The 115,343-nt window shown below is 68.2% G+C and carries 89 protein-coding genes and 1 pseudogene (1 of these 90 cut by a window edge); 38 read left to right on the forward strand and 52 right to left on the reverse strand.

Features of this window, described 5'->3' with window-relative positions; all coding sequences use genetic code 11:
* The first annotated feature begins 309 nt into the window (after positions 1–309).
* From CA982_RS05000 to CA982_RS05010, 3 genes are read left to right on the forward strand one after another with little or no spacing between them, the layout of a single operon-like run.
* A complete protein-coding gene (locus CA982_RS05000) occupies positions 310–1,761 on the forward strand; it encodes a hypothetical protein (RefSeq protein ID WP_086534243.1) in 1,452 nt (483 codons plus the stop codon).
* The gene (locus CA982_RS05005) at positions 1,758–2,756 is read left to right on the forward strand and encodes a glutamate ABC transporter substrate-binding protein (protein ID WP_086534244.1); all 999 of its coding nucleotides are present in this window, start codon (positions 1,758–1,760) and stop codon (positions 2,754–2,756) included. The genes CA982_RS05000 and CA982_RS05005 overlap by 4 nt, the downstream gene beginning before the upstream one ends.
* A 5-nt stretch (positions 2,757–2,761) precedes the next feature.
* The gene (locus tag CA982_RS05010) at positions 2,762–5,380 is read left to right on the forward strand and encodes a serine/threonine-protein kinase (protein WP_086534245.1); all 2,619 of its coding nucleotides are present in this window, start codon (positions 2,762–2,764) and stop codon (positions 5,378–5,380) included.
* On the opposite strand, the gene CA982_RS05015 is transcribed toward CA982_RS05010, so the two are convergent.
* From CA982_RS05015 to CA982_RS05045, 7 genes are all read right to left on the reverse strand, one after another.
* A complete protein-coding gene (locus CA982_RS05015) occupies positions 5,377–7,227 on the reverse strand; it encodes an HNH endonuclease signature motif containing protein (protein ID WP_167383330.1) in 1,851 nt (616 codons plus the stop codon). The genes CA982_RS05010 and CA982_RS05015 overlap by 4 nt on opposite strands.
* 273 nt (positions 7,228–7,500) lie before the next feature.
* Positions 7,501–8,703, reverse strand: a complete 1,203-nt coding sequence (locus CA982_RS05020; RefSeq protein WP_086534246.1) for an acetate kinase — start codon at positions 8,701–8,703, stop codon at positions 7,501–7,503.
* A complete protein-coding gene (gene pta, locus CA982_RS05025; RefSeq protein WP_086534247.1) occupies positions 8,700–10,898 on the reverse strand; it encodes a phosphate acetyltransferase in 2,199 nt (732 codons plus the stop codon). The genes CA982_RS05020 and pta overlap by 4 nt, the downstream gene beginning before the upstream one ends.
* Positions 10,899–10,938: 40 nt before the next feature.
* Entirely contained in the window at positions 10,939–12,585 is a 1,647-nt protein-coding gene (locus CA982_RS05030; RefSeq protein WP_086534248.1) for an FAD-binding oxidoreductase, read from the reverse strand.
* Between the two features lie 14 nt (positions 12,586–12,599).
* The gene (locus tag CA982_RS05035; RefSeq protein ID WP_086534249.1) at positions 12,600–13,202 is read right to left on the reverse strand and encodes a TetR/AcrR family transcriptional regulator; all 603 of its coding nucleotides are present in this window, start codon (positions 13,200–13,202) and stop codon (positions 12,600–12,602) included.
* Between the two features lie 17 nt (positions 13,203–13,219).
* Positions 13,220–13,834, reverse strand: a complete 615-nt coding sequence (locus tag CA982_RS05040; RefSeq protein ID WP_086534250.1) for a hypothetical protein — start codon at positions 13,832–13,834, stop codon at positions 13,220–13,222.
* Complete coding sequence (locus CA982_RS05045; protein WP_086534355.1) at positions 13,792–14,910, reverse strand: DMT family transporter; 1,119 nt, start codon at positions 14,908–14,910, stop codon at positions 13,792–13,794. The genes CA982_RS05040 and CA982_RS05045 overlap by 43 nt, the downstream gene beginning before the upstream one ends.
* Positions 14,911–15,006: 96 nt before the next feature.
* Here CA982_RS05045 and CA982_RS05050 point away from each other — a divergent pair, with 96 nt between their 5' ends.
* Complete coding sequence (locus CA982_RS05050; RefSeq protein ID WP_086534251.1) at positions 15,007–15,906, forward strand: LysR family transcriptional regulator; 900 nt, start codon at positions 15,007–15,009, stop codon at positions 15,904–15,906.
* A gap of 70 nt (positions 15,907–15,976) precedes the next feature.
* Here CA982_RS05050 and fgd read toward each other — a convergent pair whose 3' ends face one another.
* Positions 15,977–16,987 carry a glucose-6-phosphate dehydrogenase (coenzyme-F420) gene (fgd, locus tag CA982_RS05055; RefSeq protein ID WP_086534252.1) on the reverse strand — a complete coding sequence of 337 codons (1,011 nt, stop codon included), beginning with the start codon at positions 16,985–16,987 and terminating at the stop codon, positions 15,977–15,979.
* A 132-nt stretch (positions 16,988–17,119) separates the two neighbouring features.
* The gene (locus CA982_RS05060; protein WP_086534253.1) at positions 17,120–17,809 is read right to left on the reverse strand and encodes a GntR family transcriptional regulator; all 690 of its coding nucleotides are present in this window, start codon (positions 17,807–17,809) and stop codon (positions 17,120–17,122) included.
* Between the two features lie 187 nt (positions 17,810–17,996).
* Between CA982_RS05060 and CA982_RS05065 the strand changes: the two genes are divergently transcribed.
* From CA982_RS05065 to CA982_RS05075, 3 genes are all read left to right on the forward strand, one after another.
* Positions 17,997–19,349 (forward strand): cytosine permease, encoded by a 1,353-nt coding sequence (locus CA982_RS05065; RefSeq protein ID WP_086534254.1) that lies wholly within the window; start codon positions 17,997–17,999, stop codon positions 19,347–19,349.
* Between the two features lie 203 nt (positions 19,350–19,552).
* Entirely contained in the window at positions 19,553–20,284 is a 732-nt protein-coding gene (biuH, locus tag CA982_RS05070; protein WP_086534255.1) for a biuret amidohydrolase, read from the forward strand.
* A gap of 97 nt (positions 20,285–20,381) precedes the next feature.
* The gene (locus CA982_RS05075) at positions 20,382–22,298 is read left to right on the forward strand and encodes an ABC transporter ATP-binding protein (RefSeq protein WP_086534356.1); all 1,917 of its coding nucleotides are present in this window, start codon (positions 20,382–20,384) and stop codon (positions 22,296–22,298) included.
* Between the two features lie 244 nt (positions 22,299–22,542).
* Here the strand turns inward: CA982_RS05075 and CA982_RS05080 are convergent, their stop codons facing one another.
* From CA982_RS05080 to CA982_RS05090, 3 genes are all read right to left on the reverse strand, one after another.
* Positions 22,543–22,824 (reverse strand): hypothetical protein, encoded by a 282-nt coding sequence (locus tag CA982_RS05080; RefSeq protein ID WP_086534357.1) that lies wholly within the window; start codon positions 22,822–22,824, stop codon positions 22,543–22,545.
* Positions 22,825–22,897: 73 nt separating this feature from the next.
* Positions 22,898–23,290, reverse strand: coding sequence for a YidH family protein (locus CA982_RS05085; RefSeq protein ID WP_086534256.1), 393 nt, complete (start codon positions 23,288–23,290; stop codon positions 22,898–22,900).
* 4 nt (positions 23,291–23,294) lie between these two features.
* On the reverse strand, positions 23,295–24,269 hold the full coding sequence (locus CA982_RS05090) for an alpha/beta hydrolase (RefSeq protein WP_086534257.1): 975 nt from the start codon (positions 24,267–24,269) through the stop codon (positions 23,295–23,297).
* Positions 24,270–24,426: 157 nt separating this feature from the next.
* Between CA982_RS05090 and CA982_RS05095 the strand changes: the two genes are divergently transcribed.
* Entirely contained in the window at positions 24,427–28,293 is a 3,867-nt protein-coding gene (locus tag CA982_RS05095; protein ID WP_086534258.1) for a Pls/PosA family non-ribosomal peptide synthetase, read from the forward strand.
* A gap of 213 nt (positions 28,294–28,506) precedes the next feature.
* On the opposite strand, the gene CA982_RS05100 is transcribed toward CA982_RS05095, so the two are convergent.
* Positions 28,507–29,094 carry an HdeD family acid-resistance protein gene (locus tag CA982_RS05100; protein ID WP_086534259.1) on the reverse strand — a complete coding sequence of 196 codons (588 nt, stop codon included), beginning with the start codon at positions 29,092–29,094 and terminating at the stop codon, positions 28,507–28,509.
* A 107-nt stretch (positions 29,095–29,201) separates the two neighbouring features.
* Between CA982_RS05100 and CA982_RS05105 the strand changes: the two genes are divergently transcribed.
* Both CA982_RS05105 and CA982_RS05110 read left to right on the forward strand, forming a co-directional pair.
* Positions 29,202–30,080: an acyl-CoA thioesterase domain-containing protein gene (locus CA982_RS05105; RefSeq protein WP_086534260.1), complete on the forward strand. Its 879-nt coding sequence runs from the start codon at positions 29,202–29,204 to the stop codon at positions 30,078–30,080.
* Positions 30,081–30,157: 77 nt separating this feature from the next.
* A complete protein-coding gene (locus tag CA982_RS05110; protein WP_086534261.1) occupies positions 30,158–31,228 on the forward strand; it encodes a DUF4185 domain-containing protein in 1,071 nt (356 codons plus the stop codon).
* An 82-nt stretch (positions 31,229–31,310) separates the two neighbouring features.
* On the opposite strand, the gene CA982_RS05115 is transcribed toward CA982_RS05110, so the two are convergent.
* The 3 genes from CA982_RS05115 to CA982_RS05125 form a co-directional block, all read right to left on the reverse strand.
* Positions 31,311–31,976: a DUF305 domain-containing protein gene (locus CA982_RS05115; protein ID WP_086534262.1), complete on the reverse strand. Its 666-nt coding sequence runs from the start codon at positions 31,974–31,976 to the stop codon at positions 31,311–31,313.
* 103 nt (positions 31,977–32,079) lie between these two features.
* Positions 32,080–32,553: a hypothetical protein gene (locus tag CA982_RS26545; protein WP_086534263.1), complete on the reverse strand. Its 474-nt coding sequence runs from the start codon at positions 32,551–32,553 to the stop codon at positions 32,080–32,082.
* 17 nt (positions 32,554–32,570) lie between these two features.
* Complete coding sequence (locus CA982_RS05125; protein WP_244176139.1) at positions 32,571–33,749, reverse strand: phosphatase PAP2 family protein; 1,179 nt, start codon at positions 33,747–33,749, stop codon at positions 32,571–32,573.
* A gap of 336 nt (positions 33,750–34,085) precedes the next feature.
* On the opposite strand from CA982_RS05125, the gene CA982_RS05130 reads away from it, so the two are divergent.
* A complete protein-coding gene (locus CA982_RS05130) occupies positions 34,086–34,301 on the forward strand; it encodes a hypothetical protein (protein WP_086534359.1) in 216 nt (71 codons plus the stop codon).
* A 116-nt stretch (positions 34,302–34,417) separates the two neighbouring features.
* A complete protein-coding gene (locus tag CA982_RS05135; RefSeq protein WP_086534264.1) occupies positions 34,418–35,188 on the forward strand; it encodes a deoxyribonuclease IV in 771 nt (256 codons plus the stop codon).
* Between the two features lie 9 nt (positions 35,189–35,197).
* Here CA982_RS05135 and CA982_RS05140 read toward each other — a convergent pair whose 3' ends face one another.
* Positions 35,198–35,737, reverse strand: a complete 540-nt coding sequence (locus tag CA982_RS05140; protein WP_086534265.1) for an Rv2253 family sensor-like surface protein — start codon at positions 35,735–35,737, stop codon at positions 35,198–35,200.
* A gap of 247 nt (positions 35,738–35,984) precedes the next feature.
* Here CA982_RS05140 and CA982_RS05145 point away from each other — a divergent pair, with 247 nt between their 5' ends.
* Positions 35,985–37,820 (forward strand): acyl-CoA dehydrogenase, encoded by a 1,836-nt coding sequence (locus CA982_RS05145; protein WP_086534266.1) that lies wholly within the window; start codon positions 35,985–35,987, stop codon positions 37,818–37,820.
* Positions 37,821–37,895: 75 nt separating this feature from the next.
* Here the strand turns inward: CA982_RS05145 and CA982_RS05150 are convergent, their stop codons facing one another.
* From CA982_RS05150 to CA982_RS05190, 9 genes are all read right to left on the reverse strand, one after another.
* Positions 37,896–38,645: an LppU/SCO3897 family protein gene (locus CA982_RS05150; protein WP_244176133.1), complete on the reverse strand. Its 750-nt coding sequence runs from the start codon at positions 38,643–38,645 to the stop codon at positions 37,896–37,898.
* A gap of 117 nt (positions 38,646–38,762) precedes the next feature.
* A complete protein-coding gene (locus tag CA982_RS05155; RefSeq protein WP_244176134.1) occupies positions 38,763–39,356 on the reverse strand; it encodes a hypothetical protein in 594 nt (197 codons plus the stop codon).
* Positions 39,357–39,605: 249 nt separating this feature from the next.
* On the reverse strand, positions 39,606–41,690 hold the full coding sequence (locus CA982_RS05160) for a TerD family protein (protein WP_086534269.1): 2,085 nt from the start codon (positions 41,688–41,690) through the stop codon (positions 39,606–39,608).
* A 118-nt stretch (positions 41,691–41,808) separates the two neighbouring features.
* Positions 41,809–43,026 carry a glycerate kinase family protein gene (locus tag CA982_RS05165; RefSeq protein ID WP_086534270.1) on the reverse strand — a complete coding sequence of 406 codons (1,218 nt, stop codon included), beginning with the start codon at positions 43,024–43,026 and terminating at the stop codon, positions 41,809–41,811.
* A 74-nt stretch (positions 43,027–43,100) separates the two neighbouring features.
* On the reverse strand, positions 43,101–44,663 hold the full coding sequence (locus tag CA982_RS05170) for an SLC13 family permease (protein ID WP_086534271.1): 1,563 nt from the start codon (positions 44,661–44,663) through the stop codon (positions 43,101–43,103).
* 143 nt (positions 44,664–44,806) lie between these two features.
* Positions 44,807–45,244 carry a hypothetical protein gene (locus CA982_RS05175; RefSeq protein WP_086534272.1) on the reverse strand — a complete coding sequence of 146 codons (438 nt, stop codon included), beginning with the start codon at positions 45,242–45,244 and terminating at the stop codon, positions 44,807–44,809.
* 9 nt (positions 45,245–45,253) lie between these two features.
* Positions 45,254–46,033 (reverse strand): SDR family NAD(P)-dependent oxidoreductase, encoded by a 780-nt coding sequence (locus tag CA982_RS05180; protein ID WP_086534273.1) that lies wholly within the window; start codon positions 46,031–46,033, stop codon positions 45,254–45,256.
* Positions 46,034–46,096: 63 nt separating this feature from the next.
* On the reverse strand, positions 46,097–47,794 hold the full coding sequence (locus CA982_RS05185) for a VanW family protein (protein WP_244176135.1): 1,698 nt from the start codon (positions 47,792–47,794) through the stop codon (positions 46,097–46,099).
* Between the two features lie 306 nt (positions 47,795–48,100).
* Positions 48,101–49,432, reverse strand: coding sequence for an acetyl-CoA C-acetyltransferase (locus tag CA982_RS05190; RefSeq protein WP_086534275.1), 1,332 nt, complete (start codon positions 49,430–49,432; stop codon positions 48,101–48,103).
* A gap of 90 nt (positions 49,433–49,522) precedes the next feature.
* Between CA982_RS05190 and CA982_RS05195 the strand changes: the two genes are divergently transcribed.
* Together CA982_RS05195 and CA982_RS05200 are read left to right on the forward strand one after the other, a co-directional pair.
* Positions 49,523–50,887: a 3-oxoacyl-ACP reductase gene (locus tag CA982_RS05195; protein WP_086534276.1), complete on the forward strand. Its 1,365-nt coding sequence runs from the start codon at positions 49,523–49,525 to the stop codon at positions 50,885–50,887.
* A complete protein-coding gene (locus CA982_RS05200) occupies positions 50,887–51,789 on the forward strand; it encodes a MaoC/PaaZ C-terminal domain-containing protein (RefSeq protein ID WP_086534277.1) in 903 nt (300 codons plus the stop codon). Before CA982_RS05195 ends, CA982_RS05200 begins: the two co-directional genes overlap by 1 nt.
* A gap of 109 nt (positions 51,790–51,898) precedes the next feature.
* Here CA982_RS05200 and CA982_RS05205 read toward each other — a convergent pair whose 3' ends face one another.
* The 8 genes from CA982_RS05205 to CA982_RS05245 all read right to left on the reverse strand — a co-directional run bounded on the left by CA982_RS05205 (position 51,899) and on the right by CA982_RS05245 (position 66,007).
* Complete coding sequence (locus CA982_RS05205; protein ID WP_086534278.1) at positions 51,899–55,345, reverse strand: DEAD/DEAH box helicase family protein; 3,447 nt, start codon at positions 55,343–55,345, stop codon at positions 51,899–51,901.
* Between the two features lie 1,614 nt (positions 55,346–56,959).
* A complete protein-coding gene (locus tag CA982_RS05215) occupies positions 56,960–58,141 on the reverse strand; it encodes a TRAFAC clade GTPase domain-containing protein (RefSeq protein WP_086534280.1) in 1,182 nt (393 codons plus the stop codon).
* A gap of 138 nt (positions 58,142–58,279) precedes the next feature.
* Complete coding sequence (mcrC, locus tag CA982_RS05220; protein WP_086534281.1) at positions 58,280–59,386, reverse strand: 5-methylcytosine-specific restriction endonuclease system specificity protein McrC; 1,107 nt, start codon at positions 59,384–59,386, stop codon at positions 58,280–58,282.
* Positions 59,386–61,182, reverse strand: a complete 1,797-nt coding sequence (locus tag CA982_RS05225) for an AAA family ATPase (RefSeq protein WP_086534282.1) — start codon at positions 61,180–61,182, stop codon at positions 59,386–59,388. Before CA982_RS05225 ends, mcrC begins: the two co-directional genes overlap by 1 nt.
* Complete coding sequence (locus CA982_RS05230) at positions 61,179–62,357, reverse strand: restriction endonuclease subunit S (RefSeq protein ID WP_086534283.1); 1,179 nt, start codon at positions 62,355–62,357, stop codon at positions 61,179–61,181. Before CA982_RS05230 ends, CA982_RS05225 begins: the two co-directional genes overlap by 4 nt.
* Positions 62,354–63,877, reverse strand: coding sequence for a type I restriction-modification system subunit M (locus CA982_RS05235; RefSeq protein WP_086534284.1), 1,524 nt, complete (start codon positions 63,875–63,877; stop codon positions 62,354–62,356). Before CA982_RS05235 ends, CA982_RS05230 begins: the two co-directional genes overlap by 4 nt.
* A gap of 259 nt (positions 63,878–64,136) precedes the next feature.
* Entirely contained in the window at positions 64,137–64,739 is a 603-nt protein-coding gene (locus CA982_RS05240) for a TetR/AcrR family transcriptional regulator (RefSeq protein ID WP_086534360.1), read from the reverse strand.
* A 101-nt stretch (positions 64,740–64,840) separates the two neighbouring features.
* Entirely contained in the window at positions 64,841–66,007 is a 1,167-nt protein-coding gene (locus CA982_RS05245) for a glycoside hydrolase family 3 N-terminal domain-containing protein (RefSeq protein WP_086534285.1), read from the reverse strand.
* A gap of 68 nt (positions 66,008–66,075) precedes the next feature.
* Between CA982_RS05245 and CA982_RS05250 the strand changes: the two genes are divergently transcribed.
* The 5 genes from CA982_RS05250 to CA982_RS27155 all read left to right on the forward strand — a co-directional run bounded on the left by CA982_RS05250 (position 66,076) and on the right by CA982_RS27155 (position 73,240).
* Positions 66,076–66,633 carry a universal stress protein gene (locus tag CA982_RS05250; protein ID WP_086534286.1) on the forward strand — a complete coding sequence of 186 codons (558 nt, stop codon included), beginning with the start codon at positions 66,076–66,078 and terminating at the stop codon, positions 66,631–66,633.
* Between the two features lie 174 nt (positions 66,634–66,807).
* Positions 66,808–67,773 carry a GlxA family transcriptional regulator gene (locus CA982_RS05255; protein ID WP_086534287.1) on the forward strand — a complete coding sequence of 322 codons (966 nt, stop codon included), beginning with the start codon at positions 66,808–66,810 and terminating at the stop codon, positions 67,771–67,773.
* A gap of 28 nt (positions 67,774–67,801) precedes the next feature.
* On the forward strand, positions 67,802–68,524 hold the full coding sequence (locus CA982_RS05260) for a DJ-1/PfpI family protein (RefSeq protein WP_086534288.1): 723 nt from the start codon (positions 67,802–67,804) through the stop codon (positions 68,522–68,524).
* Between the two features lie 75 nt (positions 68,525–68,599).
* Complete coding sequence (locus CA982_RS05265; protein WP_004023745.1) at positions 68,600–68,800, forward strand: DUF2613 domain-containing protein; 201 nt, start codon at positions 68,600–68,602, stop codon at positions 68,798–68,800.
* A 120-nt stretch (positions 68,801–68,920) separates the two neighbouring features.
* Positions 68,921–73,240 (forward strand): alpha-(1->3)-arabinofuranosyltransferase, encoded by a 4,320-nt coding sequence (locus tag CA982_RS27155; RefSeq protein WP_425269033.1) that lies wholly within the window; start codon positions 68,921–68,923, stop codon positions 73,238–73,240.
* A 14-nt stretch (positions 73,241–73,254) separates the two neighbouring features.
* Here CA982_RS27155 and CA982_RS05275 read toward each other — a convergent pair.
* Positions 73,255–74,373, reverse strand: a pseudogene (locus CA982_RS05275) (acyltransferase family protein); the annotation flags it as partial.
* Between the two features lie 44 nt (positions 74,374–74,417).
* Between CA982_RS05275 and pgfA the strand changes: the two are divergent.
* Positions 74,418–75,647: a cell envelope lipid trafficking protein PgfA gene (gene pgfA / locus CA982_RS05280; RefSeq protein ID WP_143412528.1), complete on the forward strand. Its 1,230-nt coding sequence runs from the start codon at positions 74,418–74,420 to the stop codon at positions 75,645–75,647.
* 12 nt (positions 75,648–75,659) lie between these two features.
* Here pgfA and CA982_RS05285 read toward each other — a convergent pair whose 3' ends face one another.
* Positions 75,660–76,130, reverse strand: a complete 471-nt coding sequence (locus CA982_RS05285) for an SRPBCC family protein (RefSeq protein ID WP_058252228.1) — start codon at positions 76,128–76,130, stop codon at positions 75,660–75,662.
* 164 nt (positions 76,131–76,294) lie between these two features.
* A complete protein-coding gene (locus CA982_RS05290) occupies positions 76,295–77,479 on the reverse strand; it encodes an MATE family efflux transporter (protein ID WP_086534291.1) in 1,185 nt (394 codons plus the stop codon).
* 192 nt (positions 77,480–77,671) lie between these two features.
* Between CA982_RS05290 and CA982_RS05295 the strand changes: the two genes are divergently transcribed.
* Together CA982_RS05295 and CA982_RS05300 are read left to right on the forward strand one after the other, a co-directional pair.
* The gene (locus CA982_RS05295) at positions 77,672–78,610 is read left to right on the forward strand and encodes an HpcH/HpaI aldolase/citrate lyase family protein (protein ID WP_086534292.1); all 939 of its coding nucleotides are present in this window, start codon (positions 77,672–77,674) and stop codon (positions 78,608–78,610) included.
* A gap of 14 nt (positions 78,611–78,624) precedes the next feature.
* Entirely contained in the window at positions 78,625–80,364 is a 1,740-nt protein-coding gene (locus CA982_RS05300; protein ID WP_086534293.1) for an MmpA family trehalose lipid delivery protein, read from the forward strand.
* On the opposite strand, the gene CA982_RS05305 is transcribed toward CA982_RS05300, so the two are convergent.
* Complete coding sequence (locus CA982_RS05305; RefSeq protein ID WP_086534294.1) at positions 80,312–81,472, reverse strand: glycosyltransferase family 4 protein; 1,161 nt, start codon at positions 81,470–81,472, stop codon at positions 80,312–80,314. The two genes, CA982_RS05300 and CA982_RS05305, sit on opposite strands and share 53 nt — an antisense overlap.
* Before the next feature lie 60 nt (positions 81,473–81,532).
* On the opposite strand from CA982_RS05305, the gene CA982_RS05310 reads away from it, so the two are divergent.
* Positions 81,533–82,312 carry a class I SAM-dependent methyltransferase gene (locus CA982_RS05310; protein ID WP_086534295.1) on the forward strand — a complete coding sequence of 260 codons (780 nt, stop codon included), beginning with the start codon at positions 81,533–81,535 and terminating at the stop codon, positions 82,310–82,312.
* Positions 82,313–82,379: 67 nt separating this feature from the next.
* On the opposite strand, the gene CA982_RS05315 is transcribed toward CA982_RS05310, so the two are convergent.
* The 8 genes from CA982_RS05315 to CA982_RS05350 all read right to left on the reverse strand — a co-directional run bounded on the left by CA982_RS05315 (position 82,380) and on the right by CA982_RS05350 (position 92,648).
* Positions 82,380–83,186 (reverse strand): hypothetical protein, encoded by an 807-nt coding sequence (locus CA982_RS05315; RefSeq protein ID WP_086534296.1) that lies wholly within the window; start codon positions 83,184–83,186, stop codon positions 82,380–82,382.
* A gap of 54 nt (positions 83,187–83,240) precedes the next feature.
* Positions 83,241–85,787, reverse strand: coding sequence for an ABC transporter permease (locus CA982_RS05320; RefSeq protein ID WP_086534297.1), 2,547 nt, complete (start codon positions 85,785–85,787; stop codon positions 83,241–83,243).
* Positions 85,788–85,808: 21 nt separating this feature from the next.
* On the reverse strand, positions 85,809–86,624 hold the full coding sequence (locus tag CA982_RS05325; protein ID WP_004023757.1) for an ABC transporter ATP-binding protein: 816 nt from the start codon (positions 86,622–86,624) through the stop codon (positions 85,809–85,811).
* Positions 86,625–86,706: 82 nt separating this feature from the next.
* Positions 86,707–87,714, reverse strand: a complete 1,008-nt coding sequence (locus tag CA982_RS05330) for an esterase-like activity of phytase family protein (protein ID WP_086534298.1) — start codon at positions 87,712–87,714, stop codon at positions 86,707–86,709.
* A 74-nt stretch (positions 87,715–87,788) separates the two neighbouring features.
* Positions 87,789–89,615, reverse strand: coding sequence for a phosphoenolpyruvate carboxykinase (GTP) (locus CA982_RS05335; protein ID WP_086534299.1), 1,827 nt, complete (start codon positions 89,613–89,615; stop codon positions 87,789–87,791).
* Between the two features lie 212 nt (positions 89,616–89,827).
* A complete protein-coding gene (locus CA982_RS05340; protein WP_086534361.1) occupies positions 89,828–90,226 on the reverse strand; it encodes a DUF6802 family protein in 399 nt (132 codons plus the stop codon).
* A 5-nt stretch (positions 90,227–90,231) separates the two neighbouring features.
* Positions 90,232–91,773 carry a hypothetical protein gene (locus CA982_RS05345; protein ID WP_086534300.1) on the reverse strand — a complete coding sequence of 514 codons (1,542 nt, stop codon included), beginning with the start codon at positions 91,771–91,773 and terminating at the stop codon, positions 90,232–90,234.
* Positions 91,770–92,648 (reverse strand): hypothetical protein, encoded by an 879-nt coding sequence (locus CA982_RS05350; protein ID WP_086534301.1) that lies wholly within the window; start codon positions 92,646–92,648, stop codon positions 91,770–91,772. Before CA982_RS05350 ends, CA982_RS05345 begins: the two co-directional genes overlap by 4 nt.
* 235 nt (positions 92,649–92,883) lie before the next feature.
* Here CA982_RS05350 and trmB point away from each other — a divergent pair, with 235 nt between their 5' ends.
* From trmB to CA982_RS05370, 4 genes are all read left to right on the forward strand, one after another.
* A complete protein-coding gene (trmB, locus tag CA982_RS05355) occupies positions 92,884–93,675 on the forward strand; it encodes a tRNA (guanosine(46)-N7)-methyltransferase TrmB (RefSeq protein ID WP_086534302.1) in 792 nt (263 codons plus the stop codon).
* Positions 93,668–94,339, forward strand: a complete 672-nt coding sequence (locus CA982_RS05360; RefSeq protein WP_004023764.1) for an NYN domain-containing protein — start codon at positions 93,668–93,670, stop codon at positions 94,337–94,339. Before trmB ends, CA982_RS05360 begins: the two co-directional genes overlap by 8 nt.
* Before the next feature lie 223 nt (positions 94,340–94,562).
* Entirely contained in the window at positions 94,563–97,856 is a 3,294-nt protein-coding gene (locus CA982_RS05365; RefSeq protein WP_086534303.1) for an MMPL family transporter, read from the forward strand.
* A 160-nt stretch (positions 97,857–98,016) separates the two neighbouring features.
* Complete coding sequence (locus CA982_RS05370; RefSeq protein WP_086534304.1) at positions 98,017–99,363, forward strand: MFS transporter; 1,347 nt, start codon at positions 98,017–98,019, stop codon at positions 99,361–99,363.
* A 45-nt stretch (positions 99,364–99,408) separates the two neighbouring features.
* Here CA982_RS05370 and CA982_RS05375 read toward each other — a convergent pair whose 3' ends face one another.
* From CA982_RS05375 to CA982_RS05385, 3 genes are read right to left on the reverse strand one after another with little or no spacing between them, the layout of a single operon-like run.
* The gene (locus CA982_RS05375) at positions 99,409–100,086 is read right to left on the reverse strand and encodes a response regulator (RefSeq protein ID WP_086534305.1); all 678 of its coding nucleotides are present in this window, start codon (positions 100,084–100,086) and stop codon (positions 99,409–99,411) included.
* Positions 100,083–101,318, reverse strand: a complete 1,236-nt coding sequence (gene macS / locus CA982_RS05380; RefSeq protein ID WP_086534306.1) for a MacS family sensor histidine kinase — start codon at positions 101,316–101,318, stop codon at positions 100,083–100,085. The genes CA982_RS05375 and macS overlap by 4 nt, the downstream gene beginning before the upstream one ends.
* Positions 101,315–102,667: an AI-2E family transporter gene (locus CA982_RS05385; RefSeq protein WP_086534307.1), complete on the reverse strand. Its 1,353-nt coding sequence runs from the start codon at positions 102,665–102,667 to the stop codon at positions 101,315–101,317. The genes macS and CA982_RS05385 overlap by 4 nt, the downstream gene beginning before the upstream one ends.
* 78 nt (positions 102,668–102,745) lie before the next feature.
* Between CA982_RS05385 and CA982_RS05390 the strand changes: the two genes are divergently transcribed.
* Positions 102,746–104,014, forward strand: coding sequence for a lysylphosphatidylglycerol synthase transmembrane domain-containing protein (locus CA982_RS05390; protein ID WP_244176136.1), 1,269 nt, complete (start codon positions 102,746–102,748; stop codon positions 104,012–104,014).
* Between the two features lie 6 nt (positions 104,015–104,020).
* Positions 104,021–104,485, forward strand: a complete 465-nt coding sequence (locus CA982_RS05395; protein WP_086534308.1) for a DUF3054 domain-containing protein — start codon at positions 104,021–104,023, stop codon at positions 104,483–104,485.
* Between the two features lie 24 nt (positions 104,486–104,509).
* Here CA982_RS05395 and CA982_RS05400 read toward each other — a convergent pair whose 3' ends face one another.
* Positions 104,510–106,147, reverse strand: coding sequence for an NTF2-like N-terminal transpeptidase domain-containing protein (locus CA982_RS05400; RefSeq protein WP_086534309.1), 1,638 nt, complete (start codon positions 106,145–106,147; stop codon positions 104,510–104,512).
* Positions 106,148–106,350: 203 nt separating this feature from the next.
* Between CA982_RS05400 and CA982_RS05405 the strand changes: the two genes are divergently transcribed.
* The 7 genes from CA982_RS05405 (at position 106,351) to atzF (ending at position 113,550) form a co-directional block, all read left to right on the forward strand.
* The gene (locus CA982_RS05405) at positions 106,351–107,094 is read left to right on the forward strand and encodes a pirin family protein (protein WP_086534310.1); all 744 of its coding nucleotides are present in this window, start codon (positions 106,351–106,353) and stop codon (positions 107,092–107,094) included.
* A gap of 94 nt (positions 107,095–107,188) precedes the next feature.
* Positions 107,189–107,893 carry a GntR family transcriptional regulator gene (locus CA982_RS05410; protein WP_086534311.1) on the forward strand — a complete coding sequence of 235 codons (705 nt, stop codon included), beginning with the start codon at positions 107,189–107,191 and terminating at the stop codon, positions 107,891–107,893.
* Positions 107,894–107,980: 87 nt separating this feature from the next.
* Positions 107,981–109,333, forward strand: a complete 1,353-nt coding sequence (locus tag CA982_RS05415; protein ID WP_086534312.1) for a nucleobase:cation symporter-2 family protein — start codon at positions 107,981–107,983, stop codon at positions 109,331–109,333.
* Positions 109,330–110,403 carry a cyanuric acid amidohydrolase gene (gene atzD / locus CA982_RS05420; RefSeq protein WP_086534313.1) on the forward strand — a complete coding sequence of 358 codons (1,074 nt, stop codon included), beginning with the start codon at positions 109,330–109,332 and terminating at the stop codon, positions 110,401–110,403. Before CA982_RS05415 ends, atzD begins: the two co-directional genes overlap by 4 nt.
* Positions 110,400–111,104 carry a biuret amidohydrolase gene (gene biuH, locus CA982_RS05425; RefSeq protein WP_086534314.1) on the forward strand — a complete coding sequence of 235 codons (705 nt, stop codon included), beginning with the start codon at positions 110,400–110,402 and terminating at the stop codon, positions 111,102–111,104. The genes atzD and biuH (CA982_RS05425) overlap by 4 nt, the downstream gene beginning before the upstream one ends.
* Positions 111,101–111,772 carry a hypothetical protein gene (locus CA982_RS05430; RefSeq protein ID WP_086534315.1) on the forward strand — a complete coding sequence of 224 codons (672 nt, stop codon included), beginning with the start codon at positions 111,101–111,103 and terminating at the stop codon, positions 111,770–111,772. Before biuH (CA982_RS05425) ends, CA982_RS05430 begins: the two co-directional genes overlap by 4 nt.
* Positions 111,769–113,550 carry an allophanate hydrolase gene (gene atzF / locus CA982_RS05435; RefSeq protein ID WP_086534316.1) on the forward strand — a complete coding sequence of 594 codons (1,782 nt, stop codon included), beginning with the start codon at positions 111,769–111,771 and terminating at the stop codon, positions 113,548–113,550. Before CA982_RS05430 ends, atzF begins: the two co-directional genes overlap by 4 nt.
* A gap of 75 nt (positions 113,551–113,625) precedes the next feature.
* On the opposite strand, the gene CA982_RS05440 is transcribed toward atzF, so the two are convergent.
* Together CA982_RS05440 and CA982_RS05445 are read right to left on the reverse strand one after the other, a co-directional pair.
* Positions 113,626–114,345 carry a sterol desaturase family protein gene (locus CA982_RS05440; protein ID WP_086534317.1) on the reverse strand — a complete coding sequence of 240 codons (720 nt, stop codon included), beginning with the start codon at positions 114,343–114,345 and terminating at the stop codon, positions 113,626–113,628.
* Complete coding sequence (locus CA982_RS05445) at positions 114,345–115,088, reverse strand: FadR/GntR family transcriptional regulator (protein ID WP_086534318.1); 744 nt, start codon at positions 115,086–115,088, stop codon at positions 114,345–114,347. The genes CA982_RS05440 and CA982_RS05445 overlap by 1 nt, the downstream gene beginning before the upstream one ends.
* A gap of 97 nt (positions 115,089–115,185) precedes the next feature.
* Here CA982_RS05445 and CA982_RS05450 point away from each other — a divergent pair, with 97 nt between their 5' ends.
* Positions 115,186–115,343 carry the 5' portion of a pyridoxamine 5'-phosphate oxidase family protein gene (locus CA982_RS05450; RefSeq protein WP_086534319.1) on the forward strand. It continues 289 nt past the right edge of the window, so the window shows 158 of its 447 coding nt (coding positions 1–158); the start codon lies at positions 115,186–115,188; the stop codon falls past the right edge of the window.

Raw genomic sequence — 115,343 nt, forward strand, 5'->3', positions numbered from 1 at the left:
CCGTAAGTGAGACGCGCGCCACCTGCCAGGGAGTCCGCACAGCGCTTCCGCACGGCGGGCGACGAACCGTGCGGCGACGCGGGTTGCACGCACTGCGAGCCGAACGGTCGAGGTCGGCGACGCGGCGCCGGTCAACCCCGGAGGAACCCCGCCCGATGACATAGGGTGAAACACGCACGACCCGGTGAACGATGACCCAGATGACACAACACCTGGCGTTGATCGCCCGGTCACGCGAATCCGGAACGGGAACCGGTGACCGTACGACCGCACCGGAGACGATCCAGCGTTTGAGAAGGGATCAGGTAGGTGACCGGCGACGCGTCCTCCGTGCGGACGGCGCTGACGCGTGGCGGTCGCACGATCCGACCGGCGCAATCCTCGCCCCCGATCCGACAGGTGCTCGCCGACCGGCGCGAACTCGTCGCCACCGCCCGGGAACGCGCCCAGTCGCCCTTCCAGACCCTCCGGCACTTCGCGGTCACGACCCCCGGCAAGCTCATCATCATCTGCGGCATCCTGGCGCTCGGCTGTCTGAGCACCGGGCTGTACGCGTCGACGGTTCTCGAGGATCGCACCCAGACCCTGCAGCGCCTCATCGACCGCACCGAACCGCTTGCCGAGGCCGCACAGGTCCTCTACAGCTCGCTGTCGATCGCTGATGCCTCGGCGAACGCGGCGTTCATCTCGGGCGGGCTCGAGACGCCCGAACTGCGGCAGCGCTACTCCGACGCGCTGGCGACGGCATCGTCGTCGTTGATCCTGGCGACCGGAACCTCCAGCGAACCCGGTTCCGGCATGGCGTCGGACCGGGCGGAGCAGGCCGTCAGCGCCGATCTCGAGACCCTCTCCACGTCGATCCCGGTGTACAGCGGTCTCATCGAGACGGCGCGAACCAACAACCGGCTCGGCAATCCGGTGGGGTCGGCGTATCTCGGCCAGGCGTCGTCGATGATGCAGGATCAGATCCTCCCGGCCGCGCAGCGCCTCTACGAGCGCCGTTCGATGGCCATCGCCGACCCCCAGCACACGCTCACCCGCCCGCCCTGGACCGTCTACGCGCCACTGTTGTTCCTGCTCGCCGCACTGGTGCTGACCTCGCGTTACCTCGCGCGCCGGACCCGCAGGCGGTTCAACATCGGGATCGTGGCGGCCATCGTCGCCCTCGGCATCGGGACGCTGTGGCTGCTCGCGTCCGGCCTGATGTCGGTGGCGGCGACCAGCGACGCCCGCACCGAGGGCGCCGACCCGCTCCGCGACCTGACCGCCGCTCGCATCCTGACGCAGCAGGCGCGGTCGGCCGAGACGCTGTCGCTGATCCGCCGCGGCGACCAGGGCGGTCTCGAACGCAGCTTCTCCGCGGCGACCAGCGAGATCGGCAACATCGTCGACGACGTGCGCGGCGGAACCGAGGACGGTGACAGTGCGGTCACCGCCGAGCAGCTGGACTCGGTCACCGCGGCGCTGACCGAGTGGAAGCGCACCGACGCCGCCGTCCGCCGCTACATCCAGACCGGGAACTTCGGTCTCGCACGGCTGCACACCGTCGGCGACGGGCCGGACAGTTCCGCGCGCGCCTACACCGCGGTCGACACCGCGCTGGTCGACGCGATCACCACCGCCCGGAACTCGTTCCGCGACGACATCAACACCGCGCAGCGCGTCCTCGGGTTCACCGGCACCGGCATCCTGCTGCTCACCGTCTTCGCCGGCGTCGCGATCGTGGGCGGTCTCATCCCCCGGATCCGGGAGTACCGATGACGACCATGCCCGCACCTCGCCGCCTGCTGACCATCGCGGTCCTGCTCGCCCTCACCGGCCTCGTCGCCACGGGATGCGTGCGGTTTCCCGCACCCGAATCACCTCCGCCCACGGCCACCGCCGGACCGCCGGTTCTGCCCGGCGTCCAGGTCGACGTGCCCGTCGAGCCCCTGCCGAGTTCCGAGGCGTGCAACGCGACCCTGACCCTGCGTCCGCCCGCCCAGATGCCGCTCCCGCGTCAGATGCCGCCGAACTCGACGATGGCCGGGATCCTCGAACGCGGACGGCTCATCGTCGGCCTCGACATCGGCTCCAACCTGTTCAGCTTCCGCGACCCGATCACCGGCGACATCCAGGGTTTCGACGTCGACATCGCGCACGAGATCGCCGGCGCCATCTTCGGCGACGACCGCCGGGTGGAATTCCAGGTCCTGAGTTCCGCCCAGCGGATCGACGCCCTGCGGGACATGACGGTCGACGTGGTCATCAAGACGATGAGCATCACCTGCGACCGACTCCGCGACATCAGCTTCTCGGCTCCCTATTACGTTGCCTCGCAGCGCATCCTGTCGTTCCGGAATTCGAATGTCACCGGCCCGGCACAACTGGCGGACAAGCGCGTCTGCGCTGCACGCGGGACGACCTCGATCGGCCGCATCCAGGCCATCCAGCCGCGCGCGACCATCGTCAGCACGACGACCTGGGCCGACTGCTTGGTGCTGATGCAACAGGGGCAGATCGACGCGGCGACCACCGACGACGCCATCCTCGCGGGCCTGGCGGCGCAGGACCCGTGGTTGCGGGTCGTCGGCCCCAGCCTGGGTGAGGAGTTCTACGGCGTCGGCATCCCGAAGGGCCAGGACGACATGATCCGGTTCGTCAACGGGGTCCTCGAGCGCATCCGCGCGACCGGTCGCTGGCAGGAGATCCGCGACCGGTGGTTGTCCATCCTCGACAGCGGGTACGGCGCTCCCCAGCCGTACTACCGGGACTGATGCCCATGGACGGCACAGCCCGCAACGGTCACGACACCGACGACGTCCGCCACGATCAGGTCGACGACGATCGGGGCGACGACCTCGGTACCCAGCGCGTCTCGCTCGACGCGCTCCTCGGTGATGACGAGGCCGGGCAGGACGAGGCCGGGCAGGACGAGGCCGGGCAGGACGAGGCCGGTGACGATGCCGGCGGCGCCGACACCACGGCGAGGGTCGCCGAGGTCGGCACCCAGAAGGCCGACCTGGTGGCGCTGACCGGCGGCTCCGACGACACCACCGACCCTCGGCCCGGCCGACGCACCGACCCCGATGTCGGAACTCAGGCCGTCGCACCGGTGTTCACCGTCGGGGTCGACCCCGACGACCGGACCGACCGCGTCGTGCGGTCCCGCCCGGCCGTGCCCCATCCAGAGCCCGACTCGGGTCCGCTCGGGCGGCGACTCGTGCCGCGGCGCCGCCCTCCGGTGCACGAACGACGGCTCGGCAGCGGCCTGGTCGAGATGCCGAAGATCACCGACATCGAACCCGAGGACGCCGTCATCGACGACCCGGTGATCGCCGACAACAAGCGGTTCTGCTGGCGCTGCGGCAAACCGGTCGGCCGTCTCGAGGGTGAGGGCGCCGGCCCGCCGACCGGCGATTGCGGCAACTGCGGCGCCCGATACTCGTTCGTTCCGGGACTCGCACCCGGCACGCTGGTCGCCGATCAGTACGAGATCGCGGGCGCGATCGCCCACGGCGGCCTGGGCTGGATCTACCTGGCCATCGACCGCAATGTGAGTGATCGTCCCGTCGTCCTCAAAGGCCTGCTGAACTCCTCGGATTCGGAGGCGCAGCGCGTCGCGGTCGCGGAGCGGCAGTTCCTGGCCTCGGTGAACCATCCCGGCATCGTCAAGATCTACAACTTCGTCGAGCACGTCGACGACGACGACCGCTTCGGGTACATCGTGATGGAGTACATCGGCGGCCAGACGCTCAAGCAGATCACCGCGGGCGACCCGGACAACTCGCTGCTGTCGGTGGAGCAGGGCCTGGCCTACATCCTGGAAGTCCTTCTCGCCGTGGGTTATCTACATTCGGTCGGCCTCGTCTACAACGATGTCAAGCCGGAGAACATCATGGTCGGCAGCGACGAGGTGAAGCTGATCGATCTCGGTGCCGTCTCCCCGATCAACGGTTATGGCCACCTGTACGGCACGCCCGGGTTCCAGGCACCGGAGATCGTCAAGACCGGACCGCAGATCGCGACCGACATCTACAGCATCGGCCGCACCCTCGCGGTCCTCACCGTGCCGATGGAGATGCGGCACGGCCGCTATGTCGACGGCCTGCCCGCCGCGTCGAAAACGCCGGTGTTCCGGAACAATCCGTCCTACTACCGCCTCCTGCAGCGGGCCACCGCACCCGATCCGGCCGATCGCTTCGTCTCCGCGGAGGAGATGAGCACGCAGGTGCTGAACGTGTTGCGCGAGACGGTCGCCGTCCACACCGGCGTTCCGCGCCCCGCGCTGTCCACGGTGTTCACCCCGCAGCGCTCGACCTTCGGCACCGACCTCATGCTCGCGCCCGTCGACGGCTTCTTCGACCCCGATCAGGCGGCGTTCTACGACCCGGTGGACATCGCCAACGCCCTGCCCGTCCCATTGGTCAACCCGCTCGACCCGGCGGCGAGCCTGCTCACGTCGGCGGCGCTGTCGGATCCGCGCCAGACCCTCGACTCCATCAACACCGCTCGCGCAGAGGGTTTCGCGTCGCTCTTCGGCGGCCGACCGGTCAAGAACGCCCACCCGTCCCGAGAGATCGACCTCGCCGAGGCCCGCGCGCACCTCCAACTCGATGATGTCGACACCGCCCTCGCCCTTCTGCAGGAAGTCCGTGCCCACCACGGTGATTCGTGGCGGATCGAGTGGTACATGGGCATCTGCGCGCTGATGAACGACGAGCCCGAACTGGCCTATGAGCGCTTCGACGAGGTGCTCGGCGCGATGCCCGGCGAGGTCGCACCCAAGCTCGCCGTCGCCGGCACGGCCGAACTCATCGGCCGTTGGCTCGCCGACGAGAAGGGCCCCGCGAAGTCCGGCGAGAAGATCGCCAAGCTGTATGACGTTGCGCAGCACCATTATCACGATCTGTGGCTCACGGACCACAGCATCGTGACCGCCGCCTTCGGGCTGGCCCGGCTCGCCGTGGCCGCCGGTGACATCGACGCCGCCATCCAGCCACTCGACGAGGTGCCGGCCACCAGTCGCCACTTCAACACCGCACGCGCGACGGCGATCATCGCGTTGGTCCATGGTCGGCCCACCACGCAGGTGACCCGTGAGCAGATCGTCGAGGCGGCCCGACGTCTCGAGCAGATCCCGGACACCGAACCGCGCAAGGCCCGGATGCTGTTGATCGTGCTGGGCACGGCGCTGGGCTGGATCCACGACAACCCCGAGGATGCCGCCCAGGACAAGGAACCGTCGACCCTGCTCGGATTCCCGTTCACCGAGTACGGGATCCGCACCGGCACGGAGCGCTCGCTACGCCAGCTGGCCCGCCTGACCCGCACCAACCGTGCTCACCGGTTCATGCTCGTCGATCTCGCCAACTACGTCCGGCCGAACACCCTGTTCTAGGACGACCTGAACGGTTCGATCGCGTTGCGCATCAGCGGGTCTCGGCCGAGAAGATCCTCCAGATGCGCCTCGACCAGCGACGGACGGGTGCGACGCACGCGCCGTGGTGGTCGGACGTCGATGACGTGGCTGGTTCTCAACCATGAGCGGCGTGCTTGATCGCCGGGCCCCCTGCTCCCTGAGGAGCGCCCGGAGCTTGCGGAGGGCGCGTCGAACCCGCTGCTCCCTGAGGAGCGCCCGGAGCTTGCGGAGGGCGCGTCGAACCCCCTGCTCCCTGAGGAGCGCCCGGAGCTTGCGGAGGGCGCGTCGAACCCGCTGCTCCCTGAGGAGCGCCCGGAGCCTGCGGAGGGCGCGTCACGAAGGGTCCGGCGACCGAGCCTGCGAAACTCTCGCGTTGGTGGCCCGTGGATCTCGTCGCGCACGGTGTTCAGGTGTTGTGCGAACCGCCGAGGTATGTCGGGTCGGCGGTTGAGGTGTTCGGGGTTGGGCGGCGCGCCCGGTTCGGCGTTCAGTCGCCACACGCAGCGGCCTTCATCGGGTCCGGACCGAGCGATCCGGGTGGTGTACTGCCCAGGTGCGTCGCCGACCATCCGATTGTGACGCGGGCAGGCCGGCGCGAGGTCGTCGATGTCGGTGAGACCGCCCTTGGCCCAATCCTTGTGGGCGTGATGGAGTTCGACGTGGGCGGCGGGCTGGTCACAGCCAGGTGCCGAACACACCTCACCGTCGGGGCGCGCGAAGGAGACGAGACGCTGTTCGCGAGTGGCCAGACGTTTGCCGCGCCCGAAGTACAGCGGAACGGCGGTGTGATCTTTGAAGATCGCCAACCACGGCTGGACCTCACCGGCCATGGCGATCAGGTCGGGGATGGGCAGCAGGGTGCCGGTGGCGGTCGTGGCGAGTCCGGCTTCACGGATCAGGTCACCCAGGTCGGCTTTGATGATCAACTGCACGGGCAGGCCCCGGTGGGACTTGCCGAGCAACCCGTCGTCGAGGACGGCTTTCAGTAAAGCATTGAGTGCGTCGTGGTTGATCTGGGCGGGGGTGCGATCGTCACGTTCGGCTGCGGCGGCGAAAGCTTCCGGGTCGGCATCTTCGAAAGATCCTGTGGGCGAGTAAGGATCATTGGGGTTGTTCATGCCGGGTTTCGCCCAGACCGCCAGCAGCATCGTGACGCGGGCGGCCAGCTCGGGCGTCAGGTTGGCCGTCATCTTCGCGGTGCCGTCGGCGCGTTGCCGGTTGACCCAGAGGTTGCGGCGTCGTGTGCGTTCCGAGTCGTCGGCCAGAGCGCCGTCCGGATCGAGGTGGGCGAGGAGCCGCGCACCGAGTTGGGTGATGTCGGCAGGGGTGTGGGCTTCGGCGATCTCAGCCATCTGACGTTCGGCAGCGACCTTCACGTCATGGTCGGTTCCATGAGGGATGTGGTCGAGGACATCAAGGGCAGCCTGGACGTGAGCGGTTCCGGCAGACCCTACGGCGAATGCTTCGGCCAGGGTGGGGTGTTCGGGTTCGAGGCGGTCGCCGTTGAGGCAGGTGAGTGTGGCGGTGGCGTTGAGGTGTTTGCGTCGTCGCACCGGGTTGGTGATGCGGAGGCGGTGGTTCATGAACTGGGTGAGGGTGCGGTACCCGGTCTTACGAGGCAGGTCGCGAGCCTCAGCTTCGGCGACTTGCCGGTCGCCGGCGTAGGTGGTTCGAGCGATGGCGCGTTCGGTCGCAGATGCAACCTCGATCAAGTCTTCGTCCGAACACGGAGACAGGTCCACGGTCTGCAACTCGTCGAGGATCGCATGCAGCTCGGCCACCAGCTCGACGGCACGCGTTCGCGGCGTTGCGGATTCGTCGGACATGGTCACCCCCCGGAGACGATTGCGCGAATACATGCTCGAGTGTAGCGGCTATAGTGCTGGTGTGCAACGGTTTTCGCTGGACAGTTACAGAGCGTATGTTGTCGGTGGTGCGTGATAGGGGGTGGCCGATGGTCGAATCATGCTGCGGCTTGGCCTCTTACCCGACCGCCTTCCGAACGCAACCGCCCTGGAACATCAGCGGCGCCGGGCTCCCCTCAGGACCGGTATGTCGACCTTCGAGAACGCGGTCCGGACGATGCCGATCACCGGGAATCAGCCCCCGACGACCGCCGCCGACTGCCGCGCGATCGCCAGCTCTTCATTCGTCGGCACGACGAGTACCTCAACCGCACTGCCATCCGCCGAGATCCGCCGAGCAGCCTTGCTGCGCACAGCATTCCGCTCCTCGTCGACCACGATCCCGAACCCTTCCAACCCCGCCAGCGCACAGCATCGGACGACTGCCGAGTTCTCCCCGACCCCAGCCGTGAAGGTGATGGCATCGACGCGGCCGAGAGCGAAGGCGTAAGCACCGAGATAGCGACGCAGGCGGTGGATGTAGACGTCGAAGGCGCGTCGGGCGGCGTCGTCACCGGATTCCATCAGCTCGGTGATGGCGCGGAAGTCGTTCTCGCCGCACAGGCCTCGAAGTCCCGACCGCTTGTTGAGCAGCGTGTCGATCTCGCCGACGGACAGGTTCGCCACCCGGTTCAGATGCAGCACCAGCCCGGGGTCGATGTCACCGCTGCGGGTTCCCATCACCAGACCCTCCAGCGGCGTCATACCCATGGAGGTGTCGATGGGCTGCCCGCCCGCGATGGCCGACGCCGACGCACCGTTGCCGAGATGCAGCACGATCTGGTTGAGCGACGCCGGGTCGCGATCCAGGAACTCGGCCACCCGGCCGGACACATACTCGTGGCTGGTGCCGTGGAACCCGTAGCGGCGGATCGCATGCTCGTCGGCGACCGCACGGTCGATCGCATACGTCGCCGACGCATCGGGGAGGCCGTGGAAGAAGGCGGTGTCGAAGATCGCGACCGACGGGACATCGGGCAGCAACTCCTGGGCGGCCAGGATTCCGACCAGGTTGGCCGGATTGTGCAGCGGCGCCAGCGGAGAGATCCGTTCGATCTCCGAGATCACCTCAGGAGTCACCACAGTCGGCTCGTAGAACGACCTACCACCGTGGACCACCCGATGCCCGACCGCGCTCAGTCCCGCGTCCGCCAGATCGGTTCCGTTGTCGGCGAAGAACCGCTCCGCACGCCGGACTGCGGCGAGATGGTCGTCGAGTTGCAGCGTCTCGGTGACCGTCTCCCCGTTCTGTTCATGCGTCATCGACGAGCCGGTGTCACCGATCCGCTCCGCGATGCCCTCGGCGAGCACGGTGCCGTCGGCCGGTTGCACCAGTTGATATTTCAGCGACGACGAGCCGGCATTGAACACCAGCACCGCACCGGACGTCGGGCTCATCGACGGTCCTCGCCGTCGGCGGCACCGGCGTTCTCGGTGATCGGGTCCACGCCCTCCTGCTGGGCCTGGATGGCGGTGATGGCCACGGTGTTCACGATGTCGGAGACGAGGGCTCCGCGACTCAGATCGTTGATCGGTTTGTTCAGGCCCTGCAGTACCGGTCCGATGGCGATGGCTCCGGCGCTGCGCTGGACCGCCTTGTACGTGTTGTTGCCGGTGTTCAGGTCGGGGAAGATCAGCACGGTCGCGCGGCCGGCGACCGGCGAATCGGGCATCTTGGTCTTCGCCACCGAGGGTTCCACCGCGGCGTCGTATTGGATCGGCCCCTCGACCAGCAGCTCGGGCTCGCGCTCACGCACGAGTTCGGTTGCGGTCTTGACCTTCTCGACGTCGGCGCCCGAGCCGGACGTCCCCGTCGAGTAGGACAGCATCGCGACCCGGGGATCGATACCGAAGGCCGCCGAGGTCTGCGCGGACGAGATGGCGATGTCGGCGAGCTGCTCATCGGACGGATCGGGGACGATGGCGCAGTCCCCGTACGCGAGGACCTTGTCGGCCAGACACATGAAGAACACACTCGAGACGGTCGACACCCCGGGTCTGGTCTTGATGATCTCGAAGGCCGGCCGGATGGTGTGTGCCGTGGTGTGCGACGCCCCCGACACCATCCCGTCCGCCCGGCCGGTGTGCACCATCATCGTGCCGAAGTAGGACACGTCCCGCATCTTCTCCTGCGCCCGCTCGAAATCCATGCCCTTGTGCTTGCGCAGATCGGTGTAGATCCGGGCGAACTCGTCGAGATACTCCGACTCGGCCGGGTCGATGACCGTCACGTCGGCCAGGTCGAGACCCAGCTCGGTGGAACGCTCGCGCACCGTGTCGGGGTCACCGAGCAGGGTGAGGTCGGCGACCCCGCGCCGGGCAAGCCGGTTGGCCGCGCGCAGAATCCGATCGTCATCCCCCTCCGGCAGCACGATGTGCTTCCGGTCGGCACGCGCGCGCGAGATCAAGCGGTACTCGAACATCTGCGGCGTCACCACGGTCGGCGTCGACACGTTGAGTTTGCGCATCACCTGCTCCGCGTCGACGTGGGTCTCCATCAGCGACAGCGCGGCCTCGATCTTGCGGGCCGAACCCGCACCGAACCGCCCGCGAGTGTGCGCGGCCGTCCGTGCGGTGTCGTAGGTCCCCTGCGGGCAACTGATGATCGGCAGGGTCGGTTTGAGACCACTGACGAGGGCCTCGATCATGGGGTGCGGCTTGAGCCCACCGTTGAGAATGATCCCGGCCAGGCGCGGGAACCCCTGCGCGGTATTGGCGTTCACCAGGGCGAGAAGAACATCCGAGCGGTCCGCGGGTGTGATGACGACCGTACCGTCGGTGAGCCGTTCCAGAATATGCTCCACGGTCATACCGCCGACCATCACCCGCAGCGCCTCGTTGTCGAGCAGTTCCTCGTCGCCGCTGTACATCGTGGCACCCAGCGCGTCCTTCAGCTCACTCATGGTCGGCGCGAACAGCACCGGTTCCTCCGGCAGGCACAGCGTCGGGACACCGGTTCTCAGCAGTTGCTCACGGATCTCGACGAGACGTTCGGGATCACATCGGTTGGCGACGAGCGCGATCGGTGTGGCATGCGAGGCCTTCACCTCGGCGATCAACCCCTCCGCCAGACCGTGCAACTCCTCCGGCGACCGGTCGATCGCCTTGATCGCCAACACCATCGGCGCCGAGAGGTTCGCCGCGATCCGGGCGTTGTAGCTGAGCTCCGAGGGGGTTCCGACGTCGGTGTAGTCCGAACCCACGATGACGACGCGATCGCACCGGGCCTGGACGGCGTGGAAGCGGGCGACTATCTCCGCGACCGCACCCTCGGGATCATCGTGGACCTGCTCGTAGGTGACGCCGAGACAGTCCTCATACGGAATGTCGGCGGAGTCGTAGTCCAGGAGAAGGTCGAGGATCGGATCACGATCATCGGTGGACGACCGCGAGATCGGCCGGAACACGCCGACCCGACCGCCGGTGGCCGAGAACATGGCCAGCAACCCCAGCGCGACTATCGACTTGCCGGTCTCCCCCTCGGCCGAGGCGATGTAGATACTCGTCGTGGTGTCGGCGACGACCTGGTCCGCACTCGCGGGTCCGTCGGCGTTCGCGGTCTGGACTGCATCCGTGGCCATGCGCCCCAGCATAGTGGCGGCCGCGCCGGGCACCGGGCCGCCGGACGGAACGTCAGATCAGAATTCCGGGATTGCACACCCCGGCCGGGTCGAGCGACGCCTTCACCGCCCGCAATGCGTCGAGGGCCAGCGGTCCGATCTCGTCGTGGTAGGCGTCTCGGTGGTCCCGCCCGACCGCGTGATGGTGGGTGATACTCGCACCGGACGCCCGGATCGCGGTATTGGCCGCGGTTTTCGCCGCCGCCCATTGCTCCAGCGGGTCATCGCCGAACGGCGCGACGACCGTGAAGTACAGCGACGCTCCCGACTCGTAGACATGGCTGATGTGGCACATCACCAGTGGGGGCGTGCCCGACGCCGTGAGCGAGTCCGTGAGGGCGGCCGTCACCGCGGTGCGCACCTCGTGCAGCCGAGACCAGAAGGCGACGGTCTCGAGCGTCTCGACGAGCACCCCCGCGTCGAGTAACGGATCACGCAGATACGGTCCCGCGAAACGGCCTGTACGCCAGGCCTCCCCAGGGCCGTCGCCCAGCGCGCTGCCCCCGACATCGGTCAGGAGCGCCGACGCCGCGTCGCGCCGACGCGCCACCTCGTCGGCGCCACCCTCGTACCCGGCGACGACCAGACACCCCGCAGAACCACCGTCGCCCGCCTCGCCCTCGCCCCCGGCGCCGGTGTCACTCGGCCCGCTCGCTTCGCTCCCGGCGCCGGCTGGATCGGCGAGATTCAACGCCGTCTCGACCTCGTCGGACAGTCGGAGCACTGTCGGTAGCGGACCGTCCTGGGCGAGCCGACGGAGGGCGGTCGCGCCGTCGGCGAACGACGCGAATCGCCAGGCGTCGAAGACGCGGGTCGTCGGGACCGGCCGGATGCGCAGTTGGACGCTGGTGATGACACCGAACACGCCCTCCGAGCCGAGGACCAGCTGACGGAGATCGGGTCCGGCCGCCGAGCGGGGCGCGGTGCCGAGTTCGATCGTGCCGCGCGGCGTCGCGAGCACCAGGCCCTCGACCATCTCGTCGAACCGCCCGTAGCCCGCCGACGACTGTCCGGCCGACCGGGTGGCCGCGTACCCACCGATCCCGGCGCCCTCATAGGACTGCGGGAAATGGCCTATGGTCCAGCCCTTCTCGCGGAGGAGCGCTTCGGCCGCCGGCCCCCGCAGGCCTGCCTCCAGGGTGGCCATCCGGGAGATCTCGTCGATCTCGACCACGCGGTCGAGACGTCGCAGGTCGAGGCTGATCACACCGGCGACCCCAGCGCGGTCCGGCGTCAGACCGCCCACCACCGACGTCCCGCCGGTGAACGGCACCACCGCGATCCGCCGCTCCGAACACAGCCGCAGGATCGCGACCACCTCATCGTGGTCACCCGGGTAGACCACCAGATCGGGCGCGTCATCGGCGTCGCCCGCACGCAACCGCAGGATGTCCGGGGTGGAGTAACCCCGCGTGTGCTGAACCCGGACGACATCCGCATCGGATACGTTGTCCGGACCGACCAACTCCGAGATCTGCTCTCGGACATCGACATCGACGGCCGGTCGGGCAAGCGTGATCGTCGCCGGGTCGACGCCGGCATCGGCCTGGCGGTCGCCGGCGAGAGCAGCCGCCGCACCGGGCAGTTCGGCGGTACGCGCCGGATCGCCCCATCGCGGTCGGCGCATCTGGACGACGGGGATCGCGGTCTCGTCGGACATCCGCTCACCACCGCTCATCGTGCCGAGCCCGGTCCGGTACCGCCGGCCGGTTCCGCGCCCCCGGCGTCGTCTCGCACGACCGCACGGACGACCAGTTCGGCGATCTGCTCGTCGCTCAGGAAGCTGTCGGGGATGAGCATGAGGGAGTATATGGTCCGCACGAGGAATTCCGCGGCCCCTCGCGGGTTCGGGAACAGCTGGTCCCCGATCTCGGGTTCGAGGTCGGGCAGGGTCTCCGACACGATCTGATGGATGAGGGTGGGTCCGGCCGGATCGCTGGTGGCGACCAGCGCGCGGACGACCTCCTCGGGCTCCTTGCGCAGCACGTACTGCAGCGCGTCGTGGTTCCTGATGTACGGCAGGACGTTCACCACCTGCGCGTGGATCTTGCCCGCCGCGTCGGGCGCACTCGCCGACCACTCGACCAGCTTCACCCGCAGCAGCGAGACCTCTCGCTCGACGATCGCCGTGACCAGCGCTTCGCGCCCGCCGAACATCCGGTAGGCGGTGGCGCGCGCGACTCCGGCGTGCCGTGCCACCGACGTCAGACTCAGCGTCTTGGCCCCGAACCGGGAGACGAGCCCGACTCCGACATCCACCATGCGGTCACGATCCATGCGAAAACCGTAGCGAATCAGGATGAGGCGGGAACCGTCGTGGTGGTCGTCGTGACGGTCGGCGCCGTGGTCGTGGTCTCATCCGGCGCGACATCTCGGGTGCTCGTCTGCGATGCCGGGTCGTCGGCGGGCCGATCGGACTCCCGTGACTCCGACGGCGCGGACGGGGCCGGCTGAGGTGAGGATCGACGGACCGGCGGCGTCGTCCGCTCGGTCACCGGCGCCTCGGCTCGCGCGCTGATCGTTGTCTGACGCTCCACACGGTCGGCGCCCGCACCGCCGCCGCGGCACTCGACGACGAAGGTCCTCGACACATTCGGGAACACGGCCGCTCCCAGAGAACCACGCGAACCGGGCCCCATCGCCGTCGAGTCGGTGGGCCGCAGCGCACCGCTCGGCGTCAGCGTGCACACCACTGCCGGGTCACGCGTCGCGTTGTTGTACAGATCGATCCGCAGTCGGGCCCCGTCGACGCGCACCGCGCACCCGGGGACAGGCCCCGACCCGGCGAACGGCGGACAGCTCACATTCGGTGGCGCCGCAGGCGATTCCGAGTCGACGGTCAGAAGCGTCACCGCCGTGCCGAGGGTCAGCGATCCACCGATCGCGAGACCGGCGACGAGCTTGCGCATGACGGTGTCCCCTCGGTTGCGGTCGGGCCGGGAACCCGTTGCGGGTCTGGCGGCGTCGTCGCCGGCGACGATGCGTCCAGGCTACGCGTAGGGCGGACCACGCGTAGCCTTCTCGGCAGCAATCGGCGCGCGATGGCGACCCCGGCGAGGCAGAGCAGTCCACCGACGATGCCGACGCCGGTGGGCAACTCGTCGAGCAGCGCCCACGACAGGACGATGACGATCGCGGGGACCACGAGCGTCGTGGCCGCCATCGCGCTCGCATCGGTGCGCGCCAGCGCATACGCCCACGTGGAGAAGGCGATCGCGGTCGGCCCCACACCGAGGTAGATGACCGCCCAGATCGCCCCCGACTGGGCGTCGGACAACTCGCCGACGGCGACCGGGGCGAACGGCGCGGTGGCCACAAGACCCGCGACCGCACCCAGCCAGGTCGCGGTCAGCGCGTCGACGGTGCGCAGCGCGGACTTCTGGATCAGTACGCCGGTCGCATACAGGACCGCCGCGGCGACCCCGAGGACGATGCCCAGCCAGTCTGCGTGCGCGTCCGCGGTCGCGGATCCGCCGAGCGCTATCAGCACGACGCCGGCGAAGGCGATCGTCATACCGATCACGAGATGGCGCGGGAATCCCTCTCCCAGAAACAGTCCCGCGGCGACGGCCACGAGGATCGGCGCCAGGTTCACCAGCAGCGCCGCGGTGCCGGCGTCGAGGTGACGCTCCGCCCAGTTCAGCAGGATGGTGTAACCCGCGAACCAGGCGACACCGTAGGCGATCACCATGGCGAGTGCACGACCCCGCGGGAACAGTGGGCGTGCCTGCGCTCCGGTTCTTCGCGCACGCAGACGCACCACCGCCAGGAGGATCGTCAGCGGGACGACGGCGGCGAGCAGGCGCAAGAAGGCCATGGCACCCGGAGAGAACGTGTCGCCCAGCGCGCGGATGCCGACGAACGCCGATGCCCACAGTACGACGGTGACGAGCGCGGCGAGTGCGGGCAGCGATGCGGAGGCGGACACGGCGGAGGCAGACACAGCGGAGGCAGACACAAGGGGTGCCGGCGGGCGCGAGGACATGACGTCCAGAGTCACCCATTCGGGACTTCAGGACAAGTGGATATTCGGATGCGTCAATTCAGTGACACTGAAGTGTTGTCGCTGTACTGTCATCGCATGGTCGACATCCACCGTCTCCGGGTCCTGCGTTCGGTCATCGGCGAGCAGTCGATCGGCGGGGCCGCGACGGCACTCGGGTACACACCGTCGGCGGTCAGTCAGCACATCGCCACGCTCCAACGCGAGACCGGGCTGTCGCTGGTGGAGCGAGACGGGCGCGGCATCGTGCCGACCGAGGCAGGCACCATCCTGGCGCGCGAGTCCGACACCGTCTTCGAACAGATCGCCCGCGTCGACGGTCTGATCTCGGAGCTGCGCGACGGGCGCCTCGGCCAGTTGCGCATCAACTACTTCGCCTCCGCCGGCACCACCTGGATCCCACCGATCGTCGCGGCGATCTCTCGCGAATTCCCCGGACTGCGACTCGATCTGCGCCTCATCGAACTGATGGGACCCTCGTCGACGTCTCCCGACATCGAGATCTACGTGGCGGACAATCAACACCCCTCTCCCGAGGTCGCCGGCTTCGTCGGTCGCCGACTGACCACAGACCCGTATCACGCAGTCGTGCCGGAGGATTCACCGTGGGCGGCGCTCGACTCGGTCACCCTGCGCGAACTGTCCCAGGTTCCCTGGGTCGACAACGACGTGGCACGCGGACCCTGCCGGCAGGCCCTGCTGGACGCGTGCACGTCGGTGGGCTTCGTACCCGACTTCAGCGTGGAGACACAGGATTACCCGACCGCGATCCGATTCGTCGCGGCCGGGGTCGGACTCACCGTCGTCCCCCGGCTCGCACTCATCGACCTGCCGCCCGGAGTCGCGTCGATCCCGATCGTCGATCCCACACCCGCACGCGAGGTGCGGGTCCGGGTACGCCAGGCCGGACTCGACCTACCGCCGGTCCGACGCGTGCTCGACATGCTCGACGCCGCTGTCGCCCAACCTGTCTCATAGGCTTCGACAGGCTCAGCCGGCGGGAAACAGGCCCAGCCGGCGGGAGCAGGCACAACCCCGGGCGAACGGGTCAGGCGAGCTTGCGCAGGCGTGGGGCGAGGTCGCGTTCGAAGTTCTCCAGGAACCGCTGCTGGTCGTGTCCGGGGGCGTGGAAGACCAGGTGGTTGAGTCCGGCGTCGGTGTAGAACTTGACCTTCTCGACGGCCTCGTCGGGATCGGAGGACACGATCCACCGTTTGGCGACCTGCTCGATCGGCAGTTCGTCGGCCAGACGTTCCATCTCGGTGGAGCTGTTGACGCTGTGCTTCTGTTCCGGGGTCAGCGACAGCGGGGCCCAGAACCGGGTGTTCTCCAGCGCCAGTTCGGGATCGGGATCGTAGGAGATCTTGATCTCGATCATCTTGTCGATGGTGTCGACATCGCGCTCGGCCTTTGCCGCGCCTTCGGCGACGGCGGGCAGCAGCTTCTCGGTGTAGAGCTCAGGACCCTTACCGGAGGTACAGATGAATCCGTCACCGGCACGCCCGGCGTAGCGGGCGACGACCGGGCCGCCGGCGGCGACGTAGACCGGGATCGGTTGCTCGGGAATGTCATACATGTACGCGCCCTGCGTGTGGTAGTACTCGCCGTCGAAGTTGATCTCCTCGCCGGTCCACAACTCACGCATGAGCGTGATCGACTCACGCAGGCGTGCGAAGCGTTCCTTGAACTCCGGCCACTCGCCCTGGAATCCGGTCGCGTACTCGTTGAGCGCTTCGCCGGTCCCGACGCCGAGCATGATGCGCCCGGGGTACAGGCAGCCCATCGTGGCGAAGGCCTGCGCGATGACCGCGGGGTTGTAGCGGAAGGTCGGGGTCATCACCGAGGTGCCGATCTGGACCCGCTTGGTGCGCTCACCGACCGCGGCCATCCAGGCCAGCGAGAACGGGGCGTGTCCGCCGTTGTGCCGCCAGGGCTGGAAGTGATCGCTGACCGCAACCGAATCCATGCCGTGCTCCTCGGCCGCGACCGCGATCTCCACCAGCTCGCGCGGATCGAACTGCTCCGCCGATGCCTTGAAACCGAGCTTGAGTTCTGCCATGTCCGTCGCTCCTTTGCCACCGGCCCGCACCGCCGGCCCGGGCCGGTCTGTCAGTCGCCGAATCGTGTTGTGACCTCGCATACCAACGTAGAGCATGCCCGGAAACAGCGGCGTCGCCAGCCTGTCACCGCGTCAGCCGGCGTGCCTGCCGGCCGCAGCCGCCTCATCGAGCTCACCGACGGTCAACGTCCGGGACGCTCCGGCCCTCGTGTCGGCGATGTGCCGCTCCAGCAGGTCGGCCGCACGCTCGGAGTCGCGGTCGCGCACGGCGTCGAGGATCGCGCGATGCTCGGCCACCGACACGTCGTGCCGCCGGCCCGCGGTCGGCAGGTAGTAGAAACGAACCCGCTTGTTCACGTCGGCGACCATCGACTCGAGAACGCGGTTGTGCGCACACCCGGCGAGCCCGACATGGAAGTCGCAATTGATGGCGGACAGCACCGCGTCATCGGTGGTCGCATCCTGACGCTCGACGATGCGCACGAGGCCGTCGAGTTGCGCGGCCGTGCGTCGTTGCGCCGCAAGCCACGCCGCCTTCCGCTCGACGATGAGCCGCGCCTCGAACAGGTCCGACAGTTCGGCGGCGTCCCGCTCCATGACGTAGGTCCCGCGGTTGTGACGACGGACGACCCACCCCTCGGCTTCCAGGGACCGGAGAGCCTCCCGCACGGGGATGTGGCTGACCCCGGACTCCCGGGCGAGCTCGTCGGCATTGATCCTCGTGCCGGGCGCGAGCCGCCCGGAGAGGATGGCCTCCTCCACGTCGACGCGGATGCGGTCGGCGGGGGCGGGGGTCGCGCCCACGGCGCCGCGCTCGATCATGGCGAGATCCTATATGAACCAGCCCTTTCCGTGCATGGGCGACGCCTGCGTGCGGTCGTCGGCGCGAACGGTGCTTCGCATGGACCTTGGCCCGGCCGTGGTTAATCCGCTGTTAACGACGGCGCAACCGGGGCGCGACGATATCCGCGTTTCCTATAGGAACTTGCATCGAGGTTCGGGAGGAACCATGAGCTCTACCGCAGACATACCGGTCGCCGGCGCCGCCGCGTCGACGTTCGACGAGTACGAGGACCGACCGGTCCCGGCATCGGCGCGCAAGTCGCTCTTCGCGGTGTCGTCGGTGTGGCTGGGGTTCCCGATGATCCTCACCTGCGCCGTCTTCGGCGGCATGATCGTCTACTCGCTCGGATTCTGGCCGGGCATGGCCGCGATCGCGGTCGGCAACCTGATCCTGATGGCCTACGTCGGCCTGCTCAGCTACCAGGCGGGACGCACCGGCGAGAACTTCGCGCTGATGGCGGCCCGGACCTTCGGTGCGAAGGGCTACCGCATCCCGGCGGCCTTCCTCACCACCGTGGTGATCGGCTGGTTCGCCTTCCAGACCGGCCTCACCGGTTCGACACTCGAGGCGAGCATGGGGTGGAACGCCACGGTGATCGCGCTGCTCGCCGGCGTCGGGTACGTGGCGGCGACCCTGCTCGGTATCCGGGCGCTGACCGTGATCGGCATCGTCGCGGCGCCGCTCTACCTCGTCCTCGGCGTCCTCGCCATCGTCGACGCCTCGTCCGCGCCGGGCGCGGCGGAGTTCACCTCCTACGCCGGTGGCGCCGGCGCCACCGCGCTCACCTTCGGTGCCGCGGTCACCCTCGTGGTCGCCCTGTTCGCCGACTCCGGAACCATGACAGCGGATTTCACCCGCTGGTCAGTCAACGGCAAGCAGGCCTTCCTCGCCGCCTTCAGCGCCTTCCCCGTCGGCAACACCATCGCGCTGACCATCGGCGGCGTCATCGTCGCAATGGGAGCAGGCGACGATCCGGCCACCAACGGCGGTGGGTTCCTCGGCATCCTCATCGACAACGGCGGCGTACTGGTCCCGATCGCGATCGCCTTCGTGTTCATCAACCTCGGATCGGTGTGCACGCACTGCCTCTACAACGGCGCCGTCGGCTGGAGCGAGCTCACCGGCATCCGGATGCGCATCCTGACCGTCGCACTCGGGGCCGTCGGCGTGGCGCTCGCGGTCGCCGGCATCTGGCAGCACTTCGAGGACTGGCTCAACCTGCTCGGCGTCGTCGTCCCGCCGCTCGGCGCGGTCCTGATCGTCGACCAGGTGCTGCCACGGACGAGGCGGACCGCATCGGCCGACTCCCCGGCCGCCTGGCGCGCACCATCGTTCGTCGCGTGGGCCGGCGGCGCGATCGCAGCACTCGTCACCCACTATGTCGCCCCGGTTCTGTGCGTCGTCGCGGTGGGGATACTCGTGTCCGGTGTCCTCGCCGCGCTCCTGAGCCGGCGACCATCCGCTCCGTCGACCACGGCACCGGCCACTGCCGAGGACACCGCCTCGGCTCCGGTCTGACGCCCTTCGAGGCTCGTCGCTATCGCTCCTCGCACCTCAGGGAGCAGAACGAGATCTCGTCGCTATCGCTCCTCGCACCTCAGGGAGCAGAACGAGACCCCGTCGCTATCGCTCCTCGCACCTCAGGTAGCAGAACGAGATCCCGTCGCCATCGCTCCTCGCACCTCAGGCATCGGCAGTTCCCCGACAATCAGGAATCGACCATGACATCTGCTGCACCACAAAAGTTTTCGACGATAGGCGCCGCCCGGCCGTATGCGTGGCCCTACGACGGCGGTTTCGACCCCGCCGCCACCGCACTCCTCTGCATCGACTGGCAGACCGACTTCTGCGGACCCGGCGGGTACGTCGATTCGATGGGCTACGACCTGTCGTTGACCCGGGCGCCGCTCGAACCCACCGCCCGGGTCCTGGCCGCGGCGCGCGACGCCGGCCTCACGATCATCCACACCCGAGAGGGACACCGCGCCGACCTGTCCGACCTCCCGGCCAACAAACGCTGGCGGTCGGGACGGATCGGAGCCGAGATCGGCTCCACCGGGCCCTGCGGCCGAATCCTGATCCGCGACGAGCCGGGATGGCAGATCGTCCCGGAGGTCGCTCCCCTCGACGGCGAGATCATCATCGACAAACCGGGCAAAGGCGCCTTCTACGCGACCGACCTCGACCTCGTGCTGCGCACCAACGAGATCACGCACATCATCCTCACCGGCATCACGACCGACGTCTGCGTGCACACCACGATGCGCGAGGCCAACGACCGCGGCTACGAGTGCCTCATCCTCTCGGACTGCACGGGCGCGACCGACCCCGCCAATCACGAGGCTGCCCTGAACATGGTCACGATGCAGGGCGGCGTCTTCGGTGCCGTGGCCGCGTCGTCGGACCTGCTCGACGTGCTGGGCGCCGCGGTGTCCGTCGAGGTCGCGGTCTAGTCCCGATCGGCCGACAACCAGGCGTTCGCTCCCGGCGATTCCTCCGGCAGCGAACAGACTGGACTTGAAGCTCGGTTGAAGTTCTACCGTGGACATCATGAGCATGCAGTCCGTGGCCTGGGACATGATGTACAAGTCCGCCACCCAGCCCAGCAGCAAGCGGTTGCGGGGCGACCGCCGGGTGACACTCCGCCGCATCGGCGAGTTCGCCCGTCCCCACCGGCGTCGTATCGCCTTGTTCCTCGTCCTGTCGGTCTTCACCGCAGTCCTCACGGTGGTGACCCCGCTGCTGGCCGGGCGGGTCGTCAACCTCATCACCGAGAGCGGCTCGGAGACGATGATCGTCGGACTCGCGGTCGCCATCGCGCTGATCGCCGTCGCCGAGGCCGCCGCGGGAATCGGGGTCCGGTGGCTGTCGGCGAACATCGGCGAGGGCCTCATCCTCGATCTGCGTCGAGCCGTCTTCGACCACGTGCAGCAGATGCCGGTCGCGTTCTTCACCCGTACCCGCACCGGCGCTCTGGTGAGCCGGCTCAACAACGACGTCATCGGCGCCCAACGCGCATTCAGCGACACCCTGTCCGGCGTCGTGTCCAACATCGTCACGCTCACCCTGACCCTCGCGGTGATGATCGCGATCAGCTGGCAGATCACGCTGCTCGCGCTGATCCTGCTGCCGGTCTTCGTCGTACCGGCGCGGCGGATGGGCCGGCGCATGGCCGCGCTGTCCCGCGAGGCCGCCGAGCACAACGCCCGGATGTCGACGCAGATGACCGAGAGGTTCTCCGCCCCCGGTGCCACGCTGGTGAAACTCTTCGGACGCCCCGACCTCGAGTCGCGCGAGTTCGCCGAACGCGCCGACCGCGTCCGCGACATCGGCGTGCGCCGGTCGATGCTGCAGGCGTACTTCATGACGACGCTGATGCTGGTCTCCGCGCTCGCCCTCGCCCTGGTCTACGGACTCGGCGGATGGCTTGCGGTGCAGGATCATCTGTCCGCGGGCGCGGTCGTGTCATTGGCCCTGCTGCTGACCCGGATGTATGCGCCACTGACCGCCCTGGCGAATGCACGTGTCGAGATCATGAGTGCGCTGGTCAGTTTCGAGCGCGTCTTCGAGGTGCTCGATCTGCGGCCACTCATCACCGACGCCCCGGACGCGATCCCGGTTCCCGGCACCGAGAGTGGGCGGCCCGTGCCGGTGTCCGTCCGGTTCGAGGACGTCACGTTCGCCTATCCGGCGGCCGACAAGGTGTCCCTGGCCTCGCTGGAAGAGGTTGCCCAGCTGGACAATCGAGCCGGGACGACGGTGCTGCACAACGTCGACCTCGACGTCCCGGCCGGAAGCATGGTGGCCCTCGTGGGCAGTTCAGGTGCCGGGAAGTCGACGATCGCGAGTCTCGCGACCCGCCTCTACGACGTCGACGAGGGCTCGATCCAGCTCGCCGGAGTGGACATCCGCCGGTTGCAGACCGCGTCAGTGCACCGGACGGTCGGCCTCGTCACCCAGGACGGCCACCTCTTCCACGACACCATCCGCGCCAACCTCGTTCTCGCGCAGCCCGACACCTCCGACGACGAGATCTGGGACGCGCTCCGGCGCGCTCGGCTCGACGGCCTCGTCGGCTCGCTGCCCGATGGACTGGACACGGTTGTCGGCGAACGCGGCTACCGACTGTCCGGCGGTGAGCGGCAACGGATGACGATCGCCCGTCTGCTCCTCGCCCAGCCGTCGGTCGTCATCCTCGACGAGGCGACCGCACATCTCGACTCGACGTCGGAGGCGGCGGTTCAGGAGGCGCTCGGCGAGGCGCTCGAGGGGCGGACCTCGATCGTCATCGCCCACCGGCTCTCGACGATCCGGGCCGCCGACGAGATCGTCGTACTCGAAGGTGGGCGCGTCGTCGAGCGCGGTGATCACCCGACGCTCCTCGCCCGCAACGGACGCTACGCCGAGCTCTACCGCACGCAGTTCGCCGAGGACGACCCCGAGGACTCGGATTCGCTGACCGCGTGACCCTTCGTGACGCGGCCTCCGCAAACTCCGACCGCTCCTCAGGCAGCAGGAGCAGACACCGACCCCGCAAACTCCGACCGCTCCTCAGGCAGCAGGGGCAGACACCGACCCCGCAAACTCCGACCGCTCCTCAGGGAGCAGGGGCAGACGCCGGCCCCGTGCGTCCAGAGAGGGTCCGATTTCCTGCTCCCTGAGGTGCGAGCGAAGCGAGCCACGAAGGGTCTCGTCAGGGACCGTGGTGGATTCAGTCGTCGAGGTCGTCGAAGTTGTCGATCAACCCGCGGCGGCGGGGACGGTCGTCGGCGTCCTTGACCCGTTCCCCGAGGCGGCGCCGGAGCTGCATGGCGATCAGCACGATGTTGACGACCACCACGGCGATCCCGACCGCCACCCAGAACCATCGGCCCTCCTGCCACCAGCCGACGGTCAGCCAGCCGATGCAGAAGATGAGGATGGTCGCGCCGACGATGGTCAGCGTCATCGAGAACGTCTGCGCGCTCCGCGAGAAGTCGGGGCCGGTGGTCACGATGATCTCCTGCATTCGGGGATGGCTGCTGTCTCGGCCCGTCCCGCCGTGAACGATGTCGTGGTGGGGCAATTCAGGACTGGATCACCATGACAACCGCGACGAGGACGGCCACCATCACTATCGCAGCGACCACGAGCATGACCTGCCGCGGCCCCGGCATATCGCCACCGGTGACCAGCGCCCGCGACGTCCGCCGCCACCGCCAGGCGCCGAGAACCGCCAGCGAGGCACCCAGCCCGACCATCAGAACACCCAGCACGATGTCGAGCAGCGGAGTGGTCTCGTCGGGTGAGAGGTAGACGACGGCGATACCGGCGGCGATGAAACCGAGCGCGGTCCGGACCCACGCGAGCAGCGTGCGCTCGGCGGCGAGGGTGAAGCGGGCGTCCACCGCGCCGGGCGGTCTGATCTCCAGCTCGTCGGCGTACGACGGGCCCGACGGCGCGGGAGCCGGAGCGTTCACACCGTCAGCCGGCCCGCTTACCCGTTCGTTCGTCAGTGGTCTTGCCCTCTCGGATCGCTTCGGCGGCGAAGGCCGCGGTCACCTCGACCGCGTCCAGGGTCTCCGGGTGATGTGCGCTCAGCACCGGAAACGCGTGTACCTGCCAAGCGTAACTGTGCGCCACCGCGGTGACGCCCGCCTCGTCCAGCGATTCGACGAGGTCGATGACATCGGGCTCGAGCATCTCCCCCTCGGCCGCCACGAGCACGGTCGGCGGGAAGGACGTGAGGTCGGCGTCGGCGATACGCCGGACCCCGGTGAGCTCGACGGGGCCCTGGTCGAACTGCGGCGCCAGGCGCGCCATCTTGGACTTGGGCAGGTAGGCGTCAGAGCGGCTGGACCGGTCCGGATGGATGCCGAGATCCATGTCGAGCAGCGGCGAGAAACCGATCAGCGCCGCCGGCGTGGGCAGTCCCCGCGTGACGGCCGCCTCGACGACCTTCGCGGCCAGGAAGCCGCCAGCCGAGTCCCCGGCGACGATGACCCGGCGGAAGCCCCGCTCGTTGATCAGCTCGGCATAGGCGTCGACGGCGTCGACGACGGAGGTGCCGACACCCGCCTTCGGCAGCTGGCGGTACTCCAGCGAGAACACCGGCACCTCACAGGCTCGCGCCATCCGTGCGGCTATCGACCGGTGTGTACCGAGTCCGCAGACGACGAAGGCGCCGCCGTGCAGATAGAGCATGGCGGTATCGCTGTCCCGGCGGGACGGTCCGACCGGCATGATCAGCTCGGCCGGACGACCGGCCAGGACCAGTTGCTCGCGGACCACACCCCGGGGCTTGGGCCCGACCGCCATGAGCCGGTCGATGAGGAACAGTCCCGCCAGCCCCTGCTTGTTGACCGGCCACAACGCCAGTGTCGGCTTCAGGAACACGCGTGCTCCGAACCACATGGGGAACGACCGAAGGCTCGGCCGACGGTGGTGAACGATGGGCATCAGATCCTCCTGGCCCGAAGCTACACCTCACGGCCGTCCGTTTCAGTACGTTCGTCGGGGTCGCCGTTCACTGTGTCGAGGTCTGTCGGTCACCTTCGTCGGCTATATTCTCGGACTCGTGACCAGATCGCGGATGTGCCCGGCAGGTGCCGGTTAGGTGCCGATTCCACCCCAGTTCCTGCTGTCTGCGCAGGCAGACCCCCCTCGCACCCTCTGCGATGTCCTCACCGCCACCGCGCGAGCACACCCGGACGCGGCGGCCATCGACGACGGTGAGATGACCCTGACCTACGGCCAGTTGCTGGCCGTGGTCCGCCGCACCGTCGCGCGCCTCGGCGAGGTCGGCGTCGGGCGCGGCAGCCGGGTCGGCATCCGGATGCCCTCGGGCTCGCGAGACCTCTACGTGGCGATCCTGGCGACCCTCTATGCGGGTGCCGCGTACGTCCCGGTCGATGCCGACGACCCGGACGAGCGCGCCGAACTCGTCTTCGGCGAGGCCGGTGTCGACGCCATCGTCGACGCCGACGGACCCCGTTCGACGAGATCGACGCCCACTCCCGCGGAACCCCCGGCCCGCCCGACGCCCGACGACGACGCGTGGATCATCTTCACCTCCGGGTCAACCGGGAAGCCCAAGGGCGTCGCGGTCACCCACCGCAACGCCGCGGCCTTCGTCGACGCCGAGGCGGCGATGTTCCTGCCGGACGCCCCGATCGGTCCGCACGACCGGGTCCTGGCCGGATTGTCGGTCGCCTTCGATGCCTCGTGCGAGGAGATGTGGCTCGCGTGGCGCAACGGTGCGTGCCTGGTGCCCGCACCGCGCTCGCTGGTCCGCAGCGGCATGGATCTCGGGCCGTGGCTGGTAGCGCGCGACATCACCGTCGTGTCGACGGTGCCCACCCTGGCCTCGCTGTGGCCGCCGGAAGCCCTGGAAGCGGTGCGGCTGTTGATCTTCGGCGGCGAGGCCTGCCCGCCCGAACTCGCCGACCGGCTCGCCGTCCCGGGGCGCGAGGTGTGGAACACCTACGGCCCGACCGAGGCAACGGTCGTGGCCTGCGCCGCACCGTTGGGCGGCGACGGCCCGGTACGTATCGGATTGCCGTTGCGCGGCTGGGATCTCGCGGTCGTCGACGCCCAGGGACAACCGGTGGACGAAGGCGAGGTCGGCGAGCTGGTGATCGGCGGCGTCGGCCTGGCCCGATATCTCGATCCCGCGAAGGACGCGGAGAAGTACGCGCCGATGCCGACCCTCGGCTGGGAACGCGCCTATCGCAGTGGCGATCTGGTGCGCCTGGACACCGCGGGCCTGTTGTTCATGGGCCGCGCCGACGACCAGGTGAAGGTCGGCGGCCGGCGTATCGAACTCGGTGAGATCGACAACGCACTGCAGAACCTGCCCGGGGTGAGCGGGGCCGCGGCCGCGGTCCGCAAGTCCGCGGCGGGCAACAGTCTCCTCGTCGGTTACCTGGTGTCGGCCGATCCCGCCTTCGACGTCGCCGACGCGCACGCCGAGTTGCGGCGCCAACTGCCCGCCGCGATGGTTCCCACCCTGGCCGTTGTCGACGAACTGCCTACGCGCACTTCGGGAAAGGTTGATCGTGATGCGCTGCCCTGGCCCCTGCCGGGCAGCAGCAGACCAGTGGATGACGATGTAGAACTCAGTGAGACCGAGCTGTGGCTGGCGCAACTGTGGACCGATGTCCTCGGCTTGACCGTCTCCAGCCCGGACGTCGACTTCTTCGCCGAGGGCGGCGGGTCGCTGGCGGCCGCACAGCTCGTCACCGCGGTGCGCGAACGGTACCCCGACATCTCGGTGGCCGACCTCTACGACCATCCTCGCCTGGGGTCCATGGCCGAGATGCTCGACGCGCGTCGCCCGACGACGAGCGTCGACGAACGCCACATCGAACCGACCCCGCGCTCGGCCGGGCTGGCGCAGCTGGCACTCACCCTCCCGTTGACGACGCTCACCGGATTGCAGTGGGCGACGTGGCTCGGCGTGGTCAACAACCTCGCGGTGCTCGCCGCCGAGCGGATGAACCGCACGGTCGAGTGGCTGGTCGAGATCAACTGGTGGGTCCTGCTGGCAGCCTTCCTGGTCGTCATCACCCCACCCGGACGCATGTGCATCGCGGCCCTCGGCGCCCGAGTGCTCCTCGCCGGCGTCACTCCGGGCGTCTACCCGCGAGGCGGCAGCGTCCATGTGCGTCTGTGGGTGGCCGAACGGCTCCTCGATGCCAGCGGAGCCGCCAACCTGTCCGGGGCACCGTGGATGATCTATCTCGCCCGGGCTCTCGGGGCGACGATCGGTCGCGGCGTCGACCTGCACACCATCCCGCCGGTGACCGGACTGCTCACCGTCGGCGACGGCGCATCGGTCGAACCCGAGGTCGACATCTCCGGCTGGTGGATCGACGGCGACGACGTCCACATCGGCGAGATCGCCATCAAACGTGGGGCCTCGATCGGCGCACGGTCGACGCTCACCCCGGGCGCGGTCGTCGGCCGCGACGCCGTCGTCGCCCCCGGGTCGGCGGTGTTCGGCCGGGTCAAGGCCCGCCAGCACTGGGCCGGCTCGCCCGCGGTCAAGATCGGGAAGGCCGAGCACCCCTGGCCGGACCACCGACCGCCCCGGGCGACGTGGTGGGTACCGATCTACGGACTGTCGTCGCTGGGGCTGGCCGCGATACCGCTCCTCTCGCTCGCATCAGGCCTGGCCGTCATCGGGGCCTGGGCCCTGACCGCGGACCGGTTGCGCGACGCCGGGATTCGCGCGCTGATCCTGCTGCCCGCGGCCACCGTCACGAGCCTCTTCGTGTTCGCCGCGATCACCGCGGCCCTGGTCCGGCTCGCCTCGATCGGCCTGCACACCGGATACCACCCGGTCCGCTCCCGTGTCGGCTGGCAGGTCTGGATCACCGAGCGCCTTCTCGACGCCGCGCGCACCTACCTGTTCCCGCTGTACGCGAGCCTGCTGACGCCGACCTGGTTCCGCATCCTCGGTGCGAAGGTGGGTGTGGGGACCGAGATCTCCACCGCACTCGTACTCCCCCGGTTCACCACCATCGGCGACGGCGCCTTCCTCGCCGACGACACGATGGTCGCGTCGTACGAACTCGGCGGCGGCTGGCTGCACATCGACGAGGCGAAGATCGGCAAGCGATCCTTCCTCGGCAACTCCGGCATGACCGGGCCCGGACGCAAGGTCCCCAAGAACGGTCTGGTGGCGGTGTTGTCGGCGACGCCCGATCGCGCGAAGTCGGGATCGAGCTGGCTCGGCAGCCCGCCGGTGCGCCTACGGCGGACCGCCGCCGAGATCGACACCTCGCGCACGTTCGACCCGCCGGCGACGCTGAAGATCGCCCGCTCACTCATCGAGACGCTGCGTCTGGTGCCGGTGATGGTGTCGTTCGGGCTGGGCGTCGGGCTGCTGCTCGCACTGCAATACGTCGCGGTGCACGTGCACTATGGGGTCGCGGCCCTGGTGAGCGGCCTGCTCCTGCTGGTCGTCGGCGCGATCGCCTGCATCACCGCCGCCGCGGCCAAATGGCTCGTCGTCGGCCGCATCACGGTCAGCGAGCACCCGCTGTGGAGCTCGTTCGTCTGGCGGAACGAACTGTCCGACGCCTTCGTGGAGACCGTTGCGGCCCCCTGGTTCGCCAACGCCGCGACCGGCACGCCGATCCTCAATCTGTGGCTGCGGATGCTCGGCGCGAAGATCGGCCGCGGCGTCTGGTGCGAGACCTACTGGCTTCCCGAGGCCGACCTCGTCACCCTCGGCGACGGCGCGACCGTGCAACGCGGCTGCGTGGTCCAGACCCATCTGTTCCACGACCGCGTCATGGCCATCGACCGCGTCACGCTCGGGGCGGGTGCGACCCTCGGCCCGCACTGCGTCGCCCTGCCCGCATCCGGACTCGGCGACTCGGCGACCGTCGGGCCGGCGTCGCTGGTCATGCGCGGCGACGTGGTCCCGGCTCACACCCGCTGGCAGGGGAACCCCATCGCTCCCTGGCCGCGCTGATCCGAAGGGACCGCATAACCGCAGGTCACAGCCCCTGCTCCCTGAGGAGCGAGGAGCGAGGAGCGAGGAGCGAGGAGCGAAAGCGACGAGCCACGAAGGGTTGGCGACACACCTCGCCAGGACCCTTCGTGACGGCCTCCGCAAGCTCCGGCCTCCTCAGGGAGCAGTTAGAGGGCTCACTCCGGGCGCACCGGGCTCTTTCGTAGTTCCGGCTCAGACCGCCGGCTCGCCGGCGACCGGCTGCTCGACCTTCTTCGGCAGCGTGAGCAGCGTGGCGATCGACAGTGCGACGAGCATGATGCCGCCGACCCAGGCGAGTACCTCGAGCGAGAAGGCGGGCAGCACCATCATCACGATGCCCGCGATGATCGCGATGACGCCCGAGATGATCAGGAACCAGGTGGGGGCGTGACCCGATTTGGTGATCGCCGCGTACAGGTCGGCGACGCCCTGGAAGATCCAGCCGATACCGATGAACACCGCGAGTAGCCAGACCGCGTCGCCCGGGCTGAACAGCGCGATCACACCGGCCAGCAGCACGATTGCGCCGACGATGCCCAGCATCACCCGGACCCCGGTGCTCAGGAACGACGCCGCGAAGGCCTGATAGATACGGAAGATGCCGGCGATGATCAGCGAGATCGCGAACAGGATCGCGAGCACGACGATGGTCGGGCCGGGCCACAGGATCGCGATGACCCCGATCACGATGCCGACGATCGACGTGATGATGAGTGCCGTGCGCACGGCACCGACCAGTTCGTCGGGGAAGTGTTTGGTGTAGACCGTGGCGAAAGTCATGGTGGGAGGTTATCCGGCACTGGAGGATCCGGCGCGCTATTCGCGCAGGACTGGCACAAACCCGACCGTCGTCGTCGGTGCGGGTGACCAGGGGGTAACAAGTAACGATGACCAACATCGCTTTCTTCGAGCCGATCAGCGCAACCGGCCGGCCCGACGAGGGACTCCGGTACCGGCCGACCACCTTCGCTGCCAGCCTGTGGGCACCCGGGACCCTGAACGGCCCGGCGGTGTGCGGCCTCGCCGCGCGGGCCGTCGAAGCCGAGTTCGGGAACGACGAGTTCGTACCCGCCCGGTGCACCATCGACCTGTTCAAGGCGGCGCGTGACATCGTCACCTCGACGAGGGTCCGTCTCGTCCGGTCCGGCGGACGCATCCGGGTCGTCGATGTCGACGTGGTGCAGCATCCCGACGGCGCCGACGAGGTGGTCGTGGCCCGCGGCACGACGGTGTTCCTGCGCACCTCGACCAATCCGCCCGGACAGCGGTGGCAGCGGCCCGCGGACGCGGTCACCTTCCGCGCACCGGAGATCATCGCCGACGACGACCTGTCGCCCCGGTTCGCCTCCGACGCCGCGGACGACACCGTCGGCGAGTGGGAGAAGGACATGGCGAATCACCAGAACGGGCACCGCAAACGGATGTGGTCCCGCGCCGCGCCCATCGTGGCGGGTGAGAAGCTCACCCCCTTCCAGCGCGCGGTTGTCAGCGCCGAGTCCGCGAGCCTCGTGTCGAACTGGGGCAGCACCGGCATCGGCTTCATCAACTGCGATCTGACCGTTGCCCTGAGCCGGCTGCCGTCGGGCGAGCGGGTCGGCGTCGAGGCCGACGTCCACATCGAGGACGACGGCGTCTCGGTCAGCAATGCGGGCCTCTACGACGCGGAGGGGATGTTCGGGACCGCGCTCGTGACCGCGGTGAACAACGCGGCGGCGCAGATCGACTTCACCACCGTGGACACCTCGGAGCGCTATCGGGAAGCCTGAGTCCGCACGGCTTTCAGCCTCGCGAAGCACGTCGTGCACCTCACACATATCTCTCAGGTCTTGATAAGGTCACGGCCATGACACGGCGCCTCTCACGGCTCTTCCTGGGTCTTGTCGTCTCCGTACTGGCTGTTGCACTGACGACCACCCTGGCCGCCTCACCCGCTCACGCGGCCCGCTATGCCAACGGTCCGGCGACCATCGTCAACCGGCTGACCGGCCCGTTCGCGATGAACGACACCATCGGACGGTTCAACATCGTCGGCACCGATCTGGGCGTCATGTGGGACAACGGTCGCGGCGAGATCCTCACCGCGTTCGGTGACACCCAGTCGTTCAACGGTTGGTCCCTGCTCTACGGCGAGCTCTTCTACTGGCGGTCCAACGTCCTGCTCCGCAGCACGGATCCCTACCTCGCCGACGGCATGACGTTCACTTCCCATGCCGGCCGTCCCGGACACGCCAAGCGTCTGCTGAAGCCGAATGTGCGCCGCGAGGTCACCATCATCCCGACCGCGGGCGTGGCCGCCAACGGCAAGCAGTACATGACCGTGATGTCGGTGAAGCGCTGGGACTCGCCCGGCATCTGGACCACCAACTGGGCCGGTCTCGTGTCGTCCTCGGACAACGGCGAGAACTGGCGAGCGGTGAACGCCTTCCGCCCCAACGGGGGCGGCAACAAGAAGTTCCAGATGGGCGCCTTCCTCAAGGTCGGCAAGACCGTCTACTACTACGGCACCCCCGACGGACGCTGGGGCGGCGTCTATCTCGCACGCGTGGACGAGAAGGACATCGAGCATCTCGGCAAGTGGCAGTACTTCTCCTACGGCCGGTGGGTTCCGGGCAACCCCGACGCCGCCACCCCGGTGATGGGCGCGCCGACGGGTGAACTGTCGGTGCAGTGGAACGACTACCTCGGCAAGTACATCTCACTGGCCAGCCAGGACGTCGGCGTCACCCTGCGGACCGCCGACAACCCCTGGGGCCCATGGACTTCCGGCGAGATCGTCGCACCCTCGGTGGACCCGTACACGGGTTACGCGCCCTACATCCATCCGTGGTCGAAGGGCAGCACCCTGTACTTCACCTACTCGATCTCCATCGGGTACCAGGTGTACCTCATGCGGCTCCCGCTGCGCCGCGGCTGATCTCGACCACTGCCACCGACACGTCGGGGCGGCCGACGTCCGTTTCCGGATGCGACCGCCCCGACGCCGTCTCCAGTGTCGATCAGCTCTGGCCGAGCATGCCCTTCATCTGATCGATCTCCGCTTGCTGAGTCCTCTTGACCTCCTGGGCAAGAGCTTTCGTCGCCGGGTCGACGCCGTCGGCGAGTACCGCGTCAGCCATCGCGATGGCGCCCTCGTGGTGCCGGATCATGCCCTCGAGCCACAGCCGGTCGAATTCCGTACCGCGCGCGTCCCGCAGGGCGGTCATCTGGTCCGGGCTGAGCATGCCGGGCATCGCGGAGTGACCACCATGCCCCATGTTCTCGTGGCTGTCGTCGAGATCGCTGGTGTCGACGCCCCAACTCTCGAGCCGGTCCTCCATCTGGCCGATCTCGGCATCCTGCGCCTTCTCGATCCTCGACGCCAGTGCGATCAGTTCCGCATTGTCGGTCCGGCCCTCGACGAGTTCGGCCATCGCGACAGCCTGGCGGTGATGTCCGATCATCGTCGAGGTGAATTCGACGTCGGCCTCGTTGTGCGCGGCCGACGACGACGCGGACGTCGTGGCGGACTCCGCGGTCGAGGTGGCGGTCGAGGTGACCCCGGATGCGGCGTCGCTCGGCGTCTCGTCGGGCGAACAGCCGGCGATCGCGATGAGTGCCGCCGCAGTCAGTCCGATCCCGGATGCTGCGCGGATACGGCGTCGAGAGGTGTTGTGTGCGTGCATGAGTGAGTTCCTTGCTGCTGTCGTGGTACCCGGCGAGCACGACGGCCGGCCGGGTGGAGAAGAGATGAGAACACGGCGGACCGAGCGGTCCGCGGAGGTCACCTCAGCAGCGGATCACCTGTAGTTGCAGATGGGAATACACGGCCCACGGAGGCGGCCGACCCAGGACCGTCGTGCGTCGTCGTGCGGTGTCGGCGATCCGCGGCAGCACCGCGAGCGACCACACGAGGAGGACGAGAACCACGGCCGGCAGGTCGACCCCCGAAGCGCGGATGAAGACGCAGTCGTGGGAGTGTTCGCCGCAGTCGTCGGTTCCGGCCATCTCGGGGGCAGCGATCATCGTCGACGACGCGGTGAGCGCCGAATGGTCCGCGTGGTGCGACATCCCGCTGTCGTGTTCTTCCGGCCCGCTCGCTGCGCTCCCGGCGCCTGCATGACTCGGCCCGCTCGCTGCGCTCCCGGCGCCGGGGTGACCCGACACCACCGTGTGCATCAGCATCACGGCCAGTGCGAGCACCAGGACGAACCCGCGGCGCCGGACGACGGCGCCGCGACCGGTTCCACGACGGCGGCTCACGATGTCAGGTTACGAGGTCACGATGCCGGCGTCGACGCCCTGGCGTCGTCGGGGACGGCGTCGTCCGACTCGGCCGCCTGCTCGGCGGCTCGGCGTCGCTGACGTGGGATCAGTATCTTGCGGTCGACGATCTGGTACGTCGCCACCACCGCCGCGGCCAGTGCCCACCCGAGCACGATGTCGAAGATGTAGTGCTCGGCGGTGTACACCAGGGCGAACGCCATGGCGAGCGCATAACCCATGAACAGTGTTTTGCCCAACGCCTTCACCCGTGGCCACATGAAGAGCGCGAGGAGCATCGTCAGACCGGCGTGCAGCGACGGGATCGCCGCCACCAGGTTCGACTTGCCCTGACCCACCTCGACCAGGTTCGACGCCGCGTGGATGTTCAGGAAGCCCCAGCCGCGCGCGGAGATCCGCTCGACGTACGGATTCGCGTCCGGGTACTCGTTGTCGAGCGGTCCGAGCAGACCTCCCGGTTCCTTCGCCTCGGGCGAGTACATGCAGATGGGGTCGCGCGGGAAGTCCTGGACCTCGGCCGCGGTGCATCGCGCGGCGGCCCACGGCGGAGCGCCCGGGACGAGCGTGTAGCCGACGAGCGCGAGGAAGGTCGTCGCCACGAAGCACACGGCGTAGCGACGCCACGCCGCCCGATCCTTCAGCCACAACACCGCCGCGACCGCGTACGGGATGATGAAGTACGACATGTAGACGACGCTGACGATGACTTCCCACCAGGGCGGGCTCGCCTGTTTGAGGTGCTCCTGCAGCCACGCCGTGGGGTTGACACCACCGGTCAGCCAGGCGTCGAAATCGATCGCCAGATGCCAGTGGGTGGGCATGTCGACGATGCGCGCGACGTCCCGCGTCCAGTCGTACAGGATCAGGATCAGCGCGAACGGCGCCCAGTCGATGAGGATCGTGATGAACTTGCGCCGGCCGATGCAGGCGGCCGCGAGTCCGAGACACATCAGGACGATCAGGCGGGTGCGGTCGAAGGCCAGCCCGTAGAGCGCCACGTGCACCGCCATCAGCACGATCCAGGCGCCGATCGCGATGCGTCGGACCATCGTCAGATCGCGACGACTCTCCGGGTCGGCCTCCATCTCGGCAGCGGCGGCCAGATCGTCGAGGACCGGGGAGACACCGGCGGGGCCGGTGTCGTCACGGCCGGTGTCGTCACGGTCGGTGCCCATCGAGGAGTCCGATGTGGCGGTGGTCGTCTCGGCGCTCTCGCGCTCGTCGCGCTTGGCGGATCTGCCCGGCTGCGGGACGCCCACCGTCTCCTCGACACTCACCCGACACAATCCCGCCCGTCACACCCCGCAGGGCAACCACCCACTTAACCTGCCGTCAGTGTAATGGCCATCTCTCGTTGGCGAGCCACCCCGACGGCCAGGCATGTCGGATTCGGGCGGTTTCGGCGGAGTGCCGCGCACCCGACCCGCGCCGACTGCGGTTTTCGCGGACGCCTCGCCGGACGGGGTGTTGTGGATCACACTGGAGGCGTCGATCCCCTGAAGGAGGTGTCGGTGCCCAATCGCTACCTGCGCTACGGCGACCAGCGCTACATCATCAACAAGGAGGCGGAGGCCCGCCTGAATCGCACTCTCGACGCGGTCTACGCCGACGGAACCCGCGGACACGAGTGGCTGAACCTCTATCACGACAGCGCGGCGCCGTGCCGGCTCCTCATCGCCCCCGGGGTGCCGATCACCATCGAGACCGAGCCGTGCGTCGGTGAGTAGCCCGGGCCGGGGTCGAGGAGAGACCGGACGGAGGTGGGCATCCCGCCCCGGGCGTGTCCACCGATCGACGTCGACGGGGGCGTCCGCCCGTCGGTGACGGCAACTATCGTTGTCGCATGCGCATCGGAGCACATCTTCGCGAGGACGCCGACCCCCTGGCCACGGCCGCCGAGCTCGGAATCGACGTCTTCCAGATGTTCGTCACGGACCCCCAGAGCTGGAAGAAGCCACAGCCCAACCCTCGCGCGGCGGAGTTCCGCGAGTCCGACATCGACGTCGTCGTCCACTCCAGCTACCAGATCAACGTCGCGAGCCTGAACAACCGGCTGCGGATGCCGTCGCGCAAAGCCGTCGAACAGCAGGCCGCCGCTGCCGCCGAGCTGGGTGCCTTCGGCCTCGTCGTCCACGGCGGCCATCTGCGTGACGGCGAGGACAGCGCCGAGGGTTTCGCCAACTGGCGCAAGCTCTTCGACCGCCAGGTCGACAAAGGCGGCTTCGGCGTCCCGATCCTCATCGAGAACACCGCGGGCGGCGACCACGCGATGGCGCGCACGCTGGAGTCCATCGACCGCCTGTGGGAGGCCGTCGGCGACTTCGACCAGGCGGGTTTCTGCCTCGACACGTGCCACGCGTGGGCGGGCGGCGAAGATCTCGTCGGACTCGTCGAGCGGGTCCGCCAGATCACCGGCCGGATCGATCTGGTGCACCTCAACAACTCTCGTGACGAGTTCGACTCCGGTCGCGACCGGCACGCGAACCTCGCGTCGGGCCACATCGACCCCGAGGTACTCGTCGCGGTCGCCGAGGCGGCGGGTGCGCCGGTCATCCTGGAGACGCCCGGCGACGGCATCCCCGACGACCTCGCCTATCTGCGCGAGTCGCTGTAGCCCGTCACGTCACCGGACCGGGTAGGCGGCAACGTTCATGACGACCGTCCCCCGGCAGGGCCCGCCGTAGATGGTGGTCCGCCACACGCCCTTCAGGGATCCGTCGCTCTGCGGCTTGTAGGTCGCGACCGACCGCGCCGGACGCCACACCTTCGGCACGCCGACCCCTTGCCAGCAATCCCACTGCCAGCTGTACCTATGCACCCACGAACCGTTCTGCCAGGTGTACCGCGGCGGCTGCGGCAGCGTCGGATTGGCCGGCTTGGGACCCCCGACCACGGTCGCGACGCATCGGCTGCGCACACAGTCGGTGTCGAAGGTGTAGTCGTCGGAGAAATCCGGTTCGCGTTGCCGTGCCGCCAGGCTGGTCCCGGTCTTGGAGGCCGCGAACCGCTTGAGCGAGTACACGCCGTCCCAGGTCGGCCTCGGCGCCGCATCGGCGGGGGCGACGCTCGCCAGCAGTCCGGCGGCCAGGGCGAGGATGAGGGCCAGGACACTCGCGGGAACGACCCGGGCGTTTCGACGGCCGGTGGAACGGGATGCACGCATTCACTCATTGGAGCGCAGATCCGGGCGGCGCGTCGGCGTTGGACGATTCTCGTCGTCGTGACCTCGGGCGCAGATCACACATCTTCCGATTGATCCGGCGCACATATGGGGCTATTCTATGGTTACCGGCGAGTAACTTAGCTCGAGCCGAACAGCCCCCTCAACCGGCCGGTACGCGAACATCCGTGAGCGATCGGACCGGGCCGAGGACGCCAACGCAGACGGCCACACCAGACAAGGAACCACCATGGGCCATTACAAGAGCAACATGCGCGACCTGCAGTTCAACCTCTTCGAACTGTTCGAGCTCGACAAGGTACTGGAGTCCGGCGACTTCGGTGACCTCGACCGCGAGACCGCCGTCGACATGCTGCGCGAGGTCCGCGCGCTGGCCGAGGGCCCGATCGCCGAGTCCTTCGTCGACGCCGACCGCAATCCCCCGGTCTTCGATCCCGACGAGCACAGCGTCACGATCCCCGAGTCGTTCAAGAAGTCCTACAACGCCCTGATCGAGGGCGGATGGGACAAGATCGGCATCGCCGAGGAGCTCGGCGGACTGCCCGCCCCGCGGTCGCTGTACTGGGCGATCGGCGAGATGATCCTCGGCGCGAACCCGCCCGTGTTCATGTATGCCGCCGGCGCCGGCTTCGCCAACATCTTCTACAACAACGGCACCGATGAGCAGAAGAAGTGGGCCGCCATCTGTTCCGAGCGCGGTTGGGGCGCCACCATGGTGCTGACCGAGCCCGACGCCGGCTCCGATGTGGGCGCCGGACGCACCAAGGCCGTCGAGCAGGAAGACGGCTCCTGGCACATCGACGGCGTGAAGCGCTTCATCACCTCGGCCGATCAGGACATGACCGAGAACATCTTCCACCTCGTGCTCGCCCGCCCCGAGGGTGCCGGGCCGGGCACCAAGGGTCTCTCCCTGTTCTTCGTGCCCAAGTTCCATTTCGACTTCGAGACCGGCGAACTCGGCGAGCGCAACGGCGTCCACGTCACCAACGTCGAGCACAAGATGGGCATCAAGGCGTCGGCCACCTGTGAGGTCACCTTCGGTCAGCACGGCACCCCCGCCAAGGGCTGGCTCGTCGGCGACGTCCACAAGGGCATCGCGCAGATGTTCGAGGTCATCGAACACGCGCGAATGATGGTGGGCACCAAGGCCATCTCGACCCTGTCGACCGGTTACCTGAACGCGCTCGAGTACGCCAAGGAGCGTATCCAGGGTGCGGACATGACCCAGATGACCGACAAGGCCGCACCGCGCGTGTCGATCACCCATCATCCTGATGTGCGTCGCTCGCTGATGACCCAGAAGGCCTACGCCGAGGGGCTGCGCGCGATCTACCTCTACACCGCGTCGCACCAGGACACCGCCGCCGCGAAGATCGTCTCCGGCGCCGACCCCGAGATGGCCCACCGCGTCAACGATCTGCTGCTCCCGATCGTCAAGGGCGTCGGCTCCGAGCGCGCCTACGGCACCCTCGGCCACGAGTCGCTGCAGACGCTCGGCGGCTCGGGATTCCTCCAGGACTACCCGATCGAGCAGTACATCCGTGACTCGAAGATCGACTCGCTGTACGAGGGCACCACGGCCATCCAGGCCCAGGACTTCTTCTTCCGCAAGATCATCCGCGACAAGGGCCAGGCCCTCGCACACGTCGCCGGACAGATCCAGACCTTCATCGATTCCGAGGCGGGCAACGGCCGGCTGAAGACCGAGCGGGCGCTGTTGAAGACCGCTCTCGACGACGTGCAGGCGATGGCCGCCTCGCTGACCAACGATCTGATGGCGGCACAGGAGAACTCGGCCGAGCTGTACAAGGTCGGACTCGGTTCGGTCCGCTTCCTGATGGCCGTCGGCGACCTGCTCATCGGCTGGCTGCTCCTCCGCCAGTCCGAGGTCGCCCTCGCCGCCCTCGACAACGGGGCCTCCGACGCCGACAAGTCCTTCTACGAGGGCAAGGTCGCCGTGGCCAGCTTCTTCGCCAAGAACATGCTGCCGCTGCTCACCTCCGTCCGCGTCACCGTCGAGAACATCGACAACGACATCATGGAGCTCGACGAAGCGGCCTTCTGAGCTACTCGACGAACTCGACAAGAACTCCCACCGGCGAATCAGCCGGTGGGAGTTCTTTTTGCGTCGAAAAGCAGGTCACTCGATGGCGCTGAAGCAGTACCCGACCGGCCGCGGTTTCTCCGCGAAATAGCTGCCGTCCGAGCCGGGGCATTCGGGCTCACCCGACGCCTTGGTGTCGACGCGGATGTTCGTACCGCCGGAAACCGGTGCATCGCATTCGATCTCACGGATCTCGGCGAGTGCAGTCCCGCCGGTCGCCGACGGCAGGTAGTAGCAGCGCCCCTCCTGGTACACCGGCGCAAGGCACAGGGCACCATCCTGGCCCGCCACCCAGTAGCGCGAGTAGTTGGCGCCGCACAATCCCTGCGTGATGGACTTCTCCGCGACGACGTAGTGGAAGTCGGTGTCACCACACGACACTTCCTTGGCGTCGAGCGTGTCCGGCTTGGCCGTCACTACGATGCACTCGCCCGCCTCGACGTCACTGACGTCCGAGATCCCACCACCTTGTGCCGACGACACCAACACCTTTGCCACGCCACCGGCGATCACGATCAGCAACAGCACGCCCACGACGCCCAGTGCGACCCACAATCCGGTGCGCTTCTTCTTCGGCGGTGGCGGGAACGGCGGCCCGGGCGGGTACATCCCGCCCGGGCCGGGGCCACCCGGATACGGCTGTGGCGCTCCGTAGGGCACCTGATTCGGCGGCGGAGCACCGTAGGGGTGATTCGGCGGCGGGAACCCGCCCTGCGGTGGGTACTGCCCGGGCTGTGGTTGTGGCCCGTATCGCGGGTCCCCCGGCTGATATGGCGAGTTGGTCACGCCGCGAAGACTACCGGCCCCCACCGGTACGTCCAGTGCACCGGCGAACCTCGACTCGACTCATGCACTTCGATCGAAGTCCAGTAGTCGAAGTGAAGTTCTTTGGTCGGCGAGGTGTTACTCGAGGAAGGTGAGGCAGTAACCGGTGGGGGTCGGTCTTGGGATGAAGTACTCGGACTGACTTTCGGGGCAGGTCGGTTTGCCCGCCGTTTTCGAATTGACCCGAATATTGGTTGCGCCAGGTATCACAACTGGTTTCGCACAGTCGATCTCGCGAGTCTCGGCTATGGCGAGACCTTCGGTCGCGGCCGAGATGTAGTAGCAGCTGCCAGGGTGCAAGACCTCCGCGAGACACAGCGCACCGTTGGCAGACGGGTACTTGCTCGAAAACCAGAACTTCGCGTACTCGGGACCGCAGATCTCTTTGCCGACGGACACCGATGCAACGACATACCGGAACCCGCAGCCGGAGCACGAGGCTCGTTTGACGACAAGCGATGCCTGCCGTGCTTCTACCTGGACGCACTCGCCGACGGAGACGTCATCGCTGCTGACCACCACTGTGCTGGGCGGAATGGAGTCACCAAGTCGGTGGAGGCCGAGTCCCCCGACTGCGAACACGACCAATCCCACGACGGCGCCGAGCAGGAGCCATAGCCCTGTGCGCTTCTTCTTCCGCGGCGGCGGGAACGGCGGTCCTGGCGGGTACATGCCTCCGGGAATCGCAACTCCGTATGGAGGCGGAGCCCCGTACGGCTGAGTCGGCGGTTGAAAACCCGGGTGCGGAGGGTACTGCCCTGGCGGGGGTTGTGGTCCGAATCGCGGGTCCCCCGACTGATATGGCGAATTGGTCACGCCGCGAGGACTATCCCGAACCTCGCGATCGCTGACCGCCGTATCCACTGTTGGATTTGCTGGCCCGACGGGATGCCTGCGGGTCCGGTGGATCAGCTCCGCTGTTCAGACGTCCCGTCCAGACCGCACACGCTCCACCACGTCTGCATAGAAGGTCGCGGTCAGGAGAACCATGGCCGTCACGAATCCACCTTCGCTGCCAGACCGCTTAGACCCCATCGACGACTCCATGGTCACCGTGAACTCACGGATGTCGCGGCCGTCGGTGGGCATGACAGAGGTCGCGTCTGCGCGTATGTCCTTCAGCAACGCCGCGGTCGACTCGACCCGACTTCCCGCATGATGCGCCGTGATCCGCAGATCGTCGGGCGCGTCGGCAAGTTGACGAATCAGCCAATTGATCTTGGTCTGGGTTCGTCCCGTACGCGGTGCTGCGGTCTTCAACGAGCAGCCGATACGCCCGCGGCCCAGATCGGCGTGCATCGCCACCGGTCCAGCCGCGCCCGAGACCTTCAACAACGCGAACAGCTCCCCTGAGTCAGCCAGTTGCCGGGCACGACTGACCGTATCCACGCGACTCGCCGGCGACTGCGCAGTCACCCTCTGACCGGTGAGTGCGCCCAGTCGCAGCGCAACATGGCGAGCCAGACGATCAAATCGGTCGCACACGTCCGACGTCGAGTCGTCCGACGCGCCGACAGTCTTGTTCTTGACTGCTTCCCGGATCTTGACCCACTGCTTACCCATGTCGTCGAAAGTCCGCATACCGGACTGGCTGTCGGCGGCGTACCAGAGGAGTTCCTCGAGCAGACGAGCTCGCACCCTGTCGTCGACGCCGACATGCTCGTGCACGATCATTGCCTCGGCGAGGATCTCTTCCCACGAAAGATGCTTCAGGACAATATTCTTCGAGGGTTTTGCCTCGACGACGAAGGGGTGCAGGTCGGGAGACGCCATCAAGTCGCCGCTTATCGTGATAACCGCGTCCATCGACTTCGCCTTGGCCAGTTTGAGGTAGGTTCCGACCTGATCCCCGGTCAGCTCCGCCCGGCCGGTTTTCACTTCGACAAGTGCTCGCCACACCTTGCTACCGCGACTCACCCTGATCAGTCCATCCGGGCGCACCTCCTCACCCGACATCGAGAATCGAACTTCGGCGAATGCTTCGATACGTCCTCGCGGCGCTCCGGTCTGGCTGAGGACCGCGCGGCCGAACTCGGGGACCGTCTCCATTGTGGCCAGCAGAATGGACGTCGTGCGCATCTCTTGTTCGGCGGCCGACTTGATGCCCGCAGATGGGAAGAGGCGCGCCCGCTTCCACTCCGACTCAACATGTCGAGGTAGATACGCCTGAGTTCTCGACGCCCAGTCCTTCGGCAACGGCGCCGGGCGTCGTTTTCGACCGATCGTGACCTTTGTACCGGGCTCACTCTGTGGAGGTGCAGTTTCTCGCCCGGCGTCGTCAGCACTCGGCACCGCGGTGTCGGCGGCGAGAGCCGCCTCGGCCGAACTTGCGTCAGGGACCGACTCGGCAACGTTCTGTTCCGTGTCCGGTTCCTCGTCGACACCGAACGAATCCAGGCTGCCGTCGACAGACTCGGTGTCGTCGACTTCGATCCCATGGTCGGAAACCAAGGCCTCGAGTCCTCCGTCGTAGCCCTGACCGACGGCTCGGATCTTCCAGTTATCGTTGCGCCGATATATCTCGCCGAAGATCAGCGCGCGTTCCGACGACAGACCCTCCATTGCGTGCACGACGAACGGAGCATCCGGCTCGTCTGCATGGGCGACGTACATGTTGACGAGCGCGGCGTCTCCGAAGCTGGCATCCGTCCGAGGGTCCGTGCTGGCCGTGACCAATATTCGCGCGACCGAATCGGGTATGCGCGCGAGATCGACCTCCACGGCATCTTTCTGACCGAACGAACTGCCATCCGGGTCCTGCTCGTGCACCCCGTGCGAGACCAGTCGTACAGCGCCTCCCACCCCCGTGGGCTGGTTGTAGAAGATCAGGTCGTCATTGGACCGCACTTGTCCGTCGTCACCGAGAACGAGGATGCCGGCGTCGAGTCCGATCTCCTTCCCCGCGGCCGCTTCGGTCTGGATGACGACCACCAGCCGCGGTGAGTTTTCGCCGGCGACTTCGTCGACAGATACGTTTCCACCCTTGGACAGCTCGCGAAGCTCCACCTCGCCAACCTATTGGCAACACCTTGGTCGGTGTGTGGCGAATCGGACAAGTGGGTCGAATTCGAGGCTCATTCGACTGATCGGGGGATCGGTCCCCGCACCACCCCGGACGTGGCGATCAGACCGCCTTCTTGCGTTTCCGCTGTCCCGCCCGCGCGGAAACGGCGGCTCCGAGCAGGATCATCCGCATCGTGCGCTCGGCGGCGTCGGCGAGGAGTTGCTCGCCGTTGGCGACGGCCTCCGACAGCGGCATCGGCACCGCGATGATCGACGCGATCGCGCCGATCCCGACGTCGTGGACCGCCGGCGCGCCGTCACCGAGCGAACCGGCCAGAGCGACCACCGGCACACCCCGCAACTGGGCACGGCGGGCGACCTCGGCGGGTACCTTGCCGCGCGGGGTCTGGAAGTCGATCGACCCCTCGGCGGTGATCACCAGATCCGCCTTGCCGATCCGATGGTCGAGGTCGATCCCGGACAGCCCCGAGTCGAGCAGGGCGTCGAACCGCGACCGCAACTTCCCGCCCACTGCCGCCAGTCCCGCGCCGAGGCCGCCCGACGCCCCGGTACCCACCCCCTGGCGATAGTCGATGTCGGCCAACCCGTCTCGCTGGAGGATGTCGGCCCAGACGTCGAGCGCAGCCGCCAGCGAGTCGACCTGCGCAGGCGTCGCCCCCTTCTGCGGACCGAACACCCGGGCGACACCGTTCGGCCCAGTCAGGACATTGTGCGGATTGCCGGCGATCACCATCTCGACCTCGCGCAACCGCGGGTGCAGGCCGGTGAGGTCCACAGATGCGGCGCGCACGAGTTCGGCTCCACCGCGGCCGATCTCGCGCCGATCGTGATCCGAAACGCGGGCCCCGAGGGCTTGCAGCGCCCCCGCCCCGCCGTCACACGTGCCCGAATCGCCGCAGCCGACGAGGATCGCCGACACACCGGCGTCGAGCGCGGCAACGATCAACTGTCCGACACCGTAGGTGGTGGTGGCGCCCGGGTCCCGCTGTCCGGCCGGGACGAGTGCCAGTCCGGCGGCAGCGGCCATCTCGACGACGCCGATCCGGTTCCGGCCGACGCCTACTTCGGCCCAGTGCGACCGCACCGGTTCGCCGGTCGGCCCGCAGACGGTCAGTTCGTGGAGGCGCCCGTTGCCCGCCGCAGCGATGATGCGGGCCGTACCTTCGCCGCCGTCGGCTATGGGCGCGATGTCGACGCGCACCCCGGGAAGTGTGCGGCGCACCCCTGCAGCGATGGCACCGGCCACCGACACGGCGTCGAGGCTTTCCTTGAAACCGCTCGGGGCGACCAGGATTCGTTGCGGAACTCGGACTGACATCGGTACTCCTGTTGATCGATCGGACAGCGGGACGCGTGCCCGTAGGCACATTCCGGACAGTCGCGGCGCGACGGTCAGGACGAGAGGAGGGGCAGGCCCAGGCAGGGCCAGACCCAACGCGCGAAGATGATGAGCACCACCAGCGACACCGGTGCGAGCAAGGCCGACATCGTGAGCAGATGGCGCGGTTGATAACCCGGTACGTCGGCGCTCGCGGCGAACATGGCGACCGGTTTGGCCGAGCTCGTGAGGGTGATGCAGAAGCCCGCGGCCGCAGTCGACAGGAAGGCGGCTGCGGCTGGATCGACGCCGACAGCCGGGGCGGTCACCACGATGATCGGGATCAGCACTGCCGAACGGGCCGAACGGGAGTGGATCACCAGGTGCGCGAGCAGCGACACGATCGCCGACACGACGACGAACACCATCGCGGCCGCGGGACCGGTCTCGGCGATGGACCCGAAGGCCTGATCCGCCAGCCACTCCGCGGCACCACTCGAGTTGAGCGCCTTCCCCAGCGCGAGGGTGGCGGCCATGAACAGCAGGAGCGTCCACGGGATGGTCTTCAGCGCCGCGCCCAGCGTCGTCGCGCCGACCGCCGGCGCCGACACTGCCAGCGCGCCGAGCACCGCGACGATGGCCGGGTCGACACCATGCAGTGGTTCTGAACACCACAGCACCACAACGAGTCCGAGAATGACGGACACCCGTCGTTGAGTAGACGTGAGCGGTCCGGAGGTCGCCGTCCCGGTCGCCTCGAGGGCGGCCGGCGGTACCGACAGCGGACGTGCTCGTTCGGCGTGATCGGTCATCAGCCACAGCGCGGCCTCCGCCGCGAGGTGCGACCAGACGACGGCCAGCGGCACCCCCAACACCGCCCACTGCAGAAAGCCGATGCCCGTTCCGGTTACCGCCAGGACGATCTCGGCGGTGATGAGGTGCGCTCCGGCGCCCAGCAGTGATCCGACCGCCGAGAACAGGATGACGAACGGGAAGACCAGCGCGAGACAGCGCACCAGTCGCGGTCGGTCATGAAGGACGGCGGCGAGAGCCAGAAAGATCGGAAGTGCCAGAGCCGCACGGCCCGACGTCGCCGGGACTGCGAACGTGGTCAGCAGCAGCGCAGCCGTGATGAGGTGGACCAGCTGACGCGGCGTCCGGGCCCGACGGACGACCCGTGCCGACACCCGAGCCGACAATCCCGACGCCGTGACCGCGGCTGCGATCACGAAAGCACCGATCAGCAGCCAGATCACACCCGAACCCAGTGTCCCCGCGAAGGTGTCGGCGTCGATGATCCCGACGATCACCAGTGTGATTCCGCCACCCAGTGCGACATAGGTGTCGTCGAGGGGCGAGAAGATCCACGCCCATACCGCGATCAGGAACACGAGCAGCGTCACCACGGCGTCGGACGACAGCCGGCCCGACCAGCCGGCGTGACCGACGATCGCGCCGGCGACCACGACCGCCACGAGACCTGCTGCAGCCCAGGGTGTCAGCAGCCCACCGAGAACATCGCGGACGCCGCGCCGTGGCGGCGGCGACACCACCGGCCGGACCGGCGGACGTGTCGCGTACCTCGTCACCGGGCCCGTGTGAACCCGGGTTCGGTCGATCGTGTGCGGTGCGGTCATGGCGACAACTATCGGGCCCCACCGTGACATCTCCATGAGACGCGGATGAAAGTTCTTTCACAGGAACAGGTCACGTCAACGACAGACGCACCACCGGATCGGCGGTGCGTCTACTCCTCGACGGTCCTCGTCGCGAACGTCGGTCAGCTGCCCTGCAGCAAAAGGTTGTCCTTGAGGAGCATGTCGGGGTCACCCACGCAGAACGCGCGAACCAACAGGTAACTGTTGGGGTTGCTCTTGACCAGTTCCTTGCCGTGCCGGTCCGCGAACGCGGTGATCGTGGCGATCTGCTCGGAATCGGTGAGCGACAGATAGGTGCCGCAGGTCATCTCGTCCGGGTCGGTCGCCGCACCCGCCTGCGGCGGAACCCCCACCGGCGGCCGGGTGGTCCGGCTGGTCGGGGCGGGAGCAGTCGTGGTCGTCGCGGTCGAGGTCACTGCGGATTCAGTTGTCTTCTGGGCGATCGGCGAGACCTCGGGGACAGCGGTCCCCGAGGTCTCGGTGGCACACGCGGCCGTGATCAGCACGGCCGCAATCACTCCGATCAGACCCACGCCGGTGGTGCGGCGGGCGTCGATCATGGCTGTTGACTACTTCGGTGGCATCCGGATGCCACCGTCGACGCGGATGACCTCGGCGTTCATGTAGCTGTTGGTGACCAGCTCGACGACCATGGAGGCGAGCTCGTCCGGCGCGCCCAGACGGTGCGGGAACAGGACCGACTCGCCGAGCTTGGCCTTGAACGCCTCGGCCGATTCGCCCTCACCGTAGATCGGGGTGTCGATCAGACCGGGGGCGATGGTGTTGACGCGGATGCCCACCGCCGCCAGGTCGCGCGCGACCGGGAGGGTCATGCCGACCACGCCACCCTTCGACGACGAGTACGACGCCTGACCGATCTGGCCGTCGAAGGCCGCGACACTGGCCATGTTGACGATCGCACCCCGCTCGCCGTGGGCGTCGAGCGGCTCGTTACGGCTCATCGCGGTGGCGGCGAGACGGATGCAGTCGAAGGTGCCGACCAGGTTGATCGCGATGACCTTCTTGTAGGCGTCCAGGTTGTGCGCCGAGCCGAACTCGCCGTCGCGGCCGATGGTGCGCTGGGCCCAGCCGATACCGGCCGAGTTGACCAGCGCGCGCAGCGGGCCGAGTTCGGTGGCCGCGTTGACGGCGGCTTCGATCTGTTCGGTGGAGGTCACGTCGACGGCGACGAACTGACCGCCGATCTCCTTGGCGAGTTCCTCACCCTTGTCCGCGTTGAGGTCGGCGACGATGACCTTCGCACCCTTGGCCGCCAGCTGGCGAGCCGCAGCTGCGCCGATACCCGACGCGCCACCTGTGACGATTGCACTAGCTCCATTGATATCCACGACTCGGAGCCTATCGAGCGTTCTATCGCCCGGTAAAGCCCCTCCGCGAAACACCCCTCGGGGTCAGACGCACTTCACGATCGGCTCGGGTGCATAACGGACGGTACGGGTGGACCGGTCGATCTCCCGGCCGGTCCGCGCGTCCTTGATGATGCGGGTATCCGACGTCGTGAAACCCTTGCTCCCACTGCTGGGGATGCAGTCGTCGCCGCGGGGGACGCGGACCCGCTGCGGATCGGTCGTCGCGAACCGTTCCCCAGTCACCGACTCGACCTCGAATGCCTTGGTGCCCCACAACCTCACGGTCACCGACGAGGGCGACCAGCTGGTCTCGATCAGGACGCCGTGCCGCGTGTTGTTGCGGAACTTCAGGTCGATGGCTCCCTCGAAGACCGTCGCCTCCCGCGCTTCGGGGTACCGCGAGATGTAGTACGCGTGCTCGGTGTGGTCGACATCCTCGAGCCCGGCGAAGTACGCCGCGTTGTACAGGGTCGTCGCGAACTGGGAGATGCCGCCGCCGACCGCATTCGACGCCCGCCCATGGTCGATGATCGTCGACTCGACGTACCCCTGTTCCGATCCGCGCGGCCCGGTGTGTCCATTGAGCGAGAAGACCTTTCCGGGCAGGACGAGCGCCCCGTCGACCTCTGCGGCGACGAGTCGGATGTTCTCGCCGGAGGCGCTCGAGAAGCCACCCGTGGTGTATTCACTGATCAGTTCCGTGACGCCGAGCTTGCGGGCGGCGTCGGTCGTGAGCTTCGGCTCCACCTCGTCGTAGACGACGTCGACCGTGCGGTCGCCGCCGTCGGCCGCCGCGCTCGTCGCGAGGGCCGCCAGGGTCTTGGGCCAGTTGATCGATGCGCCGTCGACCCCGGGCACCACCGCCGGACGGCCGGACGCGAGGCTGAACGTCGCACTGACCGGGGCCCGTTGCGAGGGATCGAGGTCGGGGGCGAGGAGCTCGCGGGCCGCCTTCTCGTCGGCTCGCGGGGTGAGTCCGCCGCGTCCGTCGGGACCGAAGGTCAGCATCGACGCGAGGTCGCCCGCCGGTACCTCGACCGTCCGTTTCCGCCGATCGGTGAGACGTACGGGAGCCGACGTCACGCGTTCGGCCGGCCCGGCGACGGTTGCGGCCACGACCTCGGCGCTGACGGTCGGCGCGAAGGGTTCCATCGGCAGGTCGACGGGTGCGCCGTCGAGCCACCGGTCGATGAGGGTGGCGGCCGCCGCGTCCCGGGCGATGCGTTCGCCCGCTGCGGGTTGGTCCCCGACCGGCGCGGTTCCGTCGTAATGCACGCCGCCTTCGACGGCGGCCTTCTCGAGAGACGCCCGCTGCACATCGAGGGCGGCGTTCATCGCGGTTCGATCCAGGGTGACGACCGGTTCGACGTCGGCGTCGCGGCCGAACAGCGCGGCCAGGCGGACGAGCGGATTGCGCGGCTGCTCGAGCAGGCGTGCACGCGTCGCGTCGGCGTCGAAGGCGAGTCCGAGGTCAGCCGGGGCGACCTCGGCCGACCCCTCCGGCGTCCGCAGGACGACCGGCTGCGTCGACCGCGCAGTCAATTCGTCGAGAACGGGAGTGAGCTGAGCAGAGTCACGACCGCCTGCATCGATCCCGCCGACGACGGCGTTGCGAGCGGAGTCGGAGCGGGTGGCCACGAATTCGGCGGCGAGGACGAGCGTGATCACTGCGACGACGGCGAGCACTGCGCGGAGCGCGGATCGTGCTCGGCGAGAGCCTGGGGTCACAACTCCATCCATCGTGGCTGGCAGCTGGGCCGTACTGACGACTGGTCCGATCAGGGGGTGGCCGCAGAACTACGGTCGGGAAAGTAGGCGCTCCGGCCGAGCTGTCGGGTCGGGGGTCTGACAGCGCAGCCGGAGCTATAGACATATTTACGCTACTTTTCGGCCGGAGGCATCCCCGGGAGGCCGATTCTGTCGAATATGTGACGAAGTACCCCCATTCGTCCCACGAAAGTGAGACGGATCGACTGATCAGTCGCCGATCCGTCCCACTTGTCGGGATCCCGGGGCCACATCGCGTTCGATGCGGCCCCGGCCCGATCAGCCCTCGATGATCGCGGTGACGCCCTGCCCGCCGGCGGCACAGATCGAGATCAATGCGCGACCGCCACCGTTCTCCTTGATCTGCTTGGCCGCCTGCGCGACGATCCGTCCACCGGTGGCGGCGAACGGGTGGCCCGCGGCCAGCGACGAGCCGTGGACGTTGAGCTTGCTGCGATCGATCGAACCCAGCGCGGAGTCGAGGCCGAGGCGCTCCTTGCAGTACTCCTCGGACTCCCATGCCTGCAGGGTGGCGAGGACCACCGACGCGAACGCCTCGTGGATCTCGTAGAAGTCGAAGTCCTGCAGAGTGAGCCCGTTGCGGGCGAGCAGACGCGGCACGGCGTACGTCGGGGCCATCAGCAACCCGTCGGGACCGTTGACGTAATCGACCGCGGCGGTCTCACTGTCGACGAAGTAGGCGAGCACCGGCAGTCCGCGGTCGGCGGCCCACTCGTCGCTGGCGAGCAGCACGGTCGACGCGCCGTCGGTCAACGGCGTCGAGTTGCCCGCGGTCATGGTCGCGTCGCCCAGGGAGACACCGAAGACGGGCTTGAGCTTGGCGAGCTTCTCCGCGGTGGAATCGCCGCGCAGGTTCTGGTCGCGGGTCAGGCCCAGGAACGGGGTGATCAGGTCGTCGAAGAAGCCGGAGTCGTACGCGGCGGCCATGTTCTGGTGGCTGCGCGCGGCGAGCTCGTCCTGATCGGCGCGCTTGATGCCGAACTCCTTCGCCGTGACGGCGGCGTGCTCACCCATCGACATGCCGGTGCGGGGCTCGCCGTTGCGCGGGATCTCGATGCCGAGTTTGGTCAGCAACTTCGCCGCACCGAGGAGCTGGTCCTTGGTGCTGCGGGCCCGATTGACCTCGAGCAGCTGACGCCGCAGGCCCTCGCCGACCGCGATCGGAGCGTCGGAGGTGGTGTCGACGCCGCCGCCGATCGCGGCGTCGTAGCGGCCACGGGCGATGCCGTCGGCGACCGTCGTGATGGCCTGCAGCCCGGTGCCGCACGCCTGCTGGATGTCGAAGGCGGGCGTGTACGGCGACAGGGCCGAGCCCAGCACCGACTCGCGGATGAGATTGAAATCACGCGCGTGTTTGAGGACCGCGCCGCCGGCGACCATGCCGAGCTGCTCGCCCTGCAGGCTGAAGCGACTCACCAGGCCGTCGAGTGCGGCGGTGAACATCTCCTGGTTGCTGACCTTCGCGTACGCCTTGTCCTGACGTGCGAACGGGATGCGGTTGCCACCGAGGATCGCGACAGGACGGTCGGTGCGGGTACCGCGCTTGTCGTCGGCGGACTTCTTCGCTGCGGGGTTGGACTGTTCGGCCACGTCGATCTCCCAAGGGTCGGGTGCGATATCTATAGCGTATTCTTACTCATCAGTAAGTTCGTTGTCGAACGACAGTCAGAGGAGATCAACGTGGCCGCCAACGGAAACACTGGCCTGTACTCGAGCTTCGTCCATTCCGCGCCCGGCGCATTCATCGCCAAACAGGCCGGACTTCCCGTCCCGCCGCCGCTGCGGCGCTACAAGGCCTCCGAGCCGCCGCTGCCCGGTCCGGTGCTGCTCGGCGGGTCCGGCCGCCTCGTCGAACCGCTCCGCGAGATGCTCTCGACCGAGGACTACGACCTCATCCAGAACGCCACGACCGGCCGCAGCGCCGACAAGTACGGCGGCCTGGTCTTCGACGCGACCGGCATCACCTCCCCCGGTGAGCTGCGTCAGCTCTTCGAGTTCTTCCAGCCGGCGATGCGATCGACCGCGGCCTGCGCGCGGTTCCTGGTCATCGGCACGACGCCGGAGCTGGTCACCGACCCGTCCGAGCGCGTCGCGCAGCGTGCGCTCGAGGGCTTCACCCGCTCGCTCGGCAAGGAACTCCTGAAGGGGTCCACCGTCCAGCTCGTCTACGTCTCCCCCGAAGCCAAGACCGGTCTGACCGGTCTCGAGTCGACCGTGCGCTTCGTGCTGTCGGCGAAGTCGGCCTTCGTCGACGCCCAGGTCATCCGGGTCGGCGGGGCCGACGCGACCGCACCGAAGAACTGGGACCGCCCGCTCGAGGGCAAGGTCGCCGTCGTCACCGGCGCCGCACGCGGCATCGGCGCGACCATTGCCGAGGTCCTGTCCCGCGACGGCGCCCACGTGATCGCCGCCGACGTCCCGCAGGCCGGAGACGCGCTGTCGGAGACGGCCAACAAGGTCGGCGGCACCGCCTTCCCGCTCGACGTCACCGCCGCCGACGCCGGCGCCAAGCTGGCCGAGCACGCCCTCGAGCGTCACGGCGGCATCGACATCATCGTGAACAACGCCGGCATCACCCGCGACAAACTGCTCGCCAACATGGACGACTCCCGCTGGGACGCGGTCATCGCGGTCAACCTCATCGCACCGCAGACCCTCGTCGAGACCCTGCTCGAGAAGGGCGCGCTGCGCGAGGGCGGCGCCGTCGTCGATGTGTCGTCGATCGCCGGCATCGCGGGCAACCGCGGCCAGACCAACTACGGCGCCTCGAAGGCCGGTGTGATCGGTCTCGTCGACGCCTACGCGCCGATCCTGGCCGAGAAGGGCATCACCATCAACGCGGTGGCACCCGGCTTCATCGAAACCAAGATGACCGCGGCCATCCCGCTGGCCACCCGCGAGGCCGGGCGTCTGATGAGCTCGCTGCAGCAGGGCGGCCAGACCGTCGACGTCGCCGAAACCGTCGCCTACTTCGCCAACCCGGCGAGCAATGCCATCACCGGCAACGTGGTCCGCGTCTGCGGCCAGGGATTCCTGGGGGCCTGATGGCGAAGACGATCACCCTCCCCGCCGCACCCGGCACCGCCGAGCTGTACGGCAAGGCGGTCACCGCGCTGCTGCCCGGTATCGGCAAACCGCCGCGGGTTCCGGCCGACGCCACCGCACCCGAGACGCGCTACCGGCTCGACGGTGTGCGCGTGGATTCGGCTGCACTGCAGGCGTATTGTCACGCGACCGGGCAGCGCTTCGGCGACACCCTGCCGCTGACGTACCCGTTCGTGCTGCAGTTCCCGGTCGTCATGAAGCTCATGACGTCCGACGAATTCCCGTTCGGCGCCGTCGGTTCGGTGCACATGACGAACACGATCGAACGCAAGCGGCCCATCGAGGCCGGTGAGCCGCTCGACATCGTGACGCACGCGGAGAACCTCCGCGAGCACCGCAAAGGCATCCTGATCGACGTCGTCAGCGAGATCAGCGTCGGGTCGGAACTGGTCACCACCCAGACGGCGACGTTCCTCAAGCAGCAGCGCACCAGCCTGTCCGACGAACCGCGCGGTCCCGAACCGAAGTCGAAGACCCCGCCGCCGCCGGACGCGATCCTGGCCGTCGACCTCAAGCGGATACGCGAGTACGCGGCCGCCTCGGGCGACCGCAACCCGATCCACATGGGCAACCTGCCGGCCAAGGCATTCGGCTTCCCCAAGGCGATCGCCCACGGGATGTGGAGTGCCGCAGCCGCCGTCGCGAACGTCGAGGCCCAGCTGCCCGACGCGGTGACCTACGACGTCAAGTTCGGCAAGCCGATCCTGTTGCCGGCCAAGGTGAACCTCTACACCCGCCGGATCGACGGCGGCAGTGGTGAGAGCAAGGGCAGCTTCGACATCGCGATCCGCGACCGTCGCAAGGGATTCCCGCACCTCACCGCGACGACGCGCGAGGGCTGAGGGGCTTTCGCATTTCGCTCCCGCGGTCACGTTTCCGTCCCGCTGATTGGATCCGATCAGCGGATAGGAAGCGGGACCGCGGGAGTGTTTGTGTTGCAATGCTTTTCCGCTACGCCGACTGCCCGCCCGCCTCGTCGAACCCTTCGATGATCTGGACGAGCCGTGACAACCTGTCCATGTCGAAGACCTGGTCCGGCCCCTGCGGCGCCTTGTCGATGAACGGCGGGTCGTACAGTTTGCCCGGCTCCATCGACCCGTTGCGGGTCAGGTAGTCGACGATGAGCCCGACAAAGTCGATCTGGTCGGCGGTCGCGTTGGTTTCGGCGAGGAACGCCGTGAAGCGTTCATTGACTGCCTGTCTGTCGAGCCCGACGAGTGACCGGATGAACTTCGGTAGGCCTTGAGCTTCGGCGATGGCCTGCTGGAGCTCCTCGGGAGAGCCCGCGCCGCTGCGTCCAAGCAGTTCTTGCAGCGAGTCGAGGTCGCTCTGGGTCAACGGTTTCCCGGTCCGAAGCTTCTGCAAGGCAAGATTGTCCGGTTGGTACCGGAGGTAGTCGCGGATCTTCGCGGTGAACCGTTCCTTGTCGGTGCCGGTGCGCATGATCGGCATGTCGACTTCTTCGACGTCGCCGACGAAGGTGTCGGTGAGTTCCGTGTAGACGATCGGCTGTTTGGTCTTCTCCAGCAGGCCGACGAGCGACCGGATCTCTTTGCGCACGTCCTCGAGCATCTCTGGCGTGACGTCGACCCACCATTCGTCGGACGCGACTTCGCGCAACAGCGCTTCCTTGCTCTTGATCTTCGGAATTGTCAGCTGCTCGAGCAGGCCGTCCGCGATCTCCCGGACCCGGTCCCGGCGTCGCGAGAACTCGGTCTCGTCCCCTTCGATGACCGCGAGTTGGCCGCTGAGAACGATCAAGTCGAAACGTTTGGCCATCTCATCGGTGTCACGGATGGTGGTGGGCAGATCAGCGAGGTTGTCGACGATCTCGCGGACCTTGGGCTCCGACAACGACTCCCACTGCGAACGATCGCGGTAGGTCTCGACCTGACGACGCCGTGGCCGCACGAGGAAGTTGTCCAAGTTCATCGACTGAACATGTCGGTGGAGACCGTCGGCAACGTCGTCTCGAAGGGCGGGATAGCTGTGCGACCGGTCGAGCGCGAAGACGATGTCGGTGCGCTTCTCGAAGAGCTTCTGCGACAAGCTCTTGGCGATGGTTCCCTCAGCTGCCTCCGGGTGCGCACCGAAGAATTCGACATTGCCGCACAGGTCGAAGATGAAGAAGTCGTTCTTGTCCTGGTCAGGTCCGTAGAGGCCGGGCCGTAATCGGGTTCCCCGGCCCACCATCTGCCAGAACTTTGTCTTGGACCTGACCGGCTTGAAGAAAACGAGGTTCACGACCTCGGGGACGTCGATGCCTGTGTCCAGCATGTCGACCGAGATGGCGATGTGCGGCTCTGCCTCCGGCTGCGAGAACCGATCGATCAGGTCTTGACCGTGCGACACCGAGTGGGTGATCACCGCCGCGAAGGTCCCTTTGTACTGGGGATAACTGACGTCGAAGCGTTGGGCGATGAAATCGGCGTGGCGCTGGTTCTTGGCGAAGATGATCGTCTTGCCGAGCCGGTCGCCGCCCGCGACTTTGTGCCCCTTCGTCATGAGCACTTCGAGCGCCTTGTCGACGGTGTCGGTGTTGAACAACCACTTGTTGACGGCCTCGGCGTCGACGGCATCAGGGTACTCATCGTCGGCGGCATCAAGCTCCCAGTCCTGGGCCTCCCAGCGCTTCTTCTCTTCCTCGGAAAGGTCGTCGTACTTGATGCCCTGCCGCTGAAAGCCGAGAGGCACGTCGACGGCTCGCGGTGGCACGAGGTAGCCATCCTTGATGGCCTCTTCGAGCTCGTAATCATCCGTAGGGACCCCGGTTTCGAGCCCGAACAGCTGAAAGGTGTTGAAGTCGACGTCGTCCTTGGGGGTGGCAGTGAGGCCCAAGAGGAATGAGTCGAAGTACTCGAAGATGCGGCGGTACTTCTGGTACACGGATCGGTGGGCCTCGTCGATGACGATGAGGTCGAAGTACCCGGGACCGAAACGGCGACGGCCGTCGTCGACCTCGTTGATCAGGCCCATCATCGTCGGGTAGGTCGACATGTAGACGCGTCCGTCGGTGTTCTTGTCGGTCAACAGGTTCACCGGCGGGGCCTCGGGTAGGAAGGTCTTGTAGGCATTCACCGCCTGCTTGACCAGCGCAACTCGGTCGGCGAGGAACAGGATGCGCTTCGCCCAGTTGGCGCGCATCAACATGTCAGAGAGTGCGATGACCGTGCGCGTCTTGCCAGACCCGGTCGCCATCACCAGAAGGGCGGACCGCTGACGCTCGTTCTCGAATCTGTCGGTGACACGTCTGATCGCTCGTGTCTGGTAGTGACGTTCGACGATCGAAGTAGGGACGTCGATGTCGGCGAGCTTCTTGCGCGAGGTTCGTCGCTGGATCTCGAGTTCGAGTTCATCGCGCGTGTAGAAGCCCTCGACGAGTCGCGGTGGCGAGTTGAGGTCGTCATGGAGGTAGATCTCGAAACCATTGGTATAGAAGATGATCGGTCGACGCCCGGTCATCGCCTCCAGGCAGTCCGCATAGAGCTTGGCCTGATGTTTGCCGGCGCCGGCATCTGTGGACGTTCGCTTGGCTTCGACGACGGCGAGCGGCAATCCGTCGGTTCCCCACAGAACGTAGTCGGCATACCCGGCTTTGCCGTCAGGCATACCGGTCACCGGGTACTCGCGGTCGCGCGTTTCGGTCAGGGGCCAGCCCGCCTCGTGCAGCATCAGGTCGATGATGTCGCTGCGAGTTTGGGCTTCGTTGTAGTCGTGGGTATCCGGATGCGGGGCGGCCGCGTCCTTGGCTGCCGCGACCTGGGCTCGCAAGGTCGCAACGAGTTCCTCGAGCGTGGCTTTCTCTGCGTCCGCGGCCTTGAGCTGGTCGTCGCGGGCGGTGAGTTGAGCTGTCAGGTCTGCACGCTGCTCGACGGCGCGTGCGAGCTCGAGATCTTTCTGTTCCAGCTGCGCGTTCAACTGCTGCAGCTGGGCAACCGTCTTGGCGACGCCTGGACCTCCGCCGGGCTTGGGGAGCCGCTCGCGGTCGATCTGCGTCGTGGCTGACGGCTTCGACTCGGGATTTGTTGCATACTCGCGCGCCAGCCACGACAGGATGTGGAACAGCTCCCCCAGCACGCGGAGGCCGAATTCCTTGCTGACGGGCCGGTCGTCGTGGACTGCGTGGTTGCCGCTCTTCCGGATGAGGTTCATCTTCGGGAACAGCTGCGGCGGCAACAATCGCTGGAAGGCCGGCTCATGGATTCGTGCGGACAGGTCGTCTCTGTATGGAGCCTGCAGGTGGTGCGCGGTGTAGAGCCACTTGACCGTCGACTCGAGGGTGCGCCGCGCGTAGAAGCAGGTGGTGCGGGCATCGAACAGCGCGTCACGCTCCGCGCTCTTGGCGCTGGCGTAGATCTGCGGCCACTCGGCCTGCAGGAAGTCGAAGTTGCCTGCCATCGCTGCCTCCTTCACCGCATAGATCCTGACACACAGACGCCCTGCTGTTGCCGAGCCGGCCAGAGTAGCGAGGCGGTCTGACATGTCCGCAGTATGTCGGATTCGCCCGGAAGCTGTCAGCACCGCGTGATCTGATCGGACTCACTTTGCAGACGGCCGGCGAGGGGTAAGCCGGACTGACCACGATGAGGTGACGTTGTCCGGTATCTCCGCGCACGCAATGGCAAACGAAGTCGGATTGCCCGTACGGGCGGTCGTGAAGTTGGCGCGCCGCCTCGGGGACAAGGGCGTGCGCGATCGGTCCAGTCTGATCAGCCCGATGGTCGCCGGCCAGATCCGGGAAAACCCAGCATGAAGTCGTCTGTGGCACTGCGGACCCGGCGGGACCAACTCGCCAGGAGCGCGAGATCTCGCCAGCTGTCCAGGGCCGAAGAACAGGAGCACCGCAAGCTGGTCTCAGTGTTCGGCCTCCCTACCGCGAGCTCCATGCGGCCCATCAGTAGGAAGTCGGGTTCAGGGTCAACCACGATGCGCGCAAAGACCTCTGGTTCAAAGAAGGTTCGGGAGCGACGGGCCAGCTACAAGAACGCGGTGAGCGGGCCAGGCGCGGCTCGGCCCCCCGACTCCGTCGCGTTTGCCACTCTTGCCCAGGAGCTTCACCTGAGTACCGACTACATCGCGAGGCTCGCCGTCAGGTATGGCGCTGGGAGTGATGTCGAGCATCCGACAGTTCCGGGTGACGTCGCGAAAGCCATCCGCAGTGCGTACGGGCTACGTACGACTGTCGCCAAGCGCAAGAAGTATCAACTGCTTAAACGACAGTTGGCCAGGAAACCGGGCGTTGGGAAGAGCCACGAATTCGGCGAGCTCAAATTCATGTTCGAGGGCAAGAAAAAACCGACACGGTCACGAACCAAACCCGACGCAAAGGCGAAACCCCGGTCGGGACAGGAACCCTCGGCACCGCCACGGCGTGTCTGTCGGCTGTGCCGCAAAGAGTTCTACTCGACGGAGCCATCACACGGGTGTGCCCTCGATCGGCGCACGCCTCGATTGAACGACTTGCCGCCGATCAAGCCCGTCAAGAGCAAGCGGCAGCGGCGACCCTCTGTCTTTGGACCCGAGTACGACATCTCCCCACGTCACAGCAATATCGAGGTACCCAACGGGCATCCCGGGACCGGCCGCCGCCGCTGACAGTGCGCACGCTGGGTGATCAGTTGGTCTCCCGCGTGTGTCAATGGCCTTCGGTACACCGACCGCGCAGATCCGGTGGGTGGGGAGCGTCCCAAACAATCGCGTAGACCTCAGACACTAAGGGCCACACCTTGTGTAGGCCGTCCTCAACCGAGTCGACCGCTGCGGCGAGATCGCCGGAGATGACGAACTCGTGGGGAATGATGCGACCCGCTGAGTCTTGACGCCCAAGCGGATCTGGAAAGCGCAGCGCCACTTGTCCGCCGTGGCGACGCCACGCGGTGGGTGCGTCTTGGAGATCCCCGAAAACGCGCTCGTAGTCCGAAAGCGGATCGCCTAGTCCGGCATCCAGTACGAACCGAAAGCCCCAGGTTCGACCCCGAGTGGCCCAGATGACGCTGTCGTATTGCGGGGTATTCACTTTGGGTTTTTGATCACTTTGTCGACGACGCCCTGCTCGAGGTCCAGCTTGAACTGCGTCAGTGTCGCTCTCAGATAGTCGTGCTGCGACCGGGCCTGCTCGTTTGCCTTCCTCAGTTCTGATCCTGCCAACTGGACTGCCTTGGCCAGGACCGGGAGCGCTATGGAGGCGATTTTGCCCCCCTTGGCAATCCTGGCCAGAAGCTTATCGACTGGTGCGAACTTCCCGTCGGCTATGCCAGCTGATAGCACGTCAGCACCGTCGGCCAGCGAGTCGAGCACCTTAAGGGGAATGCTGTACCTCCCTTGCCACTGCACACGACGCTCCAGCGGCAGGATAGACGCCACAGGTAGTACGAGATCGAGGCCAACACGCTGGGTCAGGTCGATGTCGAGCGTCTTCGGACCGTCGGCCTTGAGTTCGAACTTGGCGGACGAGAGCAGCATGAAGTCTTCGCCGATGGAGAGAGCCTCCGGAGACTTGATGAGTTCGGCGACGGTCGATCGAAGGCGCTCGATGTCCTCTCCCGCCGTGAGGATGACCAGATCGCGGAACATGTCGACGTCCCAGTCTGGGAACAAATCAGCTTTCGACAAGGCCAAGATCCACACCCGGGGGAACTCGACAATGGGCCCATCCTTGAGCAGGTCATCTTTGAGATGCAGAAGCCCGTGCCGGAAGTTGAACATGAGTGACTTGAGGTATCGCTCTTCCTCGCCGGGATACTCGAGTAACTTCTGCCCGTCTACCAGCAGAATTGCTACGTCGGAACGAAGCAGCGACCGGAAACTGTCGATACGTCTATTGCTCTCCTCTTCGCTACTGGGTTCAGTCTCGAACCATTCGCCCGGGTAATCGTGCCAAGCGAGCCGAAGGACGTCGAAGGGCCTCTTCTTGGCCGCATCGTTGTCTCCGCCTTTCAGCCGGACGGAAAAATAGTAGGTCGTGGACTTGAAGCGGGTGGTGATCGGCGCCATCGCTCGATCCCGCATGCCGAGGTAGTTCTGGTATAGCCGACTCCCTTGGCCTGTGTCGTCAGCTACGAGATCCCAGAGATCGTTCTTGTATGACCCCTCTTGGGTCGGGCCGAAGAACGACGAAACCAGAACCGTCTTGCCCGACCCACTCTCGCCGAAGACGGCTATGTGCTGCTCTCGAACTCTTGGGTACTTGGCCATGCCAGGACGGTACAACACGCCTCTGTCAGCACAGCTGCGAAAGGGCGGCTGATCGGCCCGAGCCGGTCCGTCCTGATCGCCGAGCCGGTCAAGGTCAGCGGCAGCAGACCTGACGGCTCCACTCCTTGCCGCGGTTGACTATCTCGAGGGCCGACAACAAGTGTTCCGCGGAACACTCAGCAGCGTGTCTCGGATCGCAGCGGCGCTCCCACCTAGGTCTACAGTCAAGAACCGGTAGCGGTGCCCTTGGATTGTTGCCGATTCATCGAGGTGCTGTCCGACCACTGGATACAGCAGTACACCTTCGGCTGTCGTCGACAGTGCGTCCTTGCCGTGTTGTGACTGCACGTACGCATAGAGCTGGAAAATGTGATCGCGAGACAGCTTGTCAGCGCCGTACTGATTCGGCTTGAGCGCGTCTGCGAACTTGGTTTCGACAATGATGCGCCGCGATTCCGACTGCAGCAGGGTGTCGGTCTTCATGATCGGGAGCACGGCCGCCAGGCCACTACTCGGGTCGGTGACCGACCAGTGATGCTGGACTTCACCGGCGGCCACCGTCCACTCAGCCGGCAGCACAGCTCGGTAGAAGCCGCGAACGGCAGCCTCGTAGAGAGTGCGGACTTTCGCGGCTTCACGTTCGGGTTCGCGGTTGTGTTGTGTACCTGATTCTTCTGCAGGAACAACCATTTGGATGAGTAGGCGTGCTGCGTCGAGTGCTTCGGCGTCGTCCTGCTCGTTACGTCCGAGCGTCAGTTGCGCGGCCTCGCGTTGGGTCACCGATCTCGTTGACACGCCATACTGCGCGAGAGTCTCAGCGAGACCACTCGCTCGACGCTCCAGTGTCAGATCATTGACGTGGCGCGCGGCGAGAATCAGTGCGGTTCGCAGGACACGATTGCGGAGGTTGTCGACAGATAGTTCGTCGAAGGTGCAGGCGACACGGCCCTGCGCGAGCAGCATATTCGTCTCGGTGGTGAGAACATCAATTTGGCCGCGCACTCGGGGCAATGTGGCTGAGCGGGATCGATACTGCCGCCCGAGGCTCCGTTGCAGGCGACGCTCGGCGGCGACGACCAGAATCTCGGACACCAGAACGAACAGCTCGTCAGGGTTGGCCTCGACACTGCTACTGCGTAAGTCCTGGTCGCGTTGATAGAGCCGGGAGGCGTACAGCATCAGCAGCCACAGATTACGCACCGGGATCGCGGTGCTGCCACTGATGATGACCCCCGGCGCGGTCACTACGCGCCGATCAGCTTCGCCGTCTCGGTCTCGACTCTGGTCAGGTCGTCGAACCAGTACTCTCCCAGAAGAGGACGGATTTCCTGCTCGACGACCCCACGCAACCACGCCGACGCGTCGTTGATCGGTGCGTCGGTGGTGGGAGTGAAGAAGCTGTGGCCGATGCAGTACTGCGCACCGAGTGAACGGTCGTCTGCGATCCGAGCGTTGAGCGCGCCTATCCGTGTAGCGAGCCCGGTCAGGACGGTCTTGTCGACGCCGTTACGCGTGCTCACCCACTCCTGCCACGCAGCGTTGAACTGCGGTGACAGATCGGCGAAGGCGAACCGCCGACGTAGCGCGAAGTCGACGATCGCCAGCGAACGGTCGGCGAGGTTCATCGTGCCGATGAGGTAGAGATTCTCGGGGATGAACACCGGGTCTTCGTCAGGGCGAGAGTAGGCCAGCTGCAGGGCTTCTGACGGCTTGCGTTTGTCGACTTCGAGCAGTGTCAGCAACTCGCCCATCACCTGAGCGAGATTGGCTCGATTGATCTCCTCGATCACCAGGACATGATTGTTGTCCGGTTCGTTGACCGCGGCATCGATGACCTCGAGGAAGACTCCATCGGTGAGGGTGAGCTTGCCGTCCCCGCTGGGTCGCCAACCGCGAACGAAGTCTTCGTAGGACACCGTCGGGTGGAACTGCAGTGCGTGGATCAGCGAACGGTCTTTGCGTTCGATGATGGCGTAAGCCAGGCGTTTGGCAAGCCACGTCTTTCCGGTACCCGGAGGTCCTTGGAGGATGAGGTTCTTCTTCCGTTTCAGCGCGCTGAGGTAGCCGTTTAGCTCGGAAGTCGACACAAAACACCCGTCATTCACGATGTCGTCGACGGTGTACGCGGGTTCGTCGGGTACTTCTTCGGCGAGCCGCGTCGAGTCGTCGTGGTCACGCGCCGGTTTAGCGGCGAGCCCGTACTTCTTCTGCCAGTATGGCTCGGCCAGAAAGCGGCCGAAGTCCTGTTCAACACCGTCAAACGCAAACGCTATAAGTGCTTTGGACTTCCAGGTACTTGGGCGGACCGCCCACACCGTGCTTCGGCTGGTCCAGAAGTACCAGTCCTCTTCCGGAAGAAGGCCGTCCGTGCTCCATTCAACCTCGACGCCGTCGCCGTCACCGAGGTTGCGGGTGATGATGCCAATCGCCTTGACGGACATCACCGAGGCTGTCTTACCGTTGATGTCGAACGGCAGCCCGTGCTTGCGAGTGAACGCGGCCTTGATCGCGATCCGATCGCCTGGCTTCATAGTCAGGATCTGCTCGGCATACTTGTGCGGGCCGCCTGCATGCCACCGGCCCTGGGTCCGAAACTGGTCGGTGTGGTCGTAGGCCTCATCGCCGGGCGCATTACCGAAGACTGCGCCGACGAACCAGCACACAGGTAGATTTTCGTCGTCGTCAGCAGCCGACGAGTCATCGAGATACTGAGGCGACGCTTCCAGGTCGGCCGATGTCAACCGTTCGGGGTGCTCGCTCAGCAACTGGTGCCCATAGGAGGTTATGTGTGTTCGGCCGGGTCCGGTAGCTTCGACTGCGCCACTGAGTTTGAGGTTGTGCAATGCCCAACTCACCCGAGTCTCGAGCCGCGTACCGCCCGACTTCACGGTCTCATCGCGCAGTTTCGGTGGCAGACGAAACGCATCGGCCACGGAATCTTTCAACTCCGCTCTCGACCAAGTCTGGTCGTTACTCATCAGCTCGAGGAGCGGTCGAGTCAGCTCGGACTTGGTAGGGAAGGGCGAAACTGGTTGGGTCATAGCTCACCTCGGAAGGCGCGGGATTGAAGGGAGTAGAACAGATCGTCTGCGCTGGCGCTAAATCGCTCACTCGCGGCACGTTCGACCCTCACCGCTTCGACGCGTTCAGCGAATCGACACTGAAGCTCGAGTGGCGGCAGCGGCAGCACAAGCGACTTAACGTCGGCCTGGTTGATACTGGCCTGGTTTATCGCCTTTTTAGCTTTCCGAAGAATCTGCTGCTTAGCGCGCCGGGTTTGTAGCCAGGCAAGCACAAAGTCACCATTGGCCCGGTTTGTGTCAATTCGAATTCGCATCATATTAGATTCATAGACCGACGGCTCGCTAATGTCCGAGATCAAAGCAGACTTGCCCAGATGCGAAAGTGCGTTCACGCGATTCACTACCAAGTCACCTGGAGCGAGAGCGTACTGCTCAATTTCGCCTTCGTTCGCGCGTAGACGCTTCCATTGATAACTGTCTGAGAGAACTGCGCCCGACCCGAAACCATCAATACGTAGAATCGGCACGCCAGCGCCGTAGTCTGATGCCGGTCGGTACAAGCCGTTCGTCGGACCCGCGGCAATAATGCTATCGAGCCTAGTCTGCCACTCGAACATCGAGAACATATGATGAAAAATCGATTTCGAGAGCTCATCGAGGTACACGATCGCCTGACGCCGTTTGGCGCGGAGGGCATCCGCGTGGTCGAGGATAGATGCGATGCGGCGTTGTTCGGAGAGGGGAGGTAGAGGGACCTTCAGATTCTCTAGGACCCGGGAGTCGAGCTTTCGGGTTCCATGAGCTGCCGTGCTGACCTGCGAGAGGATCTCACCGTGTTGCGCACGGAGCATCGCGGCAAGGAACGCCGGAACCACGTCTCGACGCGGGATTAGCGCTTTGAGATCCTGGTTGATCGCGCACTCTGCGTCCAGTATTGAGATCGGAATCGTATGTGCGAGGATCATTCCACGCACAACCATCGCAACGGTCCCCCGAGGCAATCTCTTAATCGAAGTTGACGTAAACACGTCGTCCGCTATGTGGTCAGCAGAGTCAACGAGAACGTCGCGCTTCATGTCCTTGGCACTGAACCAGGGTACGCTGCCACTCCAGTAGTCAGAATTCGCTTTCGATGGAGTACCTCCACTGTAGAAGTCGACGATCTCGCCGAGCGGAACCACAGGCCACTTCATCCGTCGTCACCAGTCAGCATTACTCGCAGGTCCGCCAGCCCCGATTGGATGTCCACCTCGATCTTCTCCAGCTCGTTGAGGATCTCCTCTGGGGCGCGGTGCTCGACCTCTTCGTGGACGATCTCCTTGTAGCGATTCAGACTGAGGTCGTAACCCTGCTCCTCGATAGCGTTCCAGGGAACGCAGAAGGACTGTTCCGTCCGGGCGCGTTCCAACTCGGAACCGTCGCGATTAGCCCACCGACGCAGAACATCAGGCAAGTTGTTCTTCGCGTGGTCGTCATCCGACAGTTTGGCAAGCGGTCCCAGATTGTCGTAGTCCAACAGTGGGGTCCGCTTGTCGTCGAGGGAGTACCCGTCGGCCTGGACGTCGTAGAACCAGACGTTGTCGGTGCCCCCAGAGTCGGTCTTGGTGAAGAACAGGATGGCCGTGGAGACGCCGGCATACGGCTTGAACACACCTGACGGAAGTTTCACCACCGCGTCGAGCTTGTGGTCATCGACGAGCATCTTACGAAGAGTCTTGTGCGCCTTCGACGATCCGAACAACACGCCGTCAGGCACAATGACTGCTGCGCGTCCACCAGGCTTCAACAGTCTTAGAAAGAGCGCAAGGAACAGCAGTTCAGTCTTCTTGGTCTTGACGATCTGTTGCAGGTCCTTGGCCGTGTTCTCGTAGTCGAGGCTGCCGGCGAACGGCGGATTGGCCAGGATCATCGAGTAAGCGCCGGCATCACCGGTGTTGGCCTCCGCCAACGAGTCTCGGTAGCGGATGTCCGGTTGTTCGACACCGTGCAGCAGCATGTTCATCGAACCGATTCGGAGCATCGTGTTGTCGAAGTCGAAGCCGTGGAACATGTCGTTGTGGAAGTGCTCGGCATTTCTGCCCGAGTTGATCTCGCCGCCATGGTGCTCGCGCATGTATTCGGTTGCCGCCACAAGGAATCCGCACGTACCTGAGGCCGGATCCACAATGGTGTCGCCTGGCTCAGGCGCCATCATCTCGACCATCAACTTGATGATGTGACGCGGCGTACGGAACTGGCCGTTCTGACCGGAGCTCGCGATTTTCGCGAGCATGTACTCGTAGACGTCACCCTTGGTGTCGAGGTCCCGCATCTCGATCTTGTCGAGCAGGTCGACGACCTTCACAAGCATGGCCGCGTTCGGGATCTGCAGGCGCGCGTCCTTCATGAAGTGGGCGTAGGTGGAGTCTTCGTCACGCATCGTCTGGATGAACGGGAAGACCTTCTTGTCCACGGTCTCGAACATCTCGTCGGCGGAGTAGTTCTTGAAGACCGACCATCTAAGTTCTTCGCGATCAACCGGGAATGGGTTGTCCTGTATGGGCTTCTTCGTCAAGTTCGCGCGGTTCAGGGCGCGCGTCTGCTCGTCGTCGAGGCGGCGGATGAACAGCAGGAAGGTGATCTGCTCCATCACCTGCAACGGGTTGGCGATGCCGCCCGACCAGAACGCGTCCCAGACCGCGTCGACCTTGCTCTTCTGCTCTCCGGTGATCACTGAATGCACTCCGTACCGTTGTTGGCGAACCCGAACAGAACTGTATAGCGGAGGGTTGTGACAGTGGCGGGTAGTTCGGGCCTTCGAGGGCTTGGGCGGTTGACTTGCGAAACCCTTCGTGGCTCGTCGCTAGCGCTCCTCGCACCTCAGGGAGCAGAGGGGACGGCAGCCCCCTGAGGCCAGGGAGCAGGGTTATGTCGTTCTTTCGGCTGAGGGAGCAGTGGGCCACGCACAACCTTGCACCGCAGGGAGCACGTACTCAGGAGTCGGTACCGACGCCCTTCAGGCCGCGCCAGGTGATACCGACGAGGAGGTTGGTGGCCTTCTCGAGGTCGACGTCGCCTTCGGTGATGCGGTCGGCGACCGCCTCGGCGGCGCCGACGATCGCGACGGCGGTGAGTTCGAAGTCGATGTCACTGGCACCCTCGACCGTGGTGCCGGCCTTGATCAGCTGGGCGACCATCTCGGTGACCCGCTGGCGGCTCTCGGAGACGATGCCGGCGAAACCGGCGGTGCCGATGGCGACGCGGTAGAGCACCCGCCACGACTGCCGGTGCTCATGGACGAAGCGGAGGAACTCGCGGATCACCGTGACCGCCTGCTCGCGCTGCGAGAGCGAGGGATCGAAGCCGACGCTCATGGCGTCGATGAACAGGCCCGACTCACGCGCGATGCACGCGCTGAACAGCTCGTCCTTGGAGCCGTAGTACAGGTACAGCATCGGCTTGGAGATCTGCGCCTCGGCGGCGATCGCATCCATCGAGGTCTCGCGAAAACCGTTCTGCGAGAACACCTTCACGGCGGCATCGAGCATCTGCTGCTCGCGCACCGCGCGTGGCAGGCGCTTGGTTCCGCCCGACATGACCGCCACCTCCGTTCACCACGTCTGTTCGACCGACGATATCAACAACTTACCAACCGGTAAGGTGAAACCCCATTCGCACGGTCAGGAGCATCGGCAGTTCAACAGTTGACCACACCCTTGGACCGCAGGATGCGCACCACCTTGTCATCGAGGCGGGCGGGAGCGAGCCGGCCGGCCGACACCGCGCGCTCGAGGTTGTCGAGCACCGATGCGACCCGGTCGGTGGACAGCCACAGCGCGACATCGCCGCCTGCGAGGAGGAACTTCTCCACCGCCTGCTCGATGGGGTACTGCGCACTGATCGCCGCCATGCCCGACAGATCGTCGGAGTAGATCACGCCGTCGAAGCGCGGACCGTCGTACCCGACACCGGTGCGCAGCATCTGGATCGCGGGCCGGCTGATGCTCGCCGGCAGCCCCTTCGTGAGACCCGGGACGATCAGGTGACCGACCATCGCGCCCGCGGTTCCGGGGTCACGCAGCAGCGTCCGGAACGGCACGAGATCGCTGTCCTGCAGCTCGGCGAGCGACGGGACGGTCACGACACCGAGATGCGAGTCGCCCGAACCGTGCCCGTGACCCGGAAAGTGCTTGTACACCGGCGTGATCCCCGCGTCGGCCAGGCCCGCGGCGTACGCCCCCGCGTACTCGGTCACGACCGCCGGATCGTTGCTGAAGGACCGGTCGCCGATCACCTCATTGTCCGATTCGTCGCTGACGTCGGCGACGGGCGCGAAGTCGACCGTGACGCCCAGGCGCTTGAGTTTGCGACCCACGTCGGCCGCGATCGCGCGCACCTGCTCGGGCGTCTTGGTCTGGGCCAGCTCGCGCGGCGAGGCGTTGTCGATGCCGAGCGCGGACAGCCGCGACACCCGTCCGCCCTCGTGATCGACGGTGACCATCAACGGAATCGACGAGTTCTGCGAAATCCGTGCTGCCGCACCGCTCGTCAGGATCGCCTTGTCGGTCCAGCTCCCGACGAAGATGCCGCCGATCTCCTCGTTCTCGACGATCTGCTGGGCGTCGGCCGCCCCGGTCACACCGACGACGATCAGCTGCGCCAGCTTCTGGCGAACCGACAGCTTCGCGAGTTCGGTTGCCCCGCAGGCGTTCGCGACCGGCGTGGCGGTCGGAGACGACGACGGGGAGGACGCACCGGCCGGCGCACCCGCGGAGTACGAGGGTGTCGGCGGCGGCGAATCCGAGGTCGACGAGGTACATGCGGCCAGCGTCGCGCACAGCACCGCGACCGTTGCCGTCGTCATCGCATGACGAATCCGCTGGGGTCTGCGAGTTGGGCCCATGGCACGAGTCTGGCATGTAGTCTGAGCCCATGGACGTGGGGTCCGTTTCGTCCGGGTCCGCCACCGCCGGGAGCGGTAGCGGCGGCAACAGTGCCGCACAAACGCTGATGATCGCCTACGACGGGTCACCAAACGCCGACCGCGCCATTCGTTACGCCGGGCATTTCCTCCGCGCACAATCCGCAGTGGTCGTCACCGCCTGGCAACCCGGCGGCATGACGCCGGCGCGCATGTCCACCCTCGCCGGCGGGATGCAGCCGTTCATCGACACCCAACTCGACGCCGGCGTCGACCAGGCGCTCGAAGACGAGGCCGCCGCGATCAACGAGCGCGGTGTGACGCTCGCCGCCGAATGTGGGCTGACCGCACGTGGATCGCTCGTCGAAGTCGAGTCGACCGTGTGGGGTGCGCTCGTCGCCGCGGCCGAGGCGCTCGACGTCGATCTCCTGGTCACCGGCACTCGCGGGGCGTCGGGACTCAAGGCGTTGCTGCGGTCGAGCGTGGCCGAGCGGGTCCTCAAACATTGCCACCGGCCGGTGTTCATCGTTCCCGCCAAGTGCGAGAAGGAGCCTCAGGTCACGCTGTAGCGCAGCTCTGCTGGCCGAGCTTGTCGAGGTCACCACGTGGCTTCGACACGGCGCCTCGCTCCGCTCGGGGCCGGCTCAACCAGCAGTGGGCTCACCCAGCAAGGGGCTGGGCGTGTCCTGATCTGTGGGATGCGTGGCCTGGACGCCACGGTCAGGGTCGGAAACGATGTCCCCATGACGCGATCGGTGGTGATTCTCGGGTTCCCCGGGGTGCAGGCCCTGGACGTGACCGGACCGGCCGATGTGTTCACCACCGCGTCGATCGCACTCGCCGACCAGGGCGCGGAGGTCCGCTACGACCTCCGGCTGGCGTCGAAGTCGGGTCTGCATGTCGGAACCGGCGTCGGCCTGGAGTTCGTCGCGCATCCGCTGCCCGATCCGGGCGATCCGCTCGACATCCTGATCCTGCCCGGCGGTACCGGTGTCCACGACGCCACCCGGGATCCCGAACTCATCGGCTGGATCCGGCGGGCGGCACGAAGCGCACGACGGGTCGTCAGCGTGTGCAACGGCGCGTTCCTCGCCGCCGAGGCCGGCCTGCTCGACGGCAGACGCGCGACTACGCACTGGGCGATGACCGGGCTGCTCGCCGAGCGGTACCCGTCGATCCAGGTCGACGCCGAGGCACTGTTCGTCCGCGGCAGCGATCGCGTGTGGAGTTCCGCGGGCGTCACCGCCGGGATCGACCTCTCGCTGGCGCTGATCGAGGAGGACCACGGCACCGAACTCGCGCAGCTCGTCGCGCGGTGGCTCGTCCTCTACATGCGACGACCCGGCGGTCAGAGCCAGTTCGCGCCACCGGTGTGGATGCCGCGGGCGCGTCGCACGGCGATCCGGGAGATCCAGGAGCGCATCGAGGCCGAGCCGGGCCGGCCACACCGCGTCGACGATCTCGCCCGCGACGCGTCGATGAGCCCGCGCCATTTCTCCCGCCTCTTCACCGACCAGACCGGCGAGGCCCCCGGCTCTTATGTCGAACGGGTCCGGACCGACGCCGCCCGTCGTGCGCTCACGCAGAGCGACGACACGATGCCGGTGATCGCCTCCCGGTGCGGCTTCGGGTCCGCCGAGACGATGCGCCGCACCTTCGTCCGCCGGCTCGGCGTACCGCCCGATCAGTACCGCCGCACCTTCCGCTGACCCGAAACCCGCCCATCGAAAGGCCGTCATGACCCAGATCGCGATCGTCCTCTACCCGCGGTTCACCGCACTCGACTTCATCGGGCCGTACGAGGTGCTACGCGCCCTGCCCGACGCCGAGGTCAGATTCGTCTGGCACGAGCCGGGACCGGTCGTCGCCGACTCGGGCGTGCTCGTCGTCGGCGCCACGCATTCGTTCGACGAGACGCCGTCACCGGACGTCGTCCTGGTGCCGGGCGGACCCGGTTGTTTCGCCGCGTCGCAGGACGAGAAGGTCCTCGACTGGCTGCGCGCGGTACGACCGGGCGCGCAGTGGACGACGTCGGTGTGCACCGGTTCGGTCGTACTGGCCGCGGCCGGTCTGCTCGACGGCAGGCCGGCCACCACGCATTGGTCGTCGATGGCCGCGCTGACCCTGCACGGGGCGAAGGCGGTGTCCGACGAGCGCATCGTGCGCGCGCTACCCGACGACGACCTGGTCACCGCCGCGGGCGTGTCCGCCGGTCTCGACCTCGCGCTGTGGCTGGCCGAGCAGATCGCCGGCCGCGCACGAGCCGAGGCGATCCAGCTGGTCATCGAATACGATCCGCAACCGCATCTCGACTCCGGGCATCGGTCCAAGGCGTCGGCCGGCACGATCGCCACGTCGACGATGCTGCTCAGCCGCGACGTCGACAAGCCCGAACTGCTGAAGACGAGTGCGCGCCTGCTGTGGGATCGCACCCTGACGACAGTGCGGTCTCGGCGCTGACCGCGGCCGGGTCGATCCGCCGGCGTCAGCGGGTGTCACCCGGAATCGGACTTCGGCGATGGTAGTTTCATCGCCATGACCAACAACCGCCTTGTCGCCGGAGCCGTCGCCGGGGTCGCCGGCATCCTGGTGGGACTCGGCGCGGTGTTCCTCGGCGGGTTCCTGGCCTCCGAGAACAGCCCGTCCACCGATCTGAACAACATCAGCCCGAACAACGGATTCGTCCAGGGCTCGGTGGACTACGGTTCGCGCGGCGGAGCCGGCGAGACCAACTGACCCGTCCACGCGCCGCCGGTCCCGGCGTCCCCTGATCGACAGCAGCAGCAACTGAGTACCCCGCCTCCGCCACCGGATCAGTCCGAACTGAGTCGACGCGGTGTCGCCGTCATCGCCGCGATCTCACTGCTGATCTGCCTGCTGCAGTCTCCGGGCCGCATCGCCGCGGACACCAAACTCGACCTCACCGCGAACCCGCTGGGCTTCCTGGCCCGCGCCGCACACCTGTGGACACCGAACGCCCCGATGGGGCAGGTGCAGAACCAGGCCTACGGCTACTTCTTCCCGCACGGCGCGTTCTACGCACTCGGCGACCTTCTCGCCGTCCCGCCGTGGATCGTGCAGCGCCTCTGGTGGGCGCTGCTGCTCACCGTCGGCTTCATCGGCATCGTCCGCCTCGCCGAGACCCTGCGACTGGGTTCGCCCGCCTCGCGGATGATCGCCGCCACCGTCTTCGTGCTGAGCCCCCGGGTCCTGACCACCCTCGGTTCGATCTCGTCGGAGACCCTGCCGATGATGCTCGCCCCATGGGTGCTCCTGCCGGTGGTGCGGGCACTCGACACGCGAGCCGGCGACGACGATCCGCCACTCTGGCGCGCGGCCGCCCGAACGGCGGCCGCGGTGGCACTGATGGGCGCGGTCAATGCCGTCGCCACGCTGGCGGCCCTCGGTGTCGCCGTCCTGTGGTGGCTGCTGCACAGTCCGCGTGACCGCCGATGGTGGCGATTCGGCGCCTGGACCGCGGCCGGCCTGACCCTGGCCTGCGCGTGGTGGGTGGTCCCGCTGCTGATCCTCTCGCGCGTGAGTCCGCCTTTCCTGGACTACATCGAGTCGTCCCGGGTCACCACGCAGTGGACCTCGCTGACCGAGGTGTTGCGCGGGGCGAGTTCGTGGACGCCGTTCGTCTCCCCGGAGCGCGTCGCCGGGGCGGTGCTGGTCACCCAGCCCGCCGCGGTTCTGGCGACCGGGACCATCGCGGCCGCCGGGCTCGCCGGACTGTGCATGCGGCACATGCCGTTCCGCGGCCGCCTCGTCGCCATCCTGGGCGTCGGTCTCGTCGTGATGTGCGTCGGCTACGCGGGCGAACTCGGGTCGCCGGTCGCCGAGCAGGTACGCGTCTTCCTCGACGGTTCCGGCGCACCGCTGCGCAACATCCACAAGTTCGAACCGCTGCTCCGCATCCCCCTGGTCCTCGGCGTCGCGCACCTGCTGGCGCGGGTTCCGCTCCCCGGGAGTGCCGGTCGGCGGGAGACGCTCACCGCCTTCGCCCATCCCCAGCGGTCGCGTCCGGTCGCCGCGGCGATCGTCCTGCTCGTCGCCGTGATCGGCGCCGGGTCGCTGATGTGGACCGGTCAGCTCGCACCGAACGGTACGTACGAGTCGATTCCGCGTCATTGGCAGCAGACCGCCGACTGGCTGGCCGAGCACAGCGAGCGCGACGACGGCGGCCCACCTGCCCGCGCGCTGGTCGTCCCCGGCGCCCCGTTCGCCGACCAGCTGTGGGGGCTCACCCGCGACGAACCGCTGCAACCCCTGTCCGACACCCCGTGGGCGGTCCGTGACGCGATCCCGCTCACCCCGCCCGGCGCGATCCGGGCCCTCGACTCCGTCCAGCGCGAGATCGCCGCGGGCCGCGGCTCGCCGGGCCTGGCCGCCACCCTCGCCGGGCAGGGCATCGGATTCGTCGTTCTCCGAGCCGATCTCGACCCCGAGACCTCACGGTCGGCCCGCCCGCTGCTCGCGCAGCAGGCACTCGACGAGTCACCCGGACTCCGCCGCGTGGCCGAGTTCGGTCCGCGGATCGGGCCGCCGAGCGTTAGGGGGGTGTTGCGCGACAACGGTTTACGGCCCGGGATGCCCGCGGTGCAGATCTTCGCCGTCGACCCTGCCGGCGCGCCCGCCGCCGACACCGGACCCCGACTGATCGACACCGCGGGCCTCCCGCGAGTCGCCGGTGGCCCCGAGGCCATCGCCGAACTGGCCGATGTCCGAGCACGTCAGGGACTACCGCCGCTCGGACCGGTCGTCCTCGATGCCGATGCACGACGTGCCGGGATCACCGACGGCCCGTTGATCGTGACCGACACGCCCAGCGACCGGGAGACCGACTTCGGCCGCGTCGACGACCACAGTTCGGCGATCCGGGCTCCGTCGGATCCGCGGCGCACGCAGAACGCCGTCGCCGACTACCCCGTCGACGGACAATCGCTCGTACACGGGCAGTGGTTGCTGGACAACCGGAGTGGCGAGGTCGAGGTCTCGACGTCGGGATCGGCGGCGGACGCGGTGCAGCCCGGGCAGACCTCACCGGCCAACTCGGCGGCCGCTGCCTTCGACGGCAATCCGCAGAGCGCCTGGGTGAGCGGCGGGCTCGAGAGTGCGGTCGGACGATGGATGCGCATCGGCTTCACGACCCCGCGAACCGACCTGGCACTGACCCTGACGACCGCCAAGGCCCTCGGTCCCGATGTCACCAGCGCACTGATCACCACCGAGGCGGGCAGCACGGTGGTCTCGGGTCTCGAACCCGGTGAACCGATGACGGTGACCGCGCCCAGCGGCGCCACCCGCTGGGTGCAGATCCGCGCGCTCCGCACCGACGACGGCACGGCCGGAAACCAATTCGCCCTCGGCGAGGTCACGGTGTCGGATCTGCGGACCGCGACACCATTGCGCATCCGCCATCGCGTGGTGCTGCCCGAGCTCGAGGCCGGTACCGAGGTCGCCCAGTGGCTGCTGTATCAGGAGTTGTCCGGACGGGCGTCCTGCGTCTCCGACCCAGAGCGGCAGATGACAAGGTGCGCACCGGGACTCGGCCTTTCCCCGGAGACGTCCGCGGTGTTCGGGCGCGCACTCTCGGTGCCATCGGATGTCGCCGTCTCCCCCACCGCGATCCTGCGGCCCCGACCCGGCGATGCTCTCGATCGGCTTCTCGCCGACGATGGTCGGGTCACCGCACACGGCCCCCGCCCGGTGACCGACCCCCGCGGCGGGCCCGCGGCCGCCGTCGACGGCGATCCCGGAACATCCTGGACCGCACCGGAGATCCCCGATGAGCGGACGTCGCGAGCGGGTGACGACTCCCCGGCCGACGAGGACGCGGCAGCGAACGAGAACAGTCCCACCCTGGTCCTCGATCTCCCACGGGCACAACGGGTCGACGCGCTGACCATCGTCGCCCCCCGGGGTTATCCCGCCGCTCCCACCGAGGTCGCGGTGGACCTCGGCACCGGCAAGCAGGTCCGCGAGGTCGACGACGGCGGCATCGTCCGTCTCGATCCCGCGGTCACCGACCGCATCGAGATCACCATTCGTGCACAGTCCGACCTCATCGACGTCAACAGCCTCGGGTTCGCCAGTCCCGCACCACCGGGAATCGCCGAGGTCCGGGTGTCTCCGTCGCCGGCGACCGGTTCGGACGTCGACCGGATCGTCGAGATCGGTTGCGACGAGGGGATCGGGCTGACCGCCGCGGGTCAGGTCGTCCGGATGTCGGTGCGCGCCCGCGCGTCCGACCTGCGTACCGGACAACCGGTGATCGGGCGCCCGTGCGGCGACGGCCGACTCGCCCTGCCCGCCGGACAGCAGGAGGTGTCGGTCAATCCCGGCGACGCCTTCACCGTCGACGCCGTCTCGCTGGTGAACGGTGACCCGGTGTCGCCACCGGCGTCGACCTCCCCAGAGGTCGGCGAGTGGTCGGCGGTGCGGCGTGCGGTGACCGTCGAGAGCGGTCCGCAACGACTACTCGTCGTGCCCGAGAGCACCAACCCCGGATGGCAGGCGCGGCTCGGCGGGGTCTCGCTGCGGCCGGTCGTCGTCGACGGCTGGCAACAGGGTTGGATGGTGCCCGCCGGCGCGGCCGGGACCATCCACCTGACGTACCGGTTCGATTCGCTGTACCGCTGGTCGCTGGTGATCGGGCTGGCGCTGATGGTGCTGTTGCTCCTCGCCGCGTGGTGGCCGTCGACGCGCCGCGCCTCGCCCGGGGCCCCGATCCTGGTCCCGGCCGGACGCGGGTCGACACTCGTCGCCGGGGGTGCGGTCCTCGCCGCGGCGTGGCTGGTGTCGGGCTGGTGGGGACTCGCGGCCGCCGTCCTGGTCGGCACCTTCGCCGCCGCGATACCGCAGAAGGCAGGCGTCACAACAGCATTCGTCGCGATGATGACGGCGACGATCGGTCTGGCGGCGGGGCCGTGGCACGCCTCCGGCGGCTACCACGGCTCCCAGTGGTGGGTTCAGCTGCCGGCCCTGGTGGCGGTGTCGATGACCGCATGGCTGGTGTTCTGGTCGGCCGTCGACGGTCGGCCGTCGATCGCCGCGCCGTCGGGCGGCGGTGAAGACGACGCCGGTGTATCGGGCGAGACGTGGCGCGAGCGGTTGCGACGACGACTCTCGCGGTTACGCAGCCAGTTCCTCGTCGGCTCCTCGATGAAGGCGTAACTGGCCGCGGACACACCGATCGACAGGACGAGGGTGATCACCAGCACCAGGAGGGTGTCACCGCTGAACGGAACGATGCCGAACAGCGGGAAGACCACCGCCAGGATCGCGACGTGCCAGATGAAGATCCCGTACGACCATCTCCCGAGCGCCAGCATCACCCGGGAGGTGAGGATGGGGAAAGGACCGTCGTTGCAGACGAGTGGGGCGAGCAGCGCATATCCGCAGAGCGCGCCGAGAACCATCTTGGTGGCGAACTCGAGTTCGGTGACCGCGCCGAGACCCGTCGGACCGGCGAACCTGGTGCACGCCAGCGCGTAGGCGACGACGAGGACGACCAGCATCAGCGGACGGTTGGCGCTGAGGCGGATCACCCCCGCCATCCAGCGTCCCGAACGGACAGGTCCGGAACCCGAGTCGAGGACCCCGGCGATCTCGGCCAGGACCAGACCCGCGACGAACCACGGGAGGTGGCCGAACACCCAGTTCTTGGTCTCCACACCGTCGGCCACGGGCAGCGAGGTGCCGACCCAGGCCCAGCCCAGACTCACCGCGGCCAGAACAACCAGCGCCGGGACACGTGCCCGGAGGCGACGACCACGCAGCCGCAGGAGCGCGAAGCCGATGAGCGGCAGCAGAGCGTAGAAGGCGATCTCGACCGAGAGGCTCCACATCTGGGTCAGCCCCGCGGTGAGCGTGAGCGGCACGAAGACCTGGGTCAGCGTCAGGTTCGCCAACCAGACCTGGGCGTCGGCACCCTGTGCCTCGGGGAGCAGCAGGATCACCAGCGTCACCACGATCACATACGCCGGCCAGATCCGGACGACGCGGTGGCGGAGATATCGCGGCACCGACGGGTGGCCGGTCCCGCGATGCGCGGCGTCGACCCACGGTCGCCACAGCAGGAAACCGGAGAGCGCGAAGAACAGGGCGACCGCGAGGTCGAGGCGACCCAGTACCGGTCCGAGCACGGGGATCTCGACCGCCCGCGTCTGGAACGCCACATGGGTGACCAGGACCCCGATCGCCGCGATGGCCCGCATGCCCTCGAGCTGCGGATAGAACCGCCGGGCGGAGCCGGCGGCGGCCGCGGCGGCTCCGGGGGCGATGGGATCGGGGTCGGTGCTGGTCATGCTGCTGACAGGGTAGCCGGGACGCGTTGCGTACCCTCGCCTCCATGTCCTCGCCGTCCTCCTCGTCGCGATCAGGGCCGCCGTCCGCCGGGTTGTCGTCGGACACCGAGACCCGTCCGGAGCCACATCGCTGGTCGGCCGCGGACCTCGCCGGCCCGACCCTGATCTTCGTCGGCGCCTTTCTGCTCGCCGTGACGATCGCCTTGCCGACACTGCTCGTCGGCGGATTCCGCACCATCCCGCTGAGCACCGATTTCACGACCGTCGCCACCGCCGACGACGCGACGATCTTCGACCGGTGTTCGCTCGAGACCCGCTCGGCCCGGACGGTCGGCGCCGACCTCGTCCGTCAACAGCGCGTCGTCGCGGTGCAACCGTCCGACGAACACCGGGTGACCCTGCAGGCCGGCACCTCTGTCCAGGCCCAGGCGCTGCGCATCGACGACCGTGAGGTCGACCCGGGCGATCCGCGTCCCGGCGTCGACACCGATGATCCGGCGCAACCGTGCAACGACGCGACGGTCAACGCCATCAAGGACCGGGTGACGCTCGACCGGAAGAACGCGCTACCCCGGCTCGCCGCGCGCGGGGCGTCGGAGATCCAGTACGACAGCGGTCAGGCCGCCGTCCTCGTCCCGGACCGTCGCGGCGTCACCTATCTCCTCCCGTTCGACACCGAACCGGCCGATCGGGAATTCTTCGACGCCGTCACCCGCACCACCGTGCCGCTGGTCCACGACGGCGACACCGAGGTGCACGGCCGCGACGTCGACCGGTTCCGCGCCGAGGTGCCCGACACCGATCTCGCGCGCGCGGCGCTCGGCCGGCCCGTGGGCACGAATGTCTCGATCACGCGGCCGGCGTCGTGGTTCGGGGTCGGCGACTCGAGTCGCCCGTTGACCGCGAACCTGCACCACCGGAGTTCATGGGATCTCGCCGTCGATCCCCGGACCGGCACCATCGTCGACGCGACGATCACCGTCGACGAGGTGTACCGCTTCCCCGACGGCACACCCGGCGTCCCGGACGGCTTCGAATTGCCGCAGCTCCGAGCGACTTTCACCTATGACGATGACACCCAGACCCGGATGACGGACCTCGCCGCAGATCTCGCGTCCCCGATCCTGATCTGGGGCCGGCTCGTACCGATCGGCACCGCGGTCCTGGGCGTGGTGGCGTTGGCGGCCGGACTGATACTGATCAACCCGGCCTGGCTACCCGCCCGGTTCCGTCGCCGGAGGGGCGCGGAAACCGTTGGCGGGCAGCCGGAGTGACCGGAATCGGCGTCAGGAGGCCGACTCGGCGGCGAGCCTGCCGAGGGTGTCGTTCAGCTGATGCTCGGTGACGAGCGGGAACTTGACCTTCTCGAGCAGCTTCTTGTCGGTGACCTTCGACCAGTCGTAGGTGTGACGCACCAGCGTCTCGTTGGGGCCCTGGGACTCCAACTCCCACAGCCATTCCCACCCGGGCGGCTCGGTGCCGGCGGGGGCGGTCTGCCACGCCAGCAGCTTGTCCTTGGCGTAACCGGTGACATGGTTGTCCGTCTTGTAATCGCCGCCCATGTGGTCGCCGGACATGTTCATGGTGAACACGTCACCGACCTGTTGGATGCGATCGGCGTGGTCCACGCCGCGGATGAAACCCGAACCGTCGAGCGCCTGATGCCGTTCGGGATTGGAGAGAACGTCGAACACCGCGTCGACGGGCGCCTCGATCGTGCGTTGGACAGTGACCTGTGTGCTCTCGTTGTCGCTCATGACACAACACTGCCGAAACTTCGGGCACTCGGCAACGTCCGGGAGCCCGCTGATGTTCGCTGTCCCGGCCCCCGGAACCGCAAGATCCACAGGAGCACTGGCCCGCCCCGCTCCCAAGCTCGCTCCCAGGGGCGGGATTTTCGTGGCCACGATGGCGAAACGAATCAGCGAGCGACCGCCCACGTCCCCAGCGCGGCGATCGTCGCGGCCACGGCGGCGGTCCCGGCCACCCCGATCACCGAGCCGGTGACCGTCACGATGACCAGCACCTCGGCACCCACGACCACCCAGGTGCCGAGCGCGACGCGCGTCCGGTCGCGCGCGATCGCCGACAGCAGCACGACCTGCAGGACGGCCAGCGCGGCGCCGATGTAGGCGAACAGCCACAGGATGGGCACGAGGGCGTCATAACCGTCCCCGAAGACGAGCGGGATGACCGGACCGGCCGCACCGGCCAGCACGGTCAGGACGATCCCGATCCCGGCGACCACCATCACCGCTTGACGCAACGAGGCGGCCGAACGCGCAGGATCGGCGAGGCGGGGATAGAAGACGACGCCGATGGCCTGCGGGAGCCAGAAGGCCACCTTGGTCGCGATCGCCCCGAGTGCGTACACCCCGACCGCCTCGGCGTCGAGAACCCGGGGTGAGAGCAACAGGTCGATCGACGAGGCGACGATCAGCACCAGCTGTACCTGCGACGCGCGGACCACACTGAGCACTCCGGCGGCACCCGACGGCGCACGGCCCGGCCGCCCGACCCTCGCCACCGACCACACCACGAGCCAGACGACGACCGCCGAGGCCGCGGCCCCCAGTGTCCCGGCCAGGAGCCCGCCCGCCGGCCCGGCGCCGGCCGCGAACGCCCCGATCATCGGCATCGACCGGGCGACACCGACCGCGGCCAGCACCCAGGACAGCACCTGGAACTCGCCGCGCCCCTGAAGAATCCCCTGACCTGCGGCGATGAGCGCGAGTAGCGGCGCCGAGGCGAGTGCTGCCGCCGTCGTCGCGACATCGGTGCGCAACAGCAGCGCGACCAGCGGGGTGGCGACGGCGGTGAGTACGACGACCCAGAAGGTCGTCACCAGGCCCAGCCTGCGGAGCCGCCCCTCGTCGCCACCGAGGACGACCTCCCGGGCGATCACGTTCTGCAGCGCCATCGCCGGCACGCCCAGCACGAGCATCGCCGACAACAACACCGCGAACTCGCCGTACTCGCTGACGTCGAGGAAGTGCGCACTCGCGGCCAGATGCACCACGTACATGCAGAGATTGGCCACCATCGAACCGACCGCCACCGACCCGACGGCGCCGACCGTGCCCGTCGTCCGGCGCGTCTGCTGCATGGACCAAGTGTGCCGACCTCGGCGACGCGCCTTCGCGCGGGGCGCCCTCGCGCGGGACGCGCACGAGGTACGTCGCGGGACGCGCATGATGCGCTTTGCACGTGCAGTCGTGCATAGGCAACGATGGGACGGTTGCTGTTGCCGAGCGCGAGATCCACCGATCGCGCGTGTTCACCGGACCGAGAGACCCAGATGTACGACGACAACCCCACCTACGACACCGAGTCGACCGACATCGGTTCGCGCATCGACCCGGTGCTGGCGCGGAGCTGGCTGCTGGTCAACGGCTCCCACTACGCGAAGTTCGAGCCGGCATCCCGTTCGCGCGCCGACATCGTCGTGCTGGACATCGAGGACGCGGTGGCCCCCAAGGACAAGGTCTCCGCGCGCGACAACGTCGTCCGTTGGCTCGGGCCGAAAGAGGGCACGGCCGGCCCCGGCGCCGGAGACTGGGTCCGTGTCAACGGGTTCGGCACCCCGTGGTGGGCCGACGACCTCGAGGCCCTGTCGCAGACCACCGTCGGCGGGGTGATGCTGGCGATGGTCGAGTCGGTCGACCACGTTACCGAGACCGCCAAACGACTCCCCGGCCTGCCGATCGTCGCGCTCGTGGAGACCGCGCGCGGACTCGAGCGCATCAGCGAGATCGCCGCCACGAAGGGCACGTTCCGCCTCGCATTCGGTATCGGGGACTTCCGTCGCGACACCGGTTTCGGTGACAACCCGCAGACACTCGCCTACGCCCGTTCACGTTTCACGATCGCCGCGAAGGCCGCCCATCTGCCCAGCGCCATCGACGGCCCGACGGTAGGTTCGAGTGCGCTCAAGCTCAGCGAGGCGACCGCGGTCAGCGCCGAGTTCGGCATGACCGGCAAGATCTGCCTCACCCCGGGCCAGTGCGCGCAGGTCAACGAGGGCCTGTCCCCCTCGCAGGACGAGATCACCTGGGCACGAGAGTTCTTCGCCGAGTTCGAGCGCGACGGCGGTGAGATCCGCAATGGCTCCGATCTGCCGCGGATCGCGCGGGCGACCAAGATCCTCGACCTGGCCCGGTCGTACGGCATCACCGCATCCGACTACGACGACGATCCGGTGCACGCTCCCGCGCCGTCGGACACCCACCACTTCTGACGGGCATCGCCGCGGTGACTCCCCGACGACTGCTGCCGGCGCTGTACGGCACCAGTGTCGCTGCGACCGCGGTGATCCTGGCGCCGGTGCTGCCGGGTCTCGTCGGGGTCGGCGACCGCTACCTGCTGTATCGCGATGCGGTGTCCACGCCGCGTACCCACGTCACGGACACCACGCTCGGGATCGGTGACCTGCCGCCGCGGGCCGTCCCGCAGGACTGGTTCCTCGCGATGGTGAGCAGCGTCGTCGACGGCGGAATCGTCGTGCTGGCAGTCCTCGCCGCGGCCCTGGTCTGCGCGGGCGTCGGCTACGGACGTCTGGCGGCCCGGCTGGTCCCGGACGCCGGACACACCGGTGCCGCGGCGACCGCACTCGTCACGGTGTGGAATCCCTATGTCGCCGAACGGCTCCTGCAAGGCCACTGGAGCCTGTTGGCCGGGTATGCCGCGCTCGGGTGGATTCTCGTCGCAGTCCTGGATCTGCGGCGACGCCCACCGCAGGGTGAGCCGGTAGCGGACACCGTCCGAATTCTGCAGCTGGGTGGGTTGCTCGCCGTCGCAGGGTTGACGCCCACCGGGTCCGTCCTGGCCGGAATCGTGTTGGCGACTGCACTTCTGGCACGTCCCATCGGGCGGCGCCCCACGGCCGTCGTCGCCGCGCTCTGGGTCCTCAGCACCCTGCCCTGGTTGCTGACATCCCTGGTCACCGACGCCCCGACCACATCGGCGGCCGCCGGGGTCGATGCGTTCGGCCTGCGCTCCGAGCCCTGGCTCGGGCCGGTGGGCACGGTCGGTTCGCTGGGCGGGATCTGGAACGCCGACGCGGTGCCGGCGAGCCGGACCATCGGATGGGCCGCGGTGGCGACCATCTGCCTGCTCCTCGTCGTCGCGGTCGGCGTCGGCCACCTGTGGCGTCGTCGCGCGCAGCTGGATCCGCTCGTCCGGGCCATCGCCGTACTGGCGTCGGTCACCGCGATCCTGTTGCTGCTGAGCACCGTCGGGCCGGTCCGAACCGGTCTGGGGTTCGTCGTCGAACACGTCGGCGGCGGCGGGTTGCTCCGCGACACCCAGAAGTTCTCGGCGCTCCTCGTCCCGGCGGTCGCGGTCTGCGTCGCGGCAGCGGTGGCAGCGGCGAGACGCCGCGTCCCTTCCGGATTCGCGCTCGCCGCGGTCGCACTGCTGGTGGTGGCACCGCTCCCCGACCTCGCGTGGGGCGTCGGCGGCGCGGTGCGCGCGATCGACTATCCCGACGAGTGGCGGCAGGTCGCGGAGATCGTGCCGCCGGATCGGGGTTCGGTCGCCCTGTGGCCGCCGGGCACGGTCCGCGAGTATCCCTTCGCGCGCGACCCGTCCCTCGATCCCGCGGCGCGGATGATGCGTGCGCCCGTCGTCGAATCCGGTGAACTCCGGGTCGACGGGGAGGTGATCGATCCGTCCGGAGAACACGCCGCGGACGTGACGCGGGCGCTGGAGTCCGGCGGGTCACCGGTCGCGCTGGCCGAGCTCGGCGTCGGGTGGGTGCTGGTCGAGAACGACTCCCCACCTGCGCAACTCGCCGAGTCCGGGCACCCGGTCTTCGACGGGCCGTCGCTGCGGCTGTATCAGGTGGCCGGTCCGGCGGATCGATCCGCCGACGTCGCCGACCGCGTCATCGCGACCGGCGCGCACCTCGCATGGGCCGCACTGCTCGTCGCGGGCCTGATCAGCGCCGGCGTCGGCGTGGCGCGGACGACACGGCGTCGAACGTCGCCATGAATCCGTCGCACGTCGCCGACCACGAGTAGCGACTCGCCTTGGTCTGCGCGTTCCGGCCGAGCCGGCCCGACTCATCCGGATTGTCGATCAGTTTCCTCGTCGCGCTGGCGAGTTCGTCGACACCGTCGACGAGCAACCCGGTGCGTCCGTCGTCGATCGAGTCGGCGAGACCGGCAGCACTGCGGTAACCGATCGTCGGAACGCCGTGCTGGGCGGCTTCGACGACGGCGAGGCCCCATCCCTCCTTGCGCGACGGCATGAGGTGGACCCGGGCCCGGGCGAGGAGTTCGTGCTTGCGCCGTTCGTCGACGTGGCCGTGGAAGGTGACCGCCTCGGTCACCGCGAGTTCGGCTGCGGCACGGTGCAGTTCGTCCGACCACCAACCGCCGCCGATGACGTCGAGATGGGCGTCGACTCCGTCGCGGCGCAACCGTGCGAGCACGGTCAACGCGTCCTCGACCTGCTTGTGCGGCACCAACCGGGACAAGACGCAGAGGCGCACAGGCTCCTCGCCGGTCGCCTCGACGGCGATCTCCGCGTCGGCCGGGATGGGATCGATACCGTTGCGCACGACGGAGATCCGGTCTGCCTCGACGCCGAGCGCGACGAGTTCGGTCTTCGACGGCGTCGACACCGTGACGTACCGATTGCGGCGATGAACCCGCGGCGAGACCCGCGACTCGATGAACCACCCGAGGTGGCCGAGGAGGCGGCCGGCGACCGGCCACTGCTCACGGTGGCAGTGGTGGACGAGGACGATCGTCGGGGCCGGCGAGACCAGTGCCGAGAAGAACGGGACACCGTTCTGGGTGTCGACGACGACGTCCGGCCGGCACCCCGCCAGCGGACCCAGGCCGAACCGGCCGCCGAGGATCGTCGCGAGCATGCGCGGATACACACTGATGCGCCCGCCGGCGCGGAGGAACCGCATGCCGTCGCGTGTCTCCTCGCGGACGGACCCGGGGTAGGCCGAGGTGAGAAAGGTGACGCGCGCCCCGCGCCGGGCCAGTTCGGCGCCGACGCGTTCCAGGTAGGTCTCACTGCCGCCGCCCTGGGGGTGACGGGTGTCCCGCCAGCACAGGAGCAGGACATTCGACGGTGCGCGCATCGTCCGTCAGCCTACCGACCCGGGCCGGGGCGTCGGTACGGGTACTACAGTGACCCGACGATGACGACTCCACTCTCCGGTACGCAGATGGCCCGGCTCGCCACCCTGCGCCGGGCCGCCGGGCTGCTGAACGACTTCCGCTTCGAGCAGTCCGATCCCGCACGCTTCTACGGCGCACTGGCCGCCGACACGGCGAGCATGGTCGAGGCGTTCGTACCCGACCTCGGGGAGACCGGGCCCGACGGGGCGGTGGTCCTCGACGTGGGCGGCGGCCCCGGGTACTTCGCCGACGCCTTCCGGGCCCGCGGCGCCCGATACGTCTCCGTCGAACCCGATCCCACCGAGATGCACGCCGGCGGGCTCGAGCATCGCGGATCGGTCCGCGGGTCGGGCCAGGCGCTTCCCTTCGCCGACGGTTGCGTCGACATCTGCCTGTCGTCGAACGTCGTCGAACACACCCCGACCCCGTGGCAGATGGCCGACGAGATGCTGCGGGTGACGCGGCCCGGCGGCGTCGTCATCATCAGCTACACACTCTGGTGGGGACCGTTCGGCGGTCACGAGATGGGCCTGACACACTATCTCGGCGGCCATCGGGCAGCCCGGCGGTACACCCGGCGCCACGGCCACCCGCCCAAGAACCTCTACGGCACATCGCTGTTCGCGGTCTCGGCGGCCGATGGCCTGCGCTGGGCCCGCGCGGCGACCGGTCGTGGACGCGCCGAACTCGTCGCGGCGTTCCCGCGCTATGTCCCGCGCTGGATGTGGTGGGTCATGCGCGTGCCGGTGCTCCGCGACGTCCTCGGCACCAATCTCGTGCTCGTCCTGCGCCGACTCTGAGGATCCGGTTGCGGTCGGTCCCGGGAACCGGGACCGACCGCAACCGGAACTTCGGGGTCGCCCGGCCCTACTCCGCGGCGAGGTCCGCGGTGCAGTTGAGAGTGCCGCCCTGGCTGGTGGCCGCGGCCAGCTGTTCACCGTCGGCGAGGATGGCGCACGACACCGGGCCGCGGACCACGATGGCCGACAGGCTCGCGCGGGTCCCCTCGAGTTGCACGCGCTGGGACCACGGCGACCCCGTCGCCGGGATCACGGTCGGCGACCCCGGGCCGCGACGGAACGTCAGTGCGACGACGTCGCCGTTACCGGTCAGCTGATAGGTGATGGTTCCGGAACGCTGTGTCGTCGTCGTGGTCGACGTCGTCTCCTCGGTGGTCGTGGTACTCGACGGCGTCGTCGCGCTGGTCGTCGCCGGTTCGCTCGACTCGGTGACCGACGACGACGACGCGCTGGTCGAGTCACCATCACCCGAACGGGTCACCAAGACGACGACCAGACCCAGCACCACCAGCGCAATCAGAGCGACCAGCGCCAGCCCGATCGTCCGGCCCTTCGATCCGGAACCCCGGGGCGGCTCACCGCCGGCCGGCTCGTCGTACGGCGAGGACGCGTACGGCGAACCGCCGGTGTACTGGGGATCGGCGTACTGGGGATCGGTGTAGGGCCCCGGGTACGGCTGTCCGGCCTGGTGCGGCTCGGTGTACGGACCGGGTTGGTGCGGCTCGGTGTAAGGCCCCGGGTACGGCTGCCCGGGGTGTTGCTCGGTGTAGGCCTGCGACGGCGGCGCCGACGGGTCGAAGTCCGGGTCGAACTGCCGTGTCTCCGGCGGATCGTTGCGCGGATCGTTGGGATCGCCCTCTGGTGGTCGGGTCATGCGCTCGATTCTGTCATCTGCGGATCGAGCTCGACCCGACCACCGTGAACTGCGTCAGATGTCGGCGATCGCTTCCAACGGTCCGGTGCGCGCGGCCCGGACGGCGGGCCACAGCGCGGCGAGTACGCCGACGATCGCCGACGCGACCAGGGTGATCACGATGAGCGACCACGGGATCACCGGAGCACCCAGACCCCACTCGGCGAGGGTGCGTACCAACGCCACGCCGATGACGGTTCCGAGGAGCACACCCAGCACCGCGCCGAAGATCGAGATGAGCACCGACTCGAGGTAGATCGATCGCCGGACCTGGGCCCGGACCATGCCGATCGCACGCAACATCCCGATCTCGCGTTTGCGTTCCACCACCGACAGCGCGAGCGTGTTGATGATGCCGAGCACCGCGATCAGCAGGGCCAACCCGAGCATTGCGTACAGCGTGCCGAGCATCTGGTCGATCTGCGACGAGATCTGCCCCTTGAACTGGTCCCGATCCTGGATCTGCACCGTGAGGTACGCGGCCGTCGCCTCCTCGAGATTGCTGCGCAGGGTGTCGAGGTCGGTGCCTGGGGCAGCGTTCACGAAGAGCGTGACATTGACCCGCGCGAACGGCGGGACCAGTTTCTCGTAGACCTCGGGCCCCACCACCCACGGTTGCAGCGCCTCGTTGTCGGCGTAGACGCCGGCGATCGGGACCCGGACCTGCTCCCCGGTCGCCGAGGTGAACGTGACCACGTCGCCGCGCTTCCATCCGTTCGTCTTGCCGGTCCGCTCGCTGATGAGCATCCCGTCGGCGGGCAGCTCCGACGAGGCACCGTCCTGCATGTCCATGACGGTCACGCTGTTCAGCGGTCCGCCGAGCGCGGAGAACCCGGTCTCCGACTTGTCGTCGACCTTGGCCTGGACGATCCCGAACGACACCACGTCGGCGACTCCCGGTACGCCATCGATCGCCCCGGTCACCGCCGGCGGCAACGGCGACTGGTTGGTGCCCGCCACGATGTAGTCGGCGGTGATTCCCGCGTCGACGGCATCGTCGACGGTGCCCTTGAACGACTGTCCGAGGGTGCCGATGATCGCGACCAGCATCAGGCCGAGCGTCAGCGCGAACGCCGTCGCGGCCGAGCGCCGCGGGTTGCGGACCGCGTTGGTCCGGGCCAGGCGGCCGATCATGCCGAACGGTGCGCCGATGACGCGGCCGAGCACGCTGACGAACGGGCGGGCGATCGCCGGGCCGATGAGGACCGCCGACAGGACCGCACCCGCGGCGCCGGCACCCACCGTGATCGCGGGACCCGCTCCTTCGCCCATCGCGCCGACGACGATCGCGGCGATCGACGCGACGCCGATGACCGCGCCGAGGATGGTGCGGTTGCGCAACGAGGCCGACCCCTCGGCGGCCGATGCGCGCATCGCCTCCACCGGCGGCACCCGAGCGGCTCTCGCCGCGGGCACCCACGCACTGATCATCGTCACGACGACGCCGACCAGGACGCCGGCCAGGATCGCATCCGGACCGACGGCCAGCTCACCGTCGGGCAGGCCCGACGTCGCACTGGTGATCGCCTTGAGACCGGCGGCCAGTGCGATGCCGATGGCGAGGCCGAGCGCGCCGCCGAGGACGCCGACCACGAAGGCCTCGAACAGCACCGACCGCGACACCTGGCGCTGGCTCGCGCCGACCGCCCGGAGCAGCGCGAACTCCCGGTTCCGCTGCGCGACGATCATTGAGAACGTGTTGTAGATGATGAAGGTGCCGACGACGAGACCGATCGCGGCGAACGCCAGCAGAATGTACTGGAAGATCTGCAGGAACTCGTTGACCTGCGCCTTCTGGTCTTCGCGGACCTGATCGCCCGTGCGGACGTCGTAGCGATCGGCGTCGGCGCCGAGAGCGGCGATGATGCGTTCCTGCAACTGCTCCGGAGTGACCCCCGCGACGGCCGACATGTCGACGGCCCCCACGTGCTCACCGTCGGTGAACAGCCGGGCCGACGTCGCGGCATCGAACTGGGCGTTGACGTAGCCGCCGGTCGAGCTGGGCGCGTCGACGAGGCCCACGACGGTCACGTCGAGCGGTGTCGATTCGCCCTGGCCGACGACGATCTTCGTCTTCGACCCCACCTTCAGGCCGGCGGCTTCGGCGGCCGACGTGTTGAGCACGATCTCACCGGCGTTCTCGGGTCCGCGACCCCCCGGCAGGATCGTCGAGTCCTCCGGCGACAGTGCCTCGGCCGGCGGGATGTAGGTGGTGCCCACACTCGGGGCGCCACCGGTCTGGATGGCCTTGCCGTCGGAGTCGGCGACCGTGACCAGGCCGTTGTTGTTCACCACGAGCTTGTCGATGCCGAACTGCGCACGCTGATCCCGAAGCTGATCCACGATCGAGTTGGGCACTCCGGGCGACTGCCGGTCGGCCGGGGTCACCTCGACCGCGACACCCGGCGCCGCGCTGTCGAAGATGTCGTTGAAGGCCTTCGAGATGGACCCGGTGAACACCATCGACCCGGCCACGAACGAGGTGCCCAGGACGATCGAGAAAAGGGTCAGGAACAGTCGGAGCTTGTGCGCGCGGAGGTTTCGCAGCGAAACCCTGCGCATCACCGAAGAGGAGGCCACGGCTCAGTGCGCTCTGGCGGTGTCGGGCGCAGGCACGTTGTCCAGGTTCTTCATGACCTCGAAGACGTCGTCGGCAGAGGGCCGGGAGAGCTCCTGCACGATCTGTCCGTCGGCCAGGAACACCACCCGGTCGGCGTACGACGCGGCCCGCGGATCGTGGGTCACGATGACGACGGTCTGCTTGAACTCGTCGGTCGCCGCGCGCAGGATCGACAGCACCTCGCCGGAGGAACGCGAGTCCAGGTTGCCCGTCGGCTCGTCGCCGAAGATGATCGACGGCTTCCCGATCAGCGCACGGGCACAGGCCACACGCTGCTGCTGACCACCCGACAACTCACTCGGCAGATGGCCGAGCCGGTCGGTGATGCCCAGCCGGGCCACCACGGCATCGAACCATTCGGTGTCGACGGTGCGGCCGGCGATGTCGACCGGCAGTGTGATGTTCTCCTTGGCCGTCAGCGTCGGCACGAGGTTGAACGCCTGGAAGACGAAGCCGATGCGGTCGCGACGCAGCATCGTCATCGCCTTGTCCGACAACGCGGTGAGATCGGTGTCGCCGATGAACACCTTGCCGTCACTCGCGACGTCGAGGCCGGCGAGGCAGTGCATCAGGGTGGACTTGCCGGATCCCGACGGTCCCATGATGGCGGTGAACTCGCCCTCCCGGAACGAGATCGAGACGCTCTTCAGGGCTTCGACGGCGGTGTCGCCGACGCCGTACCGCTTGGAAAGGTTGTCGGCTCCGGCGGCCACCGCATGCTTGGGCGCCCCGAAATCATCGCCACCGTCGTCTCGCGCGGCCACATCAGTCGTCGTCATGCCATCAACCGTGCCAAATCCTGGGCCGGTTGGCCATCAGGTATCACCCTGACCCCACCCTGAGGGCCGGTGACCTTGGGCACTACTTCGGGATCTGGACCTCGAACGAGTGCACCCGGTTGGGCGATCCGACGTTGTCCGACACCACGAGCAGGGTGCGGGTGCGGGTCTTGGCGAACGGGTTGTCGGGGTGCCAGTTACCCCAGGCGAGACCCGACATGTTGCCGGTGCGTAGGCGTGGCGTCGCGACGGTGGAGAAGATCCGACGCTTGGTCATCGCCTTCTCGCGCCCGCTGAGCTTCTTCTTGTTCGTCACCGAGGTGGCACCCCGGGTCGTCGTCCAGAAGATGTTCGCGAGGTTGCCCGGACCACGCTCCAGCACGAGGAAGTCGGTCGAGTTGACGGCGAGCACGTCGGCGGCCACCTTGTTCGCGTCGGTGCGGTAGACGAACTCGCGATTGCTCTTGCCGAAGGTCAGCAGGCGGGCCGACCGCGCGGCATCCTGCCGCAGCCCACCGGCCGTGAGAACACTGACCTGGCCCTGGCGCCCGATGGCCGCGCCGGTGAGCCCGCGCTGGCCGGCCAGACCCGACTTCGGCGACGGGCGCCACGCCGGCGGGAGCGGGAGATCGCGGATGACCTGTCCGATCGGGCCGATCTGACGGACGAACTGGTTGTTGCCGCCGCTGACCACGGTGTAACCGCCCGCCGACTGCCGGATGCCCTCGAACTGGGCCTGGCCGGGCAGCAGCGGGAGGAACCATGGGCCGAGGACGGTGCCGCCACCGTTGATCCGCGGTTGTCCGACGAACGACGCGTTGACCGACGTGTAGCCGATCGACGCGGTGAAGAAGCGGGCCGGCAGCACGTCTTCGGCGATCAGCACGTAGCTGCCGTTGCCGGTCCGGTCGATACCGGAGATCCGGTTGACCGTGGGGAGCCCGTCGCCGATCGTCGTCGAATCGGTGAAGAACGCCGACACACCCGCCCCGGAAGGCGGTGTCGCCGAAGCCGGTTGGACGGCGATCGGGGAGGCCAGACCCAAGACGCAGGCACCGGCGATCGAGGCGCCCCACACACGTAGCTTCATGAGGGGCACGATACCTCAACCGTCACTTCTGACCCTCCCGTACGTTCAGCCCCGGTTCTCGGCAGACGCGCACATCAGGCCAGGCGCTGCTTCAGCCCGTCCAGCTCGTCACGCAGCGAACTCGGCAGCTTCTCGCCCACGAAGTCGAAGAGCTCCTCGATCGACGGGATCTCCTCGCGCCATTCCTCGGGCTTGAAGGCGAGGGCCTCCGCGACGTCCTCGGCAGGCACGTCCAGGCCGCTGACGTCGATCGACTCGGGCTTCGCGACGATGCCGATGGGGGTCTCGACACCCTCGGCCTCACCCTCGATGCGCTCGATGATCCACTTCAGCACGCGGCTGTTCTCACCGAATCCGGGCCACAGGAAGCGCTTGTCCTCGCCCCGGCGGAACCAGTTGACGTAGAACACCTTCGGCAGCTTCGACTCGTCGGCGTTCTTGCCGATGTTCACCCAGTGCTGCAGGTAGTCACCGACGTGGTAACCCATGAACGGCAGCATCGCCATCGGGTCGCGACGCACGGTGCCGACCTTGCCCTCGGCGGCAGCCGTCTGCTCGGAGCCGACGGTGGCACCCATGAAGACACCGGTCTGCCAGTCGCGGGCCTCGGTCACCAGCGGCACCGTGGTCTTGCGACGACCGCCGAACAGGATCGCCGAGATCGGCACGCCCTGCGGGTCGTCCCACTCGTCGGCCAGGGACGGGCACTGCGAGATCGGGGTGCAGTAGCGCGAATTCGGATGTGCGGCCTTGTGATCGGACTCCGGGGTCCAGTCGTTGCCGAGCCAGTCGGTGAGGTGCGCGGGCGCCGGGCCGTCGATGTCTTCCCACCAGACATCGCCGTCGTCGGTGCGAGCGACGTTGGTGTAGAGGGTGTTGCCGGCCTCGATGGTCTTCATCGCGTTCGGGTTCGAGTCGTAGCTGGTTCCGGGAGCGACACCGAAGAACCCGAACTCGGGGTTGATCGCGTAGAGACGGCCATCCTCGCCGAAGCGCATCCAGGCGATGTCGTCGCCCACGGTCTCCGCCTTCCAGCCGGGGATGGTCGGCTGGAGCATCGCGAGATTGGTCTTGCCGCAGGCGCTCGGGAACGCCGCGGCGATGTAGTACACCTTGTTCGCCGGGCTGGTCAGCTTGAGGATCAGCATGTGCTCGGCCATCCAGCCCTCGTCCCGGGCGATGACCGAGGCGATGCGCAGGGCGTAGCACTTCTTGCCGAGCAGCGCGTTGCCGCCGTAACCCGAACCGAACGACCAGATCTCGCGGGTCTCCGGGAAGTGGGTGATGTACTTCTCGGTGTTGCAGGGCCACGGCACGTCGGCCTGGCCGGGCTCGAGAGGCGCGCCGACGGAGTGCAGCGCCTTCACGAAGAAGCCGTCCTCGCCGAGGATCTCCAGGACGCGGGGACCGACGCGGGTCATGATCTTCATCGACAGCACGACGTACTCGGAGTCGGTGAGCTCGACGCCGAGCTTGGGGTCGTCGGAGTCCAGCGGGCCCATGCAGAACGGGATGACGAACATCGTGCGCCCGCGCATGCTGCCGCGGTAGAGCTCGGTCATCGTGGAGCGCATCTCGGCGGGGTCGACCCAGTTGTTGGTCGGCCCGGCGTCCTCTTCGGCCTCCGAGCAGATGTAGGTGCGCGACTCCACGCGTGCCACGTCGGCGGGGTCGGAGCTGGCGAGGAAGGAGTTCGGCTTCTTCTCCTCGTTCAGCTTGACGAGGGTGCCCGCCTTGACGAGGTCGGCCGTGAGGCGCTCCCACTCCTCGTCGCTGCCGTCCGACCACACCACCCGGTCGGGTTGGGTCAGCTCGGCGACCTCGGCCACCCAGGCCAGCAGTCCCGCGTGCTTCGTCGGAGCGCTACTCGGGTCCAGTCCGGGAATGGTGGCTGCGGTCATCGTTGGGGCCTCCTCCGAGGTGGTGGCCGCTTGGAATGGCCACCTGTCAGGTCGTCTCGTCGTCCAGGATACGTACACCGAACAGGCGCTAGGTCACGGGGTTCACCAGGTGCGGTGTACGCCACACCCGGGCGACAGGTGACCAAAGTCCCTGGTAATCACGCGCGCTCTGGTCTCGGCGCCGCACGGACCGGTTCGGCGCCGGTCACCTGTCAGCCGATCCGTCCCGATCCGCCGGAGATCCACTCGCCGGTGTCCGGGTCGAGCACCGCGGAACGGAACTCGCCGTCCGCACCGATCTCGGTGATCTTGTCGACCTGCCCATCCCGATCGCTGTCCGTGTACACGGTAAACCCGTCGGGACCGTTCCGGGTGAGGGAGTCGTTGATCCCGTCGTCGTCGGTGTCGACCTCGGCGGGCCCGAGGTCCCAGATCCGGCCGTCGTCGTGCATCCACAGATGATCGTCGAGGTCGTCGGACACGGGTGACTCGTGCAGCGCGGCCACCGACTCGAACGACCGGGGGTCGGCGGCGGCGCCCACCTCGTCGAACAGGGCGGACTCGCCCGGACGATCCGGTTCCGGGGTGTCGTCGGAGAACATCGGGTCCATCGGGATCACTGCTTTCCGTCGTCGTGGCCGGCTCGGGCGGCCGCGGCCGATCCGTCCGGTCGTCGGTGGTCTCGGTACTCCGCGGGGTCGCCGGACTCTCGTCCCGGATCGTCGCCTCGGGCAGACGACGCCCACAGCCGTTCGGAGTGCGCGGCGAGGTCGCGCCGAACGGACTCGGCGCGCTCGCGCCGGACCCGGGCATCGCGGACCTCGACCCCGCTGCGCAGCCGCCGGATCTCGTCGTCGAGCCGCGTGATCTCCGTCGACACCTCCCGGCTGCGGCGTTCGTGAGCGCGGGCGATCTGCCCGGCGATCCGGGTCTCGGCCGCGGTGACGCGCAGGGCCAGCTGATGATCGAGTGCCGTCCGCGCCTCGGCGAGGAGCTCGGCGGTCCGCGCCACCCGCTCGGAACGAGTCACCGCGGTCCGCCGGACACGGATCACCCACGCCGCGACCGCCACCCCCAGGAGCAGGGCGAGCGGCATGCTGATCCACTGCAGCGTCTGGACCGACGCCATCGGGGCGACGACGAGGCGTCCGACGCCGAGACCGGTCGACGCGCCGATGACGACGAGCAGCGCGTCTTCGGCGCCCGCGCGCCGCGCCCGGTTGCTTGGCCGCTCGGTGTCGAGGTCCACCGCGGGCCAGGGGTCGTCCTGGGTCGGCTCGGCGTCCAGACCGACCAGGGCGGTCGCCCGCACGGCGTCGACTCGCTCGTCGGCACGGCATCGGATGCGGTCGGCGAGGTCGGCCCACCCGGTCCGGACCCAGGTCCCGTACTCCCTGTCGGCGACCGGAGCACGGTCGGCGGCGGTGGCCGCCAGGTCCCGCACGGCGGCATGCAGTTCCGCCGACGACTGGGACCGGACCCGGGACAGCCCCGCCCGGACGGCCGCCAACCGGTCGGTCCGCCCCCGGTCGCGGGTGGCGAGCAGACGACGACGGAAGGCGAGGAGTTCCTCGGCGTCGGTCCGGGCGGCGGCCTCGTCGGCGGCGTCGGCCCGGGCGGACCGGAGTAGATGCTCGACCGCGCCGCCACCCGCCCCGAGGCGCGCGCGTTCGTCGCGGAGCGCATCCGGCGCGCCGGTCGCCTCGCGCAGCCACTCCACGAGGGCCTCGACGCCCGACTCGTCCACCGCACCTCCGAGGGCCGCCACCGCGGACACCCCGAAGAGCGGCAGCGTCGCGAACGGATCGAGCGCGGATCGGTGTGCACGCACGGTCCGCGGCCACTCCCAGAACGCATCGATCTTGGTGCACACGACGGCGACCGTGCCGACCTGCGCGCGCATCCGCTCGACGAGCAGCCGTTCCTCGTCGCCGACCGAGGACGACGGATCCACGACGACGACGGCCGCACCCGCCGGTGCGCTCCCCGGGGTGCGCGCGACGATGTCGAGATCCGGGGCGAGCACGCGGCAGGCCTCGACCAGCGTGCGCACCCCCACCCCGTCGGTGCCGACGACCAGGACGCCGGAGCCGGTGCTGACGCGGTCGGCGTTGAACCCGGTCAGCTCGCGTGCGGCGTCGAGTGCGGTGTCGGTCATGTGGCGGCACCCGCTTCCGCGAGGAGTCGCTCGGCCCCGGCGCGGTCGAGGCCGGCCGCGGCCGCCTCCTCCAGCCGGCCGCGCAACTCGACCTCGCGCCAATACCGGATGCGGGCGACCCGCTCCCCGATCGGTCCCGCGAGCTCGGGTACCCCGGAGGCGTTCTGCAGCGCCCGGCTCAGGTCCTTCGCGGTCGCGGCGACGGGCGCGCCGGATTCGATGAGGGCGAGCGCGGTGTCGATGCCGTAGGCGTCGATCCGGCGGAGCAGTCCCTGCCGGAGACGGCGCTCGTCGGAACCCGGGCGTCCGACGAGGAACCGGCCCGCCATGGACGGCATCCCGGCACCGGCGGCCGCCAGGGTCGTCAGCGCCGCGAACTCATCCGCGTCGAGGTCGGCGCAGGCCAGCAGCTGCGAGACCGGGTACACCGGCGCGCCGAGGCGCGTGGCGCACGTCGACGCGACCGCGACGGCGGAATCCCAGTCGCCGTGGGTGTCGGCCTTGCCGAGCACCGCCAGGACGCGATCGGACGGGAGCGAGGAGAACAGTTCGTGGTCGGCGCGCCTGGGCAGTCCGGCCAGGACCAGGACCCACAGATCGGCGTCGGCGGCATCCTGCGCGTCCTCACCGGGTCCGATCACGCTGAGCGACAGTCGTTCTCGAAGCGCACGGGCCAAGGTGTCGCGCCCGGTCCCGGGCCGGCCGACCACCTGGACGTGCAACGGACGGAGGAACCGGCGTCCTGCGGTGGTCAGCACCGGCACCAGCGGCGACGCCGGGTCGACGAGGTCGGCGAGGCGACCCTGCTCGGCGGCGAGCGACAACTCGCTCCCGGCGGGCACAGCGCGCCGGCCGCCGTTCACCGGTGCCCCCACCGCAGCCTCCTCGTCATCGGTCCCCCTGCGAATCACGCGCCCGTCCGCGTGCGGCGACGACCCCCGGCCATCAATGCACGTGAACCGCGGCAGGGCCGAGACTAATCGGGATCCGCGCGAACGGCGGAGCTACCTCCACATCCCCGCCGGAGGCGGGATCCGGTCCACGTCCGAGCCACTCCGGCCACCCCGGACCGCGGCGGCGATCCGCCCGCGACTTCGTCGAGACGGCTCGATGCGCAACCATGGACGCGTGAACAACAGCCCCGACAGGTCCCGGTTGTACCCCCGCGTCACGAGCTTCCGCTTCCGCCGCGGCACCTTGACGACCGGTCAGCAGCGCAACTGGGAGACGCTGTGGCCGGTTCTGGGCCGCGACCTCGAGATCGGGCCGGAGCGGGTGCCCGAACCCCAACTCGACCTCACCGACCTGTTCGGGCGCGACGCCCCGAAGGTCCTCGAGATCGGCAGCGGCACCGGAATCTCCACCGCGGCGATGGCCGAGGCGGAGCCCGACGTCGATGTCCTGGCCGTCGAGGTCTACAAGCCGGGCCTGGCCCAGCTCCTCGGGCTCGTCGACCGCAACGGGCTCACCAACGTGCGCCTGATCCGCGGCGACGCCGCCATCGTCCTCACCGAACTCATCCCGTCGTCGAGCCTCACCGGTGTCCGGCTGTTCTTTCCCGATCCGTGGCCCAAATCGCGGCACCACAAGCGGCGGTTCGTCCAGACCGGCACACTGGAGCTGATCGCCGACCGTCTCATCCCGGGCGGAGTGCTGCACATCGCGACCGATCACGCGGGTTACGCCGAGTGGATCGCGGAGGCGCTCGCCACCCAGGACGCCGATCGCCCGCACGTCGTCCAGCTGACCCGCGAGTCACCGATCCTGCTGGAACGGCCGACGACGAAGTTCGAGGGACGCGCCGAGCGCGACGGCCGCTACGTCAGCGAGTTCGTGTACACGCGGCCCATCCCGCCGGTCACCTCGACCGGCGACACCCCGACGGGAGCCCGCCATGAGTGACCACAGCCCGACCGGCTTCGCCGACACCATTGCCGGCCAGACCGGGACGCGCCGCATGCTGCTGGTGTGGGACGCGCCCAACATGGACATGGGTCTCGGCGCCCTGCTCGGCGGGCGGCCGACCGCCGCGCACCGCCCCCGATTCGACGCTCTCGGCCGGTGGTTGCTGCAACGGACCGCAGATGTGTCCGCTCTCACCGACGGCGGCGGCGCGGTCGAACCCGAGGCCACCGTTTTCACCAACATCGCCCCTGGTAGCGCCGACGTCGTGCGACCGTGGGTCGACGCGCTCCGAAATGTCGGTTTCGCCGTCTTCGCCAAGCCGAAGCTGTCCGACGACAGCGACGTCGACTCCGACATGCTCGACCACATCGAGCTTCGCAGGCACACTGTGGGACTAGCCGGCGTGATCGTGGCGTCCGCCGACGGCCAGGCATTCCGCGAACCACTGCTCGACGTGGTCGGCGACGGCGTGCCCGTCACCGTCATCGGATTCCGTGAGCACGCCAGCTGGGCACTGAGCACCGAAGAGCTGGAGTTCATCGATCTCGAGGACATCCCCGGTGTGTTCCGCGAGCCGCTGCCGCGCATCGGCCTGGACTCCCTGCCCGACGAGGGTGCGTGGCTCACACCCTTCCGCCCGCTCAGCGCGCTGCTGCGCTGACCTGCGACGTCGTGGTTCGCGGGTGTCGTCGGACGGCTGTCGGCGACCCCTGGTCCGGCGCCGGTGCGGGGACGCCCGCGGGTGATCCGAGGCCCACGCCTCAGGGATCACTCAGGCAACACTGTCAGGATCTTTCGGGAAACTGACAGAATCGCCACCGGCGCTCCGCAACGGCGGGGGACCAGAGTGCCCGACTCGTCGTCGTACACGAAAGGACATCAGCGTGTTCCGGTTCATCGGCACATTCGTCTATCGAATGCGCTTCCTCGTCATCGCGGTGATGATCGCGATGATGGCCGGACTCGGACTGTACGGTCTCGATCTCGGCAAGCACCTCAGCCAGAGCGGCTGGTTCGACCCGACCTCGGAGTCCGACACCGGCGCGCGGTACGCCGACCAGGCACTGGGGCGCGATCACACCTCCGACGTCATCCTGATGATCACGCCGCCCGAGGGCACCCGCGTCGACGACAAGGCCTTCGGGGCCAAGGTGGAGACGTTCGTCGAGGATCTGATCGCGACCCATCCCGACATCGTCGGGCGCGCCGATCCCGGCCTGTACGACCCGTTCCTCGTCCAGCCCGCCCAGAGCACGCTGCAGGACCGGTTGTTCACCGAGGACGGCAGACACGCCTTCATCAGCATCGGCGTCGCCGGCAACGACGACACGACGGTCCTCAACAACTACAAGACCATCGAACCGTTCTTCGAGGACATACCCGAACGCTTCGATCTTCCCGGTACGACCTTCGAGCTCGCCGGTCTGCAACCGGTCGCCGGTTCCATGGCCGAGGGCATGGACAAGGACATCCACCGGGCCGAGGTGCTGGCGCTGCCGCTGGTGGCGATCATGCTCTTCTTCGTGTTCGGCGGCGTCGTCGCCGCCTGTCTGCCCGTCCTCATCGGTGGTCTGACGATCGCCGGCTCGCTGGGCATCATGAAGATCCTGGCGCTCACCACCGAGCTGAACATCTTCGCGCAATCGGTGGTCACGCTGATCGGTCTCGGCATCGCGATCGACTACGGCCTGTTCATCGTGTCGCGTTTCCGCGAGGAACTCGGTGAGGGGTATTCGACGAAGGCCGCGGTCCGAAGAACCGTGATGACCGCCGGCCAGACGGTGGTCTTCTCCGCGACGATCATCGTCGCCGCCCTGGCGTGTCTGCTGATCATGCCGCAGGGCTTCCTGAAGTCCGTCGCCTACGGCGCGATCGCGTCGGTGTCGCTCGCCGCGATCCTGTCGATCACGGTCCTCCCGGCGATCCTGGGCATCCTCGGACCCCGCGTGAACATGCTGTCGATCAGCACGATCATGAAGTACACCGCGGTGCCGCTGGCGCGCCGCTTCTCCGGCGAGGAGCGTGCCGCGGCGATCGAGAGCCGGTTCAGCGGCCGCATGAAGACCAGCCAGGAGGTCGAGAACGGTTTCTGGGGACGCCTCGCGACCTGGGTGATGAAGCACCCGGTCCGGACCGCCGTCCCGACCGTTCTCCTGTTGCTCGCGCTCATCATCCCGTTCGGCAGCATCCAGTTCGGCGGCATCAGCGAGAAGTTCCTGCCGCCGGACAATCCCAACCGCGTCGCGCAGGAGAAGTTCGACGAGTACTTCCCGAGCGAGCGAACCGAGGCCATCAAACTCGTCATCATCTACGACGAGTCGAGCCAGGCCGACCAGAACAAGCTCGACGCGATCGCCAAGCGCGCCGACGAGGTGCCCGGCTTCACCAACAAGTTCAGCGACGCCGACAAGTCCGACTTCGGCTCCTTCGACGCCGAGCGGTACCCGAACGTGGGCGTCTATCAGGTGTCGGCGGGTCTCCAGGACCGGAACACCGCAGCCCAGGCGATCGAGCAACTGCGCGCGATCGACACCGAGGGCCTCACGATGTACGTGGCCGGCACCCCGGCGTTGACGCAGGACTCGATCGACGCACTGATGCAGCGGCTTCCACTGATGGCGGTCATGCTGGTCCTGATCACCGGCCTGCTGATGTTCCTGCAGTTCGGTTCGATCGTGCTGCCGATCAAGGCCGCGCTCATGACGGCGCTGGGTCTCGGGGCCACGCTCGGCATCCTCACCTGGATCTTCGTCGACGGCCACGGCGCCGAGCTGGCCAACTTCACCCCCGGTCCGCTATTCGCCGCCGTGCTGGTGCTCATCATCGCCATCGTCTTCGGACTCTCGACCGACTACGAGGTGTTCCTGCTCTCCCGAATGGTCGAGGCCAGACAGAAGGGCGCGAGCACGACCGAGGCGATCCGCAGCGGCACCGCGCACACCGGCGGCATCATCACCGCGGCCGCCGCAATCCTGGTCGTGGTCACCGGCGCGTTCAGCCTGTCCGAGATCGTGATGATGAAGTACATCGCGTTCGGCATGATCGCCGCGCTGATCCTCGATGCCACGGTGATCCGCATGCTGCTGGTGCCGTCGGTGATGAAGCTGCTCGGCGACGACTGCTGGTGGGCGCCGCGATGGATGCGAGTCGTCCAGCGCAAGATCGGACTCGGCGAGACCGTGCTCGACGACGACGAGCCCGACGAACAACGCGATGCCGGTGCCGGCGCCCGTCCGATGAGCGCGGGCACCGTGGTGGCCGAGGCACCGACCTCCGTGATGGCCGCGGCCCGCAGGCAGCCGGTTCCGGCAGGCGCCGTCCCCGGCCGGGGTCGGGTACCGGCCGGCACCGGCCGGTCGGCCACACCGGCCCGGCCCGCTCCGGACCGTCCGCTCGGCACCGCCCGCCCGGGCGCGCCGTCGGGCCAGACACCCGACCAGCGCACCGGCGCCGGACCGACACCGACTCCGCAGGGCGCCCCGGTGGGTCCGCCGCCGCCGACGACGACACGGCCGAACCCCGGGCCGACCCCGCCGCGCACCCCGCCGGCTCGTGTCGGACCGTCCCCCGCGTCCGCGGCGCCGAGTCCCGAACCGGCCGAACGTCGTCCGGCGACGCCGTATCGCCGCTCCGCGCTGTCGAAGAGCGATCGACCCGACACCGGCGGCTGGAGTCTGGGCGAGGGCGGAATCCGACTCGGTGACGCCGCGCCCCGATCGACGAACGGCGACCGTCCGACGGTCACTCCCCCGTCGGGCCCGTCACGGATGCCGGAGACCGGTGGGCGGCCGAACCCGACCCCGAACCCGGGCCCGGCCCGCCCGAACCCGGAGCCGACCGGGCAGCGGTCGCCCCTCGGCCGCCGACCGGCCCTCGACGAGACCGGCCGTCGCCCGCTCGCGGCGTCGGTGAGTCCGGAGACCGCGACCCCCTCGTCGCGTGGGCGTCGCAGCAACGGTCCGTCGCCGATGGAGCGCGGCCTCAGCGCCGACGCCACCCCGGCTGCCGCCCCGCGACCCGACACCGGTCCCGCCTCGGGTGAACAGGAGCGCCCGGCGGACGAGTCGACGCGGCGCCGTCGCCCGCGCACGGACCGGCACGCCCGGTCCGACGACACCGGCGACGACGGCCAGATCAGCGTCCAGGAACTGTTGAAGCGGAGTCGCTCGCAGAAGTGACCGACCGGACCCCCGTTCGCGGCCACGGGTCTCGTGAGCCGATTGATCGCGGGGCGCGATCAATCCCGGATGGGCCGGCACTGGGCATTGCCCGGATGTGACCGACCGCACACCCCGCGCAGGATGTCTGCCAGCACACCAACGCTGGAGGGACAGCCGCATGACTTCATCCACCACCTGGACGTTGCCGGAGCATCGCAGAAGCGTGCTCTGGGTCGTCGCCCTTGCCACCATCGCGATCGTCTTCGACGGGTACGACCTCGTCGTCTACGGCACGATCCTGCCCACCCTGCTCGACGACCCGTCCCAGCTCGGTCAGCTCAGCCCGGCCACCGCCGGGGCGTTGGGTTCCTACGCACTCATCGGTGTGATGATCGGCGCCCTGGTGGCCGGCGCGATCGGCGACCGCGTCGGTCGACGCCGGATGATGCTGGCCAACATCGTCTGGTTCTCCATCGGCATGGGTGCCACCGCCCTGGCGACCGACCTCGCCGCCTTCGGCGTCCTGCGCTTCCTCACCGGCATCGGGATCGGGGGCCTGGTCGCGACCGCGGGTGCGATGGTCGCCGAGTTCGCCCCGTCGTCGAAGCGGAATCTCTTCAACGCGGTCGTCTACAGCGGCGTCCCCGCGGGCGGTGTGCTCGCTGCGATCCTCGCGATGCTGCTCGCTGAGCACATCGGCTGGCGCGGCCTGTTCTGGATCGGTGCACTCCCTCTCGTCACACTGTTGCCGATCGCCTGGCTGCGCATGCCCGAGTCCCCGCAGTGGCTCGCCGCGCGTGGTCGAATCGACGCGGCGCGGGAGATCTCCGATCGGACCGGCATTCCCGTCGGGACAACCGCGGTTCCCACCGGAACCGGGCACGCGCCGAAGGTCGGGTTCGCGGCGCTGGCCTCCCGACGCTTCGCGGTGCCGACGCTGCTGCTGGGCAGCATGAGCTTCGTGGGCCTGTTGCTCACCTACGGCCTCAACACCTGGCTTCCGCAGATCATGAAGACGAGTGGCTTCGACGCCAAGGGCTCGCTGTCGTTTCTGTTGGTGCTCAACGGCGGTGCCATCGTCGGCGGCCTCATCGCCGCGCGGTTCGCCGACCGTCGGGGCCCGCAACAGGTCGTGGCGACGTCGTTCTGCCTCGCGACCTTCGCGCTGATCGGGCTGACCTTCGCACTGCCGCTGCCGGTTCTGCTCGTCGCCGTGGCCGTCGCCGGTACGGGCACCATCGGCACCCAGGTCCTGATCTACGGCTTCGTGTCCAACTTCTACCCCACCGAGGCTCGCGCGGCAGGCGTCGCCTGGTGCGCAGGATTCGGACGGCTCGGCGGTATCTTCGGGCCGGTGATCGGCGGCCTGTTGATCGGAGCCGGGATCTCCTCGGCCACCGCGTTCTATCTCTTCGCCGGGATCGCACTCCTCGGCGCGGCCGCCACCATGCTGGTCGTCACCCCGAAACCGGCGGCCGACCCCAGCGTCTCGCTGCCCGCACACGGGCTCGCGACAACCGAATAGCGTCGGCACGACATCGAACAGATACGACCACGGCCTCGGGGGAACTCACTCCTCCTCGAGGCCGTGCTCGATGACGTAGCGGGTCAGTTCCACCCGGTTGCCCAGTTGAAGCTTGCGGAGGGTGGCCTGGACATGGTTCTCGACGGTTCGGTGACTCAGGTCGAGGCGCCGCGCGATCTGCTTGGCGCTCAACCCCTTTGCCACCAGACGCAACACCTCGGTCTCGCGTTCGGTGAGCACGGGTGCCGCGGGCGCGGCGTCGGGCTGCTGCGACATGCGCCGGTACTCGCCCAGCACCAGCCCCGCGAGCCCCGGCGTGAAGACCGCCTGGCCGTCGGCGGTGGCCCGCACCGCCTCGACCAACTCCGCCCGGGACGACGACTTCACCAGATAGCCACTGGCCCCGGCCTTCACGGCTTCGAGCACGTCGTCGCGCTCGCCGGAGGCGGACAAGACCAGGATGCGCGTGCGGGGCGAGGCTTCGAGGACCGCGGCCGTCGCCTCGGTGCCGGTGCCATCGGGTAGTTGCATGTCCATCAGTACGACGTCGGGCGTGACGGCGGCCGCGCGCCGGCCCGCGCTGCCCACACCGTCGGCGGTGGCGACGACGTCGAATCCCTCGTCGGCGAGATCCCGGGCCACCGCCTCACGCCAGATCGGATGGTCGTCGACGACCATGATCCGCAGCGGCGCCTGCTCTCCGTCATTCCGGCCTGCACTCATCCCGTTGCTCCCCTCGACTGTCCGCTCCCGTCCCGCGGGACCGTGAACTCCCACTCCGTACCCGCACCCGGTTCGGAATCGAGTCGCGCTGTCCCGCCGAGGGACTCGATCCGACCGATGATCGACTTCGACACCCCGACGCGCCCCTGCGCGACCGCCTCGGCGAGCCTGCCGTCCGGAATCCCGATCCCGTCGTCGCGGACACTGACCACCACATCCGGTCCCAGATCCTCCACCAGGATGTACGCGCGCGCACCGGGGCCCGCATGGTTGACCACGTTGTCGAGCGCGTTGACGACCGCCGCCCGGATCTCGGCTCCCTGGTGCGCCGGGATCATCACCGGATCGGCGGGCGCGCTCACCGACACCCGGCCGTCGCCGAAGACGCGGAGGACGGCGGCGAGGTCGACACTGCGTGGCGCGTCGGGGTCGGTCGCGACGGGTTCGTCCGTGTCCGAGATCAGTCGACGCAGCGTTCGCTCCTGCTCCGCCGCCAGCGTCGCGAGTTCGTCTGTCGGACCACCGATCTCGCGACCGCGCCGGGCGATCAACGCCAGGACCTGGAGGACACCGTCGTGAACCTCGCGCGAGAGCCGCTCGCGCTCCTCGGCGGCCGCGGCGATGCGCGCCGCCCGGGACAGTTGTTCCTGCACCCGGCGGGCGTTGGCGGCCGCGAGTCCGACCGCCATGCCGGTCGCCACGATGACGATGATCGTGGCGTTGCGGCCGAAGTCCAGGTTGAGTTCACCCTTGACGAAGGTACTGGTGCCGCCGACGATCAGGCCCGCCACGATCCCGCCCACCGGACCGGTGAGGATCGCGACCGAGATGACGGCGTTGGTGGCCCACAGGGTGGTGGGCCAGGTCTGGTTGTTCCATGCCCAGTCCGCGCCGGCGACATACGACGTCGACAGCATCAGCGCGCAGACGACGACCACCTCGGCGCCGACCCACACCCGGTTGCGCGCGAATCCGACGAAGTAGCCGATCCCGCTGACCAGCGTCCACGCGGAGAGCAGGCCGAAGAGTGCCCAGGCGACACCGCTGCGGTCGAGGTCGGGGTTGACCGCGATCTGGAAGCCGAGTGCGTACAGGTACGACAGCAGCCGGAAGATCTGCGCTCCCCGCCACAGTGGGCCGACCGGATCGTGGTCGACGACCCGTGCCGGCCGGTCCGGGCCCGTGGCCCGATCCGGTGCTGTGGTCGCGACCGGCGGCGGCCGGCGCGTCACGTCGCGCCGCCCCCGTCCCGATCGTGTCCCTCCCGGCCACGTCCCTCCCGGTCACGTGCGTCCCGGTCGGTTCCGGCTCGGTTCGCCTCGGGAGCCCGCCGATCTCCCGATCCGTCCTCCTCGGCGCGCGGGTCTGACGCCGCCGCCTCCTGTGCGAGTGTCTCGGCTGCGGCGTCGGGATCGTCGGTGTCCCAGATCGGTGGGTCCGGCTCCGCGACGACCCCCGGCCGCCGGGCGTCGTCGGGGTCGTCGACCCCGGTCCCCTTCAACCGCCGGACCGCGGTGTTGAGGAACGCGATCAGGGGCACCGCGAGCAGGCCGCCGATGATGCCTGCCGACACCAGGCCGGCCGCGATGCCGAGCACCACCGCGACCGGATGCAGTCGCACCGACCGGCCGAGCAGGAACGGCTGCAGCACATGACTTTCGAGTTGCATCACGCCGACGACGATGGCGAGGGCGACGACCGCCGCGATCCAGCCCTGGGTCACCAGGGCGACGAGCACCGCCAGGGTGCCGGTGACCAGGGCGCCGACGATCGGGATGAACGCGCCCAGGAAGACCAGCGACGCCAGTGGAAGCGCCAGGGGCACTTGCAGGATGGCGAGTCCGATGCCGATGCCGCAGGCGTCGACGAAGGCCACCGCGACGGTCGCCCGGACGTAGCCGACGAGCGTGCCGAAACCGGCGATACCCGCCTCCCACACCCGATTCCGATTGGCCTGCGGGATCACCTTGACGGAGAACTGCCAGATCTGGCCCCCGCCGTAGAGGAAGAAGATCAGCAGGAACAGCGTCAGCAGTGCGCCGGTGATGATCTCGCTGGCCGTGGTGGCCGTGGCCAGCGCGCCGCTGGTGACCCGGTCCTGGTTGTGCTGGATGAAGTCGAGTGTGTCCGTGCCGAAGTTGCGCACCTGGTCCCGGTCCAGCCCCAGGGGCCCGTTGATGAGCCATTCCCTGGTCTTCTCGACGGTCACCCGAACCTGTTCGGCGAGTTCGGGGACGCCGTCGATGAACTCGCGGACCACGAACGTCATGACCGCCGCGAGCAGTCCGATCGCGAGGACGAGGTTGACGATCACCGCCAGCGACCGCGGCAGCCCGCGCCGGTCGAGGGCGTCGACCCCGGGGACCAGCATCGCCGCTATGAGGATGGCGAGGGCGACCGGGACGAGGACCTCCTCGAACTCCCGGAACACCCTCGTGGCGACATAGCCCGCCGCGACCAGGAGCAGCAGCCGCCACGCCCACTCGGCCGCAGCCCGAACCTGTGGGTGCACCTTGGCCCGGTCGATGGACGCAAGGTCGCGGGCATCGCGCGGCCGCTCGGCTCGTTCGGCTTCGGTCACGGAAGCAACACTAGTGGTGTACAGGTGGCCGACGGGGGTCGTCACCGACACGGGACCCCCTACCCTAGGGTGGCACGTATGTCGTCGGAGGATGTTGGCTCGCCGGGGGGCGCGGCAGCCCCGGCCACCCGTCCTCGGTTCTGGTGGGTGCGCTGGGTCCTGCTCGCCGTCGTCCTCGTCATCCTCGCCGTCGAAGTCGTCCTCATCTGGCCCGAGCTCAAGGGCGCCTGGTTCCGCATCGGTGAGATCCAGTGGCACTGGGTGGCGGCCTGTCTGGTCGCCGCGATGCTGTCGATGGACAGCTTCGCGCAGGTCCAGCGCGCGCTGCTGCGCTCGGCGGGCCTGCGTGTCACGCAGTGGAAGTCGCTGTCGGTCATCCTGGCGGCCAACTCGCTGAGCCAGACGATGCCGGGCGGCCAGGTCCTGGCCCCGGCGTTCACCTACCGCGAGACCCGTAAATGGGGTGCGACGCCGGTCATCGCGTCGTGGCAGGTCGTGATGTCCGGCCTGCTCGCCGGTATCGGTCTCGCCGTCCTCGGATTCGGCGGCGCCCTCCTCGCCGGCGCGAAGACCAGCCCGTTCTCGGTCGTCTTCTCCGTCGCCGGTTTCCTCGCGGTCGCGGTGGTGCTGCAGTATCTGGCGAGTCATCCGGAGTCGTTGAAGAGCACCGGGATTCGTGTCCTCGGCTGGGTGAATCAGCTCCGCAACAAGCCGGAGGACCACGGGACCGAGCGACTCTTCGAGACCCTCGAACAGCTCCGGGCGGTGCAACTCACCAAGCGCGACACCTCGGTCGCCTTCGGCTGGAGCCTGTTCAACTGGGTCGCCGATGTGGCGTGCCTGATGTTCGCCTGCTGGGCGGTCGACGCGCACCCGAGTATCTCCGGGCTGATGGTCGCCTACGCGGCGGGCAAGGCCGTCGGTTCGGCGATCCCGCTGCTGCCGGGCGGTATCGGTGTCGTCGACGCGGTGCTGGTGCCCGCGCTCACCAGCGCCGGGATGCCCGCGGCCGATGCGATCACCGCGGTCCTCATCTACCGGCTGATCAGTTACGTGATCGTCTCGGCGATCGGCTGGGTGGTCATCGGCATCATGTTCCGCAACCGCATCAAGCGGGACGACACCTTCATCGACGAGGTGGAGCGCGACGCCGAGGCACTCGAACGCGCGGCCGAGGAACCGTCACCCTCCGCGCCCGACGGATCGACCCGCCCCGACCCGCCACCACCCGACCGCACCGACTCCCGAGCCACGGACACCTCACCTGTCGGCGAGCCCGACGAGCCGTTTCCCGGGGACTCCGGCCGAACGTCCGACACCGATCCGCCGTCGGACCCGGTACGGTAGTCCACCATGCTGAGCTCGAAGACGGATCGGGGCTCCGACACGGCGGAGACGGGGACCTCGCCGGCGCGCGGAACGGCGACGGCTCCCGTCGCAGCGCTGTTCGACGCCGTGGCGATCACGGTCTTCGTCCTCATCGGCCGCGCCAGCCACGAAGAGGGATACGTGCTGACCTCGGTGCTGCACACGCTGTGGCCGTTCCTGGCGGGCTGCGCGGCCGGCTGGTCGATCACCTACGTCTACGCCCACGTGCGGTCCAGCGACTTCTTCGGGCACGACTACCGCCCGGATCGGGTGGTCCCGGTCGGCCTGGTCGTCTGGTTCTGCACGGTCACGGTCGCGATGATCCTGCGGTTCATCCTCAGCCAGGGGGTTGCGGTCAGTTTCGTGATCGTCGCGGCCGTGGTGCTCGCCGCCTTCCTGCTCGGCTGGCGGGCCGTCTTCGCCGTGCTCGGCCGGCGCGCGTCCGCCTGACCGACCCGCGGCCGGTTCGGGGACCTACTTGATCGTGAAGTACTTCTGCGCGACCTGGAGTGCGGCGGTTCCCGACTTCGGTCCCTCGGTGTAGATCACGACGACCTGGCCGCCCTGCAGACCCACGAACCATCCCGGCCCCTCGGGGCCGTTGGTGCCCACCAGGGCGCGCAGTCCCGGAGCCCGGGTGAGGTCACTGGCGTCACCGGTGGCGGCCGTCGACGTCATCGCCTGGAGAACCGGCCGGACGACGGCGGGGTCGAGGCCGCCGAGGTCGCCGCCGGAGACCTTCGTGGGCACGTTCTTCAGCACGAACGGCGGTACCGAGGACGTCTGGCCGGCGGCGCTGCGCGCCATGGCGACACCGAAGGCGGCCATGTTCGTCATCGATATCATGCTCTGACCGGGACGGAAATCGATGGTCGCGATACCAGGGCGATCCGGGGTGGGAACGCTTGCGCCCGGCACGGTGAACTGGACGCCGAGTCCGAGCCGGTCGAGGAGTTGCTCGCCGCGCTCGTGCTGCGGCCCGGCAGCTCGCCCGATCGCGTCGAAGACCGGGTTGAGCGTCGTACCGACCGGGTACGGGCGATCGATGTCGACGCCGCTGTCGATCGCGAACGAGTTCTGCGCCATCCCGAGGATCGCGCCGGTCTGCGCGTCGAGGGTCAGGATGGTCGCCGGCTGGCCCACCTCGACAGCCGCGTCGCCCAGGGTCAGCTGGACGCCCTGATCGACGGTCGTCGGCACGTCCGGCCCGGGCGGGCCCTGCTCGCCCGCCAGTTTGCGGGGTGCCGCCCCCGGGCCCAGCATCTCGACCTGCCACCCGGCGGTGGCGTCGCGGATGGCCTGCCAGTAGTTGGTCAGTCCGTCCTCGAGGGGCGAGGAGAGCCGTCGGTCGGCCATCACGAGCTGGTCGGACCGGTTGACCGTGACGCCGGGTACGCGGCGCGGGTCGCCGGCGAGGACCTGCATGTCTGAGTCACGCAGTCCGACCGCGGTGATCGCCTTGCCGGGAGTCGCGTCGAGCTTCTCGCGGATCACCTGCCCGGTGATCATCGGCGCGATGGGTGCGATCACGCCGGCCAGGGCCCGTACCGAGGCGTTCAGGTCGGCGGTGCGGGTGGGGTCGAGAACGATCTCGTTGACCGGCTGGGCCACCATGAAGGCCCGGCCGGAACGGCTGCGCACGGTCGGCGCAGGCTTCGCGTCGGTGCGGATCTCGCGGAGGGTGCCACCGGCGGTGAGACCGGCGTGCAGGATCGCGGGGTCCCAGGTCACCTTCCAGCCCGACGAGAGCTTGCGCGCGGTGCCGCCGCTGGTCGACTCGTACACGCGGCCCTTGTCCCAGTTCCAGGTGGTGGTGACCGAGAACGTCGCCGTCCCGTCGCTGTATTCGACGGGGTTCTCGACGTCGACGTCGACACGCTGCGCGGACATCTGTTTCAAAGTGGTGGTGAGACTGTCACCGGCCTGCCCCGGCGCGGTGGTGAACGTCGCGGCCCCGCCGGCGTCCTGGCGGCTCAGCGCGGCGGCGAATGCATCGATGGTGGCAGCGGCACCCGTGTCCGACGAACCGGCGAACCCACAGGAACTCACCATGACCGCGCACGTTACCGCGGCACAAGCGGCTGTCGTCGCGCGCTTGACCCAGATCTTCATGACACCAATTTTCACTCGTGTAACACTCGAAATCGACGCCGCGAGCTTCCATTCGGGGATCAAGCCGGTCACGAACTCATCTCGTCGCCGGGACCTTTGACACTTCGCGAACGTGCGAGATCGTCGTCCGGCTTCGGCATCGACACCGCCGGACCCGGTCGTCCCCGACCGTCCTCAGCTTGCCGGACTGCGACAATGAATGCATGGTTTTCACCGTGTTCCGGAGTGACGATCGTGCCGTCACCACCACCGACTGGCTGACCTCGCGGCACTCCTTCTCGTTCGGCGACAACTACGACCCGTCGAACACCCACTTCGGCGCATTGCTGGCGGTCAACGACGAGGTCGTCGCGCCGGGCGCGGGCTTCGACCTGCACAACCATCAGGAGAGTGAGATCGTGACGTGGGTGGTCTCGGGCACCCTGGTCCACCGCGACTCGGCCGGGCACTCCGGCGTCCTGTACCCCGGCCTGGTCCAGCGGATGAGCGCGGGCACCGGCGTGGAGCACTCCGAACGCAACGACGCCTGGCCCGATCTCGCCGGCTCCGGAACCGAGCCCGTCCGGTACGTCCAGATGTGGCTGATGCCCGACCGGCACGGTCTCGCCCCCTCCTACGAGCAGGCCGATGTCCGCGAACGTCTGGCCGCCGGCGGCCTCGTGCCGATCGCGTCCGGCGACCCGGACCGCGACGCGGTGATCTCGGTCGCCAACTCGGGCGCCACCCTGTACGCGGCACGACTCCGATCCGGTGAGACCGTCGAGGTGCCCGGTTCCCGGTTCACCCATCTGTTCGTCGTGGACGGACGGCTCGGCATCGACGGGATCGGCGCTCTCGGCCCGGGCGATGCCGTGCGGGGCGCTGACGCGGAGCCGTTCGCGATCCGTGCCGACGCCGACGCCGAGGTGCTGGTGTGGTCGATGGCGGCCGGGCTGGGTGGCCGCTAGCGCGAGGTGCATTGCGAAGCGAGCACTCATCCCACCCGACCGCACCACGTGCGCCGCCGGGTGAGTTCACGTGCCCGGACCTATCCTGGGTCGCGTGAGGCCCGAAGCAGACACGACCGACCCCACCCCCGTCCTGACGATCGACGGGTCGCCGACGGGCGAGGACGCGCAACGACCGACGACCAGGGAGGCGATCGCCGCTGCCATCCGTGACGACGTGCTCGACGGCCGGCTCGCGCCGGGCGATCGTCTCCCCGAGCCGATGCTCGCCGAACGATTCGGGGTGTCACGGGTACCCGTGCGCGAAGCGTTGTCGCAGTTGCAGAGTGAGGGGTTCGTCCATCTGGAGCGGTACAAGGGGGCAACGGTCTCGGGGGCGTCTCGTACCGACGCGCTCGAGGTGATGCAGGTCCGTCGCGGCCTCGAGGTCTTCGGCGCCCGGCTCGCGGCCGAACGTCAGGGGGGCGCGTTCGCCGAGCAGCTACGCATGGTGACCGAGTCGGGTACCGCCGCGGAACAGCGGCAGCAGCACGACGCGGTGCCGCCCCTGGTGATGCAGTTCCACGCCCTCGTCGCCGAGGCGTCGGGCAATCGGGAACTCGCCAGAACACTGGACCGCACCCTGCGCCGCATCGCGTGGGTCTTCGATCGCGAGGTCGCCACACGTGCCGACGGGTGCTGGCGGGACCACACCGCCATCGCCGGGGCCATTCTCGACGGTTCGCCGGTCCAGGCCGGTTATCTGATGGACGAGCACGTCCGTAAGGACGAGGATCTGGTCCGGTCACTGCTCCACTGACGCAGTTCGTATACGAAACTACGCCAATTTACCGGTAGGTAACGCGGGCTAACGTCGCAGACACGAAGAACGTATACGAATCTTCGTATGCACAAACTCCTCAGAACACCGGCCGGCTCGACCGGTCGCACCGGATGGTGGCGGACGGGCGTGTTCGGCGCCCAACACGTCATCGTCATGTACACCGGCTGCGTCACCGTCCCACTGGTCTTCGGTGCCGCCCTCGGCCTCGACAAACAGACCGTCGGGCTCCTCGTCAACGCCGACCTGCTGATCGCCGGCATCGTCACCATCATCCAGGCAGCGGGCGTCGGCAGATTCCTCGGCGCACGCATGCCGGTGGTCGCCGGCGCCTCGTTCACCGCGGTCACACCGATGATCCTCATCGGTCAGGAATACGGGCTCAACGCCGTCTACGGTTCGATGATCGGCGCGGGCATCTTCGCCATCCTGATGGCGGTGCCGTTCTCGAAGCTGTTGCGCTTCTTCCCACCTGCCGTGCGGGGCGCCGCGGTCACGATGATCGGGCTCTCGCTCATCGGCAAGGCCGTGTCCATGATCTTCGACGACGAGCCCGCCGACGGAGCCCGCCTCTCGCTCGCCCTCGGCATCGTCATCGTGGTGGTGGCGCTGATGCGTTACGGCACAGGTTTTCTGCGCCAGGCCGCCGTGCTCATCGCGCTCGTCCTGGGTACCGTCGCGGCCGCGCTCATGTCGCTCACCGACTTCACCGGCGTGGGCGACGCCGCCTGGTTCGGTGTCCCCGAGCCGTTCTTCTTCGGCGCTCCCACGTTCCCCCTCGCCGGCATCATCTCGATGAGCATCGTGATGATCGTGATCTTCATCGAATCGACCGCGTACATGATGGCGATCTCGGAGACCACCGGCATCGACGCCGACCCACCCCGCATCGCCCGCGGCCTCGCCGCGGACGGCGTCTCGGCGGTCCTGGCCGGTGCGTGGACGTCGTTCCCCGACACCATCTTCGCGCAGAATGTCAGCCTCGTGCGGATCACCCGGGTGACCAGCCGGACGGTGGTGGTCGTCGCCGGCGCCATCCTCATCGTGCTCGCCGTGATCCCGAAGCTCGGCGAGACCATCGCCAGCCTTCCCGGCGCGGTGATCGGCTCGGTCAGTCTCGTGATGTTCGCGACCGTCGCCGGAACCGGGATCAGCACGCTGGCCAAGGTCGACTGCCGCGACAACGACAACCTCTTGATCGTGTCCCTGGCGTTGGGCGCCGGAATGATCCCGATCGTGTCGAAGGACGTGTACAGCAACTTCCCGGCCGAGGTGCAGATCATCTTCGGCAACGCGATCAGCAGTGCCGTCATCACCGCCTTCGTCCTCAACCTGTTCTTCCATCACCTCCCCCGGCGCGGCGGACGCACGAACCCGCCGGCCGCGGACCCCATCGCAGACAAGGAGACAGTGGCGTGACCGGTGTCCGACTACTGACCGTCCCCACCGCGGGGCCGGATGACACAACGGCATTGAAGGCGTTGTCCGACAGCGGAGCCTCACCCGACGACGTCCTGGCCGTGATCGGCAAGACCGAGGGCAACGGGTGCGTCAACGACTTCAGCCGGACGCTGGCGGCCGCGACGTGGGATCCCCGTCTCGGCGCCGAGGCGATCACCGTCTTCTCCGGAGGCACCGAAGGCGTGCTGGCGCCGCACGTCAACCTCCTGGTGGCGGACGATTCGCACGATCCGCGCCACGACCGCGGGCTGGTGGCGGCCGTCGGCTCGACCCCGGTCATCCCGCCGGACGAACTGGGGCGCGCCGGTCAGATGGAAGCGGTACGCGACACCGTCGCGAAGCTGCTCGTCGATCTCGACGTCGCGGTGGACGATGTGCACCTGGTGCTGGTGAAGTGCCCGCTCCTCACCTCGACCGACATCGCCGAGATGCACGGTCGCGGTGTCGAACCCGTCAGCGAGGACACCTACGAGTCGATGGCCCGCTCACGAGCGGCCAGTTCCCTCGGCATCGCGTTGTCACTCGGCGAGATCGACGACGACACGGCGCGGGCCGCGCTCGCCGGTCGTCGAACCGCCTGGTCGAACCGGGCGTCGGCGAGCGCGGGCGCCGAACTCGACACCTGCCACATCCTGGTGCTCGCCGAGAGCCCGGCGGTGTCGAACCCGTTGCGGGCGTTGCACACCGAGATGACCGACGCCTACGACCTCGCTGCGCTGCAGGACGCCGCCGCGGTGGTCGCCGGGCGCGGCGGACGAATCCGCCAGCTGTTCGTCAAGGCCGAATCGGCTCCCTCCGGGACCATCCGGGGTCTCCGGCACACGATGCTGACCGACTCCGACATCAACGCCACCCGCCACGCGCGCGCCGCCGTCGGGGCGCTCGCCGCCGCGGTCAAGGGCGACGCGGCTGTCTACGTGTCCGGCGGCGCCGAACACCAGGGCCGGCCCGGCGGTGGCAGCGTCACCGTCGTGTACGAGGTCGATCCCGCGCACACCGCCACGTCGAACCGAGGAGCGGAACGATGACGTCCATCGTCGATGCACATCCCTACGCGTGGCCGTACGACGGCACGCTCGACGTCACGCGGACGGCCCTGCTGCTCATCGACTGGCAGGTGGATTTCTGCGGCCCCGGCGGTTACGTCGACTCGATGGGTTACGACCTCTCCCTCACCCGCGCCGGACTGGGACCGACCGCCACCGTCCTCGACTCCTGCCGCGCGGCAGGAATGCTGGTCGTCCACACCCGGGAGGGGCACCGCCCCGATCTCAGCGATCTCCCGCCGAACAAGCGATGGCGGTCGGCCCGCGCCGGGGCCGAGATCGGCTCGACCGGCCCATGCGGCCGGATTCTGGTCCGCGGCGAACCCGGGTGGGAGATCGTGCCCGAGGTGGCGCCCGTTCCCGGCGAGCCGATCATCGACAAACCCGGCAAGGGGGCGTTCTACGCGACCGATCTCGACCTGATCCTGCGGGCTGCCGGGATCACACACCTCATCCTCACCGGGATCACCACCGACGTCTGCGTGCACACCACGATGCGGGAGGCCAACGACCGCGGGTTCGAATGTCTCGTGCTGTCGGACTGCACGGGCGCGACCGATCACGGCCATCACCTCGCCGCGCTGAGCATGATCGCCATGCAGGGAGGTGTGTTCGGGGCGACGGCGACGTCGGGACAGCTACTGGAGGCCCTCGGCTCGGCGCCGGCCGGCACCCGGTCATGACGATGCCGCGCCGCGCGGTCCTGGTCTGTGGGGTCGCCACCGACCCGCCGGTGTGGGCGCCGACCGCCGGCGCGCTCGCCGCTCTCGGATTCGACGTCGACGTCCCGGTCCGCCCCCGGTCCGGTTGCCTCGACACCGAAGTCGACTTCCTCGCACCACGGTGCGAAGGTGCTGTCGTCTTCGGAGTGAGCGGGGGCGCCACTCTCGGCGTCGAACTCGCCGTCCGTGGCGTCGAGATGGCGGCGGGGTTCTTCCACGAACCGGCCGCCGGATCGCTGGCCCCGGGCCTGCTCGATCACGTCGTCGAGGCCTTCCGGCTCGACGGGGTACCGGGTTTCGGGCGGGCACTGTACGGGCCGCACTGGACGATCGCCATGACCTCGGCCGACGAGTCCGTCGTCGCACGGGAGCTGGCCATGTTCCGCGCGTTCGAACCGCGGGAGCCGGTCGTCCACGCGGCTCCGGTGACCCTCACGGTCGGTCAGGAGTCGCCGGCCGCTCGACACGCCGCGGTGGAGGCCGTCGCCGGCCGGTGCGGCTTCGACCGGCGCGTCCTCGCCGGTACCTCGCACGCGGCGCACCTGGACAACGCTTTTGCGCCGGTGATCGACGATCTCGCTCGTGTTCACCTCTCCCCCGACGCTTCCACAGACAGGGAACGACCATGACATCACGGGTCACCGCATTCTTCGACGCACTGGACAGGGTCCGCCGCCCCGAGGTGTGGATCGACATCCGCGACCGGCTGGGCGTGACTCGCGAGACGTCTGCCGCGGCGGGTCCGTTGGCCGGGTTGCTGCTGGCGGTCAAGAACAACGTCGACGTGGCCGGCCTCCCGACGACCGCCGGGTGCCCGGGTTTCGCCGACGGTCCGGCGGTCGCCGATGCCGAGGCGGTCGCCCGCCTGCGTGCCGCCGGGGCCACGGTCGTCGGGTCGACCAACCTGGATCAGTTCGCGACCGGACTGGTCGGGCAGCGCAGTCCGTTCGGCGGTGTCCGCGATGCCCGACGACCGGATTACATCTCGGGCGGATCGAGTTCCGGCTCCGCGGTCGCCGTGGCCCTGGGTCTCGCGGACATCGCCATCGGCACGGACACCGCCGGGTCGGGGCGAGTCCCCGCCGCGCTGCAGGGCATCGTCGGGATCAAACCCACCCTCGGAATGGTGTCCACCAGGGGGTTGGTGCCCGCCTGCCGGTCCTGGGATGCGGTGACCATCATGGCCCGCGACCTCGACACCGCGAACACCGCGATGGCCCACATGGCCGGCGGTCCTGATGCCCGACCGATCCCGGCCGACGCACCGCTCGCCGCACCGCCGCGAGCGCGGGTCGCGATACCGGCCGAGTTGCCGGGGATGGCACCGGCCTGGGTCGAGGCCTTCTCCGCCACCGTGACCCGGCTCCGCGCCGATGGTGTCGTGGTGGAACCGATCCCGTTCACCGCATTCGCCGAGGCCGCGCGGTTGCTGTACGACGGCGGCCTCGTTGCCGAACGACACGCCGCGGTCGGCCGCTTCGTCGACGACAACCACGTCGAGGGCGACCACGTGGAGGGCGACGCGGCAGGCATCGACCCGACCGTCGGGGGCATCATCTCCGCGGCCGGCCGAATCCCCGCCTCCCGGATGGTCCGCGATCTCGCTCGACTCGAACAGCTTCGGCGACGCGCCATGGACGCACTCGACGGCTTCGATGCGCTCATGGTGCCGACGGTTCCCGACCATCCCTCGATCGCGGATGTCCGGGCCGACCCGGTCGGCGTCAACTCGCGGCTCGGCATCTACACCAACTTCGCCAACCTCTTCGACATGTGCGGTGTCGCGACACCCGCGGGGACGGCCGGCGGCGCCCAGTTCGGGGTCACCGTGCTGGGCCGCGCCTTCGGCGACGCGGTGGCACTCGACCTCGCCCGGCGCGTGTTCGTCGAACCCGAAACCGTTGCCGCACCCGGTGCGACGGCACCTCTCGGTCCGACCGGCCCCTGGATCGAATCCGCCGGCGCCCCGTTCGTGGATCTCTTCGTCGTCGGCGCCCATCTCCCCGGTCAGCCGCTCGAGCACGAGCTCACCGGGCGGGGTGCACGCTATGTGGGCACCGCCGCCACTTCCCCGGCCTACCGGCTGTATGCCCTCGACACCCGCCCGCCGAAACCCGGCCTCGTGCACACGAACGGCGGGGGCGCCGAGATCGCCGGCGGCGTGTGGCGGGTCCCGTCCGCAGGATTCGCATCGTTCGTTCGCGCGTTGCCCTCGCCGATGTCGGTGGGACCGGTGGAGCTGTCCGACGGACGGATGATCACCGGGTTCGGTTGCGCCACCTCGGCTCTCGATTCCGCGGTCGACATCACCGCGCACGGGGGCTGGTTGCGCTACCTCGATCGGGAGGTCTCGGTCCGCGCCGATGTCGACGGACCCAGCCGACTCGTGGCCGGGATCACCGGCTGACCAGCCGGGGCCGGTCACGAGTACCCGCATGCGTCGAGAGTGTCCCGGATCAGGTTGCGTCATGGAGTACTCCGGTCAGTCCCCCGACTGCGTCAGCGCGTGTAGATCCTTTGCGGTGGGCGACTTCTCGACCGTCTCGGCGTCGGGATAGGTGCGCAGCAGCCTGTCTGCGGTGCCGGCCGTCGTGACCGTGAACCAATAGTGCTCGTTGCGGTAGTGGTGAAAGCGGTGGTTGCGCCACAGCCGGCGATAGTAGGCGTGGCGCGGCCGGTAGTCGGAGTGGATCAGATAATGCGTCCACTCGTAGACCAGTCCGATCGCCGCGAGGGTCACCATGAACGTGAGACCTCGTTCGGCACTCGCGAATACGACGAGACCGACCGCAACAGCCGCGAGGACGACCGCGACGAGTACCTGCCACGGAATGAACACCAGCGGAATGTTCCGGGGGTCCGCGTGGTGTTCCCGATGCTTTCGCGCCACCAGTGGATCGATGGTGAGCGGACCCCACCGCTTCGGCCGCCAGTGCAGCACGAAGACGTGGATCAGCCACTCCGCCAGCGGGAAGCTCGCGATCATCACGACCGGAACCAGCAGGTCGGCGACACCCCAGCCGCCCAACCACATCCGCGCAGCGAGCGAGATCACGAGGAATGTGGCGATCATCCAGGGCGACGGGTGTCGCAGGAACTCGGCGAGAGCGGCACGCAGGGTCGTCGACCTGCGTGACCGCATGCGCCGTTCTTCGGCCGCCACCTGTCTACGGGCCGTCGCGTCGATGTGGTCGGCAGACATCAGCCCTCCTGTCCGGGAACGGATTCGGCGTCTTCGAGTGCGCGACAGAGGTCGAGCAGGGACGCGGTCGCGGGCGCGAGCAGTTTCCGAGCCGCGGTCTCCGCGCGTTCGGCATCGTGGGTGCCGATCGCATCGACGACCGCGCGATAACCGTCGATGTTGCCCACCTCCGGCTCCAGCATCGACGCGAGCGCGGGGAGCGCAGGCTCGTACGCGGCGCGGAGCGAGTTGTACATGAGGCGAAAGGCGATGGAGTCCGCGGCGTCGACGACCGTGCTCCAGAATTCGAGTGCAACGACCTGCTGTGCGACCGGGTCCGGCTCGACGGCGAGGTCGGCGAGCACCGACGTCAACCGCGCGATGTGATCGCTCGTCGCCCGCTTCGCGGCGAGACCCGCGACATCCGGCCCGACCGCCGCGCGGGCCTCGACGATCGACCGCGCGACACTCGGCACGAGTGCACCTCCTCGGATCAGCAGCCGCGGCAACAGATCGAGACCGCCTGTGCGCGCGATGTCCTGGACCCGGGCGCCGTCGCCCTGGCGGATGGCGACCAGGCCTGCGGCAGCCACCCGCTTCAGCGCTTCCCGCACGGTGGGCCGCGAGACACCGAGGATGCGCGCCAGTTCGCGTTCGCTGGGCAGCGGCTCTCCCGCCGGCAGATCTCCGGACAGCACGCCTTCGACGATCTGGTCGAACACGATCTCGGGGGCGCTCTGCTGGGAGACGGGCTCGAAGGGCATGCGCCGACCGTAGACCGATGCAGGACTGGTGGTCAAGTGGTAAGACCAGTTATCAGGGCTTGAGGAATGATCTGTCGCCGCGCCGGTTGTATCGACCATGAGCGACACCACTGCGACCTCATCGGACACCCTCGGCACCGACGACCTCGAGTTTCTGGCCCGACCCCTACTCGGCTTCTTCTCCACGGCCGCCGGCCCGACACCCCCGCAGCCCCGACCCGTCTGGTTCGAGGCGACACCGGACGGCGAGGTTCA

This window comes from Gordonia lacunae, from assembly GCF_002149015.1.
Classification (GTDB): domain Bacteria; phylum Actinomycetota; class Actinomycetes; order Mycobacteriales; family Mycobacteriaceae; genus Gordonia; species Gordonia lacunae.

Excerpts from the sequence above, each read along its gene's own strand:
- CA982_RS05005 (WP_086534244.1), top strand. The coding sequence starts at position 1,758 with ATGACGACCATGCCCGCACCTCGCCGCCTGCTGACCATCGCGGTCCTG.
- CA982_RS05010 (WP_086534245.1), top strand. The coding sequence starts at position 2,762 with ATGGACGGCACAGCCCGCAACGGTCACGACACCGACGACGTCCGCCAC.
- CA982_RS05015 (WP_167383330.1), bottom strand. The coding sequence starts at position 7,227 with ATGTCCGACGAATCCGCAACGCCGCGAACGCGTGCCGTCGAGCTGGTG.
- CA982_RS05020 (WP_086534246.1), bottom strand. The coding sequence starts at position 8,703 with ATGAGCCCGACGTCCGGTGCGGTGCTGGTGTTCAATGCCGGCTCGTCG.
- pta (WP_086534247.1), bottom strand. The coding sequence starts at position 10,898 with ATGCTGGGGCGCATGGCCACGGATGCAGTCCAGACCGCGAACGCCGAC.
- CA982_RS05030 (WP_086534248.1), bottom strand. The coding sequence starts at position 12,585 with ATGTCCGACGAGACCGCGATCCCCGTCGTCCAGATGCGCCGACCGCGA.
- CA982_RS05035 (WP_086534249.1), bottom strand. The coding sequence starts at position 13,202 with ATGGATCGTGACCGCATGGTGGATGTCGGAGTCGGGCTCGTCTCCCGG.
- CA982_RS05040 (WP_086534250.1), bottom strand. The coding sequence starts at position 13,834 with ATGCGCAAGCTCGTCGCCGGTCTCGCGATCGGTGGATCGCTGACCCTC.
- CA982_RS05045 (WP_086534355.1), bottom strand. The coding sequence starts at position 14,910 with ATGTCCTCGCGCCCGCCGGCACCCCTTGTGTCTGCCTCCGCTGTGTCT.
- CA982_RS05050 (WP_086534251.1), top strand. The coding sequence starts at position 15,007 with ATGGTCGACATCCACCGTCTCCGGGTCCTGCGTTCGGTCATCGGCGAG.
- fgd (WP_086534252.1), bottom strand. The coding sequence starts at position 16,987 with ATGGCAGAACTCAAGCTCGGTTTCAAGGCATCGGCGGAGCAGTTCGAT.
- CA982_RS05060 (WP_086534253.1), bottom strand. The coding sequence starts at position 17,809 with ATGATCGAGCGCGGCGCCGTGGGCGCGACCCCCGCCCCCGCCGACCGC.
- CA982_RS05065 (WP_086534254.1), top strand. The coding sequence starts at position 17,997 with ATGAGCTCTACCGCAGACATACCGGTCGCCGGCGCCGCCGCGTCGACG.
- biuH (WP_086534255.1), top strand. The coding sequence starts at position 19,553 with ATGACATCTGCTGCACCACAAAAGTTTTCGACGATAGGCGCCGCCCGG.
- CA982_RS05075 (WP_086534356.1), top strand. The coding sequence starts at position 20,382 with ATGAGCATGCAGTCCGTGGCCTGGGACATGATGTACAAGTCCGCCACC.
- CA982_RS05090 (WP_086534257.1), bottom strand. The coding sequence starts at position 24,269 with ATGCCCATCGTTCACCACCGTCGGCCGAGCCTTCGGTCGTTCCCCATG.
- CA982_RS05100 (WP_086534259.1), bottom strand. The coding sequence starts at position 29,094 with ATGACTTTCGCCACGGTCTACACCAAACACTTCCCCGACGAACTGGTC.
- CA982_RS05105 (WP_086534260.1), top strand. The coding sequence starts at position 29,202 with ATGACCAACATCGCTTTCTTCGAGCCGATCAGCGCAACCGGCCGGCCC.
- CA982_RS05110 (WP_086534261.1), top strand. The coding sequence starts at position 30,158 with ATGACACGGCGCCTCTCACGGCTCTTCCTGGGTCTTGTCGTCTCCGTA.
- CA982_RS05115 (WP_086534262.1), bottom strand. The coding sequence starts at position 31,976 with ATGCACGCACACAACACCTCTCGACGCCGTATCCGCGCAGCATCCGGG.
- CA982_RS05125 (WP_244176139.1), bottom strand. The coding sequence starts at position 33,749 with ATGGGCACCGACCGTGACGACACCGGCCGTGACGACACCGGCCCCGCC.
- CA982_RS05135 (WP_086534264.1), top strand. The coding sequence starts at position 34,418 with ATGCGCATCGGAGCACATCTTCGCGAGGACGCCGACCCCCTGGCCACG.
- CA982_RS05140 (WP_086534265.1), bottom strand. The coding sequence starts at position 35,737 with ATGCGTGCATCCCGTTCCACCGGCCGTCGAAACGCCCGGGTCGTTCCC.
- CA982_RS05145 (WP_086534266.1), top strand. The coding sequence starts at position 35,985 with ATGGGCCATTACAAGAGCAACATGCGCGACCTGCAGTTCAACCTCTTC.
- CA982_RS05155 (WP_244176134.1), bottom strand. The coding sequence starts at position 39,356 with ATGTACCCGCCAGGACCGCCGTTCCCGCCGCCGCGGAAGAAGAAGCGC.
- CA982_RS05165 (WP_086534270.1), bottom strand. The coding sequence starts at position 43,026 with ATGTCAGTCCGAGTTCCGCAACGAATCCTGGTCGCCCCGAGCGGTTTC.
- CA982_RS05170 (WP_086534271.1), bottom strand. The coding sequence starts at position 44,663 with ATGACCGCACCGCACACGATCGACCGAACCCGGGTTCACACGGGCCCG.
- CA982_RS05175 (WP_086534272.1), bottom strand. The coding sequence starts at position 45,244 with ATGATCGACGCCCGCCGCACCACCGGCGTGGGTCTGATCGGAGTGATT.
- CA982_RS05185 (WP_244176135.1), bottom strand. The coding sequence starts at position 47,794 with ATGGATGGAGTTGTGACCCCAGGCTCTCGCCGAGCACGATCCGCGCTC.
- CA982_RS05200 (WP_086534277.1), top strand. The coding sequence starts at position 50,887 with ATGGCGAAGACGATCACCCTCCCCGCCGCACCCGGCACCGCCGAGCTG.
- CA982_RS05205 (WP_086534278.1), bottom strand. The coding sequence starts at position 55,345 with ATGGCAGGCAACTTCGACTTCCTGCAGGCCGAGTGGCCGCAGATCTAC.
- CA982_RS05215 (WP_086534280.1), bottom strand. The coding sequence starts at position 58,141 with ATGGCCAAGTACCCAAGAGTTCGAGAGCAGCACATAGCCGTCTTCGGC.
- CA982_RS05225 (WP_086534282.1), bottom strand. The coding sequence starts at position 61,182 with ATGACCCAACCAGTTTCGCCCTTCCCTACCAAGTCCGAGCTGACTCGA.
- CA982_RS05230 (WP_086534283.1), bottom strand. The coding sequence starts at position 62,357 with ATGAAGTGGCCTGTGGTTCCGCTCGGCGAGATCGTCGACTTCTACAGT.
- CA982_RS05240 (WP_086534360.1), bottom strand. The coding sequence starts at position 64,739 with ATGTCGGGCGGAACCAAGCGCCTGCCACGCGCGGTGCGCGAGCAGCAG.
- CA982_RS05245 (WP_086534285.1), bottom strand. The coding sequence starts at position 66,007 with ATGACGACGGCAACGGTCGCGGTGCTGTGCGCGACGCTGGCCGCATGT.
- CA982_RS05250 (WP_086534286.1), top strand. The coding sequence starts at position 66,076 with ATGGACGTGGGGTCCGTTTCGTCCGGGTCCGCCACCGCCGGGAGCGGT.
- CA982_RS05255 (WP_086534287.1), top strand. The coding sequence starts at position 66,808 with ATGACGCGATCGGTGGTGATTCTCGGGTTCCCCGGGGTGCAGGCCCTG.
- CA982_RS05260 (WP_086534288.1), top strand. The coding sequence starts at position 67,802 with ATGACCCAGATCGCGATCGTCCTCTACCCGCGGTTCACCGCACTCGAC.
- CA982_RS05265 (WP_004023745.1), top strand. The coding sequence starts at position 68,600 with ATGACCAACAACCGCCTTGTCGCCGGAGCCGTCGCCGGGGTCGCCGGC.
- pgfA (WP_143412528.1), top strand. The coding sequence starts at position 74,418 with ATGTCCTCGCCGTCCTCCTCGTCGCGATCAGGGCCGCCGTCCGCCGGG.
- CA982_RS05285 (WP_058252228.1), bottom strand. The coding sequence starts at position 76,130 with ATGAGCGACAACGAGAGCACACAGGTCACTGTCCAACGCACGATCGAG.
- CA982_RS05290 (WP_086534291.1), bottom strand. The coding sequence starts at position 77,479 with ATGCAGCAGACGCGCCGGACGACGGGCACGGTCGGCGCCGTCGGGTCG.
- CA982_RS05295 (WP_086534292.1), top strand. The coding sequence starts at position 77,672 with ATGTACGACGACAACCCCACCTACGACACCGAGTCGACCGACATCGGT.
- CA982_RS05305 (WP_086534294.1), bottom strand. The coding sequence starts at position 81,472 with ATGCGCGCACCGTCGAATGTCCTGCTCCTGTGCTGGCGGGACACCCGT.
- CA982_RS05310 (WP_086534295.1), top strand. The coding sequence starts at position 81,533 with ATGACGACTCCACTCTCCGGTACGCAGATGGCCCGGCTCGCCACCCTG.
- CA982_RS05315 (WP_086534296.1), bottom strand. The coding sequence starts at position 83,186 with ATGACCCGACCACCAGAGGGCGATCCCAACGATCCGCGCAACGATCCG.
- CA982_RS05320 (WP_086534297.1), bottom strand. The coding sequence starts at position 85,787 with ATGCGCAGGGTTTCGCTGCGAAACCTCCGCGCGCACAAGCTCCGACTG.
- CA982_RS05325 (WP_004023757.1), bottom strand. The coding sequence starts at position 86,624 with ATGACGACGACTGATGTGGCCGCGCGAGACGACGGTGGCGATGATTTC.
- CA982_RS05330 (WP_086534298.1), bottom strand. The coding sequence starts at position 87,714 with ATGAAGCTACGTGTGTGGGGCGCCTCGATCGCCGGTGCCTGCGTCTTG.
- CA982_RS05335 (WP_086534299.1), bottom strand. The coding sequence starts at position 89,615 with ATGACCGCAGCCACCATTCCCGGACTGGACCCGAGTAGCGCTCCGACG.
- CA982_RS05340 (WP_086534361.1), bottom strand. The coding sequence starts at position 90,226 with ATGGACCCGATGTTCTCCGACGACACCCCGGAACCGGATCGTCCGGGC.
- CA982_RS05345 (WP_086534300.1), bottom strand. The coding sequence starts at position 91,773 with ATGACCGACACCGCACTCGACGCCGCACGCGAGCTGACCGGGTTCAAC.
- trmB (WP_086534302.1), top strand. The coding sequence starts at position 92,884 with ATGCGCAACCATGGACGCGTGAACAACAGCCCCGACAGGTCCCGGTTG.
- CA982_RS05360 (WP_004023764.1), top strand. The coding sequence starts at position 93,668 with ATGAGTGACCACAGCCCGACCGGCTTCGCCGACACCATTGCCGGCCAG.
- CA982_RS05370 (WP_086534304.1), top strand. The coding sequence starts at position 98,017 with ATGACTTCATCCACCACCTGGACGTTGCCGGAGCATCGCAGAAGCGTG.
- CA982_RS05375 (WP_086534305.1), bottom strand. The coding sequence starts at position 100,086 with ATGAGTGCAGGCCGGAATGACGGAGAGCAGGCGCCGCTGCGGATCATG.
- CA982_RS05390 (WP_244176136.1), top strand. The coding sequence starts at position 102,746 with ATGTCGTCGGAGGATGTTGGCTCGCCGGGGGGCGCGGCAGCCCCGGCC.
- CA982_RS05395 (WP_086534308.1), top strand. The coding sequence starts at position 104,021 with ATGCTGAGCTCGAAGACGGATCGGGGCTCCGACACGGCGGAGACGGGG.
- CA982_RS05400 (WP_086534309.1), bottom strand. The coding sequence starts at position 106,147 with ATGAAGATCTGGGTCAAGCGCGCGACGACAGCCGCTTGTGCCGCGGTA.
- CA982_RS05405 (WP_086534310.1), top strand. The coding sequence starts at position 106,351 with ATGGTTTTCACCGTGTTCCGGAGTGACGATCGTGCCGTCACCACCACC.
- CA982_RS05415 (WP_086534312.1), top strand. The coding sequence starts at position 107,981 with ATGCACAAACTCCTCAGAACACCGGCCGGCTCGACCGGTCGCACCGGA.
- biuH (WP_086534314.1), top strand. The coding sequence starts at position 110,400 with ATGACGTCCATCGTCGATGCACATCCCTACGCGTGGCCGTACGACGGC.
- CA982_RS05430 (WP_086534315.1), top strand. The coding sequence starts at position 111,101 with ATGACGATGCCGCGCCGCGCGGTCCTGGTCTGTGGGGTCGCCACCGAC.
- atzF (WP_086534316.1), top strand. The coding sequence starts at position 111,769 with ATGACATCACGGGTCACCGCATTCTTCGACGCACTGGACAGGGTCCGC.
- CA982_RS05440 (WP_086534317.1), bottom strand. The coding sequence starts at position 114,345 with ATGTCTGCCGACCACATCGACGCGACGGCCCGTAGACAGGTGGCGGCC.
- CA982_RS05445 (WP_086534318.1), bottom strand. The coding sequence starts at position 115,088 with ATGCCCTTCGAGCCCGTCTCCCAGCAGAGCGCCCCCGAGATCGTGTTC.